We start from the raw sequence: 115,343 nt of genomic DNA, 5'->3' as shown, positions 1-115,343 counted from the left end.
GCCCAGTAAGGGATGACGAGGGGAGCGCGGTCCGGCTCCTGGCGTTGGCCGACGGAGTGTTCGCCATCGCGATGACGCTGCTGGCGCTGGACATCGCGGTGCCCGACGGGCTGGACTCCGCCAGGTTCGCGCAGGCACTGAGCGATGTGATGCCCAAAGTCTGGGCGTACGTCCTCAGTTTGGTGGTCATCGCGGCATTCTGGCGGGGTCACTACGAGACGTTCCGGTACGTGCGGGACGTGGACGGCACGATCATCAAGCTGGTGCTGCTGGGCCTGGGGCTGATCGCCCTGATGCCGTTCCCCACCACTCTGCTGGCCGAGTACGGGGGCGAGCCGCAGTCGGTGGCCGTCTACTCCGGCGCCGTCGCGGCCATGGGCGCCACGCAGCTCGCGCTGACGATCGTGCTGTGGAAGCGCCCATGGCTGGGGAGAGCGGTACTGTCCGACCCCGTCGCGCGCAACGAGGTGGTCGACCTCGCGGCGACGGTGCTGGTCTTCGCCGTAGCCATCCCGCTCGCCTTCGTCTCGCCGACGGGCGCGAAGCTGTGGTGGGCGGTGCTGATCCCGATCAGAGTGCTGACGGGCAAACGGGGCAAGCGCCTGCGCGCGGACGCTCAGCGGCCCGGCGCCTAGCAGGACGTGATGCACCCGCGCGCGTCCGGGTGAGCGAGGGAGCAGGGGCGCTGCGCAGCGCCGTTCGGTCGAGGGGTGCTCCAGGGCCGCACCCTCCGCGCCAGAGTCGCACCCACCCTCCAGGCGAGCGACCACGAGCCTCAGGTCATCCGACTTTGCTCTTGACGCCCGTAGGCTGCCCGCGCTGACCATTCCTCCCATTCCTCACGAAAGGGGCTGCTCATGACCTCTCGCCTCAGCCCGTACATCAGCTTCTCCGGTGACGCGAAGCAAGCCATGGAGTTCTACAAGGAGGTTCTCGGCGGCGACCTGTCCGTCAACACCTACGGTGCTTTCGGCTCCGAGGCGCCGCCCGGATACGCCGACAAGATCATGCACAGCCACCTCGAGACCGCCGGCGGATTCACCCTGATGGCCGCCGACAACCCGCCCGGGACCGAGCACAAGCCCGGCAACAACTTCGCGGTGAGCCTGACCGGCGACGACTCGGACAAGCTGCGCGGCTACTGGCAGAAGCTGTCCGCGGGCGGCACCGTGGCCGTACCCCTGGAAAAGCAGATGTGGGGGGACGTGTTCGGCATGTGCACGGACAAGTTCGGCATCACCTGGATGGTCAATATCAGCGAGCAGTAGAGCTGATCCGGATGCCGGCGCGTCGGCGCTCCAACCGGGGCACCGACGCGTTGTCCATGTCCGAGGCCGGCTCGGGCGCACATCCGATGGTGCCCGGCCGACCGTCCCTGGCCGGGGGGCGCGCGTGATGCGGGGGCTAGAGGCTAGGGACGTTACGTCAGTGCGCTGTTGGCGGCATCGAGGATGTTGCGGAAGGTGCGGGTGATCACCGGCCCCGCGACGTGGCGGGTGAGGAAGGGGCCGAGCAAGGGGACGGGGATCTCGGCGCGGGTGGTCCAGCGCACGTGGGTGCCGCCGTCGACCTCGGTGAAGGTCATGCGGCCGAGTTCGTGCCGGGACGGCGGCAGGCTGCGTTCGACGACGTACTCGGTGGCGTACGGCGGGTCGTACTGGGTGATGCGTTCCCGGAACCAGCCGATCAGCCAGAAGTGGCTGCGCACCGCACCGACTCCATACGGCGCGGACTCGCCGTGCCGGGTCAGACGGCAGCGCAGAATCAGGGGCGAGGCCGTGTAGTTGGTGGTCGTGGTGAGCCAGGTGAACACGTCCTTGATCGGGGCGGCGATGACGCGTTCCACGGTCATGGTTTCCACAGCGGGTGACCTCCTCGGTCGAGTGGGAGCACCGTCTCGGCGCGGTGCAGCTTGTCCGGGTTGCGGACGCCGTAGACGCCGGTGATCCGTCCGTCGTGAATCTCGAACGCGACCAGCCAGTCGAGTGCATCACCGTGACCGCACCCAGGCGGTTGAGACCCTGGCGGGTCACGACGCGGACCAGGTAGGCGCGCGGATGCTCGACCTTGGCCGGATCGACCGCGCGCCACCGCAGGTTGCCCCCTTTCTTCGGCTACCCATCGAGACACCGCACGTCAGCGAACTGTGACAGTCCGCCGTGGTGATTCGCTTCACAACGGACATTCAGCGCTGTTGATCACTGCGCTACTTACTGATCCGCGGGTCTTGGTCACGCCGGGCCTCGGGCCCGCGATCCGGGAGTTGCCGACCCGGGTTGTGGCTGTTTTTCCTTCAGGCGTTCGGCGAAGCGTGACCCTGCTGCCACCAGGACCATGAGAACCGCGGTGCATCCGCCCAGCGACATGACCGCGGATGGAGAGGTGCGGTCCAGGACGATGCCCCCTACGAGTGCACCAATAGAGAACGTTGCCTGGAAGGAGGCGGTGAACAGGACCGATGCCGCTTCCGGGGCATGCGGTGCCGCCTTGGAGAACCAGGTCTGCGACGCGACCGGAACGGCGCCATACGCCATGCCCCACACGATGAGCAGTATCACTGCGCCGGTCTCCCAGCGGCCCAACGCTGGAAGCAGGAGAGTCACCGCGGCGATCAGGCCGGCCGCGAGCCCGAAGACGGTCCGGGGATACCGGGCCACCCAGGCGCCGCCCAGGAAGTTGCCGAGGATGCCGGCGGCGCCGTAGAGCAGCAAGAATGTAGTGATCAGGGCACCGCTGGCGTGGGTGACCTGTTCCAGGAACGGTGTCACGTAGGTGTAGGTGCCGAAGTGAGCCAGCACAACAAGGAACGTCAGCAAGAGTGCGAAGCGGGTGTTGACGCTGCGGAGCATGTCATTGAGGACGCCCAGCCGAGTGACCTGAACCGGAGGAAGCGGCGGTACGAGCAAGAACAGCATGACCAATACGCCGACCGTCAGAGCTCCTATGACGATGAAGGCCGTTCGCCATCCGGCGAGATCTCCGATGAGGGTGCCGGTCGGCACACCGAGGACGGATCCCAGCGGGACGGCAGAGAAGATCACAGCAGTAGCCCTGCCGACCGAGGCCGGCGGCACCAGTCGTTCCGCCAACCCCGCCCCGATCGACCAGAAGCCGCCGATCGTGATCCCCACCATGATCCGGGAGGTGAGTACGAGCCAGAAGTCCGTGGCCGCGGCGGCAAGGAAGTTCGCCAGGGCCAGCAGGAGCATGAAAGCGCACAGCATCAGTCGGCGGTCGAAGCGTGCCGTGGCCGCGGTGACCAGTGGAGCCGCGACAGCCGCCAGGAAGCCGGGCATGGTCATCATCAGGCCGGCCACCCCGTCCGAGACGGTGAAACTGGATCCGATCGAGGTCAGCAGACCGATCGGCAGGATCTCGGTGGTGACGATGGCGAAGATTCCCAGCATCACTGAGACCACGGCCGGCCAGCCCATCAGCGGGAGCCGAGGGGATAAGAGTGGGCCGTTGACTGAAGCGGTAGTGGTAATCGGCATGGCATTCCGTCCTGTGAAAGGCAGCGCGTTGCGCGATCAGTCCAGCAGGCTGCGCCGAGAGATGGCTGGCAGGTTTGCGCCTGCACCCTTGCCCTTCACGGGTGATGTCGCATACCCGCCGACAATGGCCCACGCAATGCAATGTCTTGGTCCCCGCAGCGGAGCCGGCAGGGCGACCTGAGCACTCTGACGACATGGGGGCTGCACCATGGATCGTGCAGGACCGGGACGCGGCGAGCCGCAGGGTGGTGGATCGTGGTGCGGCCGGGGCCGCGTCGCCTCTCGCCCGTGTCCATCCGCGTCGCCGCAGGCATCTATGCGTCACTATGTGCGGAAACATCCTATTTGCCTGGAGGTCGGCATGAGCCGTGATGATCTTCCGTATCCAGAGACCGGGCTGCTCCTCACCCACTTCCTGACGGTGGCCGACGTGGCCCGATCCCGCGCCTTCTACGCCGACGTTCTGGGCGGTGAAGTGGTGCTCGCCGAGAATCCCTGCATCGTCAAGCTCGCCAATGGATGGATCATCATGAACCCCGGCGGCGGGCCGACCCCCGATAAGCCAGACGTCACCCTGCGCCCGCCCACTGACCCGCACACGGTCAGCAGTTTCCTCAATATCCGCGTCGCCGACATCGGGGAATGCCACCGGCAGTGGAGCGCCAAGGGAGCGGAATTCCTCACCCCGCCCCTCGACCGCAAAGCCGAACTGCGCTGCTATCTGCGAGACCCCGACGGCTACCTCATCGAAGTAGGACAAGCCACCGGTATGCAGCAGGGCGTCTTCGCCGACCCGCCCGCCGGCAACAACTGACACCGACGGGCCGAGAACGAGGCCGTCTGCTGCGAAACCCAAGGCGAAACGGTCCATGAACGAAGCTCAAGAAGCGGCGCGGCCTGGCCACGCGCTACGACGAGACCGCCACCCATTTTCCTCGCTGGCCTCCACACCGCCGGCATGGTCCTCTGCGGCCGGCAAGGATTTCCAGAAGAAGCGCCCTAGACCTTCGATCCCGGCTTCCAGTCCTGGGCGAGGAGCCCGAGCAGCACCTCGTCCATGAACTCGCCCATCACCCAGGCCGAGGAGCGCATCACACCCTCGCGGACGAAGCCGTTGCGCTCGGCGGAGCGCAGCATCGCGGTGTTGTCCGACAGCGTCTCGATCTGTAGCCGCTGTAGGCCGCGCACGATGAAACCGTAGTGGCACAGCGCCGCGACCACGTCCGTGCCGTAGCCCTTGCCGCGCGAGGACGGCAGCAGCCCCAGCCCGATGTGCGCGGCCCGGTTGTGGTTGTCGATGCCCCACAGTGTCGCGGTGCCGATCAGCGTGCCGCCGTCCAGCTCCACCACGGAGAACGGGACGAGCCCTTGCTCCTTGTCGTCCACCACGAGCCGCGGATCCTTCGAGCCGGGCGTGATCGGTCGCCACGGCCCGCCCTCGGCCCGCGAGGCGTTGACCACGTCGTCGTAGAGCTCAGCCCGCAGGACCGGAATGTCGTCCTCGTGCCGGGCCCTCAGCCCGACCTTGTTGCCCTTTAGCATGCAGGCTTCTTATCCAACCGGGCTGGCCTGCGCAAATGAATTTGAGGCCAGCTCGGTTGGTGGAGTGGAGGTAGCAGATGAGGGCGACGGCGAGGCCGACGAAGGCCAAGGGGGAAGTGCCCGGCTTTGCGAGACAGCGCGCTGCGTCAGCCGAGGGTGACCGAGCCGCCCTTGACCGTCACCTTGGCGGGGGCCAGGCCCTTCGTGGCGGGACCGGTCTTCACGCTGCCGTCGGTGATGTCGAACTTGCTGCCGTGGCACATGCAGTTGATGGTGCCGCCGGAGACCTCGCCGACGACGCAGCCCGCGTGGGTGCAGATCGCGGAGAAGGCCTTGATGTCGCCGTCCTGGGGCTGGGTGACGACGACCTTCTCGCCCTTGAAGATCTTGCCGCCGCCCTTGGGGATCTCCGACGTCTTGGCGAGGGCGGGGCCGCTGTCCCCACCGGCGGACCCGTCGGCCCCGCTCCCTCCGGCGCCGCCCGAACCGTTGTCGCCGCCTCCGCCGCTCGTCTCCTGGGCGGCCTGATCGTCACCTGCGGCCTTGGAGTCCCCGCTCCCCGCGTCCGACATGCTGCCGCCGCAGGCCGCCAGCGCTGCCGTGAGACCGGCCGCGCCGACCGCCGCGACGACGGCCCGCCGCCCCGCCCCACGTCCCTCCGGCGCCGGGCCGGCCTCCTCCGCTGCGGTCACCGCTGCGGTCTCCGTCCGCTCCGACGCTGCCTGTCGAGCCATGGTGTGCCTCCGGTTCTTGGTGGTGCCTTCGGTGCGCGATGTGCTCCATGGGCGTTGTACAAGGTCCATACGGAGCCACCGCCCGGCGCGTTCAATGCGGGGGTGTGCCACCCGCAGGAGCGGACCTCGGGCGGCAAGCTGTGACGGTGGGAGGTGGGCGGTGGGAGGTGGGCGGTGGGCGGTAGAGAGGCCCTAGCCGCCCGAAGACCGCCCGGCCCCCCCCACGCCCGTCACTCCTTGCCGGCGCCCCCCTCCAACGCGCTCATCAGGAAGTCCCGCTGGAAGTGCAGCAGCTGTGCGTTGACCGCGTCGTCGGCCGGGAGGTGAGTGGCGCCGGGCAGGGGCAGCACGCTGTGTGGTTTGCCCGCTGCGAGCAGTTCGGCCGAGAAGCGGAGGGTGTGTGCGGCCGCCACATTGTCGTCCGCGAGGCCGTGGACCAGCAGCAGCGGGCGGCTCAGCAGATGGCCGTGGCCTATCAGGGAGGTGCGCTCATAGTTTTCCGGCTGCTCCTCCGGGTGGCCCAGGTAGCGCTCCTTCCAGTGGGTGTCGTACATCCGCATGTCGGTGGGCGGGGCACCGGCGACCGCCGCGTGGAAGATCTCGGGGTGGTACAGCACCGCGGCCGCGGCCAGGAACCCGCCGAAGGACCAGCCGCGGATCGCCACCCGTGTCAGATCCAGGTCGCCGCACTGCGCCGCGGCCGCCCGCAGCGCGTCCACCTGGTCCTCCAGCGCCGGGCCGAGCTGGTCGCCATGAATGGTCTTGTCCCAGGCCGGGCCACGGTTCGGGGTCCCGCGCCCGTCGGCCGCCAGCACCGCGAACCCCTGCTCGGCGAACCACTGCGAGACACAGGTGAACCAGTCCCGGGCCCGTCCTACGACCTGTATGCTCGGCCCGCCGTACGGGTCGAGGAGTACCGGCAGCTTTCCGGTGCCCTCCTCGTGCCACGACGGCAGGTAGAGGACGCCGCGCAACTTGCGTTCGCCGAGCGTCAGATGGACCGGTCGCGGGGTGATCGAGGGTTCCTCGGCGAGCGAGGTGAGGGCCTGGTACGGCGGGTCGCCAGCCGCCCCGTCACCCCGTAGCACGCCCACCTCGTGGCCCCGTGGGGTCAGGCCCGCCAGGACGAGCGTGCCGCCCCGCGCCGCCCCCGTATACCTGCCGGGGTCCCGGCTCAGCCGGCGGAGGTCGTGGCCGGGCTCATGGCACCACACATGGGTCTCCAGCGGGTCGTCGCTCGCGGTGAACAGCACCCGCTCGCCCTCCACCCCGAGGACCGCGCACAGCTGTAGCCCCTCCGGGGTGACCCGTTGGCCGCCGACGGTCAGATAGCGGGTGTCGCCCTCGTCCTCGGGGAGCACCAGGGCACCCGACGCCGTACGGGCCGGGGTACCCGTGAGGATCTCCACCCAGGCGGGGTCGGTCCGCTCATGGAGCACTTCGGTGGCGCCGGTCTCCGGATCGACCGCGAGCGTGCGCATGGTGCACTGATCGCGGCTCTGCACGGTGACGAGCGGACCGTGCGCGTCCCAGCCGGCCGCCACGACGTACTCGTACGCCTTACGGTCCCACTCCACCTCGACCCGCTCGCCCTCCAGCGAGAGGAGCTCCAGGGTGACCTCCGCGTTGGCGGTGCCGGCCGCCGGGTAGCGGATCGCCTGTGGAGGCTTCGCCGGGTCGGCCGGATCGCTGAGGTAACGCCGTTCCACGGGGCTGGTGTCGACCCTGGCCACCAGGACGTGGCGGCTGTCCGGCGCCCACCAGTAGCCGCGCGACCGCCGCATGGATTCGGCAGCGGCGTACTCGGCGAGCCCGTAGGAGATCTCCGGGTCCTCCGCACGGGCCAGTTGCCGGTCGGCGCCGGTCAGATCGACGACGTGGAAGCAGCGGCGGCTCACATAGGCGATGTACCGGCCGTCGGGGGAGGGGCGGGGGTCGACCACCGGACCGGCCGCGGGGACGGAGAACGGTGTGCCGCCGTCGGTACGCACCGCCCACAGGGCCCCCGACAGCGCGAACGCCACCAGACGGGCCGCCTCATCCGTCGCGTACGACACCACTCCCACCGACCGCTCACGGGCGCGCTCCCGGCGCAGCCTCTCCTCCTCGGGGACCGTCCCGGAACCGGCCCCTACCAGGAGCGCCGGATCGGCCAACAGCCTTTCCGAGCCGTCCTCGTACTGCCACAGTCGGCCTATCGGATCGGCGCCCGAGCCCGTGCGGACGAAGAGCACCCGGCGGCCGTCGGGGGAGACGGTGAAATGCCTGGGAACACCTAGGGAGAAGCGGCGGGTGCGGGCGAACTGGCGGGGAAAGTCAACGGAGTTCGTGGACTGCTCGGATGGCAGGGTGCTGCTGTGCAAGATGCTGTCCTCCAGATGCTGAGGGCGTTCTGGTCTGTGGCGCTCCCGGGGCACGGCAAGCCCTGGGTGCAACCTAGGCATATTTCGGATTCAGAGAAAAGGCCCGGCTGTGAGGTGTGGATCGGTGCAGCGCTGAGCGCCGGTAGGTGACCGGGCGCAGCTGAATGAAGAGCCGGCGACGGGACGAGGCCGTGGCCGTGGTGGTGGTGCAGAAGTTGGCCCAAGAAGTCTTGGCGCCGGGCTGTGCCGTGCGAGGGCGGCCGCTCCGGGAGATCGTCGGAGCCGACGATCTCGATACTTCTCTCACAGGGGCCCGTCGACAATCAAGTGAAATAGACCTGACGGACGTCAGGGGGCCGGCGAAGTGCGGCAGCCGTGGGCGGGGCCGCCGCGCTCAGCCCCTGTACAGCTCCGGGCGGCGGTCGCTGAGGTAAGTCGTGGTGCGGCGCGCCGAGGCCAGGGTGGTGGGGGCCGCCTCGCCGAACAGCAGCTGGTCCCCGTCGCAGGCGGCGGCAGGGTCGAGGCACTCCACCGTGCCGTCCGGGGCGGCGATCGTGGTGCGGCCGCAGAAGCGGAGGCCGCCGTGCTCGCCGGTCCAGTTGGCGTAGGCGACGTAGAGCTGACTCTCGAAGGCGCGGGCGGGCACGAGGGTCCGGGCGACGAAATCCCAGGGGCTCATCAGGCCCGTGGGGACCAGCAGCAGATCCGTGCCCGCGAGCGCGTGGGCCCGTACGGCCTCGGGGAACTCGACGTCGTAGCAGATCAGCATGCCCACCGTCAGGCCGCCCAGGGAGGCCTGGACCACGCCGCTGTCTCCAGGGGTGAACAGCTCGTGCTCGGCCCGGCCGTAGAGGTGTGCCTTGCGGTAGACGGCCAGCGGTCGCCCGTCCCGGCCGACGAGCCGCACCGCGTTGTAGAGGTGTGCACCGTCCCGCTCGGGCCAGCCGTACGCCATCGCGATGCCGGCTTCCCGGGCGATCTCGGAGACCGCGGTGCACTGCGGGCCTTCCGTGGTGCCGGCCGACTGCGCGAGGGCCGCGGGCTGGAGCGGATAGCCGCCGATGGTCATCTCGGGAGCGAGCAGCAGCTCGGCGCCCTCGGCGGCCGCCTTGCCCGCGGCGTCCCGCAGCCTGTCGAGGGTCTGCGGGAAGTCCGTCGGGCCACAGACGGTCTGAAGGCAGGCGATCTTCACTGCGTACGTCCTCCGGGGGTGACACCCGCCGGCAGTGCCGGCGCCGCCGGCGGCGACCTCACCGGCCGCGGGCCCGGGCGAGATGCTCCAACTGCCGTTTGTCCGGCTTGCCGTTGCGGTTGAGCGGGAAGTGTTCGAGCACGACAACTCGGTCGGGGTGCTCGTAGGCCGCCAGGATGCCACAGAGCCGCTCGCGCCAGTACGCGTCCTCCTGGCCCTCGTCGTCCTCCACGAAGAAGACGAGCTGGGCGCCACGCCGCTCGTCGGGCAGGGCGACGATCCTGACGGAGCAGCCCTGCGCCGCCACACTGCGTTCGATCAGCTCGGGGTAGAGGGTGTAACCCTTGCGGTGCACCGCGTATTTGCGGCCGAGGACGATCAGATTGCCGTCCGCGTCGAGCCGGCCGAGATCGCCGGTGCGCTGCCAGCCCTGGGGGGCGGGCTGGAGGGTGCCGTCCTCGGCGAGGTACCCCTCCAGTGCGTCGGGGGTGTTCACCTCCACCTCGCCGGGCTCGCCCGCGGGGACCGCCCGGCCCTCGTCGTCGACGACGCGCACCCGGATACCGTCCATCGGCTGCCCGCACGCCACCGGGTTGTCCGGCGTCGCGAAGGCGATATTGCCCAGTTCCGTGCTGCCGTAGCTGTCCAGCAGCGGCCGCCCGAACTCCGCCTCGTACTGGCCGACCAGCGGATCGTCCAGCGGCGCCGCGCCGACGCAGAACATCCGCGCCCGCGCCAGCCCGGGGCGCAGACTCGGCTTCCGCGAGGCGAGGTTGAGCATGCTGCGGTAGCTGGACGGCGTGGCGTCGATGACCGTGGCTGCTGACTCCTCCGCCATCAGCAGCGCACGGTCCAGCCGGCGGTACGGGGCGATCACCAGCGAACACCGCTTCAGCCAGGCGATCAGCACCATGGAGAGGCCGTACTGGTGCGCGAACGGCAGCAGCGGCAGCAGGACGTCGTCCTCCCGGTGCCCGACCTGCGCCGCGTTCCGTTCGAGGTTCTTCAGGAACTTGCGGCCCGACTTGACCACGCCCTTGGGGGTGCCGGTCGAGCCGGAGGTCCACATGATCAGGCCGTCGGGGAGCTCGCACCAGGTGTCGGCGGTCAGCCGCTCGCCCGCGACCTGCCGGCCGGCGGCGGACACCAGCAACTCGTAGAGGTGTACGGCTTCCTGGTTGCTGTCGAGCGGTGAGTCCTCGTCACTGAGGACCAGCTTCGTACCGGTCCGCAGGATGATCCGCCGGGTCGGCTCCGCATGCTCCTGCTGGTCGACCAGCACGATCGAGGCGCCTATGTGCATCAGCCCGAGCAGCGTCGCCACCCAGGCGGGTGAGTTGCCGGCCTTGAGCATGACCCGGTCTCCGGGGCCGACGCCCCGCTCGCCGAGCACCTGCGCGATGCGAAGTGCGTCGTGCTCGAATTCGGACAGGGTCCGCACCGAGTCAGGGGCAAAGATCTTTGCGTTCACTGGTCGCACGCTTCCTTCCTCGTGGGCAGACCTCACATGCGGCATCACTACGGAAACCAGTGGGAGCCGCCCAGCCGACAGGGCAGGGCACGTGCCTCACCTACGGCGAGTCTGGAAGCGGGGGCGCGGGGAGGGAACCCTTATCCGCACCCCTAAGGTCCCTTCTCTTGCCGCCCCGGACTCGGGACGTTCCGGTCGGAATTCCGTTGCGGGCCGGGCCTACCAGGGACGTTGCACAGGGCGCACCGCGGGGATCGGCGCCGCTGCGAGAAGGCGTCCGGCGAACGTGGGGGAGCGGCGTGGGCGCGGTCGCGTTCGCCGTGGTCTGCCCCCCCCCGTCACCGCGGCGTTCGAGGTGCCGCGGAGGGCAGCATGCTCGATCTTGGTTTCGCGGGCAATTCCGCCTGCTGGTTTTCTGGCGTGTTCACCTTCCTGCCCGGCGGGCGTGATACGTCGCGCCCCGCTCCACCCCACTCCGGGAATTCCTTTCGGCCATCTTCCACCGCACCGGCTCAGGTGTCCGTGCGCCGCCCCTGGCCTCCTTCGTGGCGTGCCCCGTGGAGACGTCGGTCCGGCGGGGTGAGCTGACTTTTGCGGGTTACTCACGGGTCAGTTCTTGTACTTACTCTGGGTAGCTCCTCGTGTGCGAGTGTCAAGGCAGTCAAGTGCCGCCACGCCAACTCGCGTCGCGCTGCTGCGGATTGCGCTGATGGGTGGGGTGGTCACGGTGTGATGGTGCGGAGAAGTTCCCGCCGGCCGCTGGTGTCCGCGCGCTGCCGCTCGTCCGCGGAGGCCTGTGCGGAAGTTTCGGCCCGTGGGCTGTGCTGATGGCGCGCGACCCCCAATTGGTTGCTCAAGCGCACTTTTACGTGACTCATACTCAGGAGGCCTTGCGGAAGGCCCAGGAGGCCGAGAAGCGTGGTCGGTGCTTCGCGTGAACATCTGGCGGCGCCGTGTCGTCGACCGCCGGTGGAAGCGGTTGTTCCGGTGGTTGAACGGGGTGTTCCGGATGGCTCGGCCGGTTCGTGTTTGTGCAGGCAGTGACAATGCAGACTGCGGAATCATGAATTCCGTGCCGGTGTGGCGGCACCCGGAATCTGAAATTCCGCGGCAGTCGGGCCCGGATCGGATTGCGAAATTCGCGCGAATGGCACGCCGGCCGGTGGCGTACACTTAGTCGCCTCCATGTGACTGTCGTCACACCGGACCGGCTTGAACCCCAGGGGTGTGATCGTTCATATTATTGACGGTAGTGCCTTTGCGACATGAAAACGCCTACTTTAACTCCTCTTGATATTCTCTGCTTCGGATTTCAAGTGTACGTTTCCGGCATTCGGGGGGTCGTGATGTCTCGCGGAAATCCGCTTTCCGGGTGCTTGCTGGTGGGGAATTCCACCCCCGTGATGAGCGGCATGCGGCCGTGGAATATCTCCTCCGGCGGCGATGTTGTCTTCTTGCTCGTTGCGATTCCTGAAATGCGATATTGACTCCTGAGTCAAGTTTTACAACTTTGGTTGACAACGTTTGCCTAATTGGCTAGGCGGTGAGATTTCATCCGCGTACCAGGGTGAAATCAACACTTCTTCATTGCTGGATCCTTATGCATCATGCGCACTCCGAGGATCCGGATTGGCGGGGTGTCCTGTTTTCAGACGGCGGGAAAATGTTGATGACTGTGAGCGTTCCGGTGAGCGGCGTGGCAATCGCGCCGTCCGGCACTGCCGTCGTTCAAGTGAATCTTGTGGGGAATGTGCATTGCCTCGGGCAGGAGAGGTGCGCTCGGGGTTCTTCTTCGGGGAGGAAGAGCTGCATGGGGTTAGTGGAACGAGAAGCAGTGATGTCGGAGCTACGCGCCGCATTGAGTGACAGCGCCAAAGGGTGCGGCAAGGTAGCGGTGATACGAGGGGGAATCGCCAGCGGTAAGACTGCCCTGCTCAGGGCGTTCGAGGAGCATGCGGTGGCCGCCGGCGCCACGCTGTTGCGGGCCTCGGGCGCGCCCAGTGAGCAATCGCTCCGCTTCGGTGTGATCGAGCAGTTCCTCAGCGGGGCGACCGCCCCGCCGGAAGCCACCGAGTCGCTGTCCCACCTGGCCGGCCTGACCACGCCCCAGGTGGGGGGCGAAGCACCGTCCTCTGCGCAGTCCGGGACCAGGGCCGCGCACGACCTGTGCGTCGGGCTGCTCGAACTGAGCAGGCAGGGGCCGTTGGTGATCACCGTGGACGATCACCAGTTCGCTGACAGCGCCTCGCTGCAAGTGCTGACGTACCTCCAGCACCGGATCGGCACCGCGCGGGTGATGCTGCTGCTCAGCCAGGGGACCGAAGCGCCGTCCGAGCTGGTGGCGGAGGCGCTCAGGCAGCCGTACGCGCGGCAGTTCACGCTGTCCCCGTTGTCCCCGGAGGGGGTCGGGCAGCTTCTCGCGCAGCGGCTGGACTCCCTGGTCGCCGATCAGCAGGCACCCGGCAGTTATGCCGTGACCGGTGGCAACCCCCTGCTGACGCACGCCCTGATCGACGACAGTCTGGCGCCGGACCAGGAGGCGGCCGCCGGAGCGGCGGTCGAACCGGTCGCCGGGCAGGCCTTCACCAGGGCCGTGCTGGCGATCCTGCGCCGCGGCGGCCCGCAACTGCTGCGCACGGCGCGGGCGGTCGCGGTGCTGGGCGAGTTCGCCGCCCCCGCGCTGCTGGCCCGATTCCTGGACGTGCGGCCGTCGGTCGTGGGCGGTGCGCTGGAAACCCTGGAACTGGCGGGGCTGACCACCGACGCCCAGTTCCGCTACCACGGCACCCGGACCGCCGTACTGGACGAACTCACACCCGAGGAGCGTTCCGCACTGAACCGCCGCGCGGCCGAGCTGCTGCACCACGATGGCGTGGCGCCTTCGGACGTGGTGGGTTACCTGCTGGCCGCCGGTGAGGCCGACGAGCCCTGGGCCGTCCGGGTGCTGCACGCCGCCGCCGACCAGGCGCTGGCCCACGCGGAGCAGGCGCTGGCGGGCGGCAAGGTGGCGGAGGCCGTGCAGTACCTGGAGTTCGCCAGCCGCTCCTGCGGCGACGAGCACAAGCGCGCCATGCTCACCGCCCGGCTCGCCTGGGTGCAGTGGACGATCAGCCCCGCGGCCGCGACCCGGCACCACGGGCCCTTGCAGACGGCGCTGGAGAAGGAGTTGCTCAGCGGCCGCGAGGTGATGCGGCTGGTCCGTTCGCTGGCATGGCACGGCCGCCCCAAGGAAGCGGTGCGCGCGCTGGAATGCCTGGACGCCCTGCCCGAGGGGGACGGCTCCCGCGATCCGGCCGAACGAAGACTGACCCGCCAGTGGCTCGCCCGCTGGTATCCGCAGATCTTCGCCCAGGTCGAACGGCACGCCGCGATGGCCGAACCCATGAGTTCCCCGGGCCCGGTGCGCCGGCCGCACACCGCCGTTCTTCCCCGTGGCACCGCACCCGCCCCGGCCGTGGACGGGCCCGAGCAGGTGCTGCAAAGGGCCCGGGTCCGGGAGACTCCGCTGGCATCGGTGATCTTCGCGCTGCATGAACTCCTCGCTGCCGAGCGGTTCGAGCGCGCGATGTACTGGTGCAATGAGCTGCTTCAGAAGGCGGAGGGCCAGCACGCCGCCGCATGGCGCGGTGTGCTGCTGGACACCAGGGCCGCGGTCAGCCTCCGGCTCGGTGATCTCGCCGATGCGGAACGGGACGCTAGCAGCGCCTTGACGGCCCTCTCCGCACGGAGCTGGGGCGTGGCGATCGGTTCCCCGCTGTCTCACGCGATACATGCCGCGACGATGCGCGGCCACTTCGACCGGGCCGAGGCACTTCTCCACCAGATGATCCCGCAGTCCATGATGGACACCCGTTACGGCCTCCAGTACCGGACGGCGCGGGGGCATTTCCATCTCGCGACGGACCGGCCACATGCCGCGCTGGAGGATTTCGAGGCCGTAGGTGATCTCGTGGTCAAGTGGAAGCTTGATCACCCGATGACTCTGCCCTGGCGCGGGGACCTGGCCCAGGCCCTGGTCCGGGTGGGTCAGACCGACCGGGCCAGGGAGCTCATCAAGGATCAACTACGCATGATCGGGCCGGACTCCACCCGGATGCGCGGGATCTCCCTCGGCATCCTCGCCTCGGTCAGCGACCTCAAACAGCGACTGCCGCTGCTCGGCGAGGTGGTCGATCTGTTGCAGGCCGGCGGGGACCGCTACCAGCTGGCCCAGGCGTTCGTCGAACTCGGTCAGGTCTGGCAGATCCTCGGCAAACTGGACCGCGCCCAGCTGATCCGGCGGCGCGCGCTGCAACTCGCCAAGAGCTGCCATGCCGAGCAGTTGTCCCATCAGCTGCTCGCCACCAGGGAGCCGCTGAACAGCGAGCCGGCCACGAGCCAGTGGGAGGACGCCGAAGGCATGGCCGTGCTGAGCGAGGCCGAACGCCGGGTCGCCGCGCTCGCCGCGCTGGGGCGGACGAACCGGGAGATCGGCCGGAAGCTGCACATCACCGTGAGCACCGTGGAACAGCATCTGACGAGGGTGTACCGGAAGCTGAACATCAAGCGCCGGGCGGATCTGCCGGTCGGGCTTCCGGCGGACATCGCGGATATCGCCTGACCGACGGGCACCCGGCGCCAACTGCCGGTCACCGTATGGGAGTCGGAGCCGCGTGCCACTACGGGCGCGGCGGACGGCTTCCTCAGACATCGGCACGCAGACACACCGTGTCCAGCGGCACGTCCAGCGGCTTGAGCGTTCCGCAGGGCGGTGCGTCGGCGCCCCAGTCGGCCGGGTCCGGCAGCGCCAGCGTGCCGTCCTCCTGGGGGCGGGCGAAGGTCACCCCGTGCGCGCCGACGGCGTCCGCCAGCTCGACCAGCCACCGGGTCGCGGCGTTCCCCGGCGGGGGCGGGATGACGCGGGTGTACAGCTGGGTGGGCAGCCCGGCCGAGGCCATGGCACGGGTACCGGAGACCAGGCGTCTGAGTCGGTGTTCGCGCTCGCCGGGCCCTAATCGGTGCCGTCCGGTGACCGCGGTGTCCACGCAGATGCGCAGTGCGTCGACACAGTCGGCGAGCGCCTCCGCGTGGCGCTCGGCCGGGACGCGTTCGGTGGTGAGGCTGACCGTGCAGCCGTCGTCGGTGAGATGGCCGGCGATATCGGTGAGATCGGGGGTGGGCAGCGGATCGACCTCGTGCAGGTCCACGGTGAGCAGCCCGGCGCAGGCCAGCGCGCGCGCCGCCCGGCGGTGCACAGAGTCCGCGGGCACCCACGCGGGGGACGGATCGCGCTGTACCACCGGGGACCAGCGCACCCCGAGGGCCGACGAGCCGCCCAGCGCGGCCAGGTCGGCCACGGGGTGTGCGGCGACCTCACTCGCCCGCAGCATCGTGCGGCCCACCGTGATCAGCTGGTCCCGGTGATGGGTCGTACCGGTCAGGGGGTCATGCACGACGAGGTGACCGGCGCAGACGCCGACGCCGTAGACCCGGGCCGGTGCGACGGCTGCACCGCGCGACGACCGCATCGAATACCTCCTGGCGATGAGGGAGGGGAGTCGGTATGGACCTTTGCGCATCGTGAATCGTCGTATGCAGAAAATATGCCGTGGCGGTCCATTCCGTGAATCAAGCTACGGCCACACGACGGGTGGAGCTACCTCTACCCCGGTTACCCGATATCTCATTCCTTACCGCGGAGAGAGGGGCCGGACTCCGCGGACAAAGTGCCGGTGGCGGCTTCACCTGGCCATCCTCGGAGGGGCCAAGGCGCCTTTTCCAGCCAGGTGTTGGGACTTGTGGCGGACCGCGGGCGGCGATCCGGACGGCCGTGCGGAAGGGGCTGATCCGCTCCGGGGCGCGTCACGGATATGCCCCGGATCGTGGATAGCGCGCGGGCGCCGGGAATTGAGGATCGATTCCCGGCCAATGCCTCCCTATTGAGGCCAGGGGTGTCGGCCAAAAGAAACCGGGAACCGCTGCCTCCGGTCGGTATTGTGGCAGGCGGCGAACGCTCCCGCGGGGGGCATCGGAAACACGGGGAGAGCGATGTTCGGACGGCACCTCTGGGCGCCCCTGCGCGGCCTTGTGCTCTTCGGGCTGGGACTCACCGCCGGCCCGATGCTGGCCGCCGTCGGCCTCGGCACGCTCTTCGGCATCCAGTCGCTCGCCCAGTGGTACCGCGATCCGCTCAATGTCTACCGCACCCTCGCCGGCCGGTGGTGCGGGGTGGACATCCCGGTGCCGTACCAGCCCCCGCCGCCGCCACCCGAACCCGAACCCGACGGCTGGTACCGCTACAAGAACCGGCTCTACCTGACCCCGAAGAAGCTCTCCTACGAACGGCGCTGGGACTGGCTGGTCAAGGACCCGGCCACCTCCCGGGACATCCTGTGGATGCTGATCAATCCCGTCGCCGGCAGCGTCACGGCGCTGCTGCCGCTCACCCTGGTCGTGGTGGGCGCCACCGCCCCGTGGTACTGGCCCGGACACCCCGGGATCACCGTCCCGGTCGCTGCGGCGACGGCACTGGCCGGCTTCGGATTCGGGCCGGTCCTGCTCCATCTGCACGGGCGCTGGACCTGCCAACTCCTCGCGTCCGCCGCCGACTCCGGAATACGCCGTGCGCTGATCCGGATCGGCCGTGGGGGGCTCGCCACCTGGCGGCTGGCCCTGACCGCCGGACTCGCGGTCACCGAACTGGCCGCCGCCCTCATGCATCTGCTGGCGATGGTGCCGATCCTGCTGTGGGCCTGGCCGACCGTGCTGGTCGCCGGCCGGCAGCTCACCTCCTGGCGCCGGCAGCAGATCCAGGAGTGGACCGGCATCCGGATCGACCGGCCCTATCTGCCCGAACCGGTCCTGCCACCGCCCCGGCCCGACGGCACCTACCAGATCGGCCGCACGCTGTACCGCACCCCGGAGATGGCGCTGCGGTCCCTGCGGTACCGGCAGAACGCCCGGGACCTCGCCACCTGGCGGGACCTGCTCTGGCTGCTGCTCGATCCCGTGGTGGGGGTGCTGCTCGCCGCGGTGCCCGTACTGGTCACCGGATACTGCTTCTTCGGCCTGATCTGGTCCTGGGCCTGGGCGTCGCTGCTTCAGCTCTTCGTCGACTTCCACACCTTCGAAAGCTGGCCCCTGCTGACCCGCGGCGTCCCGGTCCTCGGCGACTACCCGATCGCCACCGCTCCCCTGATCGGTGTGGTCGGCACCCTGACCGGGAGTTTGCTCGCCATCCCGCTGCTGCGGCTGCACGGCCTGTGGAGCTGGCTCCTCCTCGGGCCGACCAAGTCGGCGCTGCTCGGCCGCCGGGTGGACCAGCTCACCGAGACCCGGATGGAGGCCCGGGAAACCCTCTCCTCGGAGCTGCGCCGGATCGAACGGGATCTGCACGACGGGGCGCAGGCGCAGTGGGTGGCCATGGGAATGAAACTCGGCGCCATCGAGGCGCTCATCGAACGCGACCCGGCTGCCGCCAAGACGATGGTCGGGACCGCCAGGGAAGCCTCCGCGAAGGCGCTCATCGAGTTACGCCATCTCATCCGCGGGATCAATCCGCCGGTGCTCGCCGAACGCGGTATCGCGGACGCCATCCGCGGGCTGGCCCTGGACTCGCCGCTCTCCGTCGGTCTGCGGATCGATCTGCCCGGGCGTCCCGAGCGCCCCGTCGAGTCCGCCGCCTATTTCGCGGTGTCCGAACTGCTCACCAATGTTTCCAAACACGCCGAGGCGGGCCGTGTGCACATCGATGTGCGCTACACGGCGAACCAGCTGCGGATCGCGCTCACCGACAACGGGGTCGGGGGAGCCGATCCGGCGAAGGGCAGCGGGCTGCGCGGCGTCCAGCGGCGGCTCGCTACCTTCGACGGAAGTCTCGCCGTGCACAGTCCACTTGGCGGCCCCACCACAGTCACTCTGGAGATTCCGTGCGTGTTGTCCTCGTAGAGGACCTCTACCTGCTTCGCGAAGGTCTGACCCATCTGCTCACCGCGCACGGCTTCGAGGTGGTCTCCGCGGTCGAGACCGGCCCGGAGCTGCTCACGGCCGTGCAGGAGCACCGGCCCGACGTCGCGATCGTGGATGTCCGGCTACCGCCCACGTTCACCGACGAGGGGCTCCAAGCGGCGCACGAGGCCCGCCGGCGGATCCCGGGCCTGCCCGTCCTGGTGCTGTCCCAGCACGTCGAGCAGCTCTATGCGCGCGAACTGCTGGCCGACGGATCCGGTGCCATCGGATATCTGCTGAAGGACCGGGTGTTCAACGCCACGCAGTTCGTGGACGCGCTGCGCCGGGTCGCCGAGGGCGGTACCGCGATGGACCCGGAGGTCATCTCCAAACTGGTGGAGAGCAACGCCCACCAGGAGCCGCTGGGCACCCTGACCGCCCGGGAACGGGAGGTCCTGGAGCTGATGGCCGAGGGCTGTTCCAACGCGGCGGTCTCGCACCGCCTCTACATCAGCGAAGGCGCGGTGAGCAAACACATCGCCAGCGTCTTCGGCAAGCTGAATCTGACCAACTCCAACGACACCAACCGCCGGGTGCTCGCCGTCCTCGCCTACTTGAACAGCGCGAACCTCGACTAGTGGGGGCCTGTGCGAGTCCGGTGGGCCGGTGGCGGTGGGCCGGTGCCGGGGGACCGTACCGCCTCATCGGACCAGCGTCGGGCGGTCCGGTCTCAGGCTGCCCGGCGGCTCCGGAGCATCGGTGGTCCCGGGCGCAGGGCGTTCTTCGGGTTGATCGTGCGGACGTCGAAGGCACGGACGGTGCAGTTCAGCCGGTGGAACATGTCATCGGCGCCGGTGACATGGAGCGTTTCCACGCCGAGACCGACCATCGAGGTCACCATGGCCGGCCAGTGGATCGCCCGGTCGAAGGTGTCCAGCAGCATGGTCCGCATCGCCTCGGCGGAGTCCACCACCGTCCCGTCGGCGTCCGAGATGACGGGGAGCCGGGGCGCCTTGATCCGGTACTTGGTGAAGACCTCGGCCTCCGCCTTGCGGCGCAGTGCGCCGAACGCACGGGCGTGCACCGGCGGGCGCATGGTGTACATCGAGTATCCGCCGAGGGCCCGCACCGCCCGGATGAACTCCTCCAGCCGGGATTCGGGCAGGGACACCATGTAGAACCCGCGGTCCAGCTCGCCGGATATCTCGAACCAGTCGCCCCGCGCCCGCATTTCGTCCAGCAGGGCGTGGAACTCCTCGTCCGGGACGCGGTAAACGGCGTGGGTCACCACGTCCGAGTGCTCGGTGGTGAAGTACTCCTTCTCGCAGCGCGCCAGCTCCGCCGTCATCCGTACGACATCGGGGAAATCGAGCGAACCGGCGTACGCGGCCGCCGCCTTCTGGCCGAAGCTGGCCCCGGCACAGACGTCCGGCCGCATGCCGAACCGGTCCTCGGCCCGGTCCGCGGCGGCGAGCGAAGCGATCAGAAAGGCCAGCTGGGCGTACTCGGAGTAGTCGGCGCCGGCGTCGTGGAACCGTTCCAATACGGAGAAGCCGAGCACCTCATCGGCGACCGTGAGCCGGGTGCGGGCATACCGGTCGAGCACCAGGAACCGGCCGGCGCTCGCGAAGTCGAACCGGCCCATGCCGGGGAACAGCACGGCGGTCCGCGGCGCCGTCCCGGAGGCCCGCGCGACGGCCGGCGCCATGGGGGAGTCCCCGGTGTGCGCTTCAGTCTGCCCCATGGTCAGGCACACACCTTTTTCAGTGCTTTGATGTTGGTGACGGTTCCCTTGACCCATACCGCCACCCGGCCGAAATCGCGGGCGGCCTCGGCTCGTGCCATGCCGTATTGGTGAGCGACCTCGCGCATGGCCTTCGCGACATCGCGGTCATGTACGTTCTTCGCCAGCTCGCGTAATTCCTTGCCCTTTTTCTCGTAGTCCTCGGCCTTCTTCGGATCCGGCACCAGATCGACGATCCGTAGTGCCTTCACACAGGCCGACGCTTTGTCCTTGAGATCGGACGCTTTATCGGAATGCCCCTTGTCCGTGCATCCCGCGGTCAGCAGTACCACTGCTAACGCGAGGACACCGACGCGGGCCGCCCCCCTGGGCATATGAATCCTCCCCATGTCTCGTGCCGCGGTCGTCAACACCGTTCCGGATGACGGCCCCAGCGGCTTCAGCGTATCCGGTCCGCTCCTCGCCTGTCACCGATGTGATGCGCAATCAGACGTCGGTGCATGGCGCAAAAATAAGGGGTTCGCGGCTACTGGATAGGGGTAGCCGACGCGCGGACCCCGGCTCTAACCTGACAGCCGCAAGAGAAGCGGGATTCCGTGCGCTTCGCTCGTTCCCCCGGTCCTGGTGCCCAGGGGCCGCCCATGTGCCCGATGCCGCTGTGAGCAGGGGAAATGGCCGCGCCAGCACTGCTGAGCGGTACGGCCGTGGGGCGGCCGGCGGGCCTGGAGCACGCGGGAGCCGCGGCCGGTATTTCGCCACCCGACCTTCCTTGCGACCCGTATCCACGCGCGGAACTTCTCCGCTTCACACCCGTACACCGGGTAATTCACCGCGACCCTGACCGGACCGCCGGTATCAACCCCTGATCAGCCCTCATCGCCCCACCCTTATCCCAGGGTTGCGCGATATCCCTTAGGGGACGGCTAGGGGTTGGAGTACCCACCGGCGATTCCGTAGCGTGGCCCGCAGTGAGTCGAAGGGGGATCTGTCGAGCTTGGAATTCTTGGGAAGCCGACTGCTCGGCCTCAATGCGCGCCCTCATCAGGGCGAATGATGCGGCGCCCGGCGCGGCAGGGGCTGCCGCCGCCGTGTGCGCCGTACCGGTGTCGTGGCGTTCGGTGTCTTTCGGTGTCATCGACGTAAAGGTCCTCCGACCGATTCAGTGGAGTGGAATACGGTGGCGAACAACGAGGGAAAGCTGCTCGAGTACCTCAAGCGGACAACGGCTGAGCTTCGGGATACCCGGGCACGGTTGACCGAAACCGAGCGGAAAGAGTCCGAGCCGATCGCCATCGTAGGAATGGCGTGCCGTTATCCCGGTGGGGTGTCCTCGCCGGAGGAACTGTGGGACGTGGTGTCCGCCGGGACCGACGGCGTCTCGGAGTTCCCCGTCGACCGCGGCTGGGACGTGGACTCGCTGTACCACCCCGACCCCGAGCACATCGGCACCTCGTACACCCGGGAGGGCGGATTCCTCCACGGGGCGGCGGAATTCGACCCGGGGTTCTTCGGCATCTCCCCGCACGAGGCGGTGGCCATGGACCCCCAGCAGCGGCTGCTGCTGGAGGTGTCCTGGGAGGCCATCGAACGCGCCGGAATCGACCCGACCTCGCTGCGGGGCAGCAAGACCGGCGTCTTCACCGGCGTGATGTACCACGACTACGGCTCCGGCGTCTCCGGCGTCGCCGAGGACATCGCGGCGTTCCAGGGCAACGGTGCCGACTCCAGCGTCGTCTCGGGCCGGGTGGCCTACCTCTTCGGCCTGGAGGGCCAAGCGGTGACGGTGGACACCGCCTGCTCCTCCTCCCTGGTGGCGCTGCACTGGGCGATTCAGGCGCTGCGAGCCGGCGAATGCAGCATGGCGCTGGCCGGCGGGGTGACCGTGATGTTCACCCCGGAGACCTTTATCGACTTCTCGCGGCAGCGCGGCCTCGCGGCGGACGGCCGCTGCAAGTCGTTCGCGGCGGCCGCCGACGGCACCGGCTGGGGCGAGGGCGCCGGTGTACTGCTGGTGGAGCGGCTGTCCGATGCCCGGCGCAACGGGCACCCGGTCCTTGCCGTGGTGCGGGGCTCCGCCGTCAACCAGGACGGCGCGAGCAGCGGGCTGACCGCGCCGAACGGCCCCGCGCAGCAGCGGGTGATCCGGCAGGCGCTGGCCAACGCCCGGCTGTCCACGGGTGAGGTGGACGCGGTGGAGGCCCACGGCACCGGCACACGGCTGGGTGACCCGATCGAGGCACAGGCACTGCTGGCCACGTATGGACAGGACCGGCCGGAGGAGCAGCCGCTCTACCTGGGCTCGATCAAATCGAACCTCGGGCACACCCAGGCCGCCGCGGGCGTGGCCGGGGTGATGAAGATGGTCCTCGCCATGCGGCACGGGATGCTGCCGAAGACCCTCCACGTGGACGAGCCCTCGCCGCATGTGGACTGGTCGGCCGGCTCGGTGGAGCTGCTCACCCAGGAACGCGCGTGGCCGGACTCCGGCCACCCCCGCCGGGCGGGCGTCTCCTCCTTCGGCATCAGCGGCACCAACGCGCATGTCCTACTGGAGCAGGCACCGGAGCTGGAGCCGGCGTCGGAGTCGGAGCCGGCGTCGGAGTCGGAGCCGGATGACGCGCCGCCGACGGCCCCGGAGGACGGAGCGGACCTACCGGCCACCGCGGCGTCCGGGACCGGGCTGGTCCCCTGGATGCTGTCCGCCCGCTCCCGCGAGGCACTGGCCGCACAGGCCGGGCGCCTGGCGTCCCATGTGGCGTCCCGCCCCGAACTGGACCCGGTCGACATCGGCTTCTCGCTGGTGACCACGCGCGCCGCACTGGACTACCGCGCGGCGGTGACCGGCACCGGCCGCGACGAACTGCTCGCCGCACTCCGGGCACTGGCTGAGGGCACCGACCAGCCGCGGGCCGTGAGCGAGGGACGGCTGGCCACGCTGTTCACCGGCCAGGGTGCCCAGCGGCTCGGGATGGGCCGCGAACTCCACGCGGCGTACCCGGTGTTCGCGCGGGCCTGGGACGAGGTGTGCGCGGAGTTCGACGGTCTGCTGCCGCGCCCGCTGACCGAGGTCGTCTGGGCCACGCCCGGCGGCGGCGAGGAGGAGCTCCTCCACCAGACGCAGTATGCGCAGGCGACGCTGTTCGCGCTGGAGGTCGCGCTTTTCCGGCTCGTCGAGTCCTACGGCGTGGTCCCGGACGTGCTGCTGGGCCACTCCATCGGTGAGGTCACCGCGGCCCATCTCGCGGGTGTCTGGTCGCTGTCGGATGCGGCGAAGCTGGTCGCGGCCCGTGGGCGGCTGATGCAGGCCCTGCCGGGCGGCGGCGTGATGGTGTCGGCGGCGGCCTCCGAGGACGAGGTGCGCGCGCTCCTGGAGGGCCGCGAGCAGATCGGCATCGCAGCGGTGAACGGCCCGGCATCGGTGGTGCTCTCCGGTGCCGCGGAGCCGGTGGAGCAGGTGGTCGCGGTACTGGAGTCGCGCGGCCGGAAGGTGAAGGGGCTGCGGGTCAGCCACGCCTTCCACTCGCCGCTCATGGAGCCGATGCTGGCGGAGTTCCGCACCGTCGTCGAGCAACTCACCTACTCCGAGCCCCGGTTGCCGGTGGTGTCGAATGTGACCGGCCGCCTCGCCGACCCCGCCGAACTCCGCGACCCGGAGTACTGGGTGCGGCACGTCCGGGAGGCCGTCCGCTTCCACGACGGCATCCAGGCCGCCCATGCCGACGGCGTCACCACCTTCCTCGAACTCGGCCCCGGCGGCGTGCTCTCCGCCATGGGACGCGACTGCCTGTCCGAGGACGACACCGTCACCTTCCAGCCGAGCCTGCGGGCACCGCTCGCCGACCCCGAGGCCCTGCTGAAGGCGCTGACCGGGCTGTGGACCCGGGGCGTCCGCGTCGACCGGTCCGCCCTGCTGTCCGGCGGACGGCGGGTGGACCTGCCGACCTACGCCTTCCAGCGCGGCCGCTACTGGCTGGAGGGCGCCGCCGGAAGCGCCGATGTGACCTCCGCGGGGCTCGCGGCGGGAAACCATCCGCTGCTCGGCGCGGTGCTGCCGCTGCCCGGCTCCGACGGCTTCCTCCTCACCGGCCGGCTGTCCCTCGCCACCCACCCCTGGCTGGCCGACCATGTCGTCCTGGGCACCGTCGTCCTGCCCGGCTCCGCCCTCGTCGAGCTGGCCGTCCAGGCCGGTGATCAGGCCGGCTGCACGCTGATCGAGGAACTGACGACGCTCGACCCGCTGGTCCTGCCCGCCCGCGGCGGGGTGCGCATCCAGCTCACCGTGGACGCGCCGGACGAGAACGGCCGACGGGAACTCTCGGTGTTCTCGAAGCCCGAGGACGCCGAGGACACCCGGCCCTGGACCCGGCACGCCACCGGTGTCCTCGCCGCCGGGGGCACCGCACCCGCGCCAGCGTTCCCGGAGACCTCCTGGCCCCCGGCCGCCGCCGAACCCCTCATGGTGGAGGGGCTCTACGACGAGCTGGCGGCGACCGGCTTCGGCTACGGGCCGGTGTTCCAGGGCGTCCGCGCGGCTTGGCGGCGCGGCGCGGACCTGTACGCCGAGGTCGCCCTCCCCGACGAGTCGGCCGCCCAGGCGGACGGCTACGGGCTGCACCCCGCTCTGCTGGAAGCCGTGCTCCAGACCCTGAGCCGGGCCGAGTCCGCCACCGACGGCCCCCGGCTGCCCGCTTCGTGGACCGGCTTCCGGCTGCACGCCGTCGGCGCCACCACCCTGCGGGTCAAGATCTCCCCGGCCGGTGCGGACGGCTTCTCCATAATGGCCGCCGACGCGGACAACGCCGTCGTCGCCTCCGTGGACCGGGTCGCCCGCCGCGCCGTGACCGCCGACGAACTCGCCACCGGCGCAAACACCCCGGACTCGCTGTACCGGCTGGACTGGACACCCGTCCCGCCCGCCGAACCGAGCGGCGGCTCCTGGGCGGTACTCGGCGACGATCCCGCCCTCGCCGCCGCCCTGGGCGCCTCCGTCCTCGACCCGGAGGACTCCGACGCCCCGGTACCGGACACCGTGGTGCTGCCGGTCATCGGGGCCACGCCCGACGCGGTGCCCGATGCCGTGCGGGAAACCACCCATCAGCTGCTGGCCCGGCTCCAGTGGTGGCTGGCCGAGGAGCGGTTCGCCGGCACCCGCCTCGTGGTGCTCACCCGCGGCGCGGTCTCGGTGGCCGGGGAACCCGTAGACCTGGTGACGGCACCGGCCTGGGGCCTGGTGCACTCCGCGCAGTCGGAGCACCCCGACCGCCTCGTCCTCGTCGACATCGACGACGACACCCGGTCCCTGGACATGCTGCCCGCCGTGGCCGACGCCGGGGAACCGGAGCTGGCGATCCGCGGCGGTCTCGTCTCGGCACCCCGCCTCGCCCAACTGCCCGCCCCCGAGCGGGAACCGGGGCCGGTGTGGACCGCGGACGGCACGGTGCTGGTCACCGGCGGCACCGGCAGCCTGGGCGCGATCACCGCCCGCCATCTCGTGGCCGACCTCGGCGTCCGGCATCTGCTGCTGACCAGCCGCCGCGGTATGGCCGCCGACGGCGCCGCGGAACTGCGCGACGAGCTGACCGCCCTCGGCGCCCGGGTGACCATCGCCGCCTGTGACACCGCGGACCGGGAGGCGCTGGCCGCCCTGCTGGCCACGGTCCCGGCGGACGCACCGCTGACAGGTGTCGTGCACACCGCGGGCGTCCTGGACGACGGCGTCCTCGCCTCGCTCAACCCGGAGCGCATGGACAAGGTGCTGCGGCCCAAGGTGGACGCGGCCTGGAACCTGCATGAGCTGACCCGCGACCTCGACCTGTCCGCGTTCATCCTGTTCTCCGCCGCGTGCAGCGTCTTCGACGCACCCGGACAGGCGAACTACGTGGCGGCCAACGCCTTCCTCGACGCGCTGGCCGAACACCGCCACGGCCTCGGCCTGCCGTGCGTCTCGCTGGCCTGGGGCCTATGGGCGCAGGACGGCGGCGGGATGGCCGGCGGCCTCGGCGAGAACGACCTGCGGCGGATGGCCCGTAAGGGAATCGTGGCGCAGACCCCCGACGAGGGCATGCGGATGTTCGACGGAGCCGTCCGCTCCGGCGCACCGCTGGTCGTCCCGGTGCGCCTGGACATCAACGTTCTCGCCGTCACCGGCGACTTCCCGCCGATGCTGCACGGCCTGGTACCGTTCCGCCGGCGCACCGCCGCGGTGGCCGGGGCCGGCACCGGCGACTCCCTGCGGGAACGGCTGGCCGGGCTGCCGCAGACCGACCAGGACCGGGCCCTGATGGACCTGGTCACCGCCCAGATCGCCCTGGTCCTGGGATACGCCGGCGGCGGCGCGGTGGAGACCTCCCGCGCTTTCCGGGACCTCGGCTTCGACTCCCTGACCGCGGTCGAATTGCGCAACCGCCTGGACACCGCGACCGGTCTGAGCCTGTCCGCGACCCTGGTCTTCGACTATCCCACCCCCGTCGCCCTGGTCCGGCATCTGCGGGAACAGCTGCTGGGCGCCTCGGCCGCGCCCGTCGCCGTGCGGTCCACCGGGCCGGCGGCCGACGACGACCCCATCGTCATCGTCGGGATGGCCTGCCGATTCCCCGGCCAGGTGGCCTCCCCGGACGACCTGTGGCGCCTGCTGGTCTCCGGCGGCGACGCCATCAGCGACTTCCCGGAGAACCGCGGCTGGGACGTCGAAGGCATCTACGACCCGGACCCCGGCCGCAGTGGAAAGACCTACACCCGCGAGGGCGGATTCCTCTACGACGTCGCCGACTTCGACGCGAGCTTCTTCGAGATCAATCCGCGCGAGGCGCTGGCCACCGACCCCCAGCAGCGGATCCTGCTGGAGACCGTCTGGGAGGCCTTCGAGAACGCCGGCATCGACCCGACCGCCCTGCGCGGCAGCAAGACCGGTGTGTTCGCCGGGGTGAGCTACCACGACTACGCCCCGCCGAGCGGCCAGATCCCCGAGGACCTCGAAGGGTATGTCGGGACCGGCAGCGCGGGCAGTGTCCTCTCCGGCCGGGTCTCCTACACCTTCGGATTCGAAGGCCCCGCCGTGACCGTCGACACGGCCTGCTCCTCCTCACTGGTCGCCCTGCACTGGGCCATCCAGGCGCTGCGCACCGGGGAATGCACCCTGGCGCTGGCCGGTGGCGTATCGGTGATGTCCACTCCGGACACCTTCGTCGACTTCTCCCGGCAGCGCGGCCTGTCCGCGGACGGCCGCTGCAAGGCCTTCGCCGCCGCGGCGGACGGCACCGGCTGGGGCGAGGGCGTCGGCATGGTCCTGGTCGAGCGCCTCTCGGACGCCCGGCGCAACGGCCACACCGTCCTTGCGGTGGTCCGGGGCACGGCGGTGAACCAGGACGGTGCCTCCAACGGCCTCACCGCACCGAACGGCCCCTCGCAGCAGCGCGTCATCGAACAGGCCCTGGCCAACGCGGGGATGACGGCAGATCAGGTCGACGCGGTGGAGGCCCACGGCACCGGCACCACCCTCGGTGACCCCATCGAGGCCCAGGCGCTGATCGCCACGTACGGCCGTGACCGGATCGCCGACCGGCCCCTGTGGCTGGGGTCGATCAAGTCCAACATCGGGCACACCCAGGCCGCCGCCGGTATGGCCGGAGTGATGAAGATGGTGCTGGCCATGCGGCACGGCCTGTTGCCGAAGACCCTGCATGTCGACGCGCCCACCCCGCACGTCGACTGGTCCGCCGGCACCGTCGAGCTGCTGACCGAACTCCGCCAGTGGCCGAAGACCGGTGAACCCTGGCGGGCCGGTGTGTCCTCGTTCGGCATCAGCGGCACGAACGCGCATGTGGTGCTGGAGCAGGCGCCTGCGACTGAGCCGGAGGCCATGGAGCAGGGCGGGGGCGTGCCTTCTGGGGGCGCGTCTGCCGGCCTGGTCCCGTGGGTGCTGTCGGCGCGTTCGGAGCAGGCGTTGGCGGCGCAGGCGGCCCGGTTGGCGTCTTTTGTGGAGGAGCGGCCGGAGGTGGGCCTGGCTGATGTCGGGTTCTCGCTGGTGGCTTCCCGGGCGGTGTTGGAGCACCGGGCCGTAGTGGTCGGCGCTGAGAGGGAGCAGCTGCTGAGTGGCTTGCGTGGGCTCGCTGGTGGGTCTGCCGGTGGCCTGGATGGTGCCGGTGTGGTCCAGGGCAGTGTGGCGGCCACGGCGGCTTCTGGTGCGGTGCTGGTTTTCCCTGGTCAGGGGTCGCAGTGGCTGGGTATGGCGGATGAACTGCTGGCCTCCTCCCCGGTGTTTGCGGGGCGGATGGCTGAGTGTGGTGCGGCGCTGTCGGAGTTCGTGTCCTGGAAGTTGGACGAGGTTTTGTCCGACGGGGACATGTTGGCGCGGGTTGATGTGGTGCAGCCGGTGCTGTGGGCGGTGATGGTGTCGTTGGCTGCGGTCTGGGAGGACTGCGGTGTGGTGCCGTCGGCTGTCGTGGGGCATTCGCAGGGTGAGATCGCGGCCGCTTGTGTGGCGGGGATTTTGTCGCTGCGTGATGGCGCGCGGGTGGTGGCGTTGCGCAGTCAGGCCATCGGTCGGGTGTTGGCCGGGCGTGGTGGCATGGTGTCGGTTGCCGGCTCCCGCGAAGCCGTGCAGGAGCGCATCGCCAGGTGGGGTGACCAGCTGTCCGTGGCCGCCATCAACGGGCCGTCCGCCACGGTCGTTTCTGGTGAGCCCGATGCGTTGCAGGAGTTGTTGGCGGAGTGTGCTGAGCAGGAGGTGCGGGCCCGGAAGATTCCGGTGGACTACGCCTCGCACGGCGCCCAGGTCGAGGAGCTGCGCGAGGAGCTCGCGACGGTTCTGGCCGAGGTGGCGCCTGCTGAAGGCCGTATCCCGTTCTACTCGGCGGTGCATGCGTCAGTCGTCTCGGGCGAGGAATTGGACGCCGGGTACTGGTTCGAGAACCTGCGCAATCCGGTGCGGTTCGAGGAAGCCGTCCAGGCCCTGGTCGCTGACGGGCACGGCGTCTTTGTGGAGTGCAGTGCGCATCCCGTACTGACCCCGGGTATTGAGGACACGGCGCAGGAAGTGGGCAGCCCCGTCGTGGTGACCGGGACCCTGCGCCGAGACGAAGGCGGCTGGCCTCGCTTCGCGCAGTCGCTCGCCCAACTCTGGGCGCATGGCGTCCCGGTGGACTGGAGCACCCTGCTTCCGGCCGGCCGGCGGATCGATCTGCCCACCTACGCCTTCCAGCGGCAGCGCTACTGGCTGGAGACCTCGTCCCGCGCCGGGGATGTGTCCTCCGTGGGGCTGGGCGCGGCGGACCATCCGCTGCTCGGTGCCGCGGTGGCGCTGCCGGACTCGGACGGCTTCTTGTTCACGGGGCGGCTGTCGCTGTCCACGCACCGTTGGCTGGCAGATCACAGCGTGCTGGGCACGGTGCTGGTGCCGGGCACCGGACTGGTCGAACTGGCCATCCGTGCCGGGGATCAGGTGGGGTGCGATCTGCTGGAGGAACTCACTCTGGAGAGTCCGCTGGTCATCGCGCCGACCGGAGGGGTGCAGCTGCGGGTCACCGTCGGTGAGTCGGACGAGAACGGGCGCCGGAACCTCGCGGTGTTCTCCCGTGACGAGGACGCAGCGGCCGACCAGCCGTGGACCCGGCACGCCGCCGGTGTGCTGGCCGTCGGCACCGGCGCGCCGGCCGCGCGCGGTGAGGAGTTCTGGCCGCCTGCTGGTGCGGAGGCCGTTCCGGTGGACGGGTTCTACGAGGAACTCGCCGCGGCGGGCTACGAGTACGGCCCGGTGTTCCAGGGGCTGCGGGCGGCGTGGCGGCGCGGGGAGGACATCTTCGCGGAGGTCGCCCTGCCCGAGGATGCCGTCGGAGAGGCGGGCCGGTTCGGTCTGCACCCGGCACTCCTCGACGCGGTGCTGCACACGGTGGGCCTGGGCGAAGCCCACGGCGACGAGGGGCCGGGGCTGCCGTTCGCGTGGACCGGGGTCCAGCTGCACGCGGTGGGCGCCACCGCGCTGCGCGCCAGGCTGAGCAAGGCCGGTGAGAGCGGTGTGCGGGTCGAGGCGAGCGATGCCACCGGCGCTCCCGTGGCGACCGTCGAGTCGCTGGCGATGCGTGAGGTCTCGGCCGACCAGCTGCGGGCCGCCGGCAGGGGCCGGGACGCGGTCTTCCGGCTGGACTGGACGGAGCTGCCCGGCCTCTCCGGCCGAGCCACCGAGACGTCCATGGCCGTGATCGGGCCCGCCGCCGACGAGTTCGCGGGTTCGCTGCGGGCCGCCGGTATCGAGGCCGGTGTCGCGGCGGATCTGGCGGTGCTCGGCAAGCAGGACACGGTGCCGGAGTATGTGCTGCTGCCGGTACCGGCGGCCGGCGCGGGTGCGGTGCCGGATGCCGTGCGCTCGGCGGTGCACCAGGTGCTGGGGGCGGTGCAGACCTGGCTCGCCGAGAGCCGGTTCGCCGACGCGAAACTGGTGGTCCTCACCCAAGGCGCGGTCTCCCTGTCCGATGGGCTGAGCCCGGATCTCGCGCTCGCCCCCGTCTGGGGTCTGGTGCGGTCCGCGCAGTCCGAGAACCCGGGCCGGATCGTGCTCGCCGACCTCGACGACGAGGCGTCGTCGCTGCGGGCCCTGCCCGGACTGCTGACCGAGGCGGAACCGCAGCTGGCGGTGCGGGGCGGGGTCGCCTCCGCTCCCCGGCTGGCCCGGTTCGGGCCGGTGGATGCCGATCGGGAACCCGTATGGGCTGGTCACGGCACGGTGCTGATCACCGGTGGCGCCGGCATGCTGGCCGGTCTGGTCGCGCGGCACCTGGTCGCCGAGCACGGTGCCAAGCGGCTGATTCTGGCCGGCCGGCGAGGCATCGCTGCCGACGGGGCCGCGCGCCTCCGGGAGGAGCTGACCGCGCTCGGTGCCCACGTGGACGTGGTCGCCTGTGACGCGGCCGACCGGGACGCGCTGGGCGCACTGCTGGCCAGGATTCCGGCGGACGCGCCGCTGACCGGTGTGGTGCACACCGCCGGGGTGCTGGACGACGGACTGATCGGCGCGCTGACCCAGGAGCGGATCGAGACCGTACTGCGGCCCAAGGTCGACGCGGCCTGGAATCTGCACGAACTCACCAAGGACCTGGACCTGTCGGCGTTTGTGCTGTTCTCCTCGGCCTCCGGGGTGCTCGGCGCGCCCGGCCAGGCCAACTACGCGGCGGCGAGCACCTTCCTCGACGCGCTGGCCGAGCACCGGCATGCCCATGGCCTCCCCGCGCTGTCCCTGGCCTGGGGGCTCTGGTCGGAGCGCAGCGACCTCACCAGGAAGCTCACCGACACCGATCTGCGGCGGATGAACCGGGAGGGGCTGCCGCCGATGTCCTCGGAGGAGGGCGTGGCGCTGTTCGACGTGGTGGGTGCCGCCGGAACCCCGGTGGTGATCCCCGTCGCGCTGGACGCCAGGAAGGTCGCGGCGGCCGGGGAGGTGCCCGCGATCCTGCGCGGCCTCGTCCGCGCTCCCGCGCGCCGTACGGTGAGCGCCGGACCGGCCTCGGCGAAGTCCCTGCGCGACCGGCTGGCGGAGGTGCCGACGGCCGAACGCACCGCCGTGGTCCTGGAGTTGGTGCGCAACCACACGGCCATGGTGCTGGGGCACTCCGGTGCCGACATGGTCAGCGCCGATCAGAGCTTCAGCGAGCTGGGCTTCGATTCGCTGACCGCGGTGGAACTGCGCAACGGACTCCACGCGGCGACCGGACTGCGGCTGCCGGCCACGTTGGTATTCGACTACCCGACCTCCACGGCACTGGCGAACCACATTCTCACCGCGCTCGTCGATGACGAACCCGATGCGGTCGCCGCGGCGCTGGCGACCCTCACCAAGCTGGAAAACGCTCTTCTGACGCTGGAAACGGAAAGCCGTGAACGAACGACCATCACGAAACGCCTTGAGCGGGCCTTGAGCAGGTATCGCGACGGCGGCTCGGCAACGGATCAACGCGAGACACACAGCGATATCCGCGATGCCTCCGCCGATGAACTACTGGACTACTTCGACCAGGAGTTCGGAAAGTCCTGATCGCGATTCTGTCCAAAACTTTCTTTCCAGCCTGAGGGGGCCGGTGCAGGTGACGAACAACGAGAAGCTTGTCGAGTATCTGAAGCAGGCGGCGATCGACCTGCGAGAGAGCCGCCGTCGCGTCTGGGAGCTCGAATCCGAGCCGATCGCGATCGTCGGAATGGCCTGCCGGTACCCGGGCGGCGTGTCGTCACCGGAGGACCTCTGGGACCTGGTGTCCCAGGGCGAGAACGGCATCACCGAATTCCCCGCCGACCGCGGCTGGGACCTCGACTCGCTGTACCACCCGGACCCCGCACACCGCGGTACTTCCTACGTCCGGCAGGGCGGATTCCTGCATGAGGCCGCGGAGTTCGACCCGGCATTCTTCGGCATCTCACCGCGCGAAGCGCTGGCCATGGACCCACAGCAGCGGCTGATGCTGGAGGTCTCCTGGGAAGCCGTCGAACGCGCCGGAATCGACCCCCTTTCGCTGAAAGGGAGCAAAACCGGTGTGTTCGCCGGCGTCATGTACCACGACTACGGCACCGGAGTCTCCGGAATATCCGAGGAAGTGGCCGCCTTTCTCGGCAGCGGTTCCGACGGCAGCATTTTCTCCGGCCGGGTCGCCTATCTGCTCGGCCTCGAAGGCCCCGCCGTATCCGTGGACACCGCCTGTTCCTCCTCGCTGGTCTCCCTGCATCTGGCGATCCAGGCGCTGCGCTCCGGCGAATGCTCGATGGCACTGGCCGGCGGCGTCACCGTGATGTCCACCCCCGTCACCTTCGTCGACTTCAGCCGCCAGCAGAACCTGGCACGCAGCGGTGAGGTCAGGGCGTTCGGCACCGGCGCCGACGGCACCGTGCTCAGCGAAGGCGCCGGAATCCTGCTGGTCGAGCGGCTGTCGGACGCCGAGCGCCACGGTCACCCGATCCTTGCGGTGGTGCGGGGTTCGGCGGTGAACCAGGACGGTGCGTCCAACGGCCTGACCGCCCCGAACGGCCCCTCGCAGCAGCGCGTCATCGACCAGGCACTCGCCAACGCGGGCGTAACGGCCGGCCAGGTCGACGCGGTGGAGGCGCACGGCACCGGCACGACGCTCGGCGACCCGATCGAGGCCCAGGCGCTGCTGGCCACGTACGGCCAGGACCGCCCCGAGGACCGGCCCCTGTGGCTGGGGACGGTCAAGTCGAATATCGGGCACAGCCAGGCCGCGGCGGGCGCGGCCGGTGTCATCAAGATGGTCATGGCCCTGCGGCACGGTGTGCTGCCCAAGAGCCTGCACATCGATGCGCCCTCGTCACACGTGGACTGGTCCGCCGGCGCGGTGGAACTCCTGACCGAGGCCAGGCAATGGCCCGAGAGCGGCCAACCGCGCCGGGCAGGCGTCTCGTCGTTCGGTATCAGTGGGACGAATGCGCATGTGGTGCTGGAGCAGGCTCCTGAAGAAGGGGGGCGGGTGGAGTCGGTTGTTCCGGCGGTGGTCGGGCCGGTGCCGTGGGTGTTGTCTGCTCGTTCTGCGGAGGCGTTGGCGGGGCAGGCGGAGCGTCTTGGGTCGTTTGTGGTGCGGCAGCCGGAGGTGGGGCTTGCTGACGTCGGGTTTTCGCTTGCGACGAGCCGTGCGGGGTTGGAATACCGGGCGGTGGTCACGGGGGCGGATCGCGAGTCGCTGCTCGCGGCTCTAGAGGCCCTGCCTTCGGTGAGTGGGCCTGTGGCTGGTGATGGGCGTCTTGGTGTGCTGTTCACCGGTCAGGGGGCGCAGCGGCTGGGGATGGGCCGTGAGTTGTATGAGACGTATCCGGTGTTTGCGCGGGCCTGGGATGAGGTCTGTGGGGAGCTGGACGGTCTGCTGCCTCGGCCGCTGACGGAGGTGGTCCGGGGCGGGGGAGAGCTCCTCGACCAGACGCAGTTTGCGCAGGCGGCGCTGTTCGCGCTGGAGGTGGCGCTGTATCGGTTGGTGGAGTCCCATGGTGTGGCTCCGGCTGTGTTGCTGGGTCATTCCATCGGTGAGGTGACAGCTGCGTATCTGGCGGGTGTGTGGTCGCTGTCGGATGCGGCGAAGTTGGTGGCGGCGCGTGGGCGGTTGATGCAGGTCCTGCCGACCGGCGGCGTCATGGTCTCGGTGCGGGCTTGGGAGGATGAGGTCGCGCCGCTGCTGGACGGCCGCGCTCAGGTGGGCATCGCCGCTGTCAACGGCCCCGAGTCCGTGGTGATCTCGGGTGCTGAGGCTGAGGTGGCGAAGGTCGTCGCCGCTCTGGAGGCGGAGGGGCGGAAGGTCAAGCGGCTGCGGGTGAGCCATGCCTTCCACTCGCCGCTGATGGACCCGATGCTGGCCGAGTTCCGTTCCGTCCTGGACCAACTCACGTATGAAGACGCTAAGTTGCCGGTCGTCTCGAATGTGACCGGCCGCCTCGCTGACCCCGCCGAGCTTCGTGACCCGGAGTACTGGGTGCGGCACGTCCGGGAAGCCGTCCGCTTCCACGACGGTATGCGCGCTGCCTACGGCGAGGGCGTCACCACCTTCCTCGAACTCGGCCCCGATGGCGTCCTGTCGGCCATGGGACAGGACTGCCTCCGTGAGGCCGAGGGCACTCCCGCGGTCTTCCTGCCCGGTCTGCGCAAGGACCGGCCCGAGGCGGAAGCCGTCCTCCAGGCCCTTGGCGCTGCCTACGCGCGGGGTGTCGTGGTGGACTGGGCGACGTTCTTCCCCGGTGCCCGCCAGGTGGCGCTGCCCACCTACGCGTTCCAGCGGCAGCGGTACTGGCTGGACCGCACCGGCGCGGGCGCCGGCGATGTGACCTCGGCCGGTCTGGGCGCTGCGGATCACCCGCTGCTCGGCGCTGCCGTCGCCCTCCCGGATTCGGACGGGTTCCTCTTCACCGGCCGGCTGTCCCTGGCCACCCACCCCTGGCTCGCCGACCACTCCGTACTCGGCGCTGCCGTGTTGCCCGGCTCGGCCCTGGTCGAACTCGCCATACGGGCCGGTGATCAGGTCGGCTGTGACCTGCTGGAAGAGCTCACCGTGCGGGCACCCCTGATCCTGCCCGAACGTGGCGGAGTGCAGCTCCGGGTCGCGCTCGGTCAGTCCGCGGTGGACGGTCGCCGTGAGATTGCGGTGTTCGCCCGCGATGAGGAAGCGGTGGACGAGGCCTGGACCCGGCATGCGGACGGAGTGCTGGCCGCGGGGATACCCGTCGGGAGCGTCGACCCTGCGGTATGGCCGCCGGCCGGCGCGGAAACCGTTTCCGTGGAAGGGCTCTACGGGGAGCTGGCCGCGGCCGGATTCGAGTATGGGCCGGTGTTCGGCGGTGTGCGAGCGATGTGGCGTCGTGGCGATGAGGTCTTCGCCGAGGTTGCGCTGCCCGAGGAAATCGCCGACCGGGCGGGCGAGTTCGGCCTGCACCCGGCATTGCTGGACGCAGCCCTTCAACCGGTGACCGACGGGCTGCGACTGCCCGTCTCCTGGTCCGGGGTGCGGCTGCACGCGGTGGGCGCGGTGTCGTTGCGGGTGCAGCTGACCAAGGCCGGTGACGGCTATGCGCTGACCGCGACGGACGAGGCCGGCGGCCTGGTGGCGTCGACGGACGTGGTGACGTGGGGCGCGGTCGAAGCCGAGAAGTTCGCCAACGCCACGGTGCGGCAACGGGATTCGCTCTTCGGGGTGGAGTGGTCGGAGTTGCCGCTTCGGTCTGAGCCGGTGGCGGGTTCGTGGGCGGTCCTTGGTGAGGACGGGGCGCTGGCTGCGGCGCTGGGTGCGTCGGGTGCGGACGTGCTGAGTGAGCTGGTGGAGGTGCCGGAGTGTGTTGTGCTGGCGGTGCCTCGTACGGATGGTGCGTCGCCTGTCCCGTCGGCGGTACGGGCCACGGTGGGTCGGGTGCTGGAGAGCGTCCAGTCCTGGCTGGCTGATGAGCGGTGCACGCGTTCGAAGCTGGTGATCGCGACCCGTGGCGCCGTGTCGGTGGCGGGCGAGCCGCTGGATGCGGTGGCTCCCGCGGTGTGGGGTCTGCTGCGTTCCGCCCAGGCCGAGAACCCGGATCAGTTCGTGCTGCTCGACCTTGACGAGCGTGAGGCGTCGATGGAGGTGATCGCCGCGGCGGTTGCTTCGGGTGAGCCGCAGGTGGCGGTTCGCGACGGGGTGGTTTCCGTGCCGCGGCTGGTGCGGACTGCGCCGTTGGACAGTGCGCCGGTGTGGGACTCCGAGGGCACGGTGCTGATCACAGGCGGTACAGGCACGTTGGGTGCGCTGTTCGCCCGGCATCTGGTGTCTGAACACGGTGTTCGCAGCTTGGTGTTGACCAGTCGCCGTGGTCTGGAGGCTGACGGTGCACGGGAGTTGCGGTCGGAGCTGACGGAGCTGGGCGCTCGGGTTGAGGTCGTGGCGTGTGACGCGGCTGACCGTGATGCGCTGGCCGCCGTGCTGGCGAGCATCCCGGCCGAGGCCCCGCTGACGGGTGTGGTGCACACCGCCGGAGTCCTGGACGACGGCATCATCGGCTCGCTGACCCCGGAGCGCCTTGACACCGTGCTGCGGCCGAAGGTGGACGCGGCCTGGAATCTGCACGAGCTGACCCAGGGCCTGGATCTCTCGGCGTTCGTGTTGTTCTCCTCGGCCGCCGGTGTGCTCGGCAGTGCCGGGCAGGGCAATTACGCCGCGGCCAACTCCTTCCTCGACGCGCTCGCTGAGCACCGTCGTCTCAGTGGCCTGCCGGGTACCTCCCTGGCCTGGGGCCTGTGGGCAGACGCCGGCGGAATGACGGGGCAGCTCAGCGACGCCGACCTGCGGCGCATGGCGGCCGACGGTGTGCTGCCGGTCTCCGCGGCCGAAGGCGTGGACCTGTTCGACGCGGCGATCGCCGTGGAATCGGCGCTGTCCGTGCCGATCCATCTCGACGTGCGGGCCCTCGCCGCCGCGTCCTCGGTACCGGCGATCCTGCACGGCCTCATACCGGTCCGGCGGCGTACTGCCGCGGTCGGCGGCGGTGCCGGCAGCACATTGCGGGACCGGCTCGCCGGGCTGACGAAGGCCGAGCAGGACCGTGCTCTGCTGGACCTTGTCACCGCCCAGGTAGCCCTGGTGCTGGGCTACTCCGACAGCAGTGGGCTCGACGCGTCCCGGGCGTTCAAGGACCTCGGGTTCGACTCGCTCACCGCCGTGGAACTGCGTAACCGGTTGGACAACGCCACCGGTCTGCGGCTGTCGGCCACGCTGATTTTCGACTACCCCACCCCGTCCGCGATGGTGCGCCATCTGCGGGAGGAACTGCTCGGCGGCCAGAGCACCCCCCCCGCGGTACGTGCCAAGGCAGCCGTGGACGACGAGCCCATCGCCATCGTCGGCATGGCCTGCCGGTTCCCCGGCGGGATTGACAGCCCCGACGCGTTGTGGGAGCTGCTGGCGCGTGGCGGCGATGCGATCGGTGACTTCCCGGCCGACCGTGGCTGGGACGTGGAGCGGCTCTATCACCCGGACCCGGAGCACAAGGGCACCTCGTATGTGCGCGAGGGCGGCTTCCTCGGCAACGCCGGTGATTTCGATGCCGGCTTCTTCGGCGTCTCGCCGCGTGAGGCCACCGCGATGGATCCGCAGCAGCGGATCCTGCTGGAAACCTCCTGGGAGACCCTGGAGAACGCGGGCATCGACCCGACCACTCTGCGGGGCAGCGACGCCGGTGTCTTCGTCGGTACCAACGGCCAGGACTACGGCTCGCTCCTCGCCCAGGGCGCGGACAACGCGGACGGCTACCTGATCACCGGAACCTCGGCCAGTGTGGTCTCGGGCCGGGTCTCCTACTCACTCGGCTTCGAAGGCCCCGCGGTCACCGTGGACACGGCGTGCTCCGCCTCGCTGGTGGCACTGCACTGGGCGATGCAGGCACTGCGGTCCGGTGAGTGCTCGCTGGCCCTGGCCGGCGGTGTCTCGGTGATGTCCACCCCCGATACGTTCATCGACTTCTCCCGGCAGCGCGGTCTCGCGGCGGACGGCCGCTGCAAGCCGTTCGCCGCGGCCGCGGACGGTACGGGCTGGGGCGAGGGCGTCGGCATGCTGCTCGTGGAGCGGCTCTCCGATGCCCGGCGGAACGGCCATACAGTCCTCGCGGTGGTGCGGGGTTCGGCGGTGAACCAGGACGGTGCGTCCAACGGTCTGACCGCCCCCAACGGCCCCTCGCAGCAGCGGGTGATCCGGCAGGCGCTGGCCGGTGCGGGCCTGAAGCCGTCCGAGGTGGACGCGGTGGAGGCACACGGCACGGGCACGCGGCTGGGCGACCCGATCGAGGCCCAGGCGCTGCTGGCCACGTACGGCCAGGACCGGCCCGCCGACCAGCCCTTGTGGCTCGGCGCGATCAAGTCCAACCTCGGGCACACCCAGGCCGCGGCCGGAGTCGCCGGCGTCATGAAGATGGTCCTCGCCATGCGGCAGGGCCTCCTGCCCAAGACCCTGCACCTGGACGAGCCCACTCCGCATGTCGACTGGTCCGCGGGCGCGGTCGAGCTGCTCGCCGAAGCGCAGGAGTGGCCGGACACCGGCCGCCCCCGCCGCGCCGGTGTGTCGTCGTTCGGTATCAGTGGGACGAATGCGCATGTGGTGCTGGAGCAGGCTCCTGAAGAAGGGGGGCGGGTGGAGTCGGTTGTTCCGGCGGTGGTCGGGCCGGTGCCGTGGGTGTTGTCTGCTCGTTCTGCGGAGGCGTTGGCGGGGCAGGCGGAGCGTCTTGGGGCGTTTGTGGTGCGGCAGCCGGAGGTGGGGCTTGCTGACGTCGGGTTTTCGCTTGCGACGAGCCGTGCGGGGTTGGAATACCGGGCGGTGGTCACGGGGGCGGATCGCGAGTCGCTGCTCGCGGCTCTAGAGGCCCTGCCTTCGGTGAGTGGGCCTGTGGCTGGTGATGGGCGTCTTGGTGTGCTGTTCACCGGTCAGGGGGCGCAGCGGCTGGGGATGGGCCGTGAGTTGTATGAGACGTATCCGGTGTTTGCGCGGGCCTGGGATGAGGTCTGTGGGGAGCTGGACGGTCTGCTGCCTCGGCCGCTGACGGAGGTGGTCCGGGGCGGGGGAGAGCTCCTCGACCAGACGCAGTTTGCGCAGGCGGCGCTGTTCGCGCTGGAGGTGGCGCTGTATCGGTTGGTGGAGTCCCATGGTGTGGCTCCGGCTGTGTTGCTGGGTCATTCCATCGGTGAGGTGACAGCTGCGTATCTGGCGGGTGTGTGGTCGCTGTCGGATGCGGCGAAGTTGGTGGCGGCGCGTGGGCGGTTGATGCAGGTCCTGCCGACCGGCGGCGTCATGGTCTCGGTGCGGGCTTGGGAGGATGAGGTCGCGCCGCTGCTGGACGGCCGCGCTCAGGTGGGCATCGCCGCTGTCAACGGCCCCGAGTCCGTGGTGATCTCGGGTGCTGAGGCTGAGGTGGCGAAGGTCGTCGCCGCTCTGGAGGCGGAGGGGCGGAAGGTCAAGCGGCTGCGGGTGAGCCATGCCTTCCACTCGCCGCTGATGGACCCGATGCTGGCCGAGTTCCGCACGGTCCTGGACCAACTCACCTACAACGACGTCAAGTTGCCGGTTGTCTCGAATGTGACCGGCCGTCTCGCCGACCCCGCCGAACTCCGCACCCCGGAGTACTGGGTGCGGCACGTCCGGGAAGCCGTCCGCTTCCATGACGGCATCCAGGCCGCCCACGCCGAGGGCGTCACCACCTTCCTCGAACTCGGCCCCGACGGTGTCCTGACGGCCATGGGACAGGACTGCCTGCCGGAGACCGCGACCCTTCAGCCGAGTCTGCGCAAGAACCGGTCCGAGCCGGAAGCGGTGCTCCAGGCTCTGGGCGCCGTTTACGCGCGGGGCGTCGTGGTGGACTGGGCGACGTTCTTCCCCGGTGCCCGCCAGGTGGCGCTGCCCACCTACGCGTTCCAGCGGCAGCGGTACTGGCTGGACCGCACCGGCGCGGGCGCCGGCGATGTGACCTCGGCCGGTCTGGCCGCCGCGGATCACCCGCTGCTCAGTGCCGCGGTGCCGCTGCCCGGGTCCGACGGGTTCCTCTTCACCGGGCGGCTGTCCCTGGCCACTCACCCCTGGCTCGCCGACCACGCCGTCATGGACACGGTCCTGGTGCCCGGCACCGCGCTGGTCGAACTCGCCATCCGGGCCGGGGACCAGGTCGGCTGCGACCTGCTGGAGGAGCTGACCCTTCAGGCGCCGATGATCATTCCGTCGACCGGTGGGATACAGATCCAGATCACCGTGGATGGTCCGGACGCCCACGGCCGACGCGAGCTGTCCATGTTCTCCCGTGGCGAGGACGGTGCGGAGCCGTGGACCCGGCATGCGCTGGGCGTGCTGACCACCGCGGGTGCCCTCCCGCTCCCGGACCTGGGTGAAGCGGCCTGGCCGCCGGCCGGGGCCGAGGCCGTCTCCGTGGACGGCTTCTACGCGGAACTCGTCGACGCCGGATTCGGCTACGGCCCGGTGTTCCAGGGGGTACGGGCGGCCTGGCGACGCGGCGCGGAGCTGTTCGTCGAGGTCGCGCTGCCTGACGGCGCCGCCGAGGAGGCCGCCGAGTTCGGGCTGCACCCTGCCCTGCTCGACGCCGTACTCCAGACCTTCGGTCTCAGCGACGACCTCGGCACGGACGGCCCCGGCCTGCCCTTCGCCTGGGCCGGAGTGCGCCTGCACGCCGTCGGCGCGGCCTCCTTGCGGGCCCGGCTGACGCCGACGGGCGACGGCGGGATGCGGATCCTGGCCGTCGATGACGCGGGCGCCCCGGTGGCCACCATCGAGGCCCTGACCACCCGTCCGGTGCCTGCCGCCGGGCAGCTGGCGCGTGCTGGTGGCGGACAGCGGGAGGCGTTGTTCGCGGTGGAGTGGGCGCCGGTCGCGCTGCCCGCCGGGGACGTGGACGGCGCGTGGGCGGTGGCCGACGAGGATGTGGTGCCGGCGGCCGGTCTGGGCGTGGGAGTCCTGGATCCGTCGGCGGAGTCGGTGCCGGGTCATGTGGCGTGGTCCCCGGACGTGAAGCCGGGCGCGAGCGCGGATGTTCCGGGCTCGGTGCGCGGGGCTACGGCCGAGGTGTTGCAGCGGGTACAGACCTGGCTGGTGGATGAGCGGTTCGAGGGTTCGACCCTGGTGATCGTGACCCGGGGCGCCGTCTCGGTGGCGAGCGAGCCGGTCGAGGTGGCGGCGGCCGCGGTGTGGGGGCTGGTGCGGTCCGCGCAGTCGGAGAACCCGGGCCGGTTCGTGCTGGTCGACGTGGACGGTGAGGCGGGTTCGCTCCAGGCGGTCCGTGCGGCCGTGGCATCCGGCGAGCCACAGCTGGCGATCCGGAACGGTGTGGTGTCCGTGCCGCGGCTGGCGCGGATCGTGCCGTCCGGAGTGGACGGTGCGCCGGTGTGGGACCCCGAAGGCACCGTGCTGATCACCGGCGGCACGGGCACGTTGGGTGCCCTGTTCGCCCGGCACCTGGTGTCTGAACACGGCGTCCGCAGGCTGGTGTTGACGAGTCGCCGTGGCCTGGAGGCGCGCGGCGCACGGGAGTTGCAGTCCGAGCTGACGGAGCTGGGTGCCCGGGTTGAGGTCGTGGCGTGTGACGCGGCTGACCGGGAGGCCCTCGGGGAGCTGCTGGCGGGCATCCCCGCGGAGGCCCCGCTGACGGGTGTGGTGCACACGGCAGGTGTCCTGGACGACGGCATCATCGGCTCGCTGAACCCGGAGCGCCTCAACACCGTGCTGCGGCCGAAGGTGGACGCCGCCTGGAACTTGCACGAGCTGACCGAGGGACTGGACCTCTCGGCGTTCGTACTGTTCTCGTCTGCTGCCGGTGTGCTCGGCAGCGCCGGACAGGCCAACTACGCCGCGGCCAACTCCTTCCTCGACGTGCTCGCTGAGCACCGCCGTCTCAGTGGCCTGCCGGGTACCTCCCTGGCCTGGGGGCCGTGGGCGGCGGACACCAGTGGAATGACCGGCCAGGTCGAGGACACCCATCTGCGGCGGATGGCCGCGGACGGGTTCCTGGCGATCTCCGCGCCCGACGGCACCGCGATGTTCGACGCGGCCGTCGGCGCCGACGAGGCCGTGATCGCCCCGATCCGGCTGGACGCGCAGGCCCTCGCGGCCTCCGGGGCGGTGCCGGCGATCCTGCGAGGAGTGGTGCGGGCCCCCGTGCGCCGTACCGCCGCCGAGGCCACCTCGGCCGGATCGCTGGGCGACCGCCTGCTGGGTCTCCCCGTCGAGGAACGCGATGAGCTGCTGCTCGACCTGGTGACCACCCAGGTGGCGGCCGTACTGGGCTACGAGAACGCGGGTGCGGTCCGGATCGACCAGGTATTCAAGGACCTCGGATTCGACTCGCTGACGGCGGTCGAACTGCGCAACCGGCTCAACTCGGCGACCGGCCTGCGGCTGCCCGCCACCTTGGTGTTCGACTACCCGACCCCGGCTGCGCTGTTGGACCATCTGCGCGACGAGTTGGTCGGGGACCGGGATCAGCCGGTCGTCACCGGCGTCGCCACCGGCACGACGGTGGACGAACCCATCGCCATCATCGGTATGGCCTGCCACCTCCCCGGCAACGTCCACAGCCCCGAGGACCTCTGGCGCATGCTGGAAACCGGGCGGGACGGCATCTCCGCCTTCCCCGGCGACCGTGGCTGGAACCTCGACGCCCTGTACCACCCGGACCCCGACCACCAGGGCACCTCGTACACGCGCGAGGGAGGTTTCCTGGACGGTGCCGCGGACTTCGATCCCACGTTCTTCGGGATCAGCCCGAACGAAGCGCTGGCCATGGACCCGCAGCAACGGCTCCTGCTGGAAACCTCCTGGGAAGCCCTGGAGAGCGCGGGAATCGACCCCACCGCCCTGCGCGGCACCCCGACCGGCGTCTACGCCGGGCTCATGTACCACGACTACGTCCACCAGTTGCAGTCCGTGGGCGAGGGCGTCGAGGGCTTCATGGGCACCGGCAACTCCGGCAGTGTGACCTCCGGCCGGCTGGCCTACTCCTTCGGGTTCGAAGGGCCCGCGGTCACCGTGGACACCGCGTGTTCCTCGTCGCTGGTGGCCCTGCACTTCGCGGTGCAGGCACTGCGGTCCGGTGAATGCTCGCTGGCCCTGGCCGGCGGTGTGACCGTGATGGCCACCCCCGATACGTTCATCGACTTCTCCCGGCAGCGCGGCCTGTCCGCGGACGGCCGCTGCAAGCCGTTCGCCGCGGCCGCGGACGGTACGGGCTGGGGCGAGGGCGTCGGCATGCTGCTCGTGGAGCGGCTCTCGGACGCCCGTCGCAACGGTCACCGGGTCCTGGCGGTGGTGCGGGGTTCGGCGGTGAACCAGGACGGTGCCTCCAACGGTCTGACCGCCCCCAACGGCCCGTCGCAGCAACGGGTGATCCGGCAGGCATTGGCCGGCGCACGACTGTCCCCGTCCGAGGTGGACGCGGTGGAGGCGCACGGCACCGGTACGCGGCTGGGTGACCCGATCGAGGCCCAGGCGCTGCTCGCCACGTACGGCCAGGACCGCCCCGAGGACCGGCCGCTGTGGCTGGGGTCCATCAAGTCGAACATCGGTCACACCCAGGCCGCGGCCGGTGTCGCCGGTGTGATGAAGATGATCCTGGCCATGCGGCAGGGCCTCCTGCCCAAGTCGCTGCACGTGGACGAGCCCTCCCCGCATGTGGACTGGGCCGCCGGCGCGGTCGAACTCCTCGCCGAGGCGCGCGAATGGCCGGACACCGGCCGTCCGCGCCGGGCGGGGGTGTCGTCCTTCGGCATCAGCGGGACGAATGCGCATGTGGTGCTGGAGCAGGCCCCTGAAGACGTGCCGGCCGAGCCGGTCGAGCCGGTCGAGGGGGCCCGGCCCGGGGTTCTGCCGTGGGTGCTGTCGGCGCGTTCGGAGCAGGCGTTGGCGGCACAGGCGGGCCGGTTGGCGTCCTTTGTGGAGGAGCGGCCGGAGGTGGGCCTGGCTGATGTCGGGTTGTCGCTGCTGAGCACGCGGGCGGTGTTGGAGCACCGGGCCGTGGTGGTCGGCGCTGAGAGGGAGCAGCTGCTGAGTGGCTTGCGTGGGCTTGCCGGTGGGCTTGCTGGTGGTTTTGCCGGTGGCCTGGATGGTGCGGGTGTGGTCCAGGGCAGTGTGGCGGCTACGGCGGCTTCTGGTGCGGTGCTGGTTTTCCCTGGTCAGGGGTCGCAGTGGCTGGGTATGGCGGATGAACTGCTGGCCTCCTCCCCGGTGTTTGCGGGGCGGATGGCTGAGTGTGGTGCGGCGCTGTCGGAGTTCGTGTCCTGGGATCTGATGGCGGTGCTGTCGGATGAGGACGCATTGGCGCGGGTTGATGTGGTGCAGCCGGTGCTGTGGGCGGTGATGGTGTCGTTGGCTGCGGTCTGGGAGGACTGTGGCGTGGTGCCGTCGGCTGTGGTGGGGCATTCGCAGGGTGAGATCGCGGCCGCTTGTGTGGCGGGGATTTTGTCGCTGCGTGATGGCGCGCGGGTGGTGGCGTTGCGCAGTCAGGCCATCGGTCGGGTGTTGGCCGGGCGTGGTGGCATGGTCTCCGTTGCCGGCTCGCGCGAAGTCGTGCAGGAGCGCATCGCCAAGTGGGGCGAGCGGGTGTCCGTGGCCGCCATCAACGGGCCTATCTCGACCGTGGTTTCCGGTGAGCCCGATGCCTTGCAGGAGTTGTTGGCGGAGTGTGCTGAGCAGGAGGTGCGGGCGCGGCGGATTCCGGTGGATTACGCCTCGCACGGTGCCCAGGTCGAGGAGCTGCGTGAGGAGCTCGCGGCGGTTCTGGCTGAGGTGGCGCCTGCTGACGGCCGTATCCCGTTCTACTCCGCGATGCATGCGTCGGTGGTCTCGGGCGAAGAGCTGGATGCTGCCTACTGGTTCGAGAACCTGCGCAATCCCGTGCGGTTCGAGGAAGCCGTCCAGGCCCTGTTGGCCGACGGTCACGGCGTGTTCGTGGAGTGCAGCGCGCACCCCGTACTGACGCCTGGAATCGAGGACACCGCGCAAGGGGCAAGCAGTCCTGTCGTGGTGACCGGCACCCTGCGTCGTGAGGAGGGTGGCTGGTCCCGGTTCGCGCAGTCGCTCGGCCGGCTCTGGGCGCATGGCGTCCCGGTGAACTGGCGCACCCTGCTGCCCACCGGCCGGCGGGTTGACCTGCCTACTTATGCCTTCCAGCACAAGCGCTACTGGCCCGCCACTGTGGTCGCGGCCGGTGACGCCACCGGCCTCGGCCAGGCGGACTCGCAGCATCCCCTTCTGGGCGCGGCCGTGGCCCTGCCCGAGTCCGACGGTTATCTGTTCACCGCGCGGCTGTCCCTGGCCACGCACCCCTGGCTGGCCGACCACGCGGTACTCGGTGCCGTGGTGCTGCCGAGTTCTGCCCTCGTGGAGCTGGCCTTCCGGGCCGGTGACCAGGTCGGCTGTGACCTGCTGGAAGAACTCACCGTGTTGGTTCCGCCTCTCCTGCCGGAAGGCGCCGGGCTCCAGCTCCGTGTCACCGTCGGCGAATCCGATGCGGACGGGCGCCGGGAGCTGGCCGTGTTCTCCCGCAATGAGGACGCCGAAGCCGACCTGCCCTGGACCCGGCACGCCACCGGCGTACTGGCCGCGGGTGCTGCACCCGTCGGATTCGGCGAAGCGGCCTGGCCGCCGGCCGGCGCCGACACCATGACGGTGGACGGGCTCTATGACGAACTCGCCGCCGCGGGGATCACCCATGGCCCGGTCTTCGAGAACGTCCGAGCGGCCTGGCGCCGCGGTGCGGACCTGTTCGCCGAGGTCGCTCTGAAGGAGGAGAACGAGGGCGAGGCGGGCCGATTCGGTCTGCACCCTGCCCTGCTCGACGCCGCGCTGCACCCGGCGACGCGCCAGGAAGTCGCGGACGGGACACCACTCGCCGCGCAGTGGACAGGCGTGACGCTGTTCGCCGAAGGCGCGACCGCGCTACGGGTCAAGCTCTCCAGCGTGGGGGACGGCTACGCCCTCGTAGCCGCCGACCACGACGGCGAAGTGGTCGCCACGGCCGAATCCATTGCCTGGACGGCGATTTCCGAAGAGGACGTGACGGCCGCCGGCCCTGGGCACCGGGATTCGCTGTTCGGGGTGGAGTGGTCGGAGTTGCCGCTTCGGTCTGAGCCGGTGGCGGGTTCGTGGGCGGTTCTCGGTGAGGACGTGGGGCTGGCTGCGGCGCTGGGTGCGTCGGGTGCGGATGTACTGAGTGAGCTGGTGGAGGTGCCGGAGTGTGTTGTGCTGGCGGTGCCTCGTACGGATGGTGCGTTGCCGGTGCCGGCGGCGGTTCGGGCCATGGTGGGTCGGGTGCTGGAGAGCGTCCAGTCCTGGCTGGCTGATGAGCGGTGCACGCGGTCGAAGCTGGTGATCGCGACTCGCGGCGCCGTTTCCGTGATGGGCGAGCCGCTGGATGCGGTGGGTGCCGCGGTGTGGGGTCTGCTGCGTTCCGCGCAGACCGAGAACCCGGATCAGTTCATGCTCATCGACCTTGATGAGCAGCACTCCTCGGTGGGCGCCATCGCCGCGGCGGTTGCTTCGGGTGAGCCGCAGGTGGCGATCCGCGACGGGGTGGTCTCCGTGCCGCGGCTGGTGCGGACTGCGCCGTCGGACAGTGCACCGGTGTGGGGCTCGGAGGGGACGGTGCTGATCACGGGCGGTACGGGCACGTTGGGCGCGCTTTTCGCCCGGCATCTGGTGTCTGAACATGGCGTCCGGAGCTTGGTGTTGACCAGTCGTCGTGGTCTGGAGGCTGACGGTGCACGGGAGTTGCGGTCGGAGCTGACGGAGCTGGGCGCTCGGGTTGAGGTCGTGGCGTGTGACGCGGCTGACCGGGACGCGCTGGCCGCCGTGCTGGCGAGCATCCCGGCCGAGACCCCGCTGACGGGCGTAGTGCACACCGCCGGAGTCCTGGACGACGGCATCATCGGCTCGCTGACCCCGGAGCGCCTTGACACCGTGCTGCGGCCGAAGGTGGACGCGGCCTGGAATCTGCACGAGCTGACCCAGGGCCTGGACCTGTCGGCATTCGTGCTGTTCTCCTCCGCTGCCGGTGTGCTCGGCAGTGCCGGGCAGGGCAGTTACGCGGCGGCGAATACGTTCCTGGATGCGCTCGCTGAGCACCGTCGCCTGCGTGGTCTGCCGGGTACCTCCCTGGCCTGGGGGCTGTGGGCCGATGCCAGTGGGATGACCGGGCAGCTCAGCGAAACCGATCTGCGGCGGATGGCCAGGGGCGGGATGATCCCGCTCGGCCAGGCCGAAGGCGCCGCACTGTTCGATGCTGCGATGGCCGCGGACCAGCCGGTTGCGCTGTCCGCCCATCTCGACCTGAACGCCATCGCCGGCACTGGTGAGGTTCCGTCGCTGCTGCGCAGCCTGGTGCGGGTCCGGCGCCGTGCCGTGACCACCGGCAGTGCGACGGCCGACACCCTCGCCGAGCGACTGCGTCCGATGACCGAGGCGGAGCGTGAGCGGACCCTGGTGGAACTGGTCCGCCGGCAGGCCTCCGCCGTACTCGGCTACGACGGCGGCGACGCCGTGGGGACCACCCGGGCCTTCAAGGAGCTCGGCTTCGATTCGCTCACCGCGGTCGAACTGCGGAACCGGCTGAACGCGGCCACCGGGCTGACCCTGCCGGCCACGCTGATCTTCGACTACCCGAACCCGGAGGCCCTCGCCCGCTACGTACGTGAGGAGCTGCTGGGCACGGTGGCCGCACCGGTCGCCGCGGTCCCGGTGGCCCGGCCCGTCGACGACGACCCCATCGTCATCGTCGGCATGGCCTGCCGCTATCCCGGAGGGGTGGCTTCGCCGGACGACCTCTGGCAGCTCGTGACCAGCGGTGGGGACGCCATCTCCGGCTTCCCCGTCAACCGTGGCTGGGACCTGGACAACCTGTTCGGCGGCGATTCCGCCGAAACCGGCAAGAGCATCACCCAGCAGGGCGGATTCCTCTACGACGCGGGCGAGTTCGATGCCGGCTTCTTCGGGATCAGCCCCCGGGAGGCCCTGGCGGCCGATCCGCAGCAGCGGATTCTGCTGGAGGCCGCCTGGGAGACCTTCGAGAACGCGGGCATCGACCCGCTGGCCCTGAACGGCAGCCAGACCGGGGTGTTCACCGGGATCAACTACCACGACTACGCGCCCGCCGACGGAAACGTCCCCGAGGACATCGAGGGCTACCTCACCACCGGTGGCGCGGGCAGTGTGCTCTCCGGCCGGATCTCCTACTCACTCGGCCTCGAAGGGCCGGCGGTGACCGTGGACACGGCCTGCTCCTCGTCACTGGTGGCGCTGCATCTGGCCATCCAGGCGCTGCGCTCCGGGGAGTGCTCGATGGCCCTGGCCGGCGGTGTCTGCGTGATGGCCACCCCCGGCAACTTCGTGGAGTTCTCCCGGCAGCGCGGTCTCGCGGCGGACGGCCGCTGCAAGCCGTTCGCCGGCGCCGCGGACGGCACCGGCTGGGCCGAAGGCGCCGGCATGGTACTGGTCGAGCGGCTGTCGGATGCCCGGCGGAACGGCCACCCGATCCTGGCCGTGGTGCGGGGTTCGGCGGTGAACCAGGACGGTGCGTCCAACGGTCTGACCGCCCCCAACGGCCCCTCGCAGCAGCGGGTGATCCGGCAGGCGCTCGCTAACGCCGGGCTCGAACCGTCCGACGTGGACGCGGTGGAGGCGCATGGCACCGGCACCACGCTGGGCGACCCGATCGAGGCTCAGGCGCTGCTCGCCACGTACGGGCAGAACCGGCCCGCCGACCGGCCGCTGTGGCTCGGTGCGGTCAAGTCCAACATCGGGCACACCCAGGCCGCCGCCGGTGCGGCCGGAGTCATCAAGATGGTCTTCGCGCTCCAGCAGGGGCTGCTGCCCAAGACCCTGCACGTGGACGAGCCCACCCCGCATGTCGACTGGACCGCGGGTGCGGTGGAGCTGCTGACCGAGACACGGAAGTGGCCGGAGACCGGCCGCCCGCGCCGGACCGGTATCTCCGCCTTCGGCATCAGCGGCACCAACGCCCACGTCATCCTTGAGCAGGCGCCCGCAGAGGAACTGGCCACGACGGCGCCCACCACGACGGCGCCCACCACGACGGGACCCGCGACGTCGGGACCCGTGACGTCGGAAACCGCCGAGGCCGCGCCCGCCGAGAGCGGACCTGCCGGTGCGCTGTCCTGGACGCTCTCCGCGCGGACGCAGGAAGCCCTGTACGCACAGGCGGGACGGCTGGTGTCCTTCACCGCCGAACACCCGGAACTGGCCCCGGCCGACATCGGGTTCTCGCTGGCCACCACCCGTGCGGCGTTGGAGCACCGCGCGGTCGTCACCGGGGCGGACCGGGACGCCCTGCTGGCCGCGGCCGGACGGCTGGCCGCGGGCGAGCACCCCACAGCGGTCGCCGGCGATGGCCGGGTCGGTGTGCTGTTCACCGGTCAGGGTGCGCAGCGACTGGGCATGGGCCGCGAGCTGTACGACACCTACCCGGTGTTCGCGCGGGCCTGGGACGAGGTGTGCGGGGAGCTGGACGGTCTGCTGCCTCGACCGCTGGCGGAGGTGATCTGGGGCGAGGAGGACCTGCTCGATCAGACGCAGTACGCGCAGGCGGCGCTGTTCGCCCTGGAAGTCGCGCTCTACCGCCTGGTCGAGTCCCATGGTGTGACACCGGCTGTGCTGCTGGGCCACTCCATCGGCGAGGTCACGGCTGCCTATCTGGCGGGTGTGTGGTCGCTGGCGGATGCGGCGAAGCTGGTCGCGGCCCGTGGACGGCTGATGCAGGAGCTACCGGCCGGCGGTGTGATGGCGTCGGTGCGGGCCTCGGAGGACGAGGTCGCGCCGTTGCTGGAGGGCTGCGAGCAGGTCGGTATCGCCGCCGTCAACGGCCCCGAGTCCGTCGTGATCTCCGGCGCCGAGGCCGAGGTGGAGCAGATCGCCGCCGCCTTGGAGGCGGAGGGCCGCAAGGTCAAGCGGCTGCGGGTGAGCCATGCCTTCCATTCGCCGCTGATGGACCCGATGCTGGCGAAGTTCCGTGCGGTGTTGGACCAACTCACCTACAACCAAGCCCAGTTGTCACTGGTCTCCAACGTGACCGGCCGTCTCGCCGACCCCGCCGAACTCCGCGACCCGGAGTACTGGGTGCGGCACGTCCGGGAAGCCGTCCGCTTCCATGACGGCATCCAGGCCGCCCACGCCGAGGGCATCACCACCTTCCTCGAACTCGGCCCCGACGGCGTCCTGTCCGCCATGGGCCAGGACTGCCTGCCGCAGACCGCCGCAGCCACCGCTTCCGCCACCCTCCAGCCGAGCCTGCGCAAGGACCGCCCCGAACCCGGCGCGCTGAGGGACGCACTGGGCGGGCTGTGGGCCCATGGCGTCGCGGTGGACTGGACCCCGCTGTTCCCGGGGGCCCGGCGGGTGGCGCTGCCCACCTACGCGTTCCAGCGGCAGAACTACTGGCTACAGGCCAACACGGGGAGCGGCGACGTGTCCTCGATCGGGCTGGGCGCCGCGGACCATCCGCTGCTCGGCGCCGCGGTCACCCTGCCGGATGCCGTGGTCCTCACCGGGCGGCTGTCCCTGGCCACCCACCCCTGGCTGGCCGACCACACCATCATGGACACCGTTCTGCTGCCGGGAACCGCTCTGGTCGAACTCGCGATCCAGGCCGGGGACCAGGTCGGCTGCGATCTCCTGGACGAACTCACCCTGCACGCCCCGCTGATCCTCCCGCCGCACGGCGGAATGCAGCTGCGCGTCACGGTGGGGGAGGAGTCGGCCGGGGACGGGCGCCGCGCACTCGCGGTGCTTTCCCGGAACGAGAACGAGCCCGACCAGGAGTGGACCCGGAACGCCACCGGCACACTGACCGTCGCGACGGACACACCGGTGCGCTTCAGCGAAAGCGTCTGGCCGCCGGCCGATGCCGAGCGCATTCCGGTGGACGGGTTCTACGAGGAGTTGGTCTCGGTCGGCTTCGCGTACGGGCCGGTGTTCCAGGGGCTGCGCGCGGCCTGGCGGCGGGGTGCGGAGGTGTTCGCCGAAGTGGCCCTGCCCGAGGAGCCGGGCGCCGATGCGGCGAAGTTCGCCCTGCACCCGGCGCTGCTCGATGCCGCGCTACAGACCGTGGGACTGCTCGGTGACGCCGTATCGGGGCTGCCGTTCGCCTGGACCGGTGTCCGGCTGCACGCCGTCGGTGCGACCGCACTGCGCGTCCGGCTCTCCCCGGCCGGTGACGGCGGGGTGCAGGTCCTGGCGGCCGACGAGACCGGTGCGCCGGTGGCCACCATCGATTCCCTGGTGACCCGGCCGGTGCCGGCCGAACAGCTCGGCTCCACCACGCGGCGCGGAGCACTGTACGAACTCGCCTGGACCGCCCTCGAAGAGGAGGCTGCCGAGCCCGTACCCGGTAGCTGGACCGTGGTCGGCCCGGACGCGGAGAAGGTCGCCGAACCCCTGCGGCGGGCGGGCGTGGACGTCAGCACCTGCCCGGAACCGGCGCAGGCGGCGGGCCGGGACGCGGCACCGGACTTCATGGTGCTGCCGGTATCGGTGTCGGTGCCGGTATCGGTGTCGGAGTCCGGTGGCAGGACGGAGGCGAGGCCGTCGTCCGGTGCCGGGACGGAGGCGACGCCGGCCGCGGCCCGTGCGGCGGTGCACAGTGTCCTGGGCACGGTCCAGGAGTGGCTGGCCGACGAGCGCCTTGCCGGCACCCGGCTGGTCGTCCTCACCCGGGGTGCGGTCGCACCCGACGGGGCACCGGCCGACCTGGTGACCACGCCGGTCTGGGGCCTGCTGCGTTCCGCGCAGTCGGAGCACCCGGACCGGATCGTGCTGGCCGACCTCGACGACGAGGACGCCTCGATGGCGAAGCTGCCCGCGCTGATCGCCGCCGGTGAACCGCAGGCCGCGATCCGCCGGGGCGTCGCCTCGGTGCCACGCCTCGCCGCGCTCGAACCGTCCGGCCAGGACAGCGCCACGGTGTGGAACACCGGAGGAACGGTGCTGATCACCGGCGGTACCGGTGTGCTGGGCGCCGAGGTCGCGCGGCACTTGGTGACCGGACACGGCGTACGGAACCTGGTGCTGACCAGCCGCAGTGGGCCGACGGCCGAAGGCGCCGAGGAACTGCGGGCCCAACTCACCGAAGTCGGCGCCCGGGTGGAGATCCTCGCCTGCGACGCGGCCGACCGGGACGCGCTCGCCGCGGTGCTGGCCGGGATTCCGGCGGACGCTCCGCTGACCGGAGTGGTGCACACCGCCGGAGTCACGGACGACGGGGTGATCACCTCGCTGACCCCCGACCGGGTGGACCGGGTGCTGCGGCCCAAGGTCGACGCGGCCTGGAATCTGCACGAGCTGACCCAGGACCTGGATCTGTCCGCGTTCGTGCTGTTCTCCTCGGTCGCCGGCATCCTCGGCGCGCCGGGACAGGGCAACTACGCCGCCGCCAACACCTTCCTGGACGCGCTCGCCGCGCACCGGAGGGCGGCCGGCCTCCCCGCGGTCTCGTTGCCCTGGGGCCTGTGGGCGCGGAGCAGCGGGATGACCGGCAAGCTCGGCGAGGCCGATCTGCGGCGCATCGGAAGCGGCGGGCTGGTACCACTGTCCTCCGAGGCGGGTGTGGCGCTGCTCGACGCGGCGACCGTGGCCGGCCCGGCCGTGGTGCTCCCGATGGACCTGGACCCGCGGAAGCCGGCGGCGTCGGGCGACATCCCCGCGGTGCTGCGCGGCGTGGTGCGGGCACCCGCACGGCGGGCGGCGGCAGCCGGCCCGGCCGTGGCGGAGGTATCGCTGGGCGACCGGCTGGGGGCCGTACCGGCAGCCGAACGGTCCGGCATGGTGCTCGATCTGGTGCGCACCCATGTCGCCGCGGTCCTCGGACATGCGGAGACCGGGAAGATGAAGGCGGATCAGCAGTTCACCGAGCTGGGCTTCGACTCGCTGACCGCCGTGGAACTGCGCAACCGTCTGCACACCGCCACCGGTCTGCGGCTGCCGGCCACCCTGATCTTCGACTATCCGACCTCCGCCGCGCTCGCCGACCACATCCTCGGCGAGGTGGTGGCGAACGAGCCCGACCCCGTCGCGACGGTGCTGGCCACCATCGAAAAGCTGGAAGCCGGTCTCTCGATGCTGCGGACGGAGAGCGGTGACCGAAGGGACATCACCAAGCGGCTGGAGCGGGCGCTGAGCCAGTACCGCGACGGCGATACGGCGGAATTCGGCGGCGACACGGACAGCGATATCCGCGACGCCTCCACCGATGAACTACTGGACGTCTTTGACCGGGAGTTCGGTAACTCATGATCTTCCAGAACATTTTTCGTGCCGGTCGAAGGGGCGGAACCAGGTGACCAACGACAAGAAACTTGTCGAGTATCTCAAGCAGGCCACCATCGATCTGCGGCAGAGCCGCCGCAGGATATGGGAGCTCGAATCGGAACCGATCGCGATTGTCGGCATGGCCTGCCGCTATCCCGGCGGGGTCGCCTCTCCCGAAGACCTGTGGACGCTGTTGTCCGAGGGCCGCGACGGCATGTCCGCCTTCCCGGAGGACCGGGGCTGGGACGTCGAGGGGCTCTACCACCCCGACCCGGAAAACCCCGGCACGTCCTATGTCCGGGAGGGCGGATTCCTCCAGAACGCCGCGGAGTTCGACCCGGGATTCTTCGGAATCTCACCGCACGAGGCGCTCGCGATGGACCCGCAACAGCGGCTGCTCCTGGAAACGGCGTGGGAGACCTTCGAACGCGCCGGAATTGACCCGGGAACCCTGCGGGGAAGCAAGACCGGGGTCTATGCCGGGCTGATGTACCACAATTACGCCGCGCGGGTCATCGATGTCCCCGACGACATCGCCAGCTTTATGAGCACCGGCGCGGTGAGCAGCGTGGTCTCCGGCCGTATCTCCTATCTGTTCGGCTTCGAAGGCCCCGCGATCACCGTGGACACCGCCTGTTCCTCCTCCCTGGTGGCCCTCCACCAGGCGGTGCTGGCGCTCCGTGCGGGGGACTGCGACCTCGCACTGGCCGGCGGCGTGACCGTGATGGCCACCGCGGACACCTTCGTCGACTTCTCCTACCAGCGCGGTCTCGCGGCGGACGGCCGCTGCAAGCCGTTCGCCGCCGCCGCGGACGGCACCGGCTGGGGCGAAGGCGTCGGCCTGCTGCTGGTCGAGCGGCTGTCGGATGCCCAGCGCAACGGCCACCCGGTGCTCGCGGTGGTGCGCGGGTCAGCCGTGAACCAGGACGGTGCGTCCAACGGCCTGACCGCACCCAACGGCCCCTCGCAGCAGCGGGTGATCCGGCAGGCGCTCGCCAACGCCCACCTCTCGCCGTCGGATGTCGACGCGGTGGAGGCGCACGGCACCGGTACGACCCTCGGCGACCCCATCGAGGCCCAGGCTCTGCTGGCGACCTACGGGCAGGACCGCCCGGCGGACCGCCCGCTCTGGCTGGGCGGCATCAAGTCCAACCTCGGGCACACCCAGGCCGCCGCGGGAGTTGCCGGCATCATCAAGATGGTGCTCGCCATGCGGCACGGCGTGCTGCCCAAGACCCTGCATCTGGACGCCCCTTCACCGCATGTGGACTGGTCCGCCGGCGCGGTCGAACTCCTCGCCGAAGCCAGGGACTGGCCGGCGGCCGAACGGCCCCGCCGGGCCGGGGTGTCCTCCTTCGGCATCAGCGGCACCAACGCCCATGTCGTCCTCGAACAGGCCCCCGCCGACGAGCGTGCAGAGTCCGGCTCCGCCCCCGCCGCCCCCGTGGCATCCGACCCGTCCGGCCTGGTGCCCTGGGTGCTGTCCGCCCGTTCCCGGCAGGCACTCACCGCACAGGCGGCCGGACTCGCCGCCTTCGTGGACCAGCAGCCGGAGCTGAACCCCGTGGACACCGGCTTCTCGCTGGTCACCACACGTGCCGCCCTCGACCATCGCGCGGTCGCCCTGGCCACCGACCGGGCCGGACTGCGCACCGCGGTGTCCGCCCTGGCCACCGGTGACGCCGCCCCCGGCGTGCTCACCGGACTGGTCAGCGACGGCAAACTCGGCGCGCTGTTCACCGGCCAGGGGGCGCAGCGGCTCGGGATGGGCCGTGAGTTGTATGAGACATATCCGGTGTTTGCGCGGGCCTGGGATGAGGTCTGCGCGGAGCTGGACGGTCTGCTGCCTCGGCCGCTGACGGAGGTGGTCCGGGGCGGGGGAGAGCTCCTCGACCAGACGCAGTTTGCGCAGGCGGCGCTGTTCGCGCTGGAGGTGGCGCTGTATCGGTTGGTGGAGTCGCGTGGTGTGACGCCGGCTGTGTTGCTGGGGCACTCGATTGGTGAGGTGACGGCTGCCTATTTGGCGGGTGTGTGGTCGCTGTCGGATGCGGCGCAGCTGGTGGCGGCACGTGGGCGGTTGATGCAGGCGCTGCCGACCGGTGGCGTGATGGTGTCGGTGCGGGCTTCGGAGGACGAGGTCGCGCCGCTGCTGGAGGGCCGGGACCTGGTCGGGATCGCCGCCGTCAATGGTCCGGAGTCCGTGGTGCTCTCGGGTGCTGAGGCTGAGGTGGCGCAGGTCGTCGCCGCTCTGGAGGCCGAGGGGCGGAAGGTCAAGCGGCTGCGGGTGAGCCATGCCTTCCACTCGCCGCTGATGGACCCGATGCTGGCCGAGTTCCGTGCCGTGCTGGGTCAACTCACCTATGCAGACGCCCAGTTGCCGTTGATATCGAACGTGACCGGCGCGCTGGCCGACTCTGCCGAACTCCGCAACCCCGAGTACTGGGTGCGGCACGTCCGGGAAGCCGTCCGTTTCCACGACGGTATGCGCGCCGCCCACGCCGAGGGGGTCACCACCTTCCTCGAACTCGGCCCGGACGGCGTTCTGTCCGCCATGGGACAGGACTGCCTGGCGGAGGACGGGGTCTTCGTGCCCACGCTGCGCAAGGACCGTCCCGAACCCGAGGTGGCGACGGAGGCTCTCGCCGGGCTGTGGGTCCGTGGGGTCCCCGTCGACTGGCAGTCGATGCTCGCCGACGGCCGCCGGGTGGAGCTGCCGACGTACGCCTTCCAGCGGCAGCACTTCTGGCTGGCCGGGGACGCCGGGGTCGGCGATATGACCGCCGCGGGTCTGGGCGCCGCCGATCACCCGCTGCTCGGCGCCACCGTGACCCTGCCGGACGCCGTGGTCCTGGCCGGCCGGCTGTCCCTGGCCACCCACCCCTGGCTCGCCGACCATGCCGTACTCGGCGCCGCCGTACTGCCCGGCTCGGCCCTGGTCGAACTCGCCATCCGGGCCGGGGATCAGGTCGACTGCGATCTGATCGAAGAACTCGCGGTGCGGCTGCCACTGGTTCTGCCGGAGCGCGGCGGAGTGCAGCTGCGCGTCGTCGTCGCGGAGCCCGACGAGGACGGCCGCCGGGAACTGGCGGTGTACTCGCGGCTTGAGGAGTCTCCGGAACAGTCCTGGACCGTGCACGCCGTGGGTGTGCTGGCGGCGGGTGCGGGTGCCGGGGCGGGGACGTTCGGTGAAGCGGTCTGGCCGCCGGCCGGTGCCGAGGCGCTCTCCGTGGAGGGCTGCTACGACGCACTCGGTGCCGCCGGATTCCACTACGGTCCCGTGTTCCAGGGCGTCCAGGCCGCCTGGAGGCGTGGCGACGAGATCTACGCCGAGGTCACCCTGCCGGACGAAGTCACCGCCGACGCAGCGAAGTTCGGGCTGCATCCGGCCCTCCTCGACGCCGCGCTGCAACCAGCGCTCGACGGGCTGCGGCTCCCCGTGTCCTGGAACGGGGTGCGCCTGCACGCAGTGGGTGCCACCGCGCTCCGGGTGAAGCTGAGCAGGGCAGGTGACGGGTTTGCGCTCCTCGTCGCCGATGAGGCTGGTGGTGTGGTCGCTTCCGTGGACGCGGTGCGCTGGGAGCCGGTGGTTCCCGAGCAGCTGACCACGAGCGTCCCGGGCGAGCACCACGACTCGCTGTTCGCGGTTGAGTGGGTGTCGCTTCCGGAACTTCCCGAGGCTTCCGAAGCCGAGGGTGATGACGGCCTCGTACTCCTGCATCCGTCGGTGGCCGGGGAGTCGGCTTCTGTTCCCGACGGTGTGCGTGCGGTGACCCACCAGGTGCTGGAGCAGCTTCAGCGCTGGGTCGCCGATGACCGGAACGCCGATGACCGGCAGGCCAATGCGCGGCTCGTGGTGGTGACCCGGGGCGCCGTCTCGGTTGCCGGTGAGCCGGTGGACCTGGTCATGGCGCCGCTGTGGGGGCTGGTGCGCTCGGCGCAGTCGGAGCACCCGGGCCGATTCGTGCTGGTCGATGTCGACGACCACGAGCAGTCCACCGCCGCGATCCATGCCGCCGTGGCCACTGGCGAAACCGAACTGGCCCTTCGGGAAGGGGCGTTGTCGGCACCCAGGCTCACCCGGCTCGAACCGTCCGCGCCGTCCGCACCATCTGGACCGCCTGGACAGGCCGTACTCTCCAGCACGGGCACGGGCACGGGCACGGGCACGGGCACGGGCACGGGCACGGTCTGGAACCCCGAGGGCACCGTACTGATCACCGGCGGCACCGGAACCCTGGGCAGCCTGATCGCCCGGCACCTGGTGACCGCACACGGCATCCGCAGCCTCCTGCTGACGAGCCGACGCGGCCCGGACGCCGAGGGCGCAGCCGCACTCCTTGAGGAACTCACCGCGCTGGGCGCCCAGGTGGAGATCGCCGCCTGTGACGCGGCGGATCGCGACGCCCTCGCCGAGCTGCTGGCGGGGATCCCGGCGGATGCCCCGCTGACCGGTGTCGTGCACACCGCCGGGGTCACCTCCGACGGGACCCTCGGCTCCCTCACCAGGGAAAGCCTGGACGCCGTGCTGCGGCCCAAGATGGACGCCGCCTGGAACCTGCACGAACTCACCCAGGACGCCGATCTCTCCGCGTTCGTCCTCTTCTCGTCGGCCGCAGCGGTACTGGGCGCGGCCGGACAGGGCAACTACGCCACCGCCAACACCTTCCTGGACACGCTCGCCCGCCATCGCCGGAACCACGGCCTGCCGGGCACCTCCCTGGCCTGGGGGCTCTGGGCCGAGACCAGCGAGATCACCAAGCAGCTCAGCGACACCGATCTGCGACGGATGGCCCGCGGCGGACTCGTCCCGCTCACCGCCGAGGAAGGCGTGGCCCTGTTCGACGCCGCGCTCACCACGGACACCGCGCTGTCCATCCCGATACGGCTGGACCTGCGGGCCCTCGCCGCCTCCGGCGAAGTGGCGCCCGTCCTGCGCGGACTGGTGCCGGTGCGCCGGCGTGCCGCCACGGCCGGCGTCGGTGCGGGTAACGCGTTGCGGGACCGTCTCATCGGTCTGCCGCAGGCCGACCAGGACCGGGCGCTGCGGGAACTGGTCACGGCCCAGGTCGCCCTGGTACTTGGGTACGCGGGCAGCGGCGCAGTGGAGGCATCCCGTGCGTTCAAGGACCTCGGGTTCGATTCGCTGACCGCCGTGGAACTGCGCAACCGCATGGACACCGCGACCGGACTCAGCCTCCCGGCGACCCTGCTCTTCGATCATCCGACCCCGGCCGCCCTCGTGCGGTTCCTGCGGGAAGAACTGCTCGGCGGGCAGACCGCCACCACCGTGGTGCGGTCCCGCGGGACCGTGGACGACGAACCCATCGCCATCGTCGGCATGGCCTGCCGCTTTCCCGGCGGCGTCGCCTCTCCGGCGGAGCTCTGGGACCTGCTGGCCCGCGGCGAGGACGCGGTCAGCGACTTCCCCGGCGACCGCGGCTGGGACGTCGAGCGGCTCTACCACCCGGACCCCGACCACCACGGCACCTCGTACGTCCGCGAAGGCGGCTTCCTGCGGGACGTGGCCGACTTCGACCCCGGGTTCTTCGGCATCTCGCCGCGTGAGGCGACCGCCATGGACCCGCAGCAGCGGCTGCTGCTGGAGACCTCCTGGGAGGCCCTGGAGGACGCGGGGATCGACCCGGCGACGCTGCGCGGCGCCGACACCGGCGTCTTCGTCGGCACCAACGGCCAGGACTACGGCTCCTTCCTGGCCCACAGTTCCGCCGAGGTGGACGGCCACCTCGCCACCGGCACCGCGGGCAGCGTGGTCTCCGGCCGGATCTCCTACACCTTCGGCTTCGAGGGCCCCGCGGTCACCGTCGACACCGCATGCTCGTCCTCGCTGGTCGCCCTGCACTGGGCGATCCAGGCGCTGCGTTCCGGCGAGTGCTCACTGGCACTGGCCGGCGGTGTGACGATCATGTCCACACCGATGGAGTTCATCGAGTTCTCCCGCCAGCGCGCCCTCGCTCCGAACGGCCGCAGCAAGGCCTTCGCGGAGAGCGCGGACGGCGCGGGCTGGGGCGAGGGCGTCGGCCTGCTGCTGGTCGAGCGCCTGTCGGACGCCCGCCGTAACGGCCATCCGGTGCTTGCGGTGGTGCGGGGTTCGGCGGTGAACCAGGACGGTGCGTCCAACGGTCTGACGGCGCCGAACGGTCCCTCGCAGCAGCGGGTGATCCGTCAGGCGCTCGCCAACTCCGGGCTTCAGGCGTCGGATGTGGACGCGGTGGAGGCGCACGGCACCGGCACGACGCTGGGCGACCCGATCGAGGCGCAGGCCCTGCTGGCGACGTATGGCCAGGGTCGTCCGGAGGACCGGCCGTTGTGGCTGGGCTCGGTGAAGTCGAACATCGGGCACGCCCAGGCCGCGGCGGGGGTCGCCGGGGTGATGAAGATGGTGCTGGCCATGCGGCACGGTGTGCTGCCGAAGACGCTGCATGTGGATGAGCCGTCGTCGCATGTGGACTGGTCCTCGGATGCGGTGGAGTTGCTGACCGAGGCCAGGGATTGGCCGGAGAGCGGTCAGTTGCGGCGGGCAGGTGTGTCGTCCTTCGGTATCAGTGGGACGAACGCGCATGTGGTGCTGGAGCAGGCACCTGACGAGGCGCCGGCGGAGCCGGTTGAGCAGGCCCGGCCCGGGGTTCTTCCGTGGGTGCTCTCGGCGCGCTCCGAGCGGGCGTTGCTCGCGCAGGCGGGCCGGTTGGCGTCCTTTGTCAAGGACCGCGAGGAGTTGGATCCCGTCGATGTGGGGTTCTCGCTGCTGAGTACGCGGGCGGGGTTGGAGTATCGGGCGGTGGTGCTCGGTGCTGATGGTGAGGGCCTTCTCGACGGCCTGCGTGGGTTGGCTGCGGGGGTGGATCCTGCGGGTGTGGTGCGGGGTGCGACCGGTACGGGAGCTGGTAGCCGTGTGGCGCTGGTTTTCCCTGGTCAGGGGTCGCAGTGGCTGGGTATGGCGGATGAACTGCTGGCCTCCTCCCCGGTGTTTGCGGGGCGGATGGCTGAGTGTGGTGCGGCCCTGTCGGAGTTCGTGTCCTGGAAGTTGGACGAGGTTTTGTCCGACGAGGACGCGTTGGCGCGGGTTGATGTGGTGCAGCCGGTGCTGTGGGCGGTGATGGTGTCGTTGGCTGCGGTCTGGGAGGACTGCGGTGTGGTGCCGTCGGCTGTCGTGGGTCACTCCCAGGGCGAGATTGCTGCGGCATGCGTCGCCGGGGTCCTGTCCCTGCGTGATGGCGCCCGGGCGGTGGCGTTGCGCAGCCAGGCCATCGGCCGTGTCCTGGCCGGTCGCGGCGGCATGGTCTCCGTCGCCGCCTCCCGTGAGGCGGTTCAGGAGCGCATCGCCAAGTGGGGCGAGCGGGTATCCGTCGCCGCCATCAACGGGCCGACGTCGACCGTCATTTCCGGTGAGCCCGATGCCTTGCAGGAACTGCTGGCGGAGTGCGGTGAGCAGGAGGTACGGGCCCGGCAGATTCCGGTGGACTACGCCTCGCACGGCCCCCAGGTGGAGGAGCTGCGCGAGGAGCTGGCGACGGTTCTTGCCGAAGTCCGCCCCGGCCAGGGCCGTATCCCGTTCTACTCGGCGGTGCATGCTTCACCCCTCTCGGGCGAGGAGCTGGACGCCGCCTACTGGTTCGAGAATCTCCGCAATCCGGTGCGGTTCGAGGAAGCCATCCAGGCTCTCCTGGCCGACGGTCACGGCGTCTTCGTCGAGTGCAGCGCGCACCCCGTCCTCACCCCTGGTATCGAGGACACCGCCCAGCAGGAATCCGGGAGCCCCGTCGTCGTAACCGGCACCTTGCGCCGTGACGAAGGCGGCTGGCCCCGCTTCGCACACTCCCTCGCCCAACTCTGGGCGCACGGCGTCCCGGTGGACTGGAGCACCCTGCTCCCCACCGGCCGGCGGATCGACCTCCCCACCTATGCCTTCCAACGACAGCGCTACTGGCTGTCGGCCTCAGCGGGTACGCAGGATGCCGCCGGTCTCGGGCTGCAACCGGTTGAGCATCCGCTTGTCCCGGCCGCTGTTTCCATGGCCGGTACGGACACGGTCGTCCTCACCGGGCGGATCAGTGCGGCCACCCACCCGTGGATCGCCGATCACACCGTCCGGGGCGTCACCATCCTCCCCGGCACCGGCTTTGTGGACCTTGCCATCAGGGCGGGTGACCAGGTCGGTTGCCCCAGGGTCGAGGAGCTGGTGCTGGAGGCCCCGTTGATCCTCTCGGATCAGGGTGGGGTGCAGCTCCAGGTCAGCGTGGGTGCTCCGGATGGTCAGGGCCGCCGATCGGTCACGGTGCACTCGCGGGCCGATGACGCGCTCGACGGTGAGCCGTGGACCGGGCACGCCACCGGACTTCTCGGACCGGACACCGCCGACGGCAGCGGCACCGGCCTCGACGTGTGGCCCCCTCAGGGAGCCACCCCGGTGGACCTGGACGGTATTTACGACCAGCTGGCCGCGGCCGGAGTGGACTACGGGCCCGTGTTCCAGGGCCTGCGGGAGGTCTGGCGTCAGGGTGACGACCTCTACGCGGAGGTGACCCTGCCGCAGGACCAGCGGGACGAGGCCGAGCGGTTCGGGCTGCACCCGGCTCTGCTCGACTCCGTACTGCACGCCCTGTCCTGGTCCCCGCTCGCGGAGCAGGAGGGTGGCCCCTGGATGCCCTTCACCTGGAACGGCGTCTCGCTCTTCGCGACCGGGGCGACCACCCTGCGGGCCCGCCTCCGCACCGCGCCCACCGGGGCGGTGACACTGGACATCGCCGACGGCCTCGGTGAGCCCATCGCCTCCGTCGACGCGCTGCGGCTCCGCGCCGTCACCGCTACCGCGCTGACCGGCGCCGCACCGCGCGACACCCTCTTCCGGCCCGAGTGGACGACCCTCCACGGGCCGAAGTTCACCGGCTCCTGGGCCGTGCTCGGTGCGGACCGCGCGGGTCTGACGGCCGCGTTCACGGGGGACGGCGACACTTACGCCGATCTCGCCGCGCTCACCGCGGCGGTCGAGGCGGGCGCACCCGTCCCCGAGGCCGTACTGACCGTCGCACCGCGCAGCGATCAGGACGGATTCCTCCCGGGGGCGGTACACGGCACCGTGCGTGACGCCCTGGAACTCATCCAGCACTGGCTGGCCGACGACCGGTTCGCCACCTCCCGTCTGGTGCTGGTGACCAGCGGCGCCATGGCGGCCGAGGCCACCGACCCGGTGACCGACCTGCCGCACGCCGCCACCTGGGGGCTGTTCCGGTCCGCCCAGTCCGAGCACCCCGGCCGGTTCGTCCTCGTCGATCTGGACGAGCAGGACTCCTCGGCCGCCGCCCTGCCGGAGGTCATCGGCTCCGGTGAACCCCAGGCAGTGGTCCGGGCCGGTACGCCCCGCGCCGTACGGCTCGCCCGGGTCCACCTGACCGGTGAGGCGCCGGCCTTCGACGCACAGGGCACGGTGCTGATCACTGGCGGCACGGGCATGATCGGCACCCTGGTGGCCCGTCATCTGGTGACACAGCACGGGATACGCCATCTCGTGCTCACCAGCCGCCGTGGTGCGGCGAGCCCGGGGGCCGCGGAACTGCGGGACGAACTGGCCGCACTCGGGGCGGACGTCACCCTCGCCGCCTGCGACGCCGCGGACCGGACCGCGTTGGCGGAGCTGCTGGCGGCAGTTCCGCAGGACCGTCCGCTGACCGCGGTCGTGCACGCGGCCGGGGTGGTCGAGGACAGTGTGGTCACCTCGCTCACCCCGGGGCATCTGGACACCGTGCTGCGGCCCAAGGTGGACGCGGCCTGGAACCTGCACGAGCTCACCAAGGACCTGGGCCTGTCGGCGTTCATCCTGTTCTCCTCGGCTGCCGCGCACTTCGGCAACGCCGGGCAGGGCAACTACGCCGCCGCCAACGCCTTCTTGGACGCCCTGGCACACCACCGGCGCGCCGAGGGCCTGCCCGCCGTCTCGATGGCGTGGAGCGTCTGGGCCGAGCGGGTCCAGGCCACGGACCAGAGCGAGGAGATGCGGGCGGAGCGGATCTCGGCGGGAGCGATCACCGCGGAACTCGGTATGGTCCTCTTCGACCACGCCCGCCGGGCCGGCGAACCGGTGCTGGTGCCGATTCCGCTGGACATCCCGGCGATCCGGGCCCTGCCGAAGGACCGGATACCGATCCTGCTGCACGGTCTGATGCCGGGCGACACCCGGCGGTCGGCCGGCACCGAGGGGCCGGGCGAGAAGGGCTGGGCGGACCGGCTGATCGCCATGCCGGCGGACAAGCAGCGGGAGACCGTGCTGGCCCTGGTGCGTACCCAGGTCGCGTCGGTTCTCGCCTACGAGTCGGCCGATCAGGTCGAGGACCACCGGCCCTTCAAGGACCTGGGGTTCGACTCGCTGACCGCCGTCAAGCTGCGCAATCAGCTCGCCGCGGTCGGCGGCCTGACCCTGCCCGCCACCCTGGTCTTCGACCATCCGACTCCGGTCGCGCTCGCCGAGTTCCTGCGGGCGGAACTGGTACCGGCCGAAGCGGACCCCTCGGCCCGGCTGCTCGCCGAGCTCGACCGGATCGCCGCCGGGCTGCCGGAGATCGACCCCGACGCCGCCGGCCGGGACAAGATCACCGCCCGGCTGCGCAGCATCTTGTGGCAGTGGGACGAGAGCAGGAACGGCGAGGGTCCGGAGAACTCCGAAGAGGACTTCGACTCAGCCACCGATGACGAACTCTTCGACGCTCTCGACAACGAACTCGGAATGTCCTAACGCGTGCGGATCAAGCGCCTGACAGTGTTTTGGGGGAAGGTACCGGATGGAGAATGAAGCCAAACTCCGGGATTATCTCAAGCGAGCTACGGCTGATCTCCGCCGCACGCGCCAGAGGTTGCGCGAGGTCGAGGAGAAGCAGCACGAGCCGATCGCCATTATCGGCATGGCCTGCCGATACCCGGGAGGAGTGAGTTCACCCGAGGAACTCTGGCAATTGGTGGCCGACGGCCGGGACGCCGTCACCACCTTCCCGGACAACCGGGGCTGGGACCTGGAATCCCTGCACGACCCGGATTCCGGACGCCCCTACACCTCTTATGTCCGCGAGGGCGGATTCCTGCACGACGCCCTCGAATTCGACCCCGAGATGTTCGGCATCTCCCCGCATGAGGCATCCGCCATGGACCCGCAGCAGCGGCTGCTGCTGGAGGCTTCCTGGGAGGCGTTCGAGCACGCGGGAATCGACCCGATGGCCCTGCGCGGCAGTTCCACCGGGGTGTTCGCCGGGCTGATGTATCACGAGTACGCGTCACGGCTGAACCATGTCGCGCCCGAAGCCGCGGGATTCCTCGGCACCGGGAGCATCGGCAGTGTGCTATCCGGCCGGATCTCGTACTCCTTCGGCCTGGAGGGCCCGGCGGTGACCGTGGACACCGCCTGCTCCTCTTCTCTTGTGACACTGCATCTGGCGGTGCAGGCGCTGCGGACCGGGGAGTGCTCGCTGGCCCTGGCCGGCGGGGTGACCGTGATGTCCACCCCCGATACGTTCATCGACTTCTCCCGCCAGCAGAACCTGGCACGCAACGGGCGCTGCAAGGCCTTCGCCTCGGGCGCGGACGGCACCACCCTCGCCGAGGGCGCCGGAATGCTGCTGGTGGAGCGACTGTCGGACGCCGAGCGCAACGGCCACCCGATCCTTGCGGTGGTGCGGGGTACGGCGGTGAACCAGGACGGCGCGTCCAACGGCCTGACCGCCCCCAACGGCCCCTCCCAGCAACGCGTCGTGGAACAGGCCCTGGCGAACGCCCGGCTCTCCGCCGACCAGGTCGACGCGGTCGAGGCCCACGGCACCGGCACCGCCCTCGGCGACCCGATCGAGGCCCAGGCGTTGCTGGCGACGTATGGCCAGGGTCGTCCGGAGGACCGGCCGTTGTGGCTGGGCTCGGTGAAGTCGAACCTCGGACATACCCAGGCCGCGGCGGGGGTCGCCGGGGTGATGAAGATGGTGCTGGCCATGCGGCACGGTGTGCTGCCGAAGACGCTGCATGTGGATGAGCCGTCGTCGCATGTGGACTGGTCTGCGGGTGCGGTGGAGTTGCTGACGGAGGCCCGGGATTGGCCGGAGGGTGAGCAGCCGCGTCGGGCGGGTGTGTCGTCGTTCGGTATCAGTGGGACGAATGCGCATGTGGTGTTGGAGCAGGCGCCTGTGGCTGAGCCGGCGGCTGTGGCATCGGTTGAGGGTGCGCCTGTTGGGGTGGTGCCGTGGGTGTTGTCGGCGCGTTCGGAGCAGGCGTTGGTTGCCCAGGCTGGGCGGTTGGCGTCCTTCGTGGCGGACCGTCCGGGGCTGGATCCTGCTGATGTGGGGTTCTCGCTGCTGAGTACGCGGGCGGGGTTGGAGTATCGGGCGGTGGTGCTCGGTGCTGATGGTGAGGGCCTTCTCGACGGCCTGCGTGGGTTGGCTGCGGGGGTGGATCCTGCGGGTGTGGTGCGGGGGGCGACCGGTACCGGAGCCGGTAGCCGTGTGGCGCTGGTTTTCCCTGGTCAGGGGTCGCAGTGGCTGGGTATGGCGGATGAACTGCTGGCCTCCTCCCCGGTGTTTGCGGGGCGGATGGCTGAGTGTGGTGCGGCGCTTTCCGAGTTCGTGTCCTGGAAGTTGGACGAGGTTTTGTCCGACGAGGACATGTTGGCGCGCGTTGATGTGGTGCAGCCGGTGCTGTGGGCGGTGATGGTGTCGTTGGCTGCGGTCTGGGAGGACTGTGGCGTGGTGCCGTCGGCTGTCGTGGGTCACTCCCAGGGCGAGATTGCTGCGGCATGTGTCGCCGGGGTCCTGTCCCTGCGTGATGGCGCCCGGGCGGTGGCGTTGCGCAGCCAGGCCATCGGCCGTGTCCTGGCCGGTCGCGGCGGCATGGTCTCCGTCGCCGCCTCCCGTGAGGCGGTTCAGGAGCGCATCGCCAAGTGGGGCGAGCGGGTATCCGTCGCCGCCATCAACGGGCCCACGTCGACCGTCGTTTCCGGTGAACCCGATGCCTTGCAGGAGCTCCTGGCGGAGTGCGCCGAGCAGGAGGTACGGGCCCGGCAGATTCCGGTGGATTACGCCTCGCACGGCGCCCAGGTCGAGGAGCTGCGTGAGGAACTCGCCACGGTTCTGGCCGAGGTGACACCTGTCGAAGGCCGTATCCCCTTCTACTCCGCGGTGAACGCCGCACCCATATCGGGCGAGGACCTGAACGCCGCCTACTGGTTCGAGAATCTCCGCAACCCCGTACGGTTCGAGGAAGCCATCCAGGCTCTCCTGGCCGACGGTCACGGCGTCTTCGTCGAGTGCAGCGCGCACCCCGTCCTCACCCCTGGTATCGAGGACACCGCCCAGCAGGAATCCGGGAGCCCCGTCGTCGTAACCGGCACCTTGCGCCGTGACGAAGGCGGCTGGCCCCGCTTCGCACACTCCCTCGCCCAACTCTGGGCACATGGCGTCCCGGTGGACTGGAGCACCTTGCTCCCCGCCGGCCGGCGGATCGACCTCCCCACCTACGCCTTCCAACGACAGCGCTACTGGCTGGACGACACCGGCGCCGTCGGCGACGTCACCGCCGCCGGACTGAGCAGCGCCGATCACCCCCTGCTCGGTGCGGCCGTCTCGATGCCCGGTACTCAGGTGCTCACCGGGCGGCTGTCCCAGGCCACCCACCCCTGGCTGGCCGAGCGGATCGTCCTCAACACCGTGGTGGTGCCCGAGACGGCGTTCGTTGACCTTGCCATCCGGGCGGGGGACCTGGTCGGCTGCGATCTCGTACGCGAACTCACCGTAGAGACGCCGCTGGTGCTCCCGGACCGTGGTGCCGTGCTGCTGCGGGTGCTGGTTGCGGAGCCCGACGCGGACGACGGCGGCCGGGAGATCAGCGTCTACTCGCGGCCCGAGGATGTCCCGGACGAGCAGGCATGGACCCGGCACGCGACCGGTGTTCTCGTCCGAAGCGCCGAGCCGGCCGGCTTTGACGCACGCATCTGGCCTCCCACGGACGCCGAGCCCGTCGAGCTGGCGGACTTCTACCGCGAACGGGCCGAGCTGGGGCTTGGGTACGGCCCGGTGTTCCAGGGGCTGCGCGCGGCCTGGCGGCGCGGCGGCGAGCTGTTCGCCGAGGTGGCCCTTCCCGAGGGGGACACGGGCGACACGAGCGGCTTCGGGCTGCACCCGGCACTGCTTGATGCGGCGCTGCATTGTGCTGGACCGGAGGGGGCGCAACTGCCGCTCGCCTGGACGGGGGTGAGCCTGCATGCCGTAGGGGCGACCGCACTGCGGGTGGCGTTGACCCCGGCCGGGGACGGGTACGCCGTACGGATCGCGGACGTCGAAGGTGCTCCCGTCGCCTCCATCGCGTCGGTGACCTGGGATGACGTAGCGGCGGAGCGGCTCGCCGAAGGCGCCGGGCGCAGCGAATCGCTGTACGGGGTGGACTGGGTGGCCCCGACTCCGACCGCGCCCCCGACCCCGACCCCGACCCTGACACCGGTGCCCGTGGACCCCGAGGGGAGTTCCCTGGTGGTGCTCGGGGGCGACGGCCTAGGGGGTGCTGCCGTGCCGGGTGCCGACGTCATGGACCTGGAAGCCCTCAAGGCGCTCGATCCGACCCCGGAAGTAGTGGTTCTCCCGGTACCCGATTCAGGGGTTGTCGGGGTTTCCGGTGGGGTTCGGGAGGTCGCATATGGGGTGTTGGAGACGCTGCGTGCCTGGTTGGCTGAAGAACGGTTCGCCGGGTCGCGGTTGGTGATTCTGACCCGAGGCGCGGTGTCTGTGACGGGGGAGGAAGTAGATCTGGTGACGGCACCGGTATGGGGGTTGGTGCGTTCGGCACAGTCGGAGAACCCGGATCATTTCGTGCTGGTCGACAGCGATGAGCGGCAGGTGTCGCGCACTGCGCTGGCGGCGGCCGTCGCCCTGGGTGAACCTCAAGTAGTCATTCGAGGCGGGGAGTTGGCGGTACCGCGGCTCACCACGCTGGAGCCGGCCGAGAACGACGGCGGACCGGTGTGGAAGCCGGAGGGCACCGTGCTGATCACCGGTGGTACCGGAACCCTGGGCACGCTGGTCGCCCGGCATCTGGTCACCGAGCACCAGGTGCGGAACCTGCTGCTGACCAGCCGCCGGGGTCCGGACGCCGACGGCGCCGACGCACTCCGGGACGAGCTCACCGCTCTGGGCGCCCGGGTGACCATCGCCGGCTGTGACACCGCCGACCGGGACGCGCTGGCCGGACTGCTCGCCGGTATCCCGGCGGAGGCCCCGCTGACCGGTGTCGTGCACACCGCGGGCGTGCTGGACGACGGTGTCCTCGGGTCCCTGACCCGGGAGCGGATCGACGCGGTACTGCGGCCGAAGGTGGACGCCGCCTGGAATCTGCACGAGCTCACCAAGGACCTCGACCTGTCCGCCTTCGTGTTGTTCTCCTCGGCCGCCGGAGTGTTCGGCGCACCGGGGCAGGGCAACTACGCCACCGCCAACGCGTTCCTGGACGCGCTCGCCGCATACCGTCGCGCCCATGCGCTGCCTGCCGAGTCCCTGGCCTGGGGGCTGTGGGAGGAGAGCAGCGGGCTGACCGGCACGCTCAGCGAGGCCGACCGGCAGCGTAAGGCCCGGGACGGACTGCGTCCGATGTCCTCGGCGGAGGCGCTGGCACTGTTCGACGCCTCGGTCGCGGGAGGACGGGCGCTCACCGTGCCGGTCCGGCTCGATCTCACGGCGCTCGGCGCGGGCTTGCGTACCGACGAGGTTCCTCCGCTGCTGCGCCGGCTGGTCCGTGGGACCCGGCGCAGCGCCGCGGCCGGCCAGGGCGGTGCGGCCGGACTGCCGGAGCGGCTGAAGACCGCCTCCCCGGCGCAGCGGTCGCGTCTGCTGCTGAACCTGGTGCGTGGCCATGTGGTCGCCGTACTGGGCTACGCCGACGCGGACGCGGTGGAAGCGGGCAAGGCCTTCAAGGACCTGGGCTTCGATTCGCTGACCGCTGTGGAGCTGCGGAACCGCCTCAACCGGGACACCGGGCTGAAACTTCCGGCGACCACGATCTTCGACTACCCGAACTCGCGGGTGCTCGCCGAATACCTCGGCACACACTTCGCGCCGTACGGGGACGCCGGCTCCGGTGCCGACGACAACGAGGAGACCATCCGCCGGATGCTGACCTCGATTCCGCTGAACCGTCTTGCCGAGGCCGGGCTGATGAGCTCCCTGCTGGAACTGGCCGGGATCACCGAGGAAGCGTCCGAGACCACCGAAGACGACGACCGCGAATCGCTCGACACGATGGACATGGAAGCCATGATCCAGCTCGCGCTCGACGGTTCCGGCGCCGAAGACGACATGACGCGAGGACTGTGAGTTCACGATGGCCGTGCAGAAAGACCGCGTCGCTGAGGCTCTGCGAGCATCGCTCAAGGAGACCGAACGGTTGCGTGAACAGAACCGCAAGCTCGCGGGCGTGATGCGGGAGCCGATCGCGATCGTCGCGATGGCGTGCCGGTTCCCCGGTGCGAACTCTCCCGAGGAACTGTGGCGGATCCTGGCCTCCGGTACCGACGCCATGACCGAATTCCCGGCCGACCGCGGCTGGGATGTGGCGAGCCTGTACCACCCGGACCCCGACCACCGCGGGACCTCCTACGTCCGGGAAGGCGGCTTCCTGGATGGCGTCGGCGAGTTCGATGCCGGGTTCTTCGGGATCTCGCCGCGTGAGGCGACCGCGATGGACCCGCAGCAGCGGCTGCTGCTCGAAGCCTCCTGGGAGACCTTCGAGCGGGCCGGTATCGACGGGCTCTCGCTGCGCGGCAGCCGGACCGGCGTCTTCGTCGGGGTGAACTACCAGGACTACGCCTCACAGCTGCGGGTGGCGCCCGAGGTGGCCGAGGGCTACGGCGTCACCGGCGCCTCCGCGAGCGTGCTGTCCGGCCGCATCGCCTACACCTTCGGTCTCGAAGGCCCCGCGATCACCGTGGACACCGCGTGTTCCTCGTCGCTGGTGGCGCTGCACTGGGCGATGCAGGCCCTGCGCGCGGGGGAGTGCTCGCTGGCCGTGGCCGGCGGTGTGTCGGTGATGTCCACTCCCGATCTGTTCGTGGAGTTCTCCCGGCAGCGTGGTCTCGCCGAGGACGGCCGGTGCAAGGCCTTCGCCGGTGCGGCGGACGGCACGGGCTGGGGGGAGGGCGCCGGGCTGCTGCTGGTGGAGCGGCTGTCGGACGCCCAGCGCAACGGTCATCCGATCCTTGCGGTGGTGCGGGGTTCGGCGGTGAACCAGGACGGTGCGTCCAACGGCCTGACCGCCCCTAACGGCCCCTCGCAGCAGCGGGTGATCCGGCAGGCCCTGGCCAGCAGCCGGCTGTCGGCCGATCAGGTCGACGCGGTGGAGGCCCACGGCACCGGTACGACCCTCGGCGACCCCATCGAGGCCCAGGCCCTGCTGGCGACCTACGGGCAGGACCGCCCCGCCGACCGGCCGCTCTGGCTCGGCTCGGTGAAGTCCAACATCGGCCACACCCAGGCCGCCGCCGGAGCCGCCGGGGTCATCAAGATGGTGATGGCCCTGCGGCACGGTGTGCTGCCCAAGACCCTGTACGTCGACGAGCCCACCCCGCATGTCGACTGGTCGGCCGGCGCGGTGCGGCTGCTCACCGAGGCCCGCGACTGGCCGGAGACCGGCCGCCCCCGCAGGTCCGGGGTGTCGTCCTTCGGGATCAGCGGCACCAACGCCCATGTCATCCTCGAACAGGCCCCGGAAGGCGAACCGGCCCCGGAAGACGCCCCGGCGGCGTCGACCGCTCCGGCGGCACCCGCGGTGCTGCCGTGGGTGCTGTCCGCCCGTTCCCGGCAGGCCCTTGCCGCCCAGGCCCGTGAACTGTCGTCCTTCGTGGCCGGCCGGCCGGATCTGGACCCGGTCGACATCGGCTTCTCCCTGGCGACCGGCCGCGCCGCGCTGGAGCACCGCGCGGTCGTCTTCGGCGCCGGGCGTGCAGAACTCCTCGCCAGCGTCGAGGAGTTGGCCGAACGCGGGGCCGATGCCGCCGGTGCGCTGTGCGGCGTCGCGGGCGACGGCCGGGTCGGTGTGCTGTTCACCGGCCAGGGAGCGCAGCGGCTCGGTATGGGCCGTGAGCTGTACGAGACCTACCCGGTCTTCGCGCGGGCCTGGGACGAGGTGTGCGCGGAGCTCGACCCGCGGCTGCCCCGGCCCCTGCGCGAGGTCGTCTGGGGCGCGGACCAGCATCTCCTGCACCAGACCCAGTACGCCCAGGCCGCCCTGTTCACCGTCGAGGTCGCGCTCTACCGGCTCATGCGGTCCTGGGGTCTGACCCCGGACGTGCTGTTGGGCCACTCCATCGGTGAGGTCACGGCCGCCTACCTGGCGGGTGTGTGGTCCACGGCGGACGCGGCGCAGTTGGTCGCGGCGCGTGGGCGGCTGATGCAGGCGCTGCCGGCCGGCGGGGTGATGGTCTCGGTACGGGCCTCGGAGGACGAGGTCGCCCCGCTGCTGGCGGACCAGGACCTGGTGGGGATCGCTGCCGTCAACGGTCCCGAGTCCCTCGTGCTCTCGGGTGCCGAGGACGCGGTGGAGCAGGTCGTCGCCGCTCTGGAGGCCGACGGCCGCAAGGTCAAGCGGCTGCGGGTGAGCCATGCCTTCCACTCGCCGCTCATGGAGCCGATGCTCGACGGGTTCCGCGCGGTCGCGGAGCAACTCACCTACCAGGAACCGCAGCTCGCGGTGGTGTCCAACGTGACCGGACGCCCGGCCGAGCCCGAGGAACTGTGCGATCCGGCGTACTGGGTCCGCCACGTCCGCGAAGCCGTGCGCTTCCACGACGGCATCCGGGCCGCGCACCGCGAAGGCGTGGACCTCTTCGTGGAACTCGGCCCCGGCGGGGTGCTCTCCGCCATGGGCCAGGACTGTCTGCCGGAGACCGTCGCCTTCCAGCCCAGCCTGCGCGCGGACCGCCCCGAACCCGAGGCGCTGCGTGACACCCTCGCCGGTGCCCATGTACGCGGTGCCACCGTCGACTGGACCGCGCACCTCCAGGGCGGCCGACGCACCGACCTGCCCACCTACGCCTTCCAGCGCCGGCGGTACTGGCTCGAAGGCTCCGCCGGTGCCGGGGATGTCACGGCCGCCGGACTCGGCCCGGCCGGACACCCCCTCCTCGGCGCGGCCGTGGCGCTGCCCGATTCCGACGGCTTCCTCTTCACCGGCCGGCTGTCCCTGGCCACCCACCCCTGGCTCGCCGACCACGCGGTCTCCGGCACCGTGCTGGTACCGGGCACCGCACTGGTCGAACTCGCCATCCGCGCCGGGGACCAGGTCGGCTGCGACCTCCTGGAGGAACTCACCCTCCAGACGCCCCTGACCCTCCCCGGCCAGGGCGCGGTGCAGACGCGCGTCACCGTCGGCGAGCCCGCCGCGGACGGCCGCCGGGAGATCTCGGTGTTCTCCCGCCCCGAGGACGCCGACGGCGATCAGCCCTGGACCCGGCACGCCACCGGCTTCCTCGCCGCGGCGGCCGGCACCGGCACACCCGCCGGATCGGCGGAGTCCTGGCCGCCCGCCGGGGCCGAGCCTGTCGCCGTCGACGGCTTCTACGAGGAGCTGTCCGCCGCCGGATTCGCGTACGGACCGGTGTTCCAGGGCGTGCGGGCCGCCTGGCGGCGCGGCGACGAGGTCTTCGCCGAGGTCGCACTGCCCGCGGACGCGGCCGAACAGGCGGGCCGGTTCGGTCTGCATCCGGCCCTGCTCGACGCCGCCGTACAGACCGTGAGCCTCGGCACGTCCCTCACCAGCGGCGGGCCCGGCCTGCCGTTCTCCTGGACCGGCGTCCGGCTGCACGCCGTCGGCGCCGCCACCCTGCGCGCCTGGCTCTCCCCGTCCCCGGACGGCGGGGTCGCGGTCCTCGTCGCCGACGACACCGGCGCACCCGTGGCCACCATCGACTCCCTGGCGATCCGGCCCGTCTCCGGCACCCTCCGGTCCGCCGCCCGCGACCACTGGTCCTCGCTCTTCCACCTCGACTGGATCACGCTGCCCGAAGCGGGCGAGACCGCCCCGGTCACCTGGGCGGCCGTCGGCAGCGGCACCGAACCCGTGGCCGGAACGCTGCGCGCCGCCGGCACCGACGTGGTGACGGCCGAGGACTTCGCGGCCCTCGCCGCCCGGGACACCGTGCCGGACGCCGTGCTCTGGGCCCTGCCGGAGGCCGCCCCCGGCGAACTGCCGGACCGGGTACGGGAGACCACCACCCGGACGCTGGCCGTCCTGCGCGGCTGGCTGGCCGAGGAGCGGTTCGCCACCTCCCGGCTGGTCCTCCTCACCCGGGGCGCGGTCTCCGTCACCGACGAGCGCGGCCCGGACCTCGCACCCGCCCCGGTCTGGGGACTCGTCCGGTCCGCGCAGACCGAGAACCCGGACCGCTTTCTGCTCATCGACCTCGACGACCAGGACGCGTCCTGCCGCGCGCTGCCCGCCGCCCTCGCCTCCGGCGAACCGCAGCTCGCACTGCGCGGCGGCACCCTGCACGCCACCCGTCTGATGAAGGCCGCCTCCGCCGCCCCGCTGACACCGCCGGACGGCCGGGCCTGGCAGCTCACCAGCACCGCCAAGGGCAACCTGGACGCCCTCGCGCTGGTGGACAGCGACCGGGCCTGCGGGCCCCTGGCCGGGCACCACGTCCGGATCGAGGTACGCGCCGCCGGCCTCAACTTCCGCGACGTCCTCAGCGCCCTGGACATGTACCCCGGCGACGCCGGAGCGATGGGCCTGGAAGGCGCCGGCGTGATCGCCGAGGTCGGCTCCGGCGTGACCGGCCTCGCCCCCGGCGACCGGGTGATGGGCACGTTCACCGAGGCCTTCGGCCCCCTCGCCGTCGCCGACCACCGGGCCATCGTCCGCATCCCCGAAGGCTGGTCCTTCGCCGAGGCCGCGGCCACCCCGATCGTCTTCCTCACCGCCTACTACGCCCTGGTCGACCTGGCCGGAGTGCGGCCGGGCGACACCGTGCTGGTGAACTCCGCGGCCGGCGGCGTGGGCATGGCCGCGGTCCAGCTGGCCACCCACCTCGGCGCCGAGGTCTACGGCACCGCCAGCCCCGCGAAGTGGGACGCCCTGCGGGACCTCGGTCTGGACGACGACCACATCGCCTCCTCCCGGACCCTGGACTTCGAGAACCAGTTCCTGGCCGCCACGGGGGGCCGTGGCATGGACGTCGTACTCGACTCCCTGGCCGGCGAGTTCGTGGACGCCTCCCTGCGACTGCTGCCCTCCGGCGGCCGGTTCATCGAGATGGGCAAGGCCGATGTCCGCGACGCGGACGAGATCGCCACCTCCTACCCCGGCGTCCGCTACCGCGCCTTCGACCTCCCCGAGGCCGGCCCGGAACGCACCCGCGAGATGTTCACCGACCTCCTCGCCCTGTTCGACCGCGGTGTGCTGCGCCCGCTGCCGCTCACCACCTGGGACGTGCGCCGCGCCCCGGACGCCTTCCGCTACATCAGCCAGGCCCGCCAGGTCGGCAAGGTGGTACTCACCATCCCGCCGGCGCCGCACCCGGACGGCACCGTACTGATCACCGGGGCCAGTGGCACCCTCGCCGCCGTCATCGCCCGGCACCTGGTGGCCGAGCACCGGGTGCGCCACCTCCTGCTGGTCAGCCGGCGCGGCGCCGACGCGCCCGGCGCCGCCGACCTGCGTGCCGAACTCACCGCACTCGGCGCCGAGATCACCCTGGCCTCCTGCGATATCGCCGACCGGACCGCGGTGGCCGCACTGCTCGCCGGTATCCCCGCGGAGACCCCGCTGACCGGTGTCGTGCACACCGCCGGGGTGCTCTCCGACGGCGTGATCGACTCGCTCACCCCCGAGCGGCTCGACCACGTCCTGCGGCCGAAGGTGGACGGCGCCTGGCACCTCCACGAACTCACCAAGGACCTCGACCTCTCCGCCTTCGTCCTGTTCTCCTCGGTGTCCGGGCTGTTCGGCGGCCCGGGGCAGGGCAACTACGCCGCCGCGAACACCTTCCTGGACGCCCTGGCCGCACACCGCCGCGCGCTCGGCCTGCCCGCGCTCTCCCTGCCGTGGGGCCTGTGGGCCGAGGCCAGCGCCATGACCGGCAAGCTGGCCGAGCACGATGTGCGGCGCGCCGCCTCAGGTGGCGTCCTGCCGATGACCTCGGAGGAAGGCGTCGCGCTGTACGACGCCGCCGCCACCGTCGCCCGAGCGGTGGTCACCCCCGCCAAGCTGGAACTGAAGGGCGCCACCGCGGCGGAACTGCCGCCCGTGCTCAGCGGCCTGGTACGCACACCGACCCGGCGCGCCGCCGCCGCGCTCACCGCACCGGACGCCGGCAACACCCTCGTCCAGCGGCTCGCCGCACTGTCCCCCGCCGAACAGGACCGGACCCTGCTCGACCTGGTCCGTACCCAGGTGGCCGCGGTACTCGGCTACCCGGGCCCCGAAGCGGTGGAGGCCGAGCGCGCCTTCTCCGAACTCGGCTTCGACTCGCTGACGTCGGTGGAGCTGCGCAACCGGATCAACAGCGGCACCGCCCTGCGACTGCCCGCGACCCTCGTCTTCGACTATCCGAACTCGCTCGCCCTGGTGAACCACCTGCGCGGCGAACTGCTCGGCCGGCAGACCGACACCCCGGCGCCCGTCCAGTCCTCCGCAGCCGCCGACGACGAGCCGATCGCCATCGTCGGCATGGCCTGCCGGTACCCCGGCGGAGTGGAGTCGCCCGAGGACCTCTGGCGGCTGCTCGCCGACGGCACCGACGCGCTGTCCGGCTTCCCCGCCGACCGGGGCTGGAACCTCGACGAGCTGTACCACCCGGACCCCGACCACCGCGGCACCTCCTATGCGCGCGCGGGCGGCTTCCTCGCCGACGCCACCGGCTTCGACCCCGCCTTCTTCGGGATCTCCCCGCGCGAGGCCCTGGCCATGGACCCGCAGCAGCGACTGCTGCTGGAAACCTCCTGGGAGGCCTTCGAGAGCGCCGGAATCGACCCCCAGTCGGTCCGCGGCACCAAGACCGGAGTGTTCGCCGGCGCGACCTCCGACGACTACGCGACCCAACTGGCCCCGGTGTTCGACCAGACCGAGGGCTACGCCAGCACCGGCACCGCGGGCAGCGTCGTCTCCGGCCGCATCGCCTACTCCTTCGGCCTCGAAGGCCCGGCACTGACCGTGGACACGGCCTGCTCGTCCTCCCTGGTGGCCCTACATCTGGCCATCCAGGCGCTGCGCTCCGGCGAATGCTCCCTGGCACTGGCCGGCGGGGTCACGGTGCTGGCCACCCCGGACGTGTTCATCGAGTTCTCCCGCCAGCGCGGCCTCGCCGCGGACGGCCGCTGCAAGCCCTTCGCGGACGCGGCGGACGGCACGGGCTGGGGCGAAGGCGCCGGCATGGTGCTCGTCGAGCGCCTGTCGGACGCCCGCCGCAACGGTCACCCGATCCTCGCGGTGGTGCGGGGTTCGGCCGTGAACCAGGACGGTGCGTCCAACGGTCTGACGGCGCCGAACGGTCCGTCGCAGCAGCGGGTGATCCGTCAGGCGCTCGCCAACTCTGGGCTCCAGGCGTCGGATGTGGACGCGGTGGAGGCGCACGGCACCGGCACGACGCTCGGCGATCCGATCGAGGCCCAGGCGCTGCTCGCCACGTACGGCCAGGACCGCCCGGAGGACCGGCCCCTGTGGCTGGGCTCGATCAAGTCCAACATCGGACACACCCAGTCGGCGGCCGGCGCGGCCGGCGTCATCAAGATGGTCATGGCGCTGCGGCACGGTGTGCTGCCGAAGACGCTGCATGTGGATGAGCCGTCGTCGCATGTGGACTGGTCCGCGGGTGCGGTGGAGTTGCTGACCGAGGCCCGGGATTGGCCGGAGGGTGAGCAGCCGCGTCGGGCGGGTGTGTCGTCGTTCGGTATCAGCGGGACGAATGCGCATGTGGTGCTGGAGCAGGCGCCTGAGGCTGAGCCCGTGGCTGTGGCGGTGGCATCGGCTGAGGGTGTGCCCGCTGGGGTGGTGCCGTGGGTGTTGTCGGCGCGTTCGGAGCAGGCGTTGGTTGCCCAGGCTGGGCGGTTGGTCTCTTTTGTGGAGGGCCGCCCGGGGTTGGATCCTGCTGATGTGGGGTTCTCGCTGCTGAGTACGCGGGCGGGGTTGGAGTGTCGGGCGGTGGTGCTCGGTGCTGGTGGTGAGGGCCTTCTCGACGGCCTGCGTGGGTTGGCTGCGGGGGTGGATCCTGCGGGTGTGGTGCGGGGTGCGACCGGCACCGGAGCCGGTAGCCGTGTGGCGCTGGTTTTCCCTGGTCAGGGGTCGCAGTGGCTGGGTATGGCGGATGAACTGCTGGCCTCCTCCCCGGCGTTTGCGGGGCGGATGGCTGAGTGTGGTGCGGCGCTGTCGGAGTTCGTGTCCTGGGATCTGATGGCGGTGCTGTCGGATGAGGACGCATTGGCGCGGGTTGATGTGGTGCAGCCGGTGCTGTGGGCGGTGATGGTGTCGTTGGCTGCGGTCTGGGAGGACTGTGGCGTGGTGCCGTCGGCTGTCGTGGGTCACTCTCAGGGCGAGATTGCTGCGGCATGTGTCGCCGGGGTCCTGTCCCTGCGTGATGGTGCGCGGGTGGTGGCGTTGCGCAGTCAGGCCATCGGTCGGGTGTTGGCCGGGCGTGGTGGCATGGTGTCGGTCGCCGCCTCCCGTGAGGCGGTTCAGGAGCGCATCGCCAAGTGGGGCGAGCGGGTGTCCGTCGCCGCCATCAACGGGCCGACGTCGACCGTCGTTTCCGGTGAGCCCGATGCCTTGCAGGAGCTGTTGACGGAGTGCGGTGAGCAGGAGGTACGGGCCCGGCAGATTCCGGTGGACTACGCCTCCCACGGCGCCCAGGTCGAGGAGCTGCGCGAGGAACTCGCCACGGTTCTGGCCGAGGTGACACCTGTCGAAGGCCGTATCCCCTTCTACTCCGCGGTGAACGCCGCACCCATATCGGGCGAGGAGCTGAACGCCGCCTACTGGTTCGAGAATCTCCGCAATCCGGTGCGGTTCGAGGAAGCCGTCCAGGCTCTCCTGGCCGACGGTCACGGCGTCTTCGTCGAATGCAGCGCGCACCCCGTACTGACCCCGGGCATCGAGGACACCGCGCAGGAATCGGGCAGTCCCGTCGTGGTGACGGGCACCCTGCGCCGCGACGAAGGCGGCTGGTCCCGGTTCGCGCAGTCGCTCGGCCGGCTCTGGGCGCATGGCGTCCCGGTGGACTGGAGCACCCTGCTTCCGGCCGGCCGGCGGGTTGACCTGCCCACGTACGCCTTCCAGCACAAGCGCTACTGGCCCTCCGGTGTGTTCTTCGGCGGGGACGCCTCGGGGCTCGGACTCGATGCGGCCGATCATCCGCTGCTCGGCGCCGCCATGGCGCTGCCGGACTCCGACGGCTTCCTCCTCAGTGGCCGGCTGTCGCTGGCCACACACCCCTGGCTGGCCGATCACTCCGTACTGGACACCGTGCTGCTCCCCGGGACCGGACTGGTGGAACTCGCCATCCGGGCCGGTGACGAGGTCGGCTGCGATCTGCTGGAGGAACTCACCCTTGAGGCCCCGCTGATCATTCCGCCGACCGGAGGTCTGCAACTCCGCGTCACCGTCGCCGAGTCCGATGCGGACGGCCGCCGTGAACTCGCCGTGTACTCCCGTGCCGAGGAGGCCCCGGCAGACCAGCAGTGGACCCGGCACGCCACCGGCATGCTCGCGCTGGGTGCCGAGCCGGTGGACTTCGGCGAGGAGAGCTGGCCTCCCTCCGGCGCCGAGCCGGTCTCCGTGACCGGTGTGTACGACGAGTTCGCCGCGGTGGGTATGACGTACGGCCCGGTGTTCCAGGGCCTGGGCGCAGCCTGGCGACGTGGTGAGGACATCTTCGCCGAGGTCGCCCTGCCCGAGGACATGGCGGCCGACGCGGCGAAGTTCGGGCTGCATCCGGCCCTGCTCGACTCCGCGCTCCATGCGATCGGTCTTCACCCGGCCACTGCGGCCGGCGGACAGGCCCAACTGCCCTTCGCCTGGAACATGGTCCGCCTGCACGCCGTAGGAGCGGCCGCGCTGAGGGTGAAGCTGAGCCCGGCCGGCGGCGGTTTCTCGGTCCTGGTCGCCGATGGCGCGGGAACCGTGGTCGCGTCCGTCGACTCCCTGGTGACCAGGCCGGTGACCGCCGGCCAGCTCAACGAAGGCACGGGGACCGATGCCCTGTTCACCGTGGAGTGGTCGGAGTTGCCGCTTCGGTCTGAGCCGGTGGCGGGTTCGTGGGCGGTCCTTGGTGAGGACGGGGCGCTGGCTGTGGCGCTGGGTGCGTCGGGTGCGGATGTACTGAGTGAGCTGGTGGAGGTGCCGGAGCACGTCGTGCTGGCGGTGCCTCGTACGGATGGTGCGTTGCCGGTCCCGGCGGCGGTTCGGGCCACGGTGGGTCGCGTGCTGGAGGGTGTGCAGTCCTGGCTGGCTGATGAGCGTTGCACGCGTTCGAAGCTGGTGGTGGTGACCCGTGGTGCTGTCTCGGTGGCGGGGGAGCCGCTGGATGCTGTCGGCGGCGCGGTGTGGGGTCTGCTGCGTTCCGCACAGAGTGAGAACCCGGGTCAGTTCGTGCTGCTTGACCTTGATGGGCAGCAGTCCTCGGTGGAGGCGATCGCTGCGGCGGTCGCCTCGGGTGAGCCGCAGGTGGCGATCCGCGACGGGGCTGTTTCCGTGCCGCGGCTGGCGCGGTCCGTCCCGTCGGATGCGGACAGCGCACCGGTGTGGGACACCGAGGGGACGGTGCTGATCACCGGTGGGACGGGCACCTTGGGCGCGCTTTTCGCCCGGCACCTGGTGTCTGAACATGACGTCCGCAGCTTGGTGTTGACCAGTCGCCGCGGCCTTGAGGCTGACGGCGCCCCGGAGTTGCAGTCCGAACTGACCGAGCTGGGTGCCCGTGTCGAGGTCGTCGCCTGTGACGCGGCCGACCGGGACGCGCTGGCCGCCGTACTGGCAGACATCCCGGCCGACGCCCCCCTGACGGGCGTAGTGCACACCGCCGGAGTCCTGGACGACGGCATCATCGGCTCGCTGACCCCGGAGCGCCTCGACACCGTGCTGCGGCCGAAGGTGGACGCGGCCTGGAATCTGCACGAGCTGACCCAGGGCCTGGACCTGTCGGCATTCGTGTTGTTCTCCTCCGCTGCCGGTGTGCTCGGCAGTGCCGGACAGGGCAACTACGCCGCGGCGAATACGTTCCTGGACGCGCTCGCTCAGCACCGTCGCCTCAGTGGCCTGCCGGGTACCTCGCTGGCCTGGGGGTTCTGGGCGGAGCGCAGTGCCATGACCCGCGAGGTGGGCTCCGCCGATGTCCGGCGGATGGCCCGCGGTGGTGCGCTTGCGCTCGACCAGGCCGAGGGTGTGGCCCTGTTCGATCTCGCCTGTGCCGCGCCAGGATCCGGCCTGCTCGTACCGATCCGGCTCGACCTGCGTGGTCTGGCCGCCTCCGGTGCGGTGCCGGCGGTGCTGCGGAACGTCGTACGGGTGCCGGTGCGGCGCGCCACCGCCGCGGCCGGTGAGGCCGCGTCCCTGCGGGAGCGGCTGGCCGGGCTGCCGGCCGAGGACCGTGAGGAGCTGCTGCTCGACCTGGTGACCACGCAGGTCGCGGCCGTACTGGGCTACGAGGACGCCGGCGCGGTGCGTACCGACCAGGTGTTCAAGGATCTCGGATTTGATTCGCTGACCGCCGTGGAGCTGCGGAACCGGCTGACCGGGGCCACCGGTCTGCGGCTGCCCGCCACCTTGGTGTTCGACTATCCGACCCCCCTCGCGCTCACTGACTGTCTGCGTCGCGAACTGCTGGAGGAGACAGCGGCGGTGGTGCCCGCCACGCGGGCTGCTGCCACGGACGAGGAGGCCATCGCCATCGTCGGGATGGCCTGCCGGTACCCCGGCGGTGTCACCTCACCCGAGGAGCTCTGGCAGCTGCTGGCGGCCGGGACTGATGCCATCGGCGAGTTCCCCGCCGACCGTGGCTGGGACCTCGACCGGCTCTATGACCCCGAACCCGGTCTGCCCGGCAAGACCTACACCCGTGAGGGCGGATTCCTTTACGACGCGGGCGAGTTCGATCCCGCATTCTTCGGCATCTCCCCGCGCGAGGCGCTGGCCATGGACCCGCAGCAGCGGCTGCTGCTGGAGATGTCCTGGGAGGCCGTCGAGCGGGCCGGGATCGCCCCGGCTTCCCTGCACGGCAGCCGGACCGGTGTCTTCGCCGGCATCATGTACCACGACTACGGATTGCAGACCGACTCCATACCGGAGGAGGTCGAAGGCCACCTCGGTACGGGCACGTCCGGCAGTGTCGCCTCCGGCCGGGTGGCCTACACCTTCGGTCTCGAAGGGGCCGCGGTGACCGTGGACACGGCCTGTTCCTCTTCACTGGTGGCGCTGCATCAGGCGATGCAGGCGCTGCGGGCGGGGGAGTGCGAGCTCGCGCTGGCGGGCGGCGCCTCGGTGATGGCGACCCCGGGCACCTTTGTCGACTTCTCGCGGCAGCGGAACCTCGCGAGCGACGGCCGGGTCAAGGCCTTCGCCTCGGGCGCGGACGGCACCACCCTCGCCGAGGGCGCCGGAATGCTCCTGGTGGAGCGGCTGTCGGATGCCCGGCGCAACGGCCACCCGGTGCTCGCGGTGGTGCGGGGTTCGGCCGTGAACCAGGACGGTGCGTCCAACGGTCTGACCGCCCCCAACGGCCCCTCGCAGCAGCGGGTGATCCGGCAGGCGCTCGCCAACGCCGGACTCGAACCGTCCGAGGTGGACGCGGTGGAGGCGCACGGCACCGGTACGACGCTGGGCGACCCGATCGAGGCCCAGGCGCTGCTGGCGACCTACGGCCAGGACCGGCCCGCCGACCAGCCCTTGTGGCTCGGTACGGTCAAGTCGAACTTCGGGCACACCCAGGCGGCGGCCGGCGTCGCCGGGGTGATGAAGATGGTTCTCGCCATGCGGCGTGGCGTTCTTCCGCGGACCCTGCATGTCGATGAACCCTCCTCGCACGTCGACTGGTCGGCCGGCGCGGTCGAACTGCTCACCGAGGCGCACGACTGGCCGACCACCGGGCGGCCGCGCCGGGCGGGCGTGTCCTCCTTCGGCATCAGCGGCACCAATGCGCATGTCGTGCTGGAAGAGGCGCCGGGACCGGTAGCCGGGGAGCCCACAGCGATCGGTTCCGGCTCCACCTCGGACACCGGCGTCGTGCCCTGGGTGCTCTCGGCCCGCTCCGCGGAGTCCCTCGCCGCACAGGCCGGCCGGCTGGCGTCCTTCGTGGCCGCACAACCGGAGCTGAGCCCGGCCGACATCGGATACTCGCTGGTCACCACCCGTACCCCGCTGGACCACCGCGCGGTGGTCCTGGGCACCGACCGTACGGAACTCCTCGCCGCCCTCCGGAACGTCACCCCGGACGCAGAGGTCATCGGCGACCCACGACTCGGTGTGCTGTTCACCGGTCAGGGCGCGCAGCGACTGGGCATGGGCCGCGAGCTGTACGACACCTACCCGGTGTTCGCGCGGGCCTGGGACGAGGTGTGCGGGGAGCTGGACGGTCTGCTGCCTCGGCCGCTGACCGAGGTGGTCCGGGGCGAGGAGGACCTGCTCGATCAGACCCAGTACGCGCAGGCGGCGCTGTTCGCCCTGGAAGTCGCGCTCTACCGCCTCGTCGAGTCCCTTGGTGTGACACCGGCTGTGCTGCTGGGCCACTCCATCGGCGAGGTCACGGCTGCCTATCTGGCGGGTGTCTGGTCGCTGTCGGATGCGGCGAAGCTGGTGGCGGCACGTGGGCGTCTGATGCAGGTCCTGCCCACCGGCGGCGTCATGGTCTCGGTGCGGGCTTCCGAGGACGAGGTCAGGCCGCTGCTGGAGGGCCGGGACCTGGTCGGCATCGCCGCTGTCAACGGCCCCGATTCCGTGGTCCTCTCCGGCGCCGAGACCGAGATGAAGCAGATCATCACCGCCCTGGAGGCCGAGGGCCGCAAGGTCAAACCGCTGCGAGTCAGCCACGCTTTCCACTCGCCGCTGATGGACCCGATGCTGGCCGACTTCCGCGCGGTACTGAATCAACTCACGTACAACGAGGCCAAGTTGTCGCTCATCTCCAACGTGAGCGGCCGTCTCGCCGACCCCGCCGAACTCCGTGACCCGGAGTACTGGGTGCGGCACGTTCGAGAAGCCGTCCGCTTCCATGACGGCATCCAGGCCGCCCACGCCGAGGGCATCACCACCTTCCTCGAACTCGGCCCCGACGGCGTCCTGTCCGCCATGGGCCAGGACTGCCTGCCGCAGACCGGCGCAACCACCGCCCCCGTCACCCTCCAGCCGGGCCTCCGCAAGGACCGCTCCGAACCCGGCGCCCTGCTGCATGCTCTCGGCGTTGCCTACGCCCGGGGGGTGCCGGTGGACTGGACACCGTTGTTCCCGGGCGCCCGCACCGTGGAGCTGCCGACCTACGCCTTCCAGCGTCGGCGCTACTGGTTGGAGGGGACCACCGGAGCCGGCGATATGACGGCCGCCGGGCTGGGGAATGCCGAGCACCCGCTGCTCGGTGCCACCGTGACGCTGCCGGATGCGGTCGTCCTGAGCGGGCGGCTGTCCCTGGCCACGCATCCCTGGCTGGCCGACCACACCGTCATGGACACCGTGCTGCTGCCGGGAACCGCACTCGTCGAACTGGCCCTCCAGGCCGGAGACCGGCTCGGCTGCGACCTCATCGAGGAGCTGACCCTTCAGGAACCGCTGGTTCTGCCGGAGCGGGGCGGTGTGCAGCTGCGCGTCGTCGTCGCGGAGCCCGACGAGGACGGCCGACGGCCCCTGACCGTGTACTCCCGCTTGGAGGAGGACGCGGAGGAGAACTGGACCCGGCACGCCGTCGGTGTGCTGGCCACCGGGAGCGCCGTGCCGGTCGGCGAGGGCGCGGAAGTCTGGCCGCCGGCCGGGGCCGAGCCGATCTCCGTGGACGGTTTCTACGACGAACTGGCTGCCGCCGGCTTCGGCTACGGCCCCATGTTCCAAGGTGTCCAGGCCGCCTGGCGGCACGGTGACCAGGTCCACGCCGAGGTCACGCTGCCGGAGGACGCGACCGCCGATGCGGCGAAGTTCGCACTGCACCCGGCCCTGCTCGATGCCGCGCTCCAGACCGTCGGACTGCTCGACGATGCCGCGGCGGGGCTGCCGTTCGCCTGGCGCGGCATCCGGCTGCACGCGGTGGGCGCCGGCGCGCTGCGTACCACGCTGACCCGGGAGGGCGACGGCGTACGGGTGACGGTCTCCGACGAGTCCGGGGCGCTCGTGGCCACCATCGACGGGCTGACCGTCCGGCCGGTGCGTACCGGGCAACTGGCCGGTGGGCGCGGGGAGTCGATGCTCCAGCTGCGCTGGACCTCGCTGCCCACCCCGGACGCCGCAACGGTGGCGGCCGAGAACTGGGCCGTGCTGGACGAGAACGGGATCGGTCTGAAGGCCGTCCTCGACGCGCCCGCGTGCGACTGGCCCGCGCTCGCCGAGCAGGACGAGATCCCGGACGTGGTGCTGTGGTCCGTGCCGGACACGGTGGGGGAGGACTTGGCCGACGGTGCACATGTCCTCGCGCGCCTGGTGCTGGAGCGGCTTCAGGGCTGGCTCGCCGAGGAGCGGTATCAGGATGCGCGGCTGGTGATCCTGACCCGCGGTGCGGTTCTGCTGGACGGTGGCACGGTCTCCCCGGCGGCAGCGGCGGTCTGGGGACTCGTCCGGTCCGCGCAGTCGGAGCACCCGGACCGGATCGTGCTGATCGATGTCGATGCCCTTGGCGGCGACGGTGCCGGACATGTCCTGCGCGCCGCCGTGAGCAGCGGTGAACCGCAGTTGGCCGTGCGCGGCGGGAGTGTGCTCGTGCCCAGGCTGGCCCGGTTCGCCGCGCCCGGACAGGGGGGTGCGCCGAGGTGGAATGCCGGGGGCACCGTGCTGATCACCGGGGGCACCGGAGCCCTGGGGGCCCTGGTGGCGCGGCATCTGGTCGCCGAACACGGCGTGCGGAAGCTGCTGTTGATGAGTCGTCAGGGACCGGCCGCCGAGGGTGCCGCAGACCTGCGTGCGGAACTCGCCGGGCTCGGTGCGAGCGCGGAGATCGTCGCCTGCGATGCGGCCGACCGGGACGCCCTGGCCCGGGTCCTGGACGGGCTGCCCGCCGACGCCCCGCTCACCGGAGTGGTGCACACGGCAGGCGTCCTGGACGACGGGGTGTTCGGTTCGCTCACCCCGGAGCGGCTCGACGCGGTGCTGGCGCCCAAGGTGGACGCCGCGGTGAACCTGCATGAACTCACCAAGGGGCGTGAGCTCTCCGCGTTCGTGCTGTTCTCCTCCGCGGCCGGGGTGCTCGGCGCCCCGGGGCAGGCCAACTACGCGGCGGCCAACAGCTTCCTGGACGCGCTGGCCGGCTATCGCCGTTCGCTGGGCCTCCCGGCGGTGTCCCTCGCATGGGGACGCTGGGCCGACACCAGCGAGATGACTGGTGGGCTCGACCAGGCCGACCTGCGGCGGATGAGCAGCGGCGGCATCGACGCGCTGACCTCCGCGGAGGGACTCGCCCTGTTCGATGCCGGGACCGACTCGGCGGAGAGCCTGCTGATTCCGGTACGGCTGAACACCGCCGCGCTGCACGCGCGTGCGGCCGAAGGGATGCTGCCACCGGTCATGCGGGACCTGGTCCGGGCGCGCGTGCGCCGCTCCGCCGTCGGCGGGAAGGCCATGGCCGAGGACCTGGGCCGGCGCCTCGCCGGACTCAGCGATCCCGAGCGGCAGCAGCTGCTGCTCACCGTGGTGCGTACGCAGGTGGCCACGGTGCTGGGCTACTCCGGGCCGGACGAGGTCCCCGGCGGGCGGCCGTTCAGCGAGCTCGGTTTTGACTCGCTGACCGCTGTGGAGCTGCGCAACACCCTGACCGCGGTCACCGGGCTGCGGCTGCCGGCCACCCTGGTCTTCGACTATCCGACCTCGGAAGTCCTCGCCGAGAAGCTCCGCGCGGAACTGCTCGGCGAACGGGACGAACAGTCCGGCCTCCTCGCCGTCTTCGCCGGGCTCGACCGGCTGGAACTCTCGCTGCCCGAGATCGCCACGGACGAGGTCGCCCGGGACCGGCTCGCCGTCCGGCTTCAGAGCCTGCTGTCGGGGCTGGGCGGGGCGCAGGAGGACGACGGGGCGGGGACGGTCGCCGCGGCGCTGGACGCGGCGAGCGACGACGAGGTCTTCGACTTCATTGAGCGAGAGTTCGGGAGTTCCTGATATGGCACGTGCACACGTCGCGGGCGTCACCTGGAGGGCCGCAGCAGATGGCGAATGAGGAGAAGCTCCGCGAGTACCTCAAGCGGATGACGGCCGATCTCTACGAGACGCGTCAACGCCTTCAGGACGCCCAGGAGAAGAGCCATGAACCGCTCGCCATCGTGGGCATGAGCTGCCGGTACCCGGGCGGGGTGGCCTCGCCCGAGGACCTGTGGCGGCTGCTCGACTCCGGTGGCGAGGGAATCACCGGATTCCCCGTCGACCGCGGCTGGGACACCGAGGGCCTGTACGACCCGACGGGCCGGGCCGAGGGCACGTCGTATGCGAAGGAAGGCGGCTTCCTGCACGAGGCGGCCGACTTCGACCCCGCCTTCTTCGGGATCAGCCCCAAGGACGCGCCCGCGGTGGACCCGCAGCAGCGGCTGCTCCTGGAGACCTCCTGGGAGGCCCTGGAGCGGGCCGGGATCGATCCGGCGAGCCTCCGCGGCAGCCGGACCGGGGTGTTCGCCGGGCTCATGTACCACGACTACTTCGGCAGCACGAGTTCCGGTTCCGCGCTCTCCGGCCGGGTCGCCTACCACTTCGGCTTCGAGGGCCCCGCGATCACCGTGGACACCGCGTGCTCGTCGTCGCTGGTGGCGCTGCATCTGGCCGGGCACGCCCTCCGTAAGGGCGACTGCTCGCTGGCGCTGGTCGGCGGGGTGACCGTGATGGCCACCCCGTGGACCTTCATCGAGTTCTCCCGGCAGCGCGGGCTGGCCGCGGACGGCCGGTGCAAGTCCTTCGCGGACGCCGCCGACGGCACCGGCTGGGCCGAGGGCGCCGGTGTGCTGCTGGTGGAGAAGCTCTCCGATGCCCGGAAGAACGGACACCCGGTGCTGGCCGTGGTGCGCGGTACCGCGGTGAACTCCGACGGCGCCTCCAATGGGCTGAGCGCCCCGAACGGCCCCGCCCAGCAACGGGTCATCGAACAGGCCCTGGTCAACGCGGGACTGGCCCCCGGCCAGATCGACGCGGTCGAGGCACATGGCACCGGTACCACCCTCGGTGACCCCATCGAGGCGCAGGCGCTGCTGGCGTCGTACGGGCAGGACCGGGAACGGCCGCTGTGGCTCGGCTCGGTGAAGTCGAACATCGGGCACACCCAGGCCGCGGCCGGGGTCGCCGGCATCATGAAGATGGTCCTGGCCATGCGTCACGGCGTGCTGCCCAAGACGCTGCATGTGGACCGGCCCTCCACCCATGTGGACTGGACCGCGGGAGCGGTGGAGCTGCTCGCCGAGGCGCGGGAGTGGCCGCGGACCGGGCAGCCCCGGCGGGCCGCGGTGTCCTCCTTCGGGTTCAGTGGCACCAATGCGCATGTGGTGCTGGAGCAGGCCGACGCGATGGCAGTCGTCGGGACCGGCGTAGCGGCCGAGTCCGGGGCGGAGCCGGCTGCGGAGCCGGTGCCGAACGACGGGCCGGTGCCCTGGGTGCTGTCCGCCCGTTCCGAAGAGGCGCTCGCCGCCCAGGCCGGCCGGATCGCGTCGTTCGCCGAGGGCCGGCCGGAGGCCACGCCGGCGGACATCGGCGGGTCGCTGGTCACCACCCGCTCCGCGCTGGAACACCGTGCGGTGGTCCTCGGCGCCGACCGGGACGGACTGCTGTCCGCCGCCCGGGGGTTGGCCGCCGGACGGCGCCCGGCCGGAGTGGTCGCCGATGTCGTCGCCGACGGCAAGCTCGGTGTGCTGTTCACCGGGCAGGGTTCCCAACGGGCCGGGATGGGCCGGGAACTGTATGCGACGTACCCGGTGTTCGCCCGCGCCTTCGACGAGGTCTGTGCCGCCTTCGACGGCCGGCTGCCGGAGCCGCTGCGCGAGGTCGTGCACGGCGCGGGCGAGCTCCTCGACCAGACGCAGTACACCCAGGCCGCCCTGTTCGCCCTTGAGGTCGCGCTGTACCGGCTCACCGCCTCCTGGGGCCTGACGCCGGACCTCCTGATGGGCCACTCCATCGGTGAGATCACCGCCGCCCATGTGGCCGGAGTCTGGTCGCTGGCGGACGCCGCCACCCTGGTGGCAGCCCGTGGCCGGCTGATGCAGGAACTCCCGTCCGGCGGTGCCATGGTGTCGGTACGTGCGACCGAGGACGAGGTCCGCCCCCTGCTGGCGGGCGAGGACCAGGTCGGTCTCGCGGCCGTCAACGGGCCCGGGTCCGTGGTGCTGTCCGGCGACGGGGACGCGGTCGGCCGGATCGCCGCGGAACTGTCGTCGCGCGGCCGCAAGGTGAAGCGGCTGCGGGTCAGTCATGCCTTCCACTCGCCGCTGATGGAACCCATGCTCGACGCCTTCCGCGCGGTCGCCAAGGGCCTCACCTACGCCGAGCCCCGGATGCCCGTGGTGTCCAACGTGACCGGACGGCTCGCCACCGCCCGGGAACTGTGCGACCCCGAGTACTGGGTGCGGCACGTCCGCGAGGCGGTGCGCTTCCACGACGGCCTGCTCGCCGGGCACGCCGAAGGGGTGACCACCTTCCTCGAACTCGGGCCCGGCGGGGTGCTCTCCGCCATGGGCCAGGACTGCCTGCCCGGGCACGACACCGTCCGGTTCCTGCCCGCCCTGCGCGAGAACCGCACCGAGCCCGTCGCGCTGCTGGAGGCGGTGGGCGGGGCGTACGCCCGTGGCGCCACGGTGGACTGGAACCCGCTGCTCACCGGAGCCCGGCGGGTCGAGCTGCCCACCTATCCCTTCCAGCGGCGGCGGTACTGGCTGGACGAGGCGGACATCACCGGCGAGCCGGACCGTGCGGCCGCCGCGGACGACGCCCGGTTCTGGGACCTGGTCGCCCGCGAGAACCTCCCCGAACTGCTGCACACCCTGGAGCTGGACGAGGACCAGCCGCTCGGCGCGATCCTGCCGGCGCTGTCCGCCTGGCGCCGGCGTCAGGAGCACGAGTCCACGGTGGACAAGTGGGCCTACCGGATCTCCTGGAAGCCGGTGCCGACCGGAGCCGCCGCGCTCACCGGCACCTGGCTCCTCGCCGGACCGGACGAGGACGACCGGGTCGCGGAGGCACTCACCGCGCACGGCGCCCACGTGGTACGTCTCGCCCTCGGCGGCAGCCGCGAGGAACTCGCCACCGCACTGGCGGCACTCGACGGCGAGATCGCCGGAGTGCTGGCCCGGCCCACGGTCACCGACGCGCTGGCCCTGGTACAGGCGCTGGGCGACGCGGGTATCGGCGCGCCCCTGTGGTGTGTCACCAGCGGGGCGGTGTCGACCGGCGCGGCGGACCCGCTGCGGGAGCCGGCACTCGCCCAGGTGTGGGGGCTCGGCCGGACCGTCGCCCTGGAACAGTCCGACCGCTGGGGCGGGCTCATCGACCTGCCCGCCGAACTGGACCGGACCGCGGCGGCCCGGCTCTGCGCCGTCCTCAGCGGCACCGGGGACGAGGACCAGCTCGCGATCAGGCCGGCCGGAGTGTTCGCCCGCCGGCTGGTCCGCGCCCGCCTCGACCGGGACGCCGCGCCCTGGAAGCCCCGCGGCACCGTGCTGATCACCGGCGGCACCGGCGCGCTGGGCGCCGCGTGTGCCCGCTGGCTCGCCGCCAACGGGGCCGGGCACCTCGTGCTCACCAGCCGTCGCGGCCCGGACGCCCCCGGCAGCACCGAACTCGCCGCCGAACTCACCGCACTGGGCGCCGAGGTCACCCTCGCCGCCTGCGACGTGGCCGACCGGGAAAGCCTCGCCCGGCTGCTCGACGGCCTGCCCGAAGCCCCCTCGGCGGTGCTGCACATCGCCGGTACCGGCGGGCCGGTGGTGCCGGTCACCGAGCTCGGCGGGGCGGACCTCGACGGGGTCCTCGCCTCCAAGGTCGCCGGTGCGGCGAACCTCGACGCGCTCCTCGGGGACCGGCAGCTGGACGCCTTTGTGCTGTTCTCCTCCGTCGCCGGGATCTGGGGCAGCGGCGGCCAGGCCGGTTACGGCGCCGCAAACGCCTACCTCGACGCCCTCGCCGAACAGCGCCGGGCCCGCGGACTCACCGCCACCTCGGTGGCCTGGGCCCCCTGGGGCGGCGGCGGCCTCGCGGAGGACGCCGCCGTACAGGACCAGCTCCGGCAGCGCGGACTGCCCGCGATGGCACCGGAACTGGCCATCAGCGCGCTGGCCGCGGCGCTCGGCCAGGACGAGACCTGTCTGACCGTCGCCGATGTCGACTGGGACCGGTTCATCCCCGGCTTCACCTTCGTCCGGCCGACCCCGCTGTTCGCCGGGGTGCCCGAGGCACGCGGTCTGCTGAGCGGGGGTGACGGCCCGGCGGTCGCCGATTCGGCGCTGCGCCGGGAACTCGCCGGGCTGACCGACGCCGACCGGGACAAGGCGCTGCTGGACTTCGTCCGCATCCAGATAGCGGACGTCCTCGGCTACGACAGTCCCGAACTCGTCGATCCGGCACGGGCGTTCAAGGATCTGGGCTTCGACTCGCTGAGCGCGGTGGAGTTCCGCAACCGGCTCACCACCGCGTCGGGGCTGACCCTGCCCGCCACGATGATCTTCGACTATCCGACCCCGGCGGTCCTCGTCCGCCATCTGCGGGACGAGATCACGGACTCCGCCGCCACCCCGTCGGCCACCCCGAGCGCCGTCGCGGCGTCCGACGAACCCATCGCCATCGTCGGCATGGGCTGCCGGCTGCCCGGCGGGGTCCGCACCCCGGAGCAGCTGTGGCAGCTCCTGGCCGAGGGGCGGGACGGGATCACCCCGTTCCCCGCCGACCGGGGCTGGGACACCGAGGGGATGTACGACAGCGACCCCGACCAGGCCGGTGCCAGCTATGTGCGGCACGGCGGTTTCATCGACGGCCTGGCCGAATTCGACGCCGGCTTCTTCGAGATCAGCCCGCGTGAGGCGATCTCGATGGACCCGCAGCAGCGGCTGCTGCTCGAAGTGGCCTGGGAGGCCATCGAGGCCGCCGGGATCGACCCGGCGACCGTGCACGGCACCGACACCGGCGTGTTCGTCGGCGCCAACGGCAACGACTACATGAGCGTCCTGGCCGGCGCCGGACAGGGACCCGACGGATTCCTGGGCACCGGCACCAGCTACAGCGTGATGTCCGGCCGGGTCGCCTACGCCCTCGGCCTCGAGGGCCCCACGATGACCATCGACAGCGCCTGCTCCTCCTCGCTGGTGGCGCTGCATCTCGCGGCCGCCGCCCTGCGGTCGGGGGAGTGCTCGCTGGCCCTGGCCGGCGGGGTGACGCTGATGACCACCCCCGGTTCCTTCATCGAGTTCAGCCGGCTGCGCGGACTGGCCCCCGACGGCCGGTGCAAGGCCTTCGCCGAAGGCGCCGACGGCACCAACTGGGGTGAGGGCGTCGGTGTTCTGCTCGTCGAGCGGCTCTCCGACGCGGTGCGCAACGGCCATCCGGTGCTCGCCGTGGTCCGGGGTTCCGCGATCAACCAGGACGGTGCCTCGAACGGCCTGACCGCGCCCAACGGGCCCTCCCAGGCCCGGGTGATCCGGCAGGCCCTCACCGCCGCCGGTCTCCAGGCGTCCGAGGTGGACGCCGTGGAGGCGCACGGCACCGGCACCCGCCTCGGCGACCCCATCGAGGCACAGGCCCTGCTCAGCACGTACGGGGCGGAGCGCGACGCGGACCGGCCGCTGTGGCTCGGTTCGGTGAAGTCGAACATCGGGCACACCCAGGCCGCCGCCGGGGTCGCCGGCGTGATCAAGATGGTGCTCGCCATGCGGCACGGGCTGCTGCCGCAGACCCTGCATGTGGACGCGCCCTCGACCCATGTGGACTGGTCCAGCGGCGCGGTGGAACTGGTGACCGCGCCCCGGACCTGGCCCGAACTGGACCGGCCCCGCCGGGCCGGGGTGTCCTCCTTCGGTTTCAGCGGCACCAACGCCCACCTGATCCTGGAGCAGGCCCCGGACCTTCCGGCGCCTCCCGTGGACGACGTGGTGGCGGACGGGCCGCTGCCGTGGGTGCTCTCCGGCAAGACCCCGCAGGCACTGGCCGCCCAGGCCGCCCGGCTCGCGGAGCACCTCACGGCCACCCCGGACACCGCGCCCGGCGACCTCGCCTGGTCGCTGCTCACCTCCCGGTCGGCGTTCGAGCACCGGGCCGCGGTGATCGGCACGGACCTCGACGACCTCCGCCGCGGACTGGCGGCGCTCGCCTCCGGTGCGACCGGGGCCGAGGTGGTGACCGGCACGGCCACCACCGGTGCGCTCGCGGTGATGTTCACCGGCCAGGGCGCCCAGCGGGTCGGCATGGGCGCCGGACTCCACCGCCGCTATCCGGTCTTCGCGCAGGCCTTCGACGAGGCCGCCGCCGAACTGGACCGGTGGCTGCCCCGGCCGCTCCGGGACATCGTCTGGGCCGAACCCGGCTCCCCGGACGCCGCGTTACTGGACCGCACCCAATACACCCAGGCCGCCCTGTTCGCGGTCGAGGTCGCCCTCTACCGGCTGCTGGAGTCCTGGGGCGTCCGCCCCGACCGGCTGGTCGGCCACTCCATCGGTGAAGTGGTCGCGGCTCATGTGGCCGGGGTGTGGTCCCTGCCGGACGCCTGCGCCCTGGTCGCCGCGCGCGGCCGGCTGATGCAGGAACTGCCCGCCGAGGGCGCGATGGTGTCGGTCCGCACCACCGAGGACGAGGTCACCGCACTGCTCGCCGGACGCGAGCACGAGGTCGGTATCGCAGCCGTGAACGGCCCCGCCTCGGTGGTCATCTCGGGAGCGGAGAAGGCCGTACTGGAGGTCGCGGAAACCCTCGCCGCCGCGGGCGTCACCACCAAGCGGCTGGCGGTCAGCCACGCCTTCCACTCCCCGCTGATGGAACCGATGCTGGACGCCTTCCGGCAGACCGTGGCCGGGCTGGCCTTCCGGCCGCCGCGCATGGAGATCGTGTCCAACGTGACCGGCCGGCCGCTCACCGCGGAGGAGGCGTGCTCGCCGGACTACTGGGTCGGCCATGTCCGCGGCGCGGTGCGGTTCTGCGACGGCGTACGCGCCCTGGAGGCCGCCGGGGTGCGGACCTTCCTCGAAGTCGGCCCGGACGGCGTGCTGTCCGGAATGGGCCAGGAGTGTGTGACCGGCGACGACACCGTGCTGGTGCCGACGCTGCGCCGGGACCGTGCCGAGGACGGGGCCGCGGTGACCGCGCTGGCCCGGCTGCGGCTGCGCGGCGTCCCGGCCGACTGGACGGCCTTCTTCTCCGGACGCGGTGTGCGGCGGGTGGATCTGCCCACCTACGCCTTCCAGGGCGAGCGCTACTGGCCGCGGCCGTCCGGCACGGCCGGTGATGTCACCGCCGCCGGACTGGGCGCCGCCGGCCATCCGCTGCTCGGCGCCGCCGTCGCGGTGGCCGGCTCCGACGAGGTCCTGTTCACCGGGCGGATCGGCACCCACAGCCACCCCTGGCTCGCCGACCACGCCATCGGCGACCTGGTTCTGCTGCCCGGCACCGCGTTCGTCGAAATGGCGGTACGCGCCGGTGACGAGGTCGGCTGCGGCCTGCTGGAGGAACTGACGCTGGCGGCGCCCCTGGCGCTGCCCGCACGGGGCGCGGTCCGGCTCCAGGTCGTGGTCGGCGCCGCGGACGAGGACGGCCGCCGCTCGCTGAGCGTGCACTCCCAGCCGGAGTCGGACGCGGCCGGGCAGGACTGGACCCAGCACGCCACCGGCGTCCTGGCCCCCGCCGGCGCCCCCGGCGGCTACGCCGAAACCGTCTGGCCCCCGGCCGGCGCCGAGCCCGTCGACACCGCGGACTACTACCCGCAGCTGGCCGAGGCCGGGATGCACTACGGCCCGGTCTTCCAGGGCCTGCGGGCGGCCTGGCGGCGCGGCGAGGAGGTCTTCGCCGAGGTCGCACTGCCCGAGGCGGCCGCCGAGGACGCCGCTTCCTTCGGGCTGCACCCCGCCCTGCTGGACGCCGCGCTGCACGCGGCCGGGCTGGGCGCCTTCTTCACCGACGAAGGGGGCGCACGGCTCCCGTTCGCATGGAGCGGCCTGACACTGCACGCGGGCGGTGCCGCCACCCTGCGGGTGCGGATCGCACCGGCCGGTACGGACGCCGTCTCGGTGGCCGCCGCGGACGAGACGAACACCCCGGTCGCCACCGTGGAGTCCCTGGTGCTGCGCCGACAGGACCCGGCCGCCACGGTCGCGGCACCGCCGCTGCCCGACTCGCTGTACCGGATCGACTGGCCGGCGGTCGCCGCCGAACCCGACGGCACCACGGCCTGGGCGACCCTCGGAACGCTCGACGAGGCACCGGAGACGGCCGTTCGCTACGCCGACCTGGCCGCGCTGACCGCTGCTCTCGACACCGGCACCCCGGCGCCGGAGGTGGTACTCGTCCCGTGCGTGGGCGACACCCGTGCCGATGAACTTCCCGTTGCCATACGTGAGTTGACCGGCCGGATGCTGGAGCTGACACGGGACTGGCTGGCCGACGACCGGCTGGAGCACACGACGCTGGCCGTGGTCACCCGGGGCGCGGTCGCGGTGCACGCCGACGAGGGCATCGCGGATCTCGCCGCCGCCCCGGTCTGGGGCCTGCTGCGGTCCGCGCAGTCGGAGAACCCGGAGCGGATCGTCCTGATCGACTCCGACGGTTCGGGCGGCCCGGACGCGCTCGCCGCGGCGCTCGGCTCCGGTGAACCCCAACTCGCCGTGCGGGCAGGTGAGTTGCAGATGCCCCGGCTGGCGTCGCTCGCCTCCGGCGGCACCCTGGTGCCACCGGCCCGGGGCCCGGCCTGGAAGCTGGATGTCACCAGCGCCGGTACGTTCGACAACCTCGCGCTGGTGCCCTCGGACGCGGACCGCGCACTGGTCCCCGGCGAGGTGCGGATCGGGGTGCGCGCGGCCGGGCTGAACTTCCGTGACGTCATGATCGCGCTCGGGATGTACCCGGAGAAGGCGGCCATGGGCATCGAGGCCGCCGGTGTCGTACTCGAAACCGGCCCCGACGTCACCGCCTTCGCCCCCGGCGACCGGGTGATCGGCATGTTCGCCGGTGCGTTCGGGCCGGTGGCCATCACCGACAGCCGCATGCTGGCGCGGATCCCCGACGACTGGTCCTACGTCCGGGCCGCCTCGGTGCCGATCGTCTTCTCCACCGCCTACTACGGCCTGGTGGAACTCGGCGGACTCCAGGCCGGGGAGTCGGTACTGGTGCACAACGCGGCCGGCGGTGTCGGCATGGCCGCCGTACAGCTGGCCCGGCACCTCGGCGCGGAGGTCTTCGGTACGGCCAGCGCCGGAAAGTGGGACACCCTGCGCGCGAGCGGTCTCGACGAGGAGCACCTCGCCTCCTCCCGTGACCTGGACTTCGAGGAGAAGTTCCGCCGCACCACCGGCGGCCGCGGCATGGACGTCGTCCTGGACGCGCTGGCCCGCGAGTTCGTGGACGCCTCGCTGCGCCTGCTGCCGAACGGCGGCCGGTTCCTGGAAATGGGCAAGACCGATGTGCGCACCCCTGAGGACGTCGCGGCCGCCTACCCCGGGGTGGAGTACCAGGCGTTCGACCTGATGGGCGCCGGTCCGCAGCGGGTCGGCGAGGTCCTGCGGGAGGTGGTGCGCCTGCTCGACTCCGGTGCGCTGCGGCCGGTCCCGGTCACCACCTGGGATGTCCGACGGGCCCCGGACGCCTTCCGGTACCTCGCCAAGGCCCGGCACACCGGCAAGATCGTGCTGACCATGCCGGAAACCCTCGCCGAAGGCGGCACGGTCCTCGTCACCGGCGGCACCGGCACCCTCGGCGGACTGGCCGCCCGGCGCCTGGTGCGCGAACACGGCGTCCGGCACCTCCTGCTGACCAGCCGCACCGGCCGGGCGGCGGACGGCGCACCGGAGCTGGAGAGCGAGCTGCGCGCACTCGGCGCCGAGGTGGAGATCGCCGCCTGCGACGCGGCCGACCGCACGGCGCTGCGCGAACTGCTCGACGGCATCCCCGCCGACCGTCCGCTGACCGCGGTGGTGCACACCGCCGGAGTCCTGGACGACGGGGTGATCGGCTCGCTGACCCCGGAACGGCTCGACACGGTACTGCGGCCCAAGGTGGACGCCGCGGTGAACCTGCACGAGCTCACCGCCGGCCAGGACCTCGCCGCCTTCGTTCTCTACTCCGCCGCAGCCGGCACCTTCGGCGGCGCCGGGCAGGGCAACTACGCGGCGGCGAATGTGTTCCTGGACGCGCTGGCCGCCTACCGGCGGGCCAACGGTCTGCCCGGCACCGCGCTGGCCTGGGGCCTGTGGACGGAGACCAGCGGTATCACCCGGCACCTCGGCGAGGCCGATGTCCGGCGGATGAGCCGGGCCGGCATGCCCCCGCTGTCCACGGAAGAGGGCATGACGCTCTTCGACGCGGCACTGCGGGCCGACGAACCGGCGATGCTGCCGGCCCGGCTGGACGTCTCGGTGTTCCGCGGCGCCCCCGCCGAGGCCGTACCCCCGCTGCTGCGCGGGCTGGTGCGGACGCCGGCCCGGCGGACGGTGGCGGCGGCCACCCGCTCGGCGGACGACTTCGCCCAGCGGCTGACCGGCCTGACCGCCGAGGAGATCGACGGCGTGCTGCTGGACTTCGTCCGGGAACAGGCCGCGGCCGTCCTCGGCCACGGCTCACCGGCTTCGGTGGAACCGGGCCGGGCGTTCAACGAGATGGGCTTCGACTCGCTGACCGCGGTCGAGTTCCGCAACCGGCTGAACGGGGCCGCCGGGCTCCGGCTGCCCGCCACGCTGGTCTTCGACTACCCCAACGCGGACGCGCTGGCGGCGCACCTCAAGGAGACGCTGGCCCCCGAGGCCGCCGATCCGGCCGCCGTGGTGCTCGGCGAACTCGAACGGCTGGAGAGCGCCCTCGCCGGGCTCTCCCCGGACGAGGGGGCCGGAGCCTCCATCACCAGCCGGTTGCAGGCCCTCACCAAAGCGTGGGAGGACCGGCGGTCCACGGCCGGCCCGACCGATGTCAAGGACAGGCTCCAAGCGGCGAGCACCGACGAGGTCTTCGCGTTCATCAACGACGAACTCGGACTCTCCTGATGCACAAGCCGGAGACCGACAAGGAAGGCGCGCCTGATGGCGGATGAAGAGAAGCTGGTCGACTATCTCAAGCGGGTCGCGGCTGATCTGCACGACACCCGGCAGCGCCTGCGCGAGGCCGAGGAGAAGGGCCGGCAGCCGCTCGCGATCATCGGCATGAACTGCCGCTACCCGGGGGCCGCTACCCCGGAGCAGCTCTGGGACCTGGTCGCCGCCGGTGGCGACCCGATCTCCGACTTCCCCGCCGACCGCGGCTGGGACACCGACGAGCTGTACGACGCCGACCCGGAGAAATCCGGCAAGAGCTATGTCAAACAGGGCGGATTCGTCTACGACGCGATCGACTTCGACGCCGCGTTCTTCGGCATCAGCCCGCGCGAGGCGCTCGCGATGGACCCCCAGCAGCGGGTGGTCCTGGAAGCCGCCTGGGCGGCCTTCGAAGACGCGCGGATCGACCCGTCGAGTGTGCGGGGCAGCGACACCGGGGTCTTCTTCGGTGCCAGCGGTGCCGAGTACGTCCCGGTGATCCAGCAGCTCCCGGACGCGTCCGAGGGCTACACGATGACCGGCGTGGCCAGCAGCGTGCTGTCCGGCCGGGTCTCGTACTCCTTCGGCTTCGAGGGCCCCGCGGTGACCGTGGACACCGCCTGCTCGTCGTCGCTGGTCGCCCTGCACATGGCGGCCCAGGCGCTGCGGCAGGGGGAGTGCTCCCTGGCGCTGGCCGGCGGGGTCACCGTGATGGGCACCCCCGGGGTGTTCACCAGCTTCTCCCGGCAGCGCGGACTGTCCCCGGACGGCCGCTGCAAGGCCTTCGCGGCCGGCGCCGACGGCACCGGCTGGGCGGAGGGCGTCGGGGTGGTGCTCGTCGAGCGGCTCTCCGACGCGCTGCGCAACGGGCATCCGGTGCTCGCGGTGCTGCGCGGTTCCGCGGTGAACCAGGACGGCGCCTCGAACGGCCTGACCGCGCCCAACGGCCCTTCCCAGATACGGGTCATCCGCCGGGCCCTGGAGAACGCGGGTATCACCGCGGCCCAGGTCGACGCGGTCGAGGCGCACGGCACCGGCACCACCCTCGGTGACCCCATCGAGGCACAGGCGCTGCTCGCCACGTACGGCAAGGCACGGTCCACCGAACGGCCGCTGTGGCTCGGCTCGGTCAAGTCCAACATCGGGCACGCCCAGCAGGCCGCCGGTATCGCCGGTGTGATCAAGATGGTCATGGCGCTGCGCCACCGGGTACTGCCGAAGACCCTGCACGTGGACGCGCCCACCCCGCATGTGGACTGGGAGTCCGGCGCGGTGGAACTGCTCACCGAGGCCAAGCCCTGGGAGAGCGCCGACCATCCGCGGCGCGCCGGGGTGTCCTCGTTCGGCATCAGCGGCACCAATGTGCACCTCATCCTGGAGGAGGCGCCCGACGCCGAGGCCGCCGCCCCGGCCGCCGAGGAGCCGCCGGCCCGGACCCCGGGCCTCGCCGCGACCGGCACCGTGCCCTGGATCCTGTCCGGTGCGACCGCCGGGGCACTGCGGGCCCAGGCCGCACAGCTGAGGGCCTTCGTGGCGGACCGGCCGGAGCTGGACCCGGCCACCGTCGGCTACTCCCTGGCCACCACCCGGGCCGCCCTGGAACACCGGGCGGTCGTGGTCGGCGCGGACCGCGCGGAGCTGCTCGGCGGGCTGACCGCACTGGAACACGGTGAGCCCGCCGGAAACCTGGTGGAAGGCATCGCCGGCAGCCGGGGCAAGGCCGCCTTCCTCTTCCCCGGCCAGGGAGCGCAGTGGGCCGGTATGGCCGTGGAACTGCTCGACTCCGCCCCGGTGTTCGCCGCCCGGATACGGGAGTGCGAGACCGCGCTGTCGGCGTTCACCGACTGGTCGCTGACCGACGTCCTGCGGGGCGCGGAGGGCGCACCGGGCTTCGACCGGGTGGACGTGGTGCAGCCCGCGCTGTGGGCCGTGATGGTCTCGCTGGCCGCGCTGTGGCAGTCCTGCGGCGTCACCCCCTCCGCCGTGGTCGGGCACAGCCAGGGCGAGATCGCCGCCGCCTGTGTGGCCGGTGCCTTGTCCCTGGAGGACGCGGCCCGGGTGGTCGCCCTGCGCAGCAAGACCCTCATCGAACTGGCCGGACACGGCGGCATGGTGTCCGTGCCGCTGCCGCTGGACCAGGTCGAGGAGCGGCTGCGGGCCTGGGGCGAGCGGCTGTCCGTCGCCGCGGTCAACGGGCCGGGCTCGGTGGTCGTCTCCGGTGAACCGCAGGCCCTGCAAGAGCTGCTGGACGGCTGCGCGGCCGACGGGGTGCGCGCCCGCCGAATCGATGTGGACTACGCCTCGCACTCGGCGCAGGTGGCGCAGATCCGCGAACGGCTGCTGGAGGTGCTCGCCCCGGTCCGCCCGCGCGCCGCCGACATCCCGGTGTACTCCACGCTCACCGGGGACTGGCTGGACACCACGACCATGGACGCGGACTACTGGTACCGCAGTCTGCGGCAGACCGTACTGTTCGAGCCGGCCGTCCGCGGTCTGCTGGACGCCGGCTACGGCACCCTGATCGAGGTCAGTGCGCACCCCGTCCTCGCGCTCGGTGTGCAGGACACCATCGAGGCCACCGGCCGGTCCGCGCTGGTCACCGGTTCGCTGCGGCGCGACGAGGGCGGGGTGGCCCGGTTCCTCACCTCGCTCGGCCAGGTGCATGCCCACGGGCAGAGCCCGGACTGGGCCGCCGTGTTCGCCGGGGCCGCGCACGGGACGGCCGCCTTGCCGACCTACGCCTTCGAACGGCAGCGGTACTGGCCGAAGGGCACGATGACCGCGGCCGGTGACGCCGCCGGCTTCGGGCTGAGCGCCGCCCGCCACCCGCTGCTCGGCGCCGTGGTGACCCTCGCCGACGACGAAGGCGTGCTGTTCACCGGGCGGCTGTCGCTGTCCACCCACGCCTGGCTGGCCGGCCATGTGGTCGCCGGGCGGGCGGTCCTGCCCGGCACCGCGTTCGTGGAACTGGCCGTGCGCGCCGGTGACGAGGTCGGCTGCGAGGTCCTGGAGGAACTCACCCTCGCGGCCCCGCTGGTACTGCCCGACCGGGGCGGCATCCGGCTCCAGCTCGCCGTCGGCGGGCCCGACGGCTCCGGCCGCCGTGAGCTGAGCGTGCGCTCCCGGCCGGAGGACGCACCCGACGAGGAGCCCTGGACCACGCACGCCACCGGCACCCTCGCCACCGGCGCGGGCGCCGCAGTCCCGCGCGCGGAGTCCTGGCCGCCGGAGGGGGCCGAACCCGTCGAGTGCGACGGGCTCTACGAACGGTTCGAGGGCACCGGTCTGTCCTACGGCCCGGTGTTCCGGGGCCTGCGCGCGCTGTGGCGACGTGGCGGTGAGCTGTTCGCCGAGGTCGCGCTGCCCGAGGCGGCCGAGGACGAGGCCGCCGCGTTCGGACTGCATCCCGCGCTGCTGGACGCGGCCCTGCACCCGCTCGCCCTCGGCGGGTTCGTCGAGGACGGGAGCGGGGACCGGCCGTGGCTGCCGTTCTCCTGGTCCGGGGTGCGCCTGCACGCCGCGGGCGCCGGCACCGTGCGGGTGCGGCTGTCCCCGACGGGCCCGAACGCCCTCGCGGTGACCGTCGCGGACGCCACCGGAGCCCCGGTCGCCTCGGTGGCCTCCCTGATGCTGCGTCAGCTGACCTCCGACACGCTCGACGCCACCGGCCCCACCTTCCACGACGCGCTCTTCCGCGTCGACTGGACCCCGGCGCCGGTCCCGACGGAGACCGCCGGCGGCACGGTCGCCCTGCTCGGCGCGGCCGGGCCGGACCACCGCGCGGCGCTCGAAGCGGCCGGAGCCCGGGTCGACGAGTACCCGGAACTGGCCGCGCTGCTCCGCGCCATGGACGCCGGTGCGCCGGTGCCCGACGCCGTGCTCGTCTCCTGCGCCCCGCCGGAGGCGCCCGAGATCACCGCGGCGGTCCGGGAGGCGACCGGCCGGCTGCTCACGCTCGCCCAGGACTGGCTGGCCGAGGAGCGGTTCGCCGACGCCCGGCTGGTGATCGCCACCCAGGGCGCGGTGGCCACCGAGCCCGGGGCGGACCTGACGGATCTGGTGCACGCCCCGGTCTGGGGCCTGCTGCGCACCGCCCAGTCCGAACACCCGGGCCGGTTCGTCCTCCTGGACTCCGACGGGCTGGAGACCTCCGCCCGTGCGCTGCCCGCCGCGCTGGCCCTCGGCGCGGACCAGCTCGCCCTGCGGGCCGGTGAGATCCGGCTGCCGCGGCTGGCCAGAATGGCCGTATCCGCCGCCCCCGCACCCGAGTTCACCCCCGGCGGCACCGTACTGATCACCGGCGGCACCGGAACCCTGGGCGCGCTGTTCGCCCGTCATCTGGTGACCGAGCACGGCGTCCGGCACCTGCTGCTCACCAGCCGCAGCGGCAGCAGGGCCAAGGGCGCGGCCGGGCTGACGGCCGAACTGCGGGAACTCGGCGCCGAAGTGGAGATCGCCGCCTGCGACGCGGCCGACCGTACGGCGCTGCGCGCACTGCTCGCCGACATCCCCGCCGACCGTCCGCTGACCGGCGTGATCAGCGCCGCCGGCACACTGGACGACGGAGTGCTGGAGTCGCTGAACCAGGAGCGCCTGGACGCGGTGATGCGGCCCAAGGTGGACGCCGCCTGGCATCTGCACGAGCTGACCCGGGACCTCGACCTGGCGGCCTTCGTGGTGTTCTCCTCCGCCGCCGGTGTCCTCGGCGGCTCCGGGCAGGCCAACTACGCCGCCGCCAACGCCTTCGTCGACGCCCTCGCCGCACACCGGCGCGCCGTCGGGCTGCCCGCGCTCTCCCTGGCATGGGGACGCTGGACGGAGGCGAGCGGTCTGACCGAGGCACTGGACGAGGCCGCGCTCGCCCGGATGTCCCTCTCCGGCATGACCGGACTGTCCACGGCGCAGGGCGTCGCACTGTTCGACGCGGCACGCGCCGCGGGGGACGCACTGCTGGTCCCCGCCCGCCTCGACCTCGCCGCACTGCGGCAGCAGGCCGGTTCCGGGATGGTGCCCGAACTGCTGCGCGGCCTGGTCCGGATGCCCGGCCGGCGGCAAGTGGACAGCGGCGCCGCCGCCACCTCCGAACTGCGCGAGCGCCTGACCGGGATGTCCGCCGCGGAACGGGACCGCACCCTGCTCGATCTGGTCCGCGCCCAGGTCGCGGCCGTGCTCGGCTACGCCGGTCCGCAATCCGTGGAATCCGCCCGGCCGTTCAAGGAGATCGGCTTCGACTCGCTGACCGCGGTCGAGCTCCGCAACCGGCTCGGCGCGGCGGTCGGCCTCCGGCTGCCCGCGACCCTGGTGTTCGACTATCCGACCCCGCTGGAGCTCGCCGGGTTCGTCCGGGACGAACTGCTGGGCGCGGCCGCCGGCACCCCGGCCGGTGCACCCGCCGCCGTCCGCGCCGATGAGCCGATCGCCATCATCGGGATGGGCTGTCGCTACCCCGGTGGCGTCGACTCGCCGGAGAAGCTGTGGCAGCTGCTGACCAGCGGCACGGACGCGGTGTCCGCCTTCCCCGCGGACCGGGGCTGGGACATGGAGCGCCTCTTCGACCCGGACCCGGACCACCCGGGCACCAGCTACTGCACCGAGGGCGGATTCCTCTACGACGCGGCGCGGTTCGACGCCGGCTTCTTCGGGATCAGCCCCAAGGAGGCCCTGGCGATGGACCCGCAGCAGCGGCTGCTGCTGGAGACCTCCTGGGAGACCTTCGAGCGCGCCGGGATCGACCCGGCGGCGCTGAAGGGCAGCGGCACCGGTGTGTTCGCCGGGGTGATGTACAACGACTACGGCATGCTGACCGCCGCGTCCGAACAGCTCGACGGCTATGTGGGCGTCGGCGTCGCCGGTGGCGCCGTCTCCGGCCGGATCTCCTACACCTTCGGCCTGGAGGGCCCCGCGGTCACCGTGGACACGGCCTGTTCGTCCTCGCTGGTCGCCCTGCATCTCGCGGTACAGGCCCTGCGGCAGGGGGAGTGCTCCCTCGCCCTGGCCGGCGGGGTGTCGGTGATGGCGACGCCGGGCACCTTCATCGACTTCTCCCGGCAGCGCGGGCTCGCCCCGGACGGCCGGTGCAAGTCCTTCGCGGACGCGGCCGACGGCGCCGGCTGGGCCGAGGGCGCGGGCGTCCTGCTCGTCGAGCGGCTCTCCGACGCGGTGCGCAACGGCCACCCGGTCCTCGCCGTGGTGCGGGGGTCGGCGGTGAACCAGGACGGCGCCTCCAACGGGATGACCGCGCCGAACGGCCCGTCCCAGCAGCGGCTGATCCGCCAGGCCCTGGCCAACGCCCGGCTGAACGCCGACCAGATCGACGCGGTGGAGGCGCACGGCACGGGCACCACCCTCGGTGACCCCATCGAGGCACAGGCCCTGCTGGCGACCTACGGGCAGGACCGGCCCGAGGACCACCCGATGTGGCTCGGCTCGATCAAGTCCAACATCGGGCACACCCAGGCCGCGGCCGGTGTGGCCGGGGTGATGAAGATGGTCCTCGCCATGCAGCACGGCGTACTGCCCCGGACACTGCACGTGGACCGGCCCTCCACCCACGTGGACTGGGAGTCCGGCGCGGTCGAGCTGCTCACCGAGGCACGCGAGTGGCCCGAGACCGGACAGCCCAGGCGGGCCGCGGTCTCCTCGTTCGGGATCAGCGGCACCAACGCGCATCTGATCCTGGAACAGCCCTCGGCGGCCCGTACCCCGGCCGCCCCCGGCACCGGGCCGGCTCCCGCGGTGCTGCCGTGGGTGCTCTCCGCGCACTCGGCCCAGGCCCTGCGGGCCCAGGCCGGACGGCTGGCCGCCCTCGCCGAGGGCGACCCGGACCCGGTGGACGTGGGCTTCTCCCTGGTGTCGACCCGGTCCGCGCTGCGGCACCGCGCCGTGCTGGTCGGGGACCGGGCGGCACTGCTGACCGGCGCCCGGGCGCTGGCCGCGGGGACGCACCCGGCGGGTGTGGTCTCCGGGGTCGCCGGGGAGGGCCGGATCGGGGTGCTCTTCACCGGCCAGGGCGCCCAGCGGCTCGGAATGGGCCGGGAACTCCACGCGGCCCACTCGGTGTTCGCCCGCGCCTGGGACGAGGTGTGCGCGGCCTTCGACGCTCTGCTGCCCCGGCCGTTGCGCGAGGTGGTGTGGGCCGCACCGGACACTCTCGAGGCGGCCCTGCTGGATCAGACCCAGTACGCCCAGGCCGCGCTGTTCGCCGTCGAGGTCGCGCTGTTCCGGCTGGTGGAATCCCTCGGCGTGGTCCCCGACGCCCTGCTGGGCCACTCCATCGGCGAGGTCACCGCGGCCCACCTCGCGGGTGTCTGGTCGCTCGCGGACGCGGCGAAGCTGGTCGCGGCCCGCGGCCGGCTCATGCAGAGCCTGCCCGCCGGCGGCGTGATGGTGGCCGTACGGGCCCCTGAGGACGTGGTCCTGCCGCTGCTCTCCGGCCAGGTGAGCATCGCCGCGGTGAACGGGCCGGAGGCCGTGGTGCTCTCCGGTGCCGAGGCCCCGGTGACCGCACTCGCCGCGACCCTGGCGGACAAGGGGTACCGCACCAAACAGCTCCGGGTCAGCCATGCGTTCCACTCGCCGCTGATGGACCCCGTCCTGGACGAGTTCCGCACCGTCGCCGAAGGCCTGACCTACGCCGCACCGCGTCTCCCCGTGGTGTCCAACCTGACCGGCCGGCTCGCCGAGCCGGACCAGCTGCGCGACCCCGGCTACTGGGTCCGGCACATCCGGGAAGCCGTGCGCTTCCACGACGGCATGCAGGCGCTGCACACCGAGGGGCTGGACACCTTCCTCGAACTCGGCCCCGGCGGTGTGCTCAGCGCCATGGGCCAGGAGAGCCTGCCCGGCGGGGAGTTCCTGCCCGCGCTGCGCAAGGACCGGGCGGAGGACGAGGCGCTGCTCCAGGCCCTGGCCGGTGCCCATGTCCGCGGCGCGGCCGTGGACTGGCTCCCGCTGTGCGACGGTGGCCGCCGGGTCGCCCTGCCGACCTACGCCTTCCAGCGGCAGCGGTACTGGCCCGAGGCCGACGGCCCGGCCGGTGAAAGCCGCCCGGACGCATCGGACCCGGTCGAGGCCCGCTTCTGGGAGCTGGTGGAACAGGAGGACCTCGGCGCCCTGCTGCGCACCCTGGACCTCGACGAGAACCAGCCGATCGGCGCGCTGCTGCCGGCCCTGTCGGCTCTCCGCCGCGGGGAGTCCGCGGCGGACGGCACGCGCTACCGGGCCGACTGGCACGTGGTCAGCGAACTGTCCACGGCCGAACTGTCCGGCACCTGGGCGCTGCTCGTCCCGGAGCAGCACCTGGAGGGGGACTGCGCACGGTCGGTCGCCGAGACGCTGCGGGCGCACGGCGCCGAGGTGCGGCAGCTCACCGTGACCGGCGCGGACGCCGACCGGGAACGGCTGGCCGGGCTGCTCGCCGGACTCCCGGCGGGAATCGCCGGAGTGGTCTCCCTGTGGGCGCTGGACGAGCAGCCGCATCCGGAGCACCCGTCGGTGCCGTCCGGTGTGGCCGGGACCATGGCCCTGACCCAGGCGCTCGACGACGCGGCGCCGGGAGCACCGCTGTGGTGCCTGACCCGGGGCGCGGTCTCGCTGACCCGTACGGGCCGTACGGCCGGAACGGCAGCGGCGCTGGTGTGGGGCCTCGGCCGGGCGGTCGCCGCGGCCCGGCCCGGTCACCGGGGCGGCCTGATCGATCTCCCGGACACCTTGGACGCACGTCAAGGAGCCTGGCTGGCCCAGCTGCTGGCCGACGCCGACGGCGAGGACGAGCTGGCCCTGCGCCCCTCCGGGGTGTTCGCCCGCCGGCTCGGTCACGCCGGCCGGGGCGCCGCCCACCGGCCCTGGCGGCCCACCGGCACCGTGCTGCTCGCCGGTGAACTGGGCGCCGCCGGCCCGCCGGTCGCCCGCTGGCTGGCCCGCAACGGCGCCGCGCATCTGCTGGTGCCCCCGGCCCTCGCGGGGGAGTCCCCCGGCGTCCCGGTGACCGTCATCGACGAGGCACTGACGGACCGCCAGGCACTGGCCCGGCTGCTGGACCGCGTCCCCGCGGCGCATCCGCTGAGCACCGTCGTGCACGGCCTCGGCGGCGCCGAGGACCAGCCGGTCGGCTCCGCCACTGTCGCGCAGTTCGGCCAGGTGCTGGAGCGAGCCGTGCGCGAGTCCGAGAATCTGCACGAACTCGCCCGCGACGCCGCCGCGTTCGTGCTGCTCGCCCCGGCGGCGAGCACCTGGGGCGATCCGTCGCAGGCCGCGGTCACCGCGGCGGGCGCGTACCGCGAGGAGCTGGTGCGCCGGCGCCGGGCCGAGGGGCTCAGCGGGACGGTGCTCTGCTGGGACGGCGCGTCCTCCCCGGAGAGCGTGTTCGCCCGGGCGGTCGAGTGCGGCGAGCAGTCCGTCACGGTCGCCGAGGCGGACTGGGCGGAACTCGCCGTCACCCGGACCGGTTCGCTGCTGCGCGCCCTGCCCGAGGTGCGCCGGCCCGCCCAGGAGCCCGCGGCGGACACCGGGGACGAGGTGGACCCGGAGGCACTGCGGGCCTATCTGAAGGAGCTCGACGCGGCGGGCCGGCAGGAAACCCTGCTGGAAATCGCCCGTGGCGTGGCGGCCCGGGCACTGGGTCACGAAAGTGCCGCGGCGGTCGAACCCGACCTCGATTTCCTCGATGCCGGATTCAATTCGCTGTCCGCGGTCGAATTCCGTAATGCGCTGAACCGCATCACCGGACTGTCGCTGCCCGCCGCGCTTGTCTACGATTATCCGACCCCCAACGCGGTCGTCGAGTTCCTGGAATCCGAACTCGCCTGACACCGCCCGGGTGTTGTTCAGGTCCTCGCCGGACGGGCCCGTCCCGTCCGGCGAACCGGCCTTCCCCCTGGGCCGGTTCGGGGTACTAAGGGGTTCCTTAGGGGTGTTCCGGCTCCTGGGGCGGCCCATACGCTGCGTGCACCGACACGCTCAGCTCGGAGAGTGAATCCACATGGCAGTTCCCGGCTCGTGGAAATCTTTGACTTCGGACGGAAAGGATCTGGTACTCGCGGTCGATTTCGCGGTGACCGGAAGACCGCAGGCAGGTTTTCCGGAATTCGTCGCGCTCGCCCATCCGCAATTCTCGCTCTGGGAGACACTGCCGCCCGCCCCGGAGGAGGACGCCGGAATGACCGGCGCCGACTACGTCGAGCGCTGGGCGCAGGACGTGCTCCGGGACGGCCGGCCGGTCCGGGCCGTCATGGGCTACTGCGTCGGAGCGGTGTACGCGGCGGCGCTGGCCGAGCGCATCGGACGCAGCCAGGGCGAGACGCCCGTCCTCATCGGCTTCGACCCCGAGCTGCCCCGGCGGGATGTGGTCTGCCACCACTTCCTGACCACCATGGAGGGGATGTCCGGGCTGCTCAAGCCGGAGGAGATCGCACACGCCCAGCAGGCCGCCGGCCAGGCACTGACCGACGAGGGCGACATCAAGAAGTTCGGTGAGCGGCTGCTGGAGATCTTCCGGGAGGTCGGCGGCGCGGCCTTCGCACGGGTGGGCCTGGACGCCAAGCGCAGCGAGGAATTCGTCGCCACCTTCGGCCTGTTCCTGCACTTCTTCGTACGGGGCAGCGACCTCGACCCGACGGCCGGCTGGAAGTCGCTGACCGCGATGACCTCCGCGACCCCCACCAGCGGACTCAACCCGCTGTCCGAAGCCGACCGGGCCGCCCGGGTGGCCAAGGAGATCCGCTTCCCCGTCGAGCACGCCGATCTGCTGCGCACGCCCGACGTCGCCACCACGGTCACCGGCCTGCTGAGCTGACGGACCTCACCCCAGCAGTCGAAAGGAACTCGCGCATGCAGCCAAGGAGCACGCCGCTCTCCCGGGCCAGTCAGAAAGAGGAGGCGCTGTGGCTGCTCGACAAGCTGGTCCCGGACAGTGGGGTGAACAACATCCCCGCCGCCATCCAGGTGGCCGGCCGGCTGCGGACCACGGCCCTGCGCGAGGCCGCCACCCGGCTCCTGCGCAAGCACGAGGTGCTGCGCACCGTCTTCCATGACGAGGGCGCCGGGCTGCGCAAGGCGATCCTGCCCCCGCAGGACGCCCCGATCGACATCGAGGTGAGCCGGTCCACCGCGGACGGGCTGGCGGACGATCTCACCGCGCTCGCCGCCCGCCCGTTCAAGTTCAACGGCCGTCCCATGCTGCGGATCTGCCAGGTGGAGGCGCCCGAGGGCGATGTGCTCTGCGTCGTGGCCCACCACCTGGTGTTCGATGTGGCGTCCGCGCAGATCGTGATGGGTGAACTCACCCGGCTCTACGACGCGGTCCTCGCCGGGGCGGATCTCTCCGGCGAGGCGGTCGTCCCGGTCGCGGCAGTCGCCGCCGACGAACCGCGCCCGGAGAGCTTCCAGTTCTGGCGCGACCATCTGAGCGGCTTCGACGCCGGTGCGCTGGATCTGTGGATGGACCGGCAGGGGAGTGCGGAGACCACCCTGAAGGGGGCCACCGTCGCGCACGACCTCTCCGACGAGGCCCGGGACGTCGTCCGCCGGCTGCGCAGGGAACTGCGGGCCTCCGAACCCGTCATCCTGCTCGCCGCCTACTATCTGCTGCTCGCCCGGCACGGCGCCGGTCCGGACATCGTGATCGGCTCACCCGCCGACATCCGCGGGCAGCAGGCCGCCGGTGCCATCGGCTACTACGTGAACATCCTGGCGCTGCGCGTCCGGACCGACCCGGCACAGAGCTTCCGCGCCCTGGTGCGGCAGGCCCGGGACGTGTTCCTGGAGGCGGTCTCCCATGTCGATGTGCATGTGGACCTGCTGCTGCCGGAGATCCCGCGGGTCAACTCCGCATGGAGCACCACGCTGTTCCGGCATATGTTCAACTACCTGCCGGGCGGGCTCTCCGACGCGACGACCATCGGCGGGCTCCCGGCGCGGGCCCTGATGGTCCGCAACGGCTACAGCCGGATGAACCTCGAATTCGACATCCTCTCGGAGCCGGACCGCATCACCGTCGAGGCGCTGTACGGGGTGGAGTCCCACCGCCGGGCCGATGTCGCGCTCCTGCTCCAGCGCTATGACGCGCTGCTGGTCGCGGCCGGCGCCGAACCGGACCGGCCCGTCGGCGAACTGTCCGCGTGGTCGGAGCGGGACCGTACGGTCATCGCCGCGGCCAACCGCACCGCCACCGACGCACCGACCCCCTCCGTGCTGCGCACCGTCGCCGAACGGGCGGCCGCCGCCCCGGACACGGTCGCCGTCGCGCACGGCGACCGGAACGTGACCTATGCCGAGCTGTGGCAGGCGGCCGCGGACACCCGGGCGCTGCTGAGCGCCTCGGGGGTGACCGCGGGCGATGTGGTCGCGGTGGCCGCCCGCCGCGGGCCCGAACTCGCCGCCGCGGCCCTGGGCGTGTGGCTGGCCGGCGGCGCCTACCTCCCGGTCGACCCCGACCATCCCGCGGACCGGATCGCCTACCAGCTCTCGGATTCCGGCGCCCGTGCCGTACTGGCCGGTGACACGGTCACCCTGCCCGACGGCACCCCCCGCCTGGACATGGTCGGTCTCCGCGCCACGGAGGGCGGGACCGCCGATCTCCCGGCGGACCCCGACCCCGCCGCCTGCGCGTATCTCATCTACACCTCCGGTTCCACCGGCCGCCCCAAGGGCACCAAGGTCTCGCACGGCAACCTGGCCAACCTCGTCCGGCACTTCCTCGACGAGCTCACGCCCGGCCCCGGCGATGCCACGCTGTGGATGACCACCTTCGCCTTCGACATCTCCGCGCTGGAGCTGTTCCTCCCGCTGGCCTCCGGCGGACGGCTGGCCGTCGCCCCCGACGAGGCCCGGGTGAACGGCACCGTGCTGCGGGACCTGCTGATCCGGCACGACGTGGGCATCGTGCAGGCCACCCCCACCACCTGGCGGACCGTGCTCGATCAGGTCGGCGACCACCTGGCCGGCCGGCGGGTGCTGTGCGGCGGCGAGGCGCTCCCCGCCGACCTGGCGGCGCGGCTGCTGGCGACCGCCGGTGAGGTCCGCAACGTCTACGGACCCACCGAGACCACCATCTGGTCCACCGCGGGCAGGCTCGACGCCGGTGACGGGGCGGTGCACGCCGGCACCCCGCTGCGGAACACCACCGCCTTCGTCCTCGACCCGGACGGCCGGGAACTCCCGCTCGGTGTGCACGGCGAACTGTGCCTCGCGGGCGCCGGAGTCGCGATCGGCTACCACAACCGCCCGGAACTCACCGCCGAACGGTTCGGCGAGCACCCCGCATACGGGCGCTTCTACCGCACCGGGGACCTGGCCCGCTGGCAGGACAACGGAACACTGGAGGTGCTCGGCCGGGTGGACCGACAGATCAAACTCCGCGGCAACCGCCTGGAACTCGCGGAAATCGAGGCGGTGTTGCGGGAGCACCCCGAGGTGACCGACGCCGCCGTGGTCACCGTCGGCGATCTCAGTGCGGACGCCGTGCTGGTGGCCTTCGTGGTGGCCCACCCCACCGAGGGCCTCGCCGAGCGGCTGTGGGAACACGCCAGGGCGAAGCTGCCCTCGTCCGCGGTGCCGCACGATTTCGTCCTCACCGATGAACTCCCCGCCAACGCCAACGAGAAGGTGGACTACCCGCACCTCACCCGGCTGGCCACCGCCCGCCGTGCCGCGGCCGGCCACGGCGCGGCCGCGGAACACCATGAGGATGCCCTGGTCGACGCGCTGCTCTCGCTGTTCCGCGAGCTGCTCGGCCGGGAGGACGTCACCGCCGAGGCGAACTTCTTCGTCCTGGGCGGACATTCCCTGCTCGCCGCCCTGCTGGTGCAGCGGATCCAGGAGTCCTTCGGAGCGGAGATCCGCCTCGCCGAGTTCTTCGCACTGCCCACCCCCCTGGGGCTCGCCGCGTTCCTGCGGTCCCGCGGGGTGGATCCCGGTACCGACTGACGCCCAGGTACCCGCGCCACCAGGCACAAGAACGGCTGACCGAGGAGAGTGGACACATGCCGGCGATGATCATGAACGGCCATTGCAAATCCTTCAACGGCGACGGAAAGCGGGATCTGCTCGTTCGCCACGACACCAACGGTGAACTGCTGGTCTTCCCGCACAGCGGAAAGTTCGACGGCACCCGCACCTTTCTCGACCCGGTGACGATCGGTACGGACTTCAGCTGGGAGAAGCACCTGATCATCCGGACCATCGACATCCGCGGCAACGGTCTGGCCAGCGTGCTCGCCGGCAGCGAGGAATCGGTCAACACCGACCATCCGCACGGGGTCTACCTCTACGAGAACAAGGGCGGCCTCAACGGCCTGAACACCCTCAGCGAGCCGATCCGGATGTCCGGCCGCCGCGACGACGACCGGATCTGGGAGAGCATCGGCGTCGCCGACGTCAGCGGGGACGGCAAGGACGACACCTTCGGCCGGGAGAGCGAACTCGGCCATGTGGACTGGTTCCGCAACACCGGCAACGTGGTGGAGAACGACACCTTCGACAAGACGCCCCAGCGGCTGACCGTCACCGAGCCCACCGACTTCCCCTTCGGCATGGCCGATGTGACCGGCACCGGCCGACTCGACCTGCTGATCCTGCGTGACAACGGCGATCTGTGCGTCTACGAATTCCCGCCCGGACCGGACGGCTTCCTCGGCGACGGAGCCGGTCAGGGCACCTGGTACACCGTCGGCAACCTCGGCGCGGACTGGAACCCGCTGGAGGACGCGCTCGCGGTGACCGATATCGACCTGGACGGCAAGCCCGATCTGCTCGTCCGGCAGCGGGACGGCGTCCTGGTGGCGTACGCGCACTCCGGCACGTTCGACCGGAAGAAGCCGATGAACACCTTCCACCCCCCGGTCGCCGTCCTCCAGGACTGCGCGGAGTACCACACGCTCACCTGATCCACAGGCCCTCGGTCGGAGTCCGCGTATGAATGCCCTCGACGAAAACCCCTCCCTGATCCAGAAGTTGCCCGGGCTGTCCCGGCCCGAGCAGGACCGGGCGCTGCTGGATCTGGTGTGCCACCACGCCCTCGGCGCGCTGCGCCGGGTCCGGCCCGACGACGCACCGCCGGCGCTGGCCCCGGACCGCCCCTTCACCGACCTCGGATTCGACTCGCTCACCGCGGCCGATCTGCATGTCCGGCTGGTGGCGGCCACCGGACTGCCACTCCCGGTCACCGTGGCCTTCGACTATCCGACCCCGGTACGGCTGGCCCGCCAGCTGCGCGCCGGACTGTTCGGTGCGGACGGCGGGGACGACACGGAGACCACCTCCGAGGCCGGGGGGCAGCCGGGCGGGGCCGACGACGCGGACCCGATCGCCATCGTCGGGATCGGCTGCCGCTACCCCGGCGGGATCGGCAGCCCGGAACAGCTGTGGCGGCTGGTCGCCGAGGGCGGCGAGGTCATCACCGGACTGCCCGAGGACCGCGGCTGGGATCCGGAGACCCTCTACGACCCGGACCCGGACGCCCCGGGCAAGACCTACGTCCGCCGCGGCGGATTCCTGCACGACGCGGCGGAGTTCGACGCGGAGTTCTTCGGGATCGGCCCGCGTGAGGCCCAGGCGATGGACCCGCAGCAGCGGCTTGTCCTGGAAACCTCGTGGGAGGCGCTGGAGCGGGCCGGTATCGACCCGACCGCACTGCGCGGCAGCCGCGCCGGGGTCTTCCTCGGCGCCGAGCCACAGGAGTACGGGCCCCGGCTGACCCGGGCCGGCGGGCTGGAGGGCCATCTCTCCACCGGCAACACCACCAGCGTCATCGCCGGCCGGGTCGCCTACGCCCTGGGCCTGGAAGGCCCCACGATGACGGTGGACACCGCCTGTTCGGGTTCGCTGGTCGCGCTGCATCTGGCCTGCCAGGCGCTGCGGCAGGGAGAGTGCTCGGTGGCGCTGGCCGGCGGCGTGGCCGTCATGGCCGCGCCCGGCACCTTCCTGTCCTTCTCCCGGCAGCGCGGCCTCGCCCCGGACGGCCGGTGCAAGGCCTTCTCGGCCGACGCGGACGGCACCGGCTGGTCCGAGGGCGTCGGCGTGCTGGTCGTGGAGCGGCTCTCCGACGCCCGCCGCGCCGGGCACCCCGTACTCGCCCTGGTCCGTGGCTCGGCGGTCAACTCCGACGGCGCCTCCAACGGCCTCACGGCGCCCAACGGCCCCTCCCAGCAGCGGGTGATCCGCCAGGCCCTGGACGCCGCCGGACTGGACCCGCACCAGGTCGACGCGGTGGAGGCGCACGGCACCGGCACCAAGCTCGGCGACCCGATCGAGGCCGGCTCCCTGATCGCCGCCTATGGCACCGGACGGACCGAACCCCTGTGGCTGGGCTCGGTCAAATCCAACCTGGGCCATACCCAGGCCGCCGCCGGTGCCGCCGGAATCATCAAAATGATCATGGCGATGCGGCAGGAACTGCTGCCGCGCACCCTGCATGTCACCGAGCCCACCCCGCATGTCGACTGGGCGCAGGGCAAGGCCGCACTGCTCACCGAGGCACGGCCCTGGCCGCGCACGGACCGTCCGCGCCGGGCCGGCATCTCCTCGTTCGGCTTCAGCGGCACCAACGCGCACCTCATCCTGGAACAGGCCCCGCCCGCCCCCGCGCCGCCGCCCGCCACCGCACACCCCCCGCTCCTCGCACTGCCGGTCTCCGCGCGCACTCCCGACGCCCTGCGGGCGCAGGCCGCCCGGCTGAAGTCCTTCCTCGACGCGCACCCCGAGCCGGCCCTCACCGATGTCGGCCGCGCACTGGGCACCACCCGGGCACAGCTGGAACACCGCGCGGTACTGGTCGCCGCCGACCGGGAGGAGCTCACCCGCGACCTCGACGCCCTGATCGCCGGTGCGCCGGGGCCGGGGATCCGCCAAGGCCAGGCCGGACCCGGCGCGGTCGCCGTGCTGTTCACCGGCCAGGGCGCCCAGCGGCTCGGCATGGGCCGCGAACTGTACGCCGCCCACCCGGTGTTCGCCCGTACCTGGGACGAGATCTGCGCCGAGCTGGACGTCCATCTCCCCGGCCCGCTGCGCGCCGTGGTGTGGGCGGAACCGGACAGCCCCGAGGCCGCCCTGCTCAACGAGACGCTGTACGCCCAGTCGGCGCTGTTCGCCCTGGAGGCCGCGCTGTTCCGGCTGCTGGAGTCCTGGGGGCTGCGGCCGGACTTCCTGCTGGGCCACTCCCTCGGCGAGGTCACCGCCGCCTATGTGGCCGGGGTGTGGTCACTGCCCGACGCGGCCGCCCTGGTCGCCGCCCGTGGCCGGC

25 protein-coding genes and 2 pseudogenes (2 of these 27 cut by a window edge) are annotated in these 115,343 nt (G+C 71.6%); 17 read left to right on the top strand and 10 right to left on the bottom strand.

Annotation, left to right across the window (positions count from 1 at the left end):
* Both CP981_RS04690 and CP981_RS04685 read left to right on the top strand, forming a co-directional pair.
* Positions 1–635 carry the 3' portion of a TMEM175 family protein gene (locus tag CP981_RS04690; protein ID WP_244330005.1) on the top strand. The gene continues 16 nt to the left of window position 1, outside the view, so 635 of the gene's 651 nt are visible here — the last part of the coding sequence; its start codon lies beyond the left edge, outside the window; the stop codon is at positions 633–635.
* 222 nt (positions 636–857) lie between these two features.
* Positions 858–1,268 carry a VOC family protein gene (locus CP981_RS04685; protein WP_085927436.1) on the top strand — a complete coding sequence of 137 codons (411 nt, stop codon included), beginning with the start codon at positions 858–860 and terminating at the stop codon, positions 1,266–1,268.
* Positions 1,269–1,420: 152 nt separating this feature from the next.
* Here CP981_RS04685 and CP981_RS04680 read toward each other — a convergent pair whose 3' ends face one another.
* Positions 1,421–1,861, bottom strand: a complete 441-nt coding sequence (locus CP981_RS04680; protein ID WP_085927437.1) for an SRPBCC family protein — start codon at positions 1,859–1,861, stop codon at positions 1,421–1,423.
* Between the two features lie 370 nt (positions 1,862–2,231).
* A complete protein-coding gene (locus tag CP981_RS04665) occupies positions 2,232–3,494 on the bottom strand; it encodes an MFS transporter (protein WP_244329555.1) in 1,263 nt (420 codons plus the stop codon).
* 361 nt (positions 3,495–3,855) lie between these two features.
* Between CP981_RS04665 and CP981_RS04660 the strand changes: the two genes are divergently transcribed.
* Positions 3,856–4,308: a VOC family protein gene (locus CP981_RS04660; protein WP_167536056.1), complete on the top strand. Its 453-nt coding sequence runs from the start codon at positions 3,856–3,858 to the stop codon at positions 4,306–4,308.
* A gap of 185 nt (positions 4,309–4,493) precedes the next feature.
* On the opposite strand, the gene CP981_RS04655 is transcribed toward CP981_RS04660, so the two are convergent.
* The 5 genes from CP981_RS04655 to CP981_RS04630 all read right to left on the bottom strand — a co-directional run bounded on the left by CP981_RS04655 (position 4,494) and on the right by CP981_RS04630 (position 10,796).
* A complete protein-coding gene (locus CP981_RS04655) occupies positions 4,494–5,036 on the bottom strand; it encodes a GNAT family N-acetyltransferase (protein ID WP_085927440.1) in 543 nt (180 codons plus the stop codon).
* A gap of 146 nt (positions 5,037–5,182) precedes the next feature.
* Positions 5,183–5,770, bottom strand: a complete 588-nt coding sequence (locus tag CP981_RS04650) for a Rieske (2Fe-2S) protein (protein WP_167536055.1) — start codon at positions 5,768–5,770, stop codon at positions 5,183–5,185.
* A 230-nt stretch (positions 5,771–6,000) separates the two neighbouring features.
* Positions 6,001–8,133 carry a prolyl oligopeptidase family serine peptidase gene (locus tag CP981_RS04645; protein ID WP_244329554.1) on the bottom strand — a complete coding sequence of 711 codons (2,133 nt, stop codon included), beginning with the start codon at positions 8,131–8,133 and terminating at the stop codon, positions 6,001–6,003.
* Between the two features lie 394 nt (positions 8,134–8,527).
* The gene (locus tag CP981_RS04635; protein ID WP_085928333.1) at positions 8,528–9,325 is read right to left on the bottom strand and encodes a carbon-nitrogen hydrolase family protein; all 798 of its coding nucleotides are present in this window, start codon (positions 9,323–9,325) and stop codon (positions 8,528–8,530) included.
* A gap of 58 nt (positions 9,326–9,383) precedes the next feature.
* Positions 9,384–10,796, bottom strand: coding sequence for a class I adenylate-forming enzyme family protein (locus tag CP981_RS04630; protein ID WP_085928334.1), 1,413 nt, complete (start codon positions 10,794–10,796; stop codon positions 9,384–9,386).
* Between the two features lie 1,600 nt (positions 10,797–12,396).
* On the opposite strand from CP981_RS04630, the gene CP981_RS04625 reads away from it, so the two are divergent.
* A complete protein-coding gene (locus CP981_RS04625; protein ID WP_341873669.1) occupies positions 12,397–15,396 on the top strand; it encodes an AAA family ATPase in 3,000 nt (999 codons plus the stop codon).
* An 82-nt stretch (positions 15,397–15,478) separates the two neighbouring features.
* On the opposite strand, the gene CP981_RS04620 is transcribed toward CP981_RS04625, so the two are convergent.
* The gene (locus CP981_RS04620) at positions 15,479–16,303 is read right to left on the bottom strand and encodes a hypothetical protein (protein ID WP_085928336.1); all 825 of its coding nucleotides are present in this window, start codon (positions 16,301–16,303) and stop codon (positions 15,479–15,481) included.
* A gap of 520 nt (positions 16,304–16,823) precedes the next feature.
* Here CP981_RS04620 and CP981_RS04615 point away from each other — a divergent pair.
* A complete protein-coding gene (locus CP981_RS04615) occupies positions 16,824–18,722 on the top strand; it encodes a sensor histidine kinase (protein ID WP_085928337.1) in 1,899 nt (632 codons plus the stop codon).
* Positions 18,704–19,360, top strand: coding sequence for a response regulator transcription factor (locus CP981_RS04610; protein ID WP_085928338.1), 657 nt, complete (start codon positions 18,704–18,706; stop codon positions 19,358–19,360). Before CP981_RS04615 ends, CP981_RS04610 begins: the two co-directional genes overlap by 19 nt.
* Positions 19,361–19,452: 92 nt before the next feature.
* Here the strand turns inward: CP981_RS04610 and CP981_RS04605 are convergent, their stop codons facing one another.
* Together CP981_RS04605 and CP981_RS04600 are read right to left on the bottom strand one after the other, a co-directional pair.
* Positions 19,453–20,466, bottom strand: a complete 1,014-nt coding sequence (locus CP981_RS04605; protein WP_244329552.1) for an ACP S-malonyltransferase — start codon at positions 20,464–20,466, stop codon at positions 19,453–19,455.
* 2 nt (positions 20,467–20,468) lie between these two features.
* Positions 20,469–20,840: a hypothetical protein gene (locus tag CP981_RS04600; RefSeq protein ID WP_143659070.1), complete on the bottom strand. Its 372-nt coding sequence runs from the start codon at positions 20,838–20,840 to the stop codon at positions 20,469–20,471.
* Between the two features lie 803 nt (positions 20,841–21,643).
* Here CP981_RS04600 and CP981_RS38460 point away from each other — a divergent pair.
* The 11 genes and pseudogenes from CP981_RS38460 to CP981_RS04545 all read left to right on the top strand — a co-directional run.
* A complete protein-coding gene (locus CP981_RS38460) occupies positions 21,644–32,488 on the top strand; it encodes an SDR family NAD(P)-dependent oxidoreductase (protein ID WP_085928340.1) in 10,845 nt (3,614 codons plus the stop codon).
* Positions 32,489–32,537: 49 nt separating this feature from the next.
* Positions 32,538–53,741, top strand: a complete 21,204-nt coding sequence (locus CP981_RS04590) for a type I polyketide synthase (RefSeq protein WP_150522310.1) — start codon at positions 32,538–32,540, stop codon at positions 53,739–53,741.
* A 43-nt stretch (positions 53,742–53,784) separates the two neighbouring features.
* Positions 53,785–64,500: a type I polyketide synthase gene (locus tag CP981_RS04585; RefSeq protein WP_085923489.1), complete on the top strand. Its 10,716-nt coding sequence runs from the start codon at positions 53,785–53,787 to the stop codon at positions 64,498–64,500.
* 85 nt (positions 64,501–64,585) lie between these two features.
* A pseudogene (locus tag CP981_RS04580) lies at positions 64,586–70,096 on the top strand (type I polyketide synthase); the annotation flags it as partial.
* Between the two features lie 7 nt (positions 70,097–70,103).
* A complete protein-coding gene (locus tag CP981_RS04575) occupies positions 70,104–87,044 on the top strand; it encodes a type I polyketide synthase (RefSeq protein WP_085923487.1) in 16,941 nt (5,646 codons plus the stop codon).
* 47 nt (positions 87,045–87,091) lie between these two features.
* Positions 87,092–98,080 (top strand): type I polyketide synthase, encoded by a 10,989-nt coding sequence (locus CP981_RS04570; RefSeq protein WP_085923486.1) that lies wholly within the window; start codon positions 87,092–87,094, stop codon positions 98,078–98,080.
* A gap of 33 nt (positions 98,081–98,113) precedes the next feature.
* Positions 98,114–107,914: a type I polyketide synthase gene (locus CP981_RS04565; RefSeq protein WP_425282205.1), complete on the top strand. Its 9,801-nt coding sequence runs from the start codon at positions 98,114–98,116 to the stop codon at positions 107,912–107,914.
* Positions 107,915–108,113: 199 nt separating this feature from the next.
* Positions 108,114–108,899, top strand: coding sequence for a hypothetical protein (locus tag CP981_RS04560; protein ID WP_085923484.1), 786 nt, complete (start codon positions 108,114–108,116; stop codon positions 108,897–108,899).
* A 35-nt stretch (positions 108,900–108,934) separates the two neighbouring features.
* Positions 108,935–112,030, top strand: a complete 3,096-nt coding sequence (locus CP981_RS04555; protein ID WP_085923483.1) for a non-ribosomal peptide synthetase — start codon at positions 108,935–108,937, stop codon at positions 112,028–112,030.
* Positions 112,031–112,086: 56 nt separating this feature from the next.
* A complete protein-coding gene (locus tag CP981_RS04550) occupies positions 112,087–112,989 on the top strand; it encodes an FG-GAP repeat domain-containing protein (protein ID WP_085923482.1) in 903 nt (300 codons plus the stop codon).
* 28 nt (positions 112,990–113,017) lie between these two features.
* Positions 113,018–115,343 (top strand): annotated as a pseudogene (locus CP981_RS04545) (SDR family NAD(P)-dependent oxidoreductase) (its annotated part continues 3,446 nt past the right edge of the window); the annotation flags it as partial.

This window comes from Streptomyces platensis, assembly GCF_008704855.1.
In the GTDB taxonomy this organism is placed as follows: domain Bacteria; phylum Actinomycetota; class Actinomycetes; order Streptomycetales; family Streptomycetaceae; genus Streptomyces; species Streptomyces platensis.
This window is presented reverse-complemented; position numbering and strand designations above follow the sequence as displayed.

Excerpts from the sequence above, each read along its gene's own strand:
- CP981_RS04620 (WP_085928336.1), bottom strand. The coding sequence starts at position 16,303 with ATGCGGTCGTCGCGCGGTGCAGCCGTCGCACCGGCCCGGGTCTACGGC.
- CP981_RS04625 (WP_341873669.1), top strand. The coding sequence starts at position 12,397 with ATGCATCATGCGCACTCCGAGGATCCGGATTGGCGGGGTGTCCTGTTT.
- CP981_RS04600 (WP_143659070.1), bottom strand. The coding sequence starts at position 20,840 with ATGCCCAGGGGGGCGGCCCGCGTCGGTGTCCTCGCGTTAGCAGTGGTA.
- CP981_RS04605 (WP_244329552.1), bottom strand. The coding sequence starts at position 20,466 with ATGGGGCAGACTGAAGCGCACACCGGGGACTCCCCCATGGCGCCGGCC.
- CP981_RS04685 (WP_085927436.1), top strand. The coding sequence starts at position 858 with ATGACCTCTCGCCTCAGCCCGTACATCAGCTTCTCCGGTGACGCGAAG.
- CP981_RS04555 (WP_085923483.1), top strand. The coding sequence starts at position 108,935 with ATGCAGCCAAGGAGCACGCCGCTCTCCCGGGCCAGTCAGAAAGAGGAG.
- CP981_RS04655 (WP_085927440.1), bottom strand. The coding sequence starts at position 5,036 with ATGCTAAAGGGCAACAAGGTCGGGCTGAGGGCCCGGCACGAGGACGAC.
- CP981_RS04550 (WP_085923482.1), top strand. The coding sequence starts at position 112,087 with ATGCCGGCGATGATCATGAACGGCCATTGCAAATCCTTCAACGGCGAC.
- CP981_RS04660 (WP_167536056.1), top strand. The coding sequence starts at position 3,856 with ATGAGCCGTGATGATCTTCCGTATCCAGAGACCGGGCTGCTCCTCACC.
- CP981_RS04650 (WP_167536055.1), bottom strand. The coding sequence starts at position 5,770 with ATGGCTCGACAGGCAGCGTCGGAGCGGACGGAGACCGCAGCGGTGACC.
- CP981_RS04615 (WP_085928337.1), top strand. The coding sequence starts at position 16,824 with ATGTTCGGACGGCACCTCTGGGCGCCCCTGCGCGGCCTTGTGCTCTTC.
- CP981_RS04570 (WP_085923486.1), top strand. The coding sequence starts at position 87,092 with ATGGCGAATGAGGAGAAGCTCCGCGAGTACCTCAAGCGGATGACGGCC.
- CP981_RS04575 (WP_085923487.1), top strand. The coding sequence starts at position 70,104 with ATGGCCGTGCAGAAAGACCGCGTCGCTGAGGCTCTGCGAGCATCGCTC.
- CP981_RS04665 (WP_244329555.1), bottom strand. The coding sequence starts at position 3,494 with ATGCCGATTACCACTACCGCTTCAGTCAACGGCCCACTCTTATCCCCT.